Here is a 113604-nt window from a genome sequence, read left to right as displayed (position 1 = left end):
GACCTGAGCTACTTCAACCAGGCCACCAACGAGCGCTACACCCCGTACGTCATCGAGCCCGCCGCCGGCCTGACCCGGTCCTTTATGGCGTTCCTGGTGGATGCCTACACCGAGGACGAGGCCCCCAACGCCAAGGGCGGCGTGGACGTCCGCACCGTGCTGAAGCTGGATCCGCGCCTGGCCCCGGTCAAGGCCGCCGTGCTCCCGCTGAGCCGCAACGAGGACCTGTCGCCGAAGGCCAAGGACCTGGGAGCGCAGCTGCGGAAGAACTGGAACATCGACTTCGACGACGCCGGCGCCATCGGCCGCCGCTACCGCCGGCAGGACGAAATCGGCACCCCGTTCTGCATCACCGTGGACTTCGATACCCTCGAGGACCAGGCCGTGACCATCCGCGAGCGGGACACCATGAGCCAGGAACGCGTCTCCCTGGACAAGGTGGAAGGCTACCTGGCCGCACGCCTGATCGGCGCCTGAGCATGGCCATCGAATACCGCGAATGGCGCGAGGGGGACGACCTCTCCCTCCTGGAGATCTGGGGCGGTCCGGAGACCCATCAGGCAGGTCAGTTCCGCGGCGCCCTGACCATATCCTCCGACGGGTCCGGCATGCCGTGGCGGCGCTGCATCGTGGCTGAGGACGTCATCGACGGCGTGGGCATTCCCGTCGCAGCAGGCGTGGTCTATGAGGCGTCGCTGCACCCCGAGCGGCTCTGGACCTACATCGAAGTGGCGCGGGACCACCGCCGCAGCGGCATCGGTGCCACGCTCCTGACCATGCTGCGCCGTGAAGCCGAACAGTCGCCGTCGGGCGTTTCGAAGCTCCGCGCCAAGGTGGAGCCGGGCACCCCAGGTGCCGCCTTCGCCGAACACTTCGGCCTGACTCCGATCCAGCGTTCGCGGCTGGTGGTGGTGGAACCGGGCGCCCTGCGGCTTCCGGTGTTCCCGGCCAAGGACGACGGCGGACCGGCCAACGACGAAAACGCCGGTTCTGACGTGGTGATGGACCTGGCCACCGGCTCTGTGGAATTGACGGACGTTGTGGGCCGGTACTACACAGCCATCCACGACTGGGATTCCCCGGGAGTGCTGTCCGTGGGCCAGGTGCAGAAACTGTTCCTGGACGACCTCACGGGAGCCCACGGCGCCATCGTGCTGCGCGCACAGCCGGAATCTGCCTTCGGTGCCGGGGTTGCGCCCAGTAAGAAGGGCCGGATCCGGGCCTTTGCCGTGAGCTACGCCGCGCCGTCCGATCCGGACGCCGCACCAGGTGCGGAGAGCGCCGGGCAGGGATCGCCCACGGACGTGTTCGTTGGCCATGAGCCGGCGCTTGCCCGGGAAGATGCCGCCGAGGCTGTCCGCGACATGCTGTCCCTGATCGCGTACCAGCACCCGGTGATGCTGGAACTGGACGACTCCATGACGGCCTTGCGTGCCGCCGTCGAGCCCCTGCTGGAAAGCGGCAAGGCCCGCCTCGCCGGCCCGGAGACCTGGGTGGTCTCGGACTAAGCCGCCCTGCCCACCCAACTGAGTAGCGCCAAGTGTCGTTTTGATCCCTCAAAACGACACTTGGCGCTACCTACTTGGGCTACTTTCTGCGGGAAGTACGACGGCGGCGCGTCAGCACGTCTTCGGCGTCGAGCAGCTGCCGCTCGGCTTCGGTCGGGGCGCCGCCGCCCAGGTCGGCAGGCGTCCACCATGCGCCCGGCGGGACGGGCAGGGGAAAGTCCGCGATGCACATATCGATCCGCGCCTGCAGCCGGGCGCGCAGTTCAGCCGTTGCCGTTTCGGCGTCAACGTCCGGACCCACCTCCAGCGGTGCACCCACATGGACCCGGACCGGTGCATGCCAGGCTGAGTGCAGTGACAACCCATGACCCCTCGTCAGCAGGCGGTGGGCGCCCCACACGGAGACCGGAATAACAGGGACGCCAGCCTCCGCGGCCATCCTGACAGCGCCGGTTTTGCACTCCCGGACTTTGAAGCTCCGGCTCACGCCGGCCTCCGGGAACACGGCCAGGTATTCGCCGCTCCGCAGCTTGGCGACCGCCTCGTCAAGGGCGCCGCCGCGTTCCGTGTACCCCACCACCACGCTGCTGGTGGCACTGATGGCCGGGCCGGCGAGCCAGTGGTCGGCCGCGCCCTGATGGATCATAAACCGCAGCCGGGCACGCGCATGCTTCCACAGGATGAGTTCCACCGGGGCGAAGTCCAGGTAGCCGAAGTGGGTGATGGCAAAGACCGCACCGCTGCCGGGCGTCAGGGCCCGGGCGGTTCCCTGGCGCGGCCCGGGTGCCGGAAGATGCTCCCTGCCCGTGGCAATGATCCTGATCCGGAAAGCCCACCGCAGGAACAGGCCAAGGCAGATCAGCAACCGGTAGAAACGGTCACTCGGCCGGGGGCGCCAGGGCATGGAGTTCCTTTCGTTCGTGACGCCGGTGCAGGCAGGGCGGACAGGGTGCTTACAGGGTCACCTGCACGGACGATTCCGGCAGCAGCTGGTTGAATCCGCGCGGCAGGGCCACATCCGTCCCCGCCGCTTCGTTGAAGGCCTTCAGCACAAACCCGGTGGAGAGCGTGTGCCACAGCCTGATCTTGCGGAGCATAAAGTGCCCGGCACCCTTCAGTGCCACGTACTGCATCGAGGCGGCACCGGCCGCCGCGCGCCGTGCAAAAGCGAGCGACGCCGACGGGCTGGTCCAACGGTCGAAGGTCCCATGGACGATCAGCACCTTCTTGGCCGCCACCCCGGAGACCGGCGTACCGGGGCTGAGCCACGGGGCCAGGGCCACCACGGCTGCAACCTGCGGGTGGTCCGCGGCGCAGACGGCCGTCAGCCCGCCCATCGAATGGCCCACCAGGAACACGGGGACGTCCGGGTGCTCGCTGCTGATCTGCTTGAGGGCCCAGCGGGCGTCCTGCAGGGGAGTCATATCCTCCCCGTTCCAGCCCCGCACACTGTTTCGAAGGGACCACACCGCAAGCCCGTGCTGTCGGCCCGCGCGGTGGAGATGCCGGGCGAAAGGCACCATCCGCGCGGGACTCAGGTGCCGGGCCTCCACCGGCTCGCGGCTGTGGGACTTTCCGCCGTGCAGCACCAGGGCAATGCCCAGGGTGGGACCCGACGACGGAAGCACGCTGAGCACGGGCTGGTGCAGCATTCCCGCGGCTGCTCCAGCCGGGTTCAGGCCGTCATTTTCCTCAGTCCTGCGGTTGGCCATGCCCGGTACCTCCCAGTTCTGCCGATCCATTTATCAACCCTACGGTGCCGGACGTAGAGTTCAACGTATGAGGTTCTACTGCTGATGGGGTCCGGACACTCCCACGCTTCTACAGACCATTCGGAGCCGACACCAGAGGCGATTGCCGCCAGGCGGCGGGCAAACCGGATCCTGGCCGCAGTGTTGATCCCACTGACCCTGCTGACGCTTGCCGGGATGGCGATGCTGTGGCCCTCGGGAAGCAAGGAAGGCGTTTCCCTGGCTAATCCTTATTCGGCGGCCCCGGGCGTCACCTTCGACACGGGAACCATCCAGAGCGTGGCGGTCGAGAACTGCATGCAGGGCGTCAGCCAGCAGAACCAGGCCCAAAGCCAGCAGGGACAGGCCCAGCAAGGACAGGGGTCCGACTGCACGTTTGCCTTCACCGAACCGGACAAGGGCGGCAGCCCGGTGAAGGTGGTCATCAACCCGGACGTAGCCAAGTCCCACGGCGTCAAGCCCGGAGACCAGATCCGCTACCTGAACCTGTCCAGCGCACAAGGTGCCTCCGCCTCACAGGGTTCGCCCGCCTATATCTTCGTGGACTTCGTCCGGACCCTCCCGATCGTCCTGCTCGCGCTGCTGTACGCGGCGGTGGTGATTGCCGTCGCGCGCTGGCGCGGCCTGCGTGCCCTGATCGGACTGGTCGGCGCCTACTTCGTGCTGGCCAGCTTTATGCTGCCGGGACTGGTGGAAGGTAAGCCGCCGCTGCTGCTGGCACTGGTGGGATCCACCGTGATTATGATCGGGGTCCTGTACTTCGCCCACGGATTCTCCGCTCGCACCTCCACTGCACTCCTGGGCACCATCTTCGGCCTGGCCATCACAGCTCTGCTGGCCGCGTGGGCCACGGGTGCTGCCAACCTCGCGGGCGTTGGCAACCATGACGCCACCACCCTGATGAACACCTCGGCCAATATCTCCATCTCGGGCGTGATCCTGTGTGGACTCATCATCTCCGGCCTGGGTGTCCTCAACGACGTGACCATCACACAGTCCTCGGCCGTCTGGGAACTCTACGAACTTGCGCCGCAGAGCAGCGCCCGGAAACTGTTCACCTCGGCCATGAGGATCGGCCGCGACCACATCGCTTCCACCGTGTACACCATCGCGTTCGCCTACGCCGGCGCCGCCCTGCCGATCCTCATCATCGTGATGCTCTACGACCGCCCGCTCGCGGACACGCTCACCAGCGCCGAACTCTCCGAAGAGGTCATCCGCACCCTGGTGGGTTCCATCGGCCTGGTCCTGGCCATCCCGGTCACCACGTTGATTGCGGTGCTGGTGGTGAAGGCTACAGGTTCACAGGCCGTGGAGCTGCAGGTGTCCGGCACACATACAGCAGACGACGGCGGACGGGCGCCGGCCGGGGAACGGGCAGCCACGCATGCGATGACCCCGCCCGCCGTCAACCCTGACGACCTCCCCGATACCGGTACGCTCGCAGCCGCAGCTTTCCAGACCCGCCGGGGCCGCAGGGCCGCCGAGCGGGACTGACAGAGGGCCCGAAGTACCACCGACAATCCACGATTTGCCCGGCTTTGCAACAATGGACAGGTGACTGTTGCAGCAACTCCTCCCGCCCCCAAGCTGGAACTCCCGCCCCTGAAGCTGGGCCCCATCACCGTGGACACCCCGGTGATCCTGGCGCCGATGGCCGGCATCACCAACTCGGCGTTCCGCCGTTTGTGCCGCGAGTACGGCGGCGGTATGTACGTAGCGGAGATGGTTACGTCCCGTGCCCTCGTGGAGCGGACCCCCGAATCCCTGCGCATCATCTCCCATGACGACGACGAAAAGGTCCGCTCCGTCCAGCTCTACGGTGTGGACCCCGGCACTGTCGGCGCCGCCGTACGAATGCTCGTTGAGGAGAACCGCGCGGACCACATCGACCTGAACTTCGGCTGCCCCGTCCCCAAGGTGACCCGGCGCGGCGGCGGCTCCGCCCTGCCCTGGAAGATCGACCTGTTCACCTCCATCGTGCAGACTGCCGTCAAGGAAGCGTCCAAGGGCAACGTCCCGCTGACCATCAAGATGCGCAAGGGCATCGACGACGACCACCTCACGTACCTCGACGCCGGCCGCATCGCCCGCGATTCAGGTGTGGCCGCCGTCGCCCTTCACGGCCGGACCGCCGCCCAGTTCTACTCGGGACAGGCCGACTGGTCGGCCATCGCCCGCCTGCGCGAGGCCCTGCCCGACATTCCGGTGCTGGGCAACGGCGACATCTGGTCCGCCGAGGACGCGGTCCGCATGGTCCGCGAAACGGGAGTTGACGGCGTGGTGGTGGGCCGCGGCTGCCAGGGCCGGCCCTGGTTGTTCGGCGACCTCCAGGCCGCCTTCGAAGGCAGCGACACCCGCTTCCGGCCCAACCTGCGCCAGGTGGCCGAGGGCGTCTACCGGCACGCGGAACTGATGGTGGAGACCTTCGGTGACGAGGGCAAGGCGCTGCGCGAGATCCGCAAGCACATCGCCTGGTACTTCAAGGGCTACGTGGTGGGCGGTGAACTGCGTACCCGCCTGGCGCTGGTGACCAGCCTCCAGGTCCTGCGCGACACCCTGGCCGAACTGGACCTCGAGTCGCCGTATCCCGGCGTTGACGCCGAGGGTCCGCGCGGCCGTGCAGGGTCCCCCAAGAGGCCGGCCCTGCCCAAGGACTGGCTGGAGTCCCGTGCACTGAACGCGGCGCAGTCCGCCGATATCTCCGCAGCGGAACTGGACGTTTCCGGTGGCTGAGACGCGCACCGCCGCACCCGTGCTGCCGGGCTATGACAGCAACGATTCCGCCCGCTGGGTGGAGGAGCCCACCAAGAACGTCTACCGTTCCGACTTCGAGCGGGACCGCGCCCGGGTGCTGCATTCCTCCGCGCTGCGCAGGCTCGGCGCCAAGACCCAGGTGGTAGCCCCGGACACTGACGACTTTGTCCGGACCCGGCTCACACACAGCCTCGAGGTGGCCCAGGTGGGCCGCGAGCTGGGCCGGGCCCTGGGCTGCGACCCGGATGTTGTGGACACCGCCTGCCTCAGCCACGACCTCGGCCATCCGCCGTTCGGGCACAACGGGGAATCGGCGCTGAACGAGGTGGCGCACGCCATCGGTGGTTTCGAGGGCAATGCCCAGACCCTGCGCCTCCTGACCCGGCTCGAGCCCAAGGTCCTCGCCCCCGACGGCCAGCCCGCCGGACTCAACCTGACGAGGGCAAGCCTGGACGCGGCGTCGAAGTACCCGTGGTCGGCGCTGGAAGCGCCCGTGATCCATGGCCAGCGGACCAGCAAGTTCGGCGCCTATGAGGACGACCTGCCCATCTTCAACTGGATCCGGGAGGGCGCCCCCGAGCGCCGGTCCTGCCTGGAAGCCCAGGTGATGGACCTGGCCGATGACATCTCCTATTCCGTGCACGACGTTGAGGACGCCATCGTGGCCGGCCACTTCCAGCTGCGCTGGATGGACAACCCGGACCACCGCGCCCGGGTGGTGGGCTACGCCAAGCAGTGGTACCTGCCGCACAACGATCCCGCCGCGATCGACGCCGCCCTGGCCCGGCTGGAGGCCACGGACGTGTGGGTGCGGGAAGCGGACGGCAGCCGCAAGTCCATGGCCGCCCTGAAAAACATGACCAGCCAGCTGATCGGCCGGTTCTGCCAGAGCGCCTTGGAAACCACCCGAGCGGTATACGGTCCGGAGAACCTGACCCGATACAACGCCCAGCTCATGGTTCCGGACGAGACGGTGATGGAGATCGCCGTGATGAAGGGCCTGGCCACCACCTTCGTGATGACCACCGAGCACCGCCAGCCCATCTACGAGCGCCAGCGCGAGGTGCTCCACGCCCTGGTGACGGCCCTGAGCGCCACCGGGGACCGGCATCTCGAGCCGATGTTCGCCGCTGACTGGCGGGACGCGCCCGACGACGGAGCTCGCCTTCGCGTGGTCATCGACCAGGTGGCGTCACTCACCGACGGCTCGGCACTGGCCATGTACGAACGCCTGGTGGGGAGCCTGCCGTCGCTGTGGTGAGGGTCGCCACAGGGTTCCGGCCGCCGTCGTACCCCGGGGCTAGGATTGCTCTGTGGCTGGGCTGATCAAACGTGAAGATATCGACGAAGTACGCCAGCGCACGGACATCAAGGAAGTGGTTGACGGCTACGTCACGCTCAAGGGCGCCGGGCTGGGAACCTTCAAGGGGCTGTGCCCCTTCCATGACGAGCGCTCGCCGTCCTTCACCGTCCGCCCGCAGGTAGGCCGCTACCACTGCTTCGGCTGTGGCGAGGATGGCGACGTCATCGCCTTTGTGCAGAAGCAGGACCACAGCTCCTTCCAGGAAGCAGTGGAGAAGCTCGCTGCCAGGATCGGCTACGAGCTGCGCTATGAGGACGGCGGCACCGGCCCCAACCGCGAGGAAGTGGGGCGCCGGCAGCGGCTGCTGGACGCCCACAAGATCGCGGACGAATTCTTCCGGGCGCAGCTGCTTACCCCTGGCGCCGCAGAGGCCCGCACCTTCCTGCACGGGCGCGGGTTCGATCGTGCCGCCGCCGAGCAGTTCGGCGTGGGCTACGCTCCACAGGGCTGGGATGCGCTGCTCAAGCACCTCCGCGGCCGCGGTTTCACGGACGCCGAGCTGAAGCTCACCGGGATGTTTTCCGAAGGAAACCGGGGTATTTACGACCGTTTCCGCGGACGCCTGATCTGGCCCATCCGGGATATCGCGGGGGACACCATCGGCTTCGGCGCCCGCAAGCTCTACGAGGACGACCAGGGCCCTAAGTACCTCAACACCCCCGAGACCACCCTGTACAAAAAATCGCAGGTGCTCTACGGGATCGATCTCGCCAAACGGAACATCGCCAAGGACCGGCAGCTGGTGGTGGTAGAGGGCTACACCGACGTCATGGCGTGCCACCTGGCGGGAATTACGACGGCGGTGGCAACCTGCGGCACGGCGTTCGGCACCGAGCACATCAAGATCGCCCGCCGGCTGCTTTCGGACGACGGCACCGGGGGAGAGGTCATCTTCACCTTCGACGGCGACGCCGCCGGCCAGAAGGCGGCCCTGCGCGCCTTCGAGGAGGACCAGCGGTTCACCGCCCAGACGTACGTGGCCGTGGAGCCCACAGGGGCGGATCCCTGCGACCTGCGCCAAAGCAAAGGTGACGAGGCAGTCCATGCCCTGGTGCAGTCCCGCCGGCCGCTGTTTGAGTTCGCCATCCGCACCACGCTCAAGCAGTTCAACCTGGACACCGTGGAAGGCCGTGTGCAGGGCTTGAAAGCCTCCGTGCCCGTGGTTGCGGCCATCCGCGACGCGTCCACCCGTACCGGCTATTGCCAGGCCCTGACCGGGTGGCTGGGCATGCCGGACCCCAACGAGGTGCTTCGCCTGGTTACTGCCGCGGTGAAGCGGGGCGACCAGGGCGGCCCTGCCGCTTCCGGCCCCGGGGCTGCCTCCCGCCCCGCCCAACCGGGCGGACCCGGCGTAGCTGCAGGGCCGCCGTCGGGCGCTGTGCCCTCCTTCCACCGGCCGGACCCGCGGGACCCCGTGGCCTCCATGGAGCGCCAGGCGCTGGAAGTGGCCCTCCAGGAACCCGCCCTGCTGGCCGGCGGAGTGTGGGAGCGCTTCGCCGCCGCCCGTTTCGCCACCCCTGCCTTCCAGGCCGTCCACGATGCCATGCGTGCCACCGGTCCGGGCCTCACCGTTGATCCGGTGCGCTGGGTGGAGCACGTGATGGAGGAAGTTCCGGAACCGCTGCGGCCCCTGGTCTCCGAGCTGGCGGTGGTGCCGCTGCCGGCAAATACTGAGGAGGCGGTGCAGAAGTACTGCCGGGACATCCTGTCACGGCTGTTCGAGCTGCAGATCACCAGGGTCAAGGCGGACAAGATGGGGCAGCTGCAGCGGCTGGACCCGGCGGCCGACCCTGAAACCTACCAGCGGCTCAACCGGGAGCTGATGATGCTCGAAATGGAACGCCGTGCGCTGCGCGCTGACGCGTAGGAAGGCTCCCATACCCGTAGGGGCCTGCCTCGATTTCGTTTCCACGGCGGGTGTTTGCTAGGCTAATACCCGCTTCATTCCTCCTTAGCTCAATTGGCAGAGCATTCGACTGTTAATCGAAGGGTTGCTGGTTCAAGTCCAGCAGGAGGAGCGCGCAATCCCCGCTCCGGGCTTCCCGGAGCGGGGATTTTTTATGCCCGCATGCGGCTGGTGGGCCCGCAAAACCGTCGATTTCACATTGGTGCCGATCCTTTGCTAATGTCATACCTGCTTCATTCCTCCTTAGCTCAATTGGCAGAGCATTCGACTGTTAATCGAAGGGTTGCTGGTTCAAGTCCAGCAGGAGGAGCAACCCAAAAAATCCCCGTTCCTTCCCTTGGAAGGAGCGGGGGTTTTTCTTTCAGACAAAGTCCATCTCCACCTGCAGGAAGCGCTCTGCCTCCGCGATCGCGGCCAGGAACGCCTCCTTTTCGGTGGGGGACTTGCGCGGCTGGCGCGGGTTCCATTCGTGGGGTGCGGAATGGACACGCACGAATCCTGTTTCCGGCGGCGCATAGAAGATGCCGAACCTCTGAACGGGCCATTCCGGAGAGGTTTCGGGGGCCACCAGGAGCGCTGCATTGAAAGCCGGGTTGTACCACTGGGCGATCGGCCGACGGCGGTCTTCGGTGAACAGTCCCGCCGCATAGAGGGCGGCCGACTGCTCGCCGCTCTGGGCACACAACCGCTCCCACCACAGTGGCAGTATCCCGGTATCGCACCGTTGCCACGTGGCCGGGAGCTGCGGTTGATCCTGCCAGCTTGGCACAAACAACATTTTATCGCGGGAGGGGCGTTCAGCGGCAGACGGCGCGGTACCGGCACGCAGACGCGAAAGAAGGCCTAGGGGCGGTTCCAGGGGCCCGGATTGACCCGGTACAGCAACGCGGAGCCAACCAGCATGCCCAGCACAATGCCCATGGCGGGATTGCCCAGGGCGCGCCCCGCGAAATAGCCCACGACGGCGCCCAGCACCGCCCCGAGGAAGAGTCCCCGGCGGTTCCGGTGCGGCTTGCGCCTGGCAGGTTTCTTTGGCATCAGGAGGGCATCGGCAGTCAGTGGATGGATGGGACGGTCCGCGGCCGGACCACGAGCCACAAAGCCGCGATGGCCAGCAGGATGCAGGCGGCCTGGACGGCGCCCATCGGGGTGGCGCTGGTGATGCCCAGCCAGCCGACCACCGGCGAGATGAGGCCGGCGGTCAGGAAGGTCGCGGCACCCAGCAGCGAGGCGGCAGTGCCGGCCTGGCCCGCATGGCCGGCCAGGGCGAGGACCTGGACGCAGGGGAACATAAAGCCGGTGCCCATGATGTAGAACCACAGGGGGACCATAACGCCCCACAGTCCCAGCCCAAGCTGGTCGAACACCACGATCAGCAGTGCCATGAGGAAGGTCCAGGCGGTGGCTCCGGCAAGGATCCACTGCGGCGGCACCCGCCGGATGAGGCGGGAGCTGGTCTGGATGCCGGCCACGATGCCCAGTGAATTGATGCCGAAAAGCAGGCCGTACTCCTGTGCTGAGAAGCCAAACACGTCCTGGAACAGGAAGGGGGAAGCCGAGAGGTAAGTGAACAGCCCGCCGAAGTTCAGGCCGGCCACCATCAGCAGGCCAACAAAGATCCTGTCACTGAACAGGATGCCGTAGCGCTGGCGCATTGTCATGCCGCTCTGCCGGCGCTTTTCCGGGGGCAGCGTCTCGCGGACCAGGAACAGGGCGGCGACAATGACCAGGGTGCCGTATGAGGCAAGGAACACAAAGATCCCCGGCCAGGCCATCACCAGGAGCAGCTGTGAACCGATCACGGGAGCCAGGATCGGTGCCAGCCCATTGACCAGGGACATACGCGAAAACATCTTGACCATGGCGTAACCGGAGAAGAGGTCCCGCACCATCGCCATGGCCACCACGCCTCCGCCGGCTGCCCCCACACCCATCAAGACGCGGAAGATACCCAGGGTAGTGATGTCGGTGGACAGCGCGGCGCCAAGCGACGCCGCAATATGCAGTGCCGTCGCCAGGATCAGCGGCATCCGCCGGCCCACCTTGTCGCTGAATGGCCCCACCACGAGCTGGCCGAAGGCAAAACCCACCGTGGTCCCGGCCAGTGTCAGCTGGACCTGGGCTTCGGTGACGCCCAGGCTCGCCTCGAGGGCGGGAAAGGCTGGAAGATAAAGGTCGATCGTGAACGGACCCAGGGCAGTCAGGGCGCCGAGCAGGAGGATATACAGGAGTTTGCGGCGGCGGCTCAACAGATCGCCCGGATTGCTGGGAATGGTCACGATGATCAATCCTAGGCCCGGGATAACAGATTTTTGCAGCGTTGTAGGCCGCGCCGTCCGGCAAGCCCCGGAGTCCGCCATTGAACTGAATGATACTTTTGGGGGCGGGGACGGTGCAGCTGCACTCTCCCGCAGCACATGGAAGCCGAATCCACCATGAAACAGTAAGGCGGGACCGATGAGCGGACGTCACAGCGGGCGGACCAGCCAGGGAGTGCGCATCGCCGCGCTGCCCGGGACGCTTAAACTCCTTTTCCGGTTGGCGCCCCGCCAGCTCAACGACGAGATCGCCTTCGCAAAGATTGAGCTGAAGCGTAAAGGTGTCCAGGTTGGAGTTGCTTCCGCTTTCCTCGCTGTTGCCCTGGTCTTTGTCCTCTTCCTCGTGGTGGCACTGATCGTTGCCGCCATCATGGGACTGGCCACCATCATGCCCGCCTGGCTGGCTGCACTGCTGGTTTCCGCGGCGTTCCTGCTGATTGCACTCATCGGCGGACTGATCGGCGTCAGCAGGTTCAAGAAGGCCATGCCGCTGCTGCCGGAGGAGACCATCCGCGGCATCAAGCACGATATTGGCGTTGCCAGGGAGGGATCTGCCTTCAACCCTGCGGTCCTGGACCCCCAGAGTCCCGAGGCAAAAGCTGCCAAGGCAGCCAAGGCGGAAGCCGCTGCGAAGGCCAAGGCTGAAAAGGAAGCCAAGGCCGCAGAGCATAACAAGGAATTCCCGCAGGCCTCCGAGCCGGAAATCGCCCGCCGCCTGGGCCAGCGCCGCCACCACCTCGCCGAAGTCCGCGACGAACTCGGCGATGAACTCGATGTCAAAACCCAGGCCCGGTTCCTTTTGGCTGCTGCGCAGGTCAAGATGCGTGAGGGCCAGGTTCTGGCCGTCCGGGGCAAAGACCTCGCCGCGAGCCGGCTGGCCGGTCTCTCGGAATCCACAGGAGGCCTGGGCGCGCGGTGGAAACCTCTGGCTGCCCTTGCGGCCGCCGGGACCGTGTTGGTTGTGCTGGTCCGCAAGCTCCTCCGGACGTACTAGCCCCGGCCACACTGAGGCTGCTCCGGCAGCCCGGCAAGACAAAGTCAGCGGCAGTGAACAGGGACACGAATCGTTAGTACGCGCCGCGGGCAGCAGGAAGGAAAGGGGACGGGATGAAGTTCATCGGTGCCGGCTCCCGTCCCGGCCGCCCCCAGGTCGACCACGACCGCGTCTTCACCATCCCCAACCTGCTCACCGTTGTGCGGTTTATGGGCGTGCCGCTGTTCATTTGGCTGGTCTTGGCACAAAAGCAATACGCCGCAGGCGTGGTGGTTTTGGCGGTTATGGCCGGAACGGACTGGATCGACGGGTACGTTGCCCGCCGCTTCGACCAGGCCTCGAAGCTCGGACGGGTCCTGGATCCCATCGCCGACCGCCTGGCTCTGATCGCCGTCGCCGTCACGCTGGTGATTGCCGGCGTCGTCCACTGGCTCTACCTTGCCGCGCTGGTGGTCCCGGACGCCATCCTGCTGGCCCTGACGCTGTCCTTCTTCCGCGGCCACCCGGATCTTCCGGTCAGCATTGTGGGAAAGGTCCGCACCGGCCTGCTGCTTCTGGGCACTCCGCTGCTGGTCCTCTCCCGACTGGATACGAAATTCTCTGATGAGCTGTTCGTGGCAGCGTGGATTGTGCTGGGCCTGGGCCTGATCGGCCACTGGATAGCCGCCTACAACTATTTCTGGGCCATCCTGCGCAAGGGCAGAAGGCTGCATCACGACGGCGGGACCGCCTGATGGTCTGGCTCGCCGTGGTACTCGCGGTGCTGGGTGCGTTCTGCCTGGCTTTGGGTGCGCAGCGCCAGGGCAGTGCGGTCAAGGCCGACACCGGGGGATTGGCCCTGAGCTCGAACGGGTTCCTCCGCCTGTTGAGGAATCCGCGCTGGGTGTTCGGCCTCCTCCTGCTGGGCGCCGGAATGGCGATGAACGCTGTTGCCCTTGTCTCCGCCCCGCTGACCGTCGTCCAGCCCATCGGGGCCATCGCGCTCGTCATCACCACCATCATCAATGCCAAAGACCAGGACCTGACGATCAACCGGGCAACGGTGGTTGCCATCTCAGCCTGTGTGACAGGCTCGGCACTCTTTGTCATCCTCGCGGTCAACGTCACCCAGGAAAACCACCACGTAAGCTTCGCCGACGAACTGACGATCGTCCTGCTGCTGGCCCTCGCCGTCGGACTCTTCGGCACTTTGGCAGTCATGTTCAAGCACCGGATCAACGCCTTCGTCTACATCCTGGGGGCCGGGGTGCTCTTTGGATTCGTAGCCGTACTCACCCGGATCATCGGCAAGCACCTGCTCGATCCCAACGGGCTCTTCCTGCTGAACGTGCAGTGGTACTCAGTGGTGGCCCTCATCGCCGCAGGTGGACTGGGGTCATGGTTTGTCCAAAACGCCTACTCCTCAGGGCCGCCGGACCTGGTCATCGCAGGACTCACCGTGATTGATCCCTTAGTGGGAATCGCCATCGGGATTGTCATCCTCGGCGAACTCCGTCCGGATGTGCACGCCGTAATGGCCATTGCCATGGGAACTGCCGCATCCCTTGCTATCGTGGGGGTAATCGCCCTTTCCAGGCACCACCCCGAGGTCACCAAGCGCAAGAAGGACGCGCCGCGGGCCGCGGGCAAGCCAACCCTGTAGTCCTGTCCGCCCTTCCTGTCCATCCAGTCCCTTCCAGCCAGCAAATACACGAGGCCCCGGCGCCAGCCGCGGCCGGCCGTGCTGTCAGTACACGCTGTCCGCACCGTGACCATCAGGAGCCCTCCACGTGACCACGCCCGCAGACCAGCGACCCCTGACCATCCTGATAGCTGCCGACACCTACCCGCCGCACATCAACGGCGCAGCCCAGTTCGGCTACCGCCTGGCGAAGGGAATGTCCGGCCGCGGCCACAACGTGCACGTGCTGGCCTGCCGTGCGGACAACGGCAAGAGCTTCACCGAGTTCCGCTTGGAGGCAACCGTCCACCGGCTCCGCTCGCACGGGGTCCCCACGCACGAGTACTTCCGGATCTGCTTCCCCTGGGAAATCAAGAAGGAAATCAGCCTCCTCTTCGACCGCGTCCAGCCCGATGTGGTGCACATCCAGAGCCACTACATGATCGGCGAGCACGTCCTCTATGAAGCTGTCCGGCGCGGCATCCGCGTCGTTGCCACCAACCACTTCATGCCGGAAAACCTCAACCCGTTCCTTCCCTTTCCCCAGTGGTTCAAGAACATTATCGGGCGCATCTCCTGGAAGGACATGGGCAAGGTCATGGGCCAGGCCGATGTGGTGACCACCCCCACCCCGCTGGCGGCCAAAGCCATGCACCAGCATGCCTTCCTGCGCAAAGTCCTTCCGCTGTCCAACGGCATCGACTCCGCCGCCTACGAACTGCAGCCCGGCGAACAGATCGAACCGCACGCCCACCCCACCGTGTTGTTCGTGGGCCGCCTGGCGGAGGAAAAGCATGTGGATGTGCTGATCGAGGCCATCGGCAAGACGCCCGCAGAGCTGAAGGTTCACTTGGAGATCGTGGGCGGCGGCGAAGTGAGGTCCAACCTCGAAAACCTCGTCCAGCGGCTCGGGCTGGGGGACCGGGTAAAGTTCCTGGGCCTGGCCAGCGACGAGGAGCTGCGGAAGGCTTACATCCGGGCTGACCTGTTCTGCATGCCCGGCACCGCGGAGCTTCAGTCGCTGGTCACCCTGGAGGCGATGTCGGCGTCCACCCCGGTGGTATTGGCCAACGCCATGGCCCTGCCGCACCTGGTCCGCGATGGCGAAAACGGATACCTGTTCGCTCCCGGTGACAGCGATGACCTGGCCAAAAAGATCACCCTGATCCTGGAACTTCCCGCGGACCAGCGCGCAGCCATGGGCCAGGTCAGCCGGCAGATGGTGGAACCGCACAGCATGCAGGGAACCCTGCAGACCTTCGAGGACCTCTACCGGGGCGCCGGATTCGAAGACAAGGTGGTCTAAACGCCTTCCGGGGTTTGCTAGAGTGTTTTTGCCCTGCTGCCGACCACTGTTGGTGGAAGGTTCGGGGCATCAAGGGGCTATAGCTCAGCTGGTTAGAGCGCGGGACTCATAATCCTAAGGTCCTCGGTTCAAGTCCGAGTAGCCCTACTTTCAACACCCCGGAAACCGCGGCCGGTGCACATCGCCGGCCGCGGTTTTTCTTTCTTGCGGCCAAAACAGGGACGCCCCATCACGTCCCGCAACATTCCGGCGAACGCCCCATCACCTCCCGCACTGTTCCTGGCAACGCCCCATCACCCCCCGCAACATTCCGGCCAACGCCCCATCACCCCCCGCAACATTCCGGCCAACGCCCCATCAGTGTTTGGAGCTTCCCTCGGTGGGGCCGAACGCGTGCCTGGCGAGGCCGCCGTCGAGCCCATCCTCCAAGTGATAGAGCCATGCTCCAAAACCTGCAGGAGGTGATGGGGCGTTGGGGTGGATGCTGCAGGAGGTGATGGGGCGTTTGGGGGAGGAGGCATGTCCTTATACCGGCCTTTCATAAGAGCCCCAGATGCGGTATGTTACTGACCAGTAACATACCGTGCTCATTCCGCGAGCCCCGGTCACCGCTGATCACTTGCGAGGTAACCATGTCCACGTCCGATTCCAACCTCAGCCTGCCCTACGCCGACGGCGACTTCTATGCCTTCGAACAGATGCTGAGCGCAAAAGAGCAGGACCGGCTGGCGGAGGTCAGGGACTTCCTGGCCCGCGAGGTCAAGCCCATCGCCGTGGACTGCTGGAACCGTGGCGAATTCCCCATGGAGCTGATTCCGAAGCTCGCCGACATCGACCTGGTCAGCCCGGTCCGGCGGCAAGGCCACTCCAACCTCTTCGCCGGCCTGATGCACGCCGAGGTGACCCGTGCCGACGCTTCCATCTCCACCTTTATGGGTGTGCACGACGGACTCTTTACCGGTTCCATCGAAGCCCTGGCCTCCCAGGAGCAAAAGGACGCCTGGCTTCCCGACATCTATTCACTTCGGAAAATCGGGGCTTTCGGCCTGACCGAACCGCTGGGGGGATCGGATGTGGCCGGCGGGACCCGCACCACTGCCAAGCGCGAGGGGGACTCCTGGATCCTCAACGGCGCCAAGCGCTGGATTGGTAACGCCACCTTCTCCGACTGGGTGGTCATTTATGCACGCGACTTGGACGACAACCAGGTTAAAGGGTTCCTGGTGGACACCACGCTGGAGGGCTTCAGCGCGGCGAAGATCGAGAACAAGATCGCCCTCCGGACGGTTCAGAACGCCGACATCACCCTGGAAAACGTGGTGGTCCCGGACTTTTACAAGCTGGCGCACGCCAACAGCTTCCGTGACGTCAACAAAGTCCTCAAGGTCACCCGCCTTGGGGTCGCCTGGCAGGCCGTGGGCCAGCAGCTGGCAGCCTTCGACGTGGCGCGCCGGTACGCGGTGGAGCGCCACCAGTTCGGCCGGCCCCTTGCATCTTTCCAGCTGGTCCAGAGCCAGCTCGTGCAGATCCTGGGCAATGCCGTCAGCTCCATGGGCATGATGGTCCGGCTCTCCCAGCTTGAGGATGCCGGCGAGGCGAAGGACGAGCAGTCCGCCTTGGCGAAGGCCTTCACCACGGCCAGGATGCGTGAAAGCGTGGCCATCGGCAGGAACATCCTGGGCGGCAACGGGATCGTGACTGACTTTGAGATGGCAAAGATCTTCGCGGACGCCGAAGCCATCTACTCGTACGAGGGAACCCACGAGATCAACACCCTGGTGACAGGCCGGGCGATCACGGGAATTTCCGCCATCGTCTGATCAGGCGTGTGGCCCGGCTTCTGGCCTCCGGCTGGTGTTTGCTTGCTGCCTGCTAGCCCAGCGGCAGCAGGATGGACGGCCGCAGGTCCATCACGAACTGCAGAGGATTGACGTAGTCGTCGCCGCGCCGGACGCCCCAGTGCACACAGAACGCGGCGGCGCAGTGGCCTGGCACAAGCGTCCCGAGCACCTGCCCGGCGGCTACCACGCTGCCGGCGGTCAAGGTACTCTCCACGGGTTCGAAGCTGCTGCGTAATCCGTTGCCGTGGTCTACGGTGATCACCGGCCGGTCCACCACCACGCCCACGAAGCTGACGGTGCCCGCCGCCGGCGAGGTGACCTCTACGCCGTCGGACACTGCCCCCAGGTCTACACCGCGGTGACCGCTGAGCCAGGGCTTGGGCGGCGGATCAAAATCCCGCAGCACGTTGGGGCGCGGGGCGAGCGGCCACCTCCAGGAAGGCGCTGCGACAGGGGCGGAAACTTCCGTCTGTGGCGCTGCAGTGGAGGGTGCCGGGTCGAACGCCAGTACCTCCCCGGCCGGGGCCAAGGAGGCGGGCAGCAGGAGCAGGGCCGCAAGCAGTGCCGATGGTTTCATGAATCCAGCGTGCGCGGGTTGAAAAGCTGCCGGCAGGGCCAGGTTCCCGTATGTGGAAAAAGCACGTCGACGCCGTCGTCCGAACCTTTCTGCATGTCCTCCGCGTGCGGGGGCCTGTAGTACACTTGATGGAGCAGTTTGCTGCGCCCTCAACGCTTTCCGTCCAGCGTCTATCCCAAAGGTTCTTCCTACGGTATATGCCCCTGTCCGGCCTGCGTCGGCACATCTCATTCAGGAGTGTGGGGGAGCGGCGGCTGACTACGCGCGTCCAGCCCTCTTTGGAGGATCGGACTTCCTGCGGTCAGGACCACGGTCCTGATGGGAAGCACGATGGACGCCAGGAGCACGGCCCGCCCGGGCCACGCTAATCAACCGTCAACTATGGCAGGGTAAGAAGCCCCAGGGGTTTCTCATGAATGACCTGCCGGAAGGAGCGTCGGCATGCCCGTCGTAACTATGCGCCAGCTGCTTGACAGCGGCGTCCACTTTGGACACCAGACCCGCCGTTGGAACCCGAAGATGAAGCGCTTCATCTTCACCGAGCGCAACGGCATCTACATCATTGACCTGCAGCAGTCGCTGTCCTACATCGACCGCGCCTACGAGTTCGTGAAGGCCACCGTTGCACACGGCGGCACCGTGCTCTTCGTCGGTACCAAGAAGCAGGCCCAGGAAGCAATTGCCGAGCAGGCAACCCGCGTGGGCCAGCCGTACGTGAACCAGCGTTGGCTCGGCGGTATGCTGACCAACTTCCAGACCGTCGCCAAGCGCATCCAGCGCATGAAGGAACTCGAAGAGATCGACTTCGACGACGTCGCCGGCTCCGCTTACACCAAGAAGGAGCTCCTGCTCCTCAAGCGTGAACTCACCAAGCTCGAGTCCAACCTCGGCGGTATCCGCAACCTGACCAAGGCACCCTCCGTGCTCTGGATCGTGGACACCAAGAAGGAACACCTCGCCGTTGATGAGGCCAAGAAGCTGAACATCCCGGTTGTGGCCATCCTGGACACCAACTGCGATCCGGACGAGGTCGACTTCCCGATCCCGGGCAACGACGACGCCATCCGCTCCGTGAACCTCCTGACCCGCGTTGTTGCCGACGCCGTTGCCGAAGGCCTCATCGCCCGCAACAACCGCGGCACCGGCGCCACGGAAGCTCCGGAAGAGCCCCTGGCCGAGTGGGAGCGCGAACTCCTCGAGGGCAGCAAGGCTGAAGAGGCCGCCGCTCCCGCTGCCGAGGAAGCCCCGGCTGCTGCCGAGGCTCCCGCCGCAGAAGCAGCTCCGGTTGCCGAAGCTCCGGCTGAAGACGCCAAGTAACACAAGTACATCCGGATTTCCCGGTGCCGCGTGCGGCGCCGGAGCAGCTGACAGGATGGCGGCCCATTTTCGTGGGCTGCCGTCCTGTCGGTCCGTACACCACAACACATTTCTAGACAGAGGGGTTCACATGGCGAACTACACTGCCGCGGACATCAAGGCCCTGCGCGAGCGCACCGGCGCCGGCATGATGGACGTCAAGAAGGCTCTTGACGAAGCCAACGGTGACGCCGAGAAGGCCATCGAAATCATCCGCATCAAGGGCCTCAAGGGCGCTACCAAGCGCGAAGGCCGCTCCACTGCTGAAGGCCTGGTGGCCGCAAAGGTCAGCAACGGCGTCGGCGTGATGATCGAAGTCAACTGCGAGACCGACTTCGTGGCCAAGGCCGACAAGTTCATCCAGCTGGCCGACAAGGTCCTGGCCGTTGCCGTCGAGTCCGGCGCAGCCGATCTCGAGACCCTGCTGGCCACCGAAGTTGACGGCAAGCCGCTCTCCGAGGTCGTCGTCGAAGAAGGCGCCGTCCTGGGCGAAAAGGTTGTTGTCCGCCGCATCTCCCGCGTTGAGGGTGCAACGGTTGACGCCTACCTGCACAAGACCTCCAAGGACCTCCCGGCCCAGGTTGGCGTGCTGTTCGCCGTCGACGGTGAAGGCGAAGCTGCTGCCACCGCCGCCCACGACGTTGCAGTCCACATCGCTGCCATGGCCCCGAACTACCTGACCCGCGAGGACGTTCCGTCCGACCTGGTTGAGTCCGAGCGCCGCATCGCCGAAGAGACCGCAAAGGCCGAGGGCAAGCCCGAAGCCGCACTCACCAAGATTGTGGAAGGCCGCGTGACCGGCTTCTACAAGGGTGAGGTGCTGGTTGACCAGGCATTCGCCAAGGACGCCAAGAAGTCCGTGGCACAGGTCCTCGAAGAGGCCGGTGTCAAGGGAACTGCGTTCACGCGTTTCCGCGTCGGCTCCTAGCCGGTACTGCAAGGGGGTGGCCACTTCGGTGGCCGCCCCTTTTGCATGCAACGGGCCAGTTCCGAGCATCGGCCCAAGCAGGATAATCTTTTTTCAGACCCCCAACCGGAAGGCATCATGGAAGCCGTCAACACTGTATTGCAGCCAGAGAAAAGTCGACGCCGGGTCCTCCTGAAGCTCTCCGGCGAGGTTTTCGGCGGCGGGAAGCTGGGCGTTGACCCGGAGACCGTCCGCGACGTCGCCAAGCAGATCGCCGCCGCAGTTCCCGAGGTGGAAGTGGCCATCGTGGTGGGCGGCGGCAACTTCTTCCGCGGCGCCGAGCTGTCCCAAAGCGGCATGGACCGTTCCCGGGCCGACTACATGGGCATGCTCGGAACCGTGATGAACTGCCTGGCACTGCAGGACTTCCTGGAGCAGGCCGGCGTCGAAACCCGGGTCCAGAGCGCCATCACCATGGGCCAGGTGGCTGAAGCGTACATTCCCCGCCGCGCCATCCGGCACATGGAAAAAGGCCGTGTGGTCATCTTCGGTGCAGGCGCCGGGCTCCCGTACTTCTCCACCGATACTGTTGCCGCCCAGCGCGCCCTCGAAGTCCATGCCGACGTCGTCCTGATGGCCAAGAGCGGCGTGGACGCCGTGTACACGGCCGATCCCAAGAAGGACCCCTCAGCAGAGCGGCTCGAAACGCTCAGCTACGACGACGCCCTGCGCCGCGACATCCGTGTGATGGACCAGACCGCCATGACCATGTGCAAGGACAACAACCTCTCCATGGTGGTCTTTGGCATGGAGGGTGAGGGCAATGTCACCCGCGCCATCCTGGGTGAAAAGCTCGGCACGCTGGTCACCGCCTAGCTACGGCTAGGATGTTTTCAGGACAGTTCCGCCCCCGTCTTACGGGACCGGGGGCGGAAAACAGCAACCGAGAACCACGTGCACGGAGCAGGCGCCCCGGACTGCACCAGAACCGTCAGGAGAGACCGTGATAGAAGAAACCTTGCTCGAAGCCGAAGACAAGATGGACAAGGCCGTTGAGGTAGCCAAGGAAGACTTCGCTTCCATCCGCACCGGCCGGGCCAACCCGGGGCTCTACAACAAGGTCCTGGTGGACTACTACGGTTCCCCCACACCGCTGCAGCAGCTCGCATCCTTTGCTATCCCGGATGCACGCACCATCCTCATCACCCCGTTCGATAAGACGGCACTGCGCGACATCGAACGCGCGCTGAGCGACTCCGAGGTGGGCGCCAACCCGTCCAACGACGGCAACGTCATCCGGATCACCATTCCGGAACTGACCAAGGAACGCCGCAAGGAATACGTCAAGATCGTCAAGACCAAGGGCGAGGACGCCAAGATCTCCATCCGCAACATCCGCCGCAAGGCGAAAGAAACCCTGGACCGCCTGGTCAAGGACGGGGAAGCCGGCGAGGACGAGGGCACCCGCGCCGAAAAGGAACTGGACGGCATCACCAAGGCCCACGTGGACGGCATCGACGAGCTGCTCAAGCGCAAGGAAGCAGAGCTGCTCGAAGTCTGATGGGCCAGGCAGAACAGGCCCCGGCACAACGGGCGCGCACACGGGGGAAGCAGCCCAGGAGCAATCCAACACCAAAGGCCGGGCGTAACCTGCCGGCCGCGGTGGTGGTGGGCCTGGCCATGCTGTTCGCGGTGCTGGGCGGCCTGCTTTTCCTTCCGCTTGGGTTTGTGGCGGTGACCACCACGTTTGCCGTCTTCGGTGTCTGGGAAATCTACCGGGCATTGGAATCGAACGGCACCCGGATGCCGATCGTTCCAGTGATGACGGGCACAGTGGCCATGCCGTTCTGCGCCTACCTCGGCGGCATTGAGAGCCTGCTCTTCGCCATGCTGCTCAGCTCGGTGGCCGTCCTGCTGTGGCGGTCGGTGGAAAGCGCTGCGGGCTCCGCCAACAGCATCTTCGCCGGTGTGTTCACCCTGGGCTGGGTGCCGTTTTTTATCAGTTTCGCCGCCCTTCCGCTGCATGCCGCAGGAGGCGCCACCCCGCTGGGTCTCTGGCCGGGCGGGACCATTCCCGACGGCGCGTGGCAGGTGGCGGTGATGCTGCTGCTGGTGGTATCCAACGACACCTTCGGCTACCTGGTGGGAGCCTCCCTGGGAAAGCATCCCATGGCCCCGAAGATCAGCCCGAAGAAGTCCTGGGAAGGATTCGCCGGTTCCATCGCCGGTGCCATGCTGATCGGCGTCCTCGCCTGCCTCTTCGTGCTGGATAAACCCTGGTGGGTGGGCATCATCCTGGCGGTAGGAACTGTGGCGGCTTCCACCGCCGGCGACCTCGCCGAATCCATGGTCAAGCGCGAACTCGGCGTCAAGGACATGAGCAGCATCCTGCCCGGACACGGCGGCGTGATGGACCGGCTCGACTCCATCGTCTTCGCCTCCCCGGTGGTGTTTATCCTGTACGGGCTCGTCGCCGGAGCCTGACGCGGACTTAGCCTGACACAAACCCTTGCCGGATCCGGCCGCCCCTAGACTGGGCGGAAGCGATACGGCGGAAGAGCATTGAAGGAATCACAGTGGCATTGGACATTCATCGGCAGATCCCTGCGTCCTTTGAGCGCGTGCAGCGCAGCGAATATGGCTACAACGCCAAGCAGGTGGACCAGTTCCTGCAGCGGGCGCGGGTTTCCCTCGAAACCCCGGAGGCCGCGGCGCACCCCGTCAACAGCTCGGATGTCCGGGCGGTCTCCTTTGATCCGGTGAAGGGCGGTTATTCCGCTGCGGTTGTGGACGCGGCCCTGGACCGCCTCGAGGACGCCTTTGCCCGCCGCGAACGCGACGAGCTGATTGCGGCGCAGGGCGAGGAGGCGTGGCTGCGCGAAATCGGAAACCTGTCCGGCATCCTTCGCGGCCGCCTGCACCGCCCTGACGGTGAGCGGTTCCGCCGGCCCGCCAAGAAGAAGGCCCGCAGCTACAACACCACCGACGTGGACAGGCTGTGCCATGAGCTCATCGCGTACCTTGAACAGGACAAGCCGCTGAGCGTGGACAACGTCCGCCGGGCAGTTTTCCGTCCCGCGTCAGGCAAGGACGGCTACGAGGAAACCCAGGTGGACGCCTTCCTGGACCGGGTGGTTGAACTGATGGCAGCCATCGACTGAGGCGTTCAGCCCTTATCCGGGGGCGTGGGGGAGAGCGGCGTGAAGCGGCGCCATAGACTGCGGTAGCGTCGGCCCCCGCGCAGGACGGACACGGCGAGGAAACCCGCTCCGCACACGGCGCCTGTCACCGTGGCCACTGCCGTACCGGCGCCTGCCAGCGTCACCAGCAGTCCCGCCAGGATGGCAATCAAGGTAGCGTTCGCCGTCGTCATGAAGATCATGCTGCTGCCAGCCACTTGGCTGAAGCTTCCCCTGGCGCCGAAGAAGTAGTAGGTCTGCCTGGAACCGGCCTCGTCGTCGTGGTGCGCCGCCATGAGGTACGGTGCCACCCCGGGATCCAGGTCCACGTAGGCCGCGCGCAGCCTGTTCATGGCGGTGACGTACATCAGGTCCTCGTAGGCGACGTTCATTACCCGGAGCTGGGTCAGGAGCCCAATCGCCGAGTCGATGAACAGGACAACCACGGCCAGCAGGACAAAGGCATCGGAAAAACCCGTGGCCTGCCCTACCAGCGCAACACTCACCACACTCGCCGACGTAAAGGTGAGGAACATGCTGATCCGGGTCAGCACCTCGCTCTGGGTGGTGCTGCGGGAGGCAAGCAGGCCCCAATGCTCAGTGGCCAGCAGCTGCGCCCGCACGGACGGGGGGACTTCGGCCGGTGCGCCGGACGGGCTTTCGCCCTCGATGGACATGGCGCAATTCTCTCCCATCACTGGCATCAGCGCGAGGAAAAAGGAGCCTTGGGAATTGTAAGGGCGGCCGACGGCGGAATCAGCGTTCCGTGGCCAGCGGCCTTTCCGGGGTGTGCAGCCGCGTCATGACCCGGGCCATTGTTGCAGGGATTCTGTGCGCAGTGGCCCGCGAGACGACCACCATCACGGCGAAGGCCGTGGGCACGGTCCACGCCGCCGGCTGCGCCAGCCAGGGCGCGAGGTTCGCAGCTCCCGCCAGGGCACCGGCAATCATCGCCCCGCCGCACAGAAGCCCGCCCGTCACCATCCCGGCGATCGCGCCGGCGTCGGTAAGCCCCCGCCACCAGATCCCCAGCAGGAGCACCGGGCACACCGTGGAGGCGGTGAACGCAAAAACCAGGCCCACGCTGCCGGCCAGGGCCATCGAATCGGTCATAAAGGCGAAGCCCAGCGGCACGACGGCGGAGACTACCGCCGCGAGCCGGAAGCCGCCCACTTCGCCGCCCAGGACGTCCTGGCTGATGACGCCGGCCAGCGAGACCACCAGGCCGGAGGTAGTGGACAGGAAGGCGGCAAAAGCGCCGGCCACCACCAGGGCCGAGAGCAGGTCTCCGGCGGTGCCGCCCACCAGTTCGCCTGGCAGGAGCAGGACCAGGGCGTCCGCCTGGTTGGTGCGGGCCAGGCCGGGGGCAAACATCCGGGCCACCAGCCCGTACGCGGTGGGAAACAGGTAGAACACGGACAACAGGCCAAGGACGATCACCGTGGTGCGCCGGGCCGACTGCCCGTCCGGGTTCGTGTAGAAGCGGACCAGGACGTGCGGCAAACCCAGGGTGCCGAAGAGCAGGGCCACCAGCAGCGACACGTTCTGGTACGCCCCCGAAGAGGCCAGCCCGGTGGGGTTCACGGCAGGAGCGGACAGTGCCGGTGTTCCCGTACCGGCCAGCACAAAAATAATGAACAGGATAGGGACGGCCAGGGCCGTGAGCTTGAGCCAGTACTGGAAAGCCTGCACGAAGGTGATGGAACGCATGCCGCCTGCCACGACCGTCAGGCAGACCACAATCACCACCGCCACCGATCCCACCCAGGAGGGCAGGCCGGTGGTGATGCGGATGGTCAGGGCGGCGCCGTGGAGCTGCGGCACAATGTAGAGCCAGCCCACGACGACCACCACGAGGCTGGTGACCTTCCGGACAACCCGTGAGTCCAGCCTGGCTTCGGTGAAGTCCGGAATGGTGTACGCCCCCGACCGGCGCAGCGGGGCAGCAACAAACAGCAGCAGCATCAGGTATCCGGCGGTGTAGCCCACGGGAAACCACAATGCGTCCGTGCCGGAGAGCAGGATGAGCCCGGCAACTCCCAGGAAGCTTGCGGCGGAGAGGTATTCGCCGCCGATCGCCGAGGCATTCCACCAGGGCCGGACGGTCCGGGAAGCGACGTAGAAATCACCTGTGGTGCGGGAGATCCGCAGCCCGTAGAAGCCGATCACCGCCGTGGCCACGGAGACCACTGCGAGCGCGGCGATGGCGACGCCTGGATTCATGCTGCCGTCACTGGTCCCGGCTCGATGGTGCCCTGCCCGGGTTCACTGCGGATTGCCGGGTTCCCCGTTCACTGGTCACCGGCCAGGTCCCGGTAGCGTGCTTCGTTGCGGGCTGCGGTCCGGACGTAGAACCAGGCACTCAGCCCGATCAGCGGATAGATGCCCGCCCCGAGGAGAAGCCAATTAAAGGGGATCCCCACGATGCGGGTCTCCGACAAGCCCGGTACGACGGCGAGCAGCAGCGGGAAGGCGGCGAGGATCAGCAGGAACCCGCCGGCCACCACCAGGGCAAGCCGCAGCTGGGAGCGGATCAGGGACCTGACGAACACCTGCCCCACCTCGGAGGCCTGAGCCGCTTCCCGGCTTTCCACCGCAGGGAGTGCCGCTGAGCGCGGAGCTGTCACACGAACCCTGGTCATGCGTGCGGCCTGATCCGGGTGGCGCCCAGCTTCTCCCGGACGGTTGGCAGGTGGCGGCGGCTGATGGGCAGTCCGGCCCCGGCGACGGTGACGCTGGGCCCGTCCGCTGCCAGCTTCATGGAGGTGACATGCTTCAGGGCGACGAGATAGGAGCGGTGGGTCCGGATGAACCCGGCGTCCGCCCACTGCTGTTCAAGATCGGCCAGCGGAACCCTGATCAGGTAGCTCGCGTCAGCGGTGTGAAGCCGCGCATAATCACCCTGCGCCTGGACGTACGTGACATCATCACGGCGGATCATCCGGGTGGTCCCGCCCTGGTCCACCGTGATCATCTCCGGTGCGCTACCGCCGTCGCGCAGTTCACTGATGCGGCCCACTGACCGTGCCAGCCGTTCGGCACGGACCGGCTTGAGGAGGTAGTCCACGGCGGCGAGTTCGAAGGCCTTCAGCGCGTGGTCCTCGTCCGCGGTGACAAACACCACCGCCGGGGGATTCCTGCTTCCGCTGATGGCGCGGGCAATATCCAGGCCGGACACGGCCGGCATGTGGATGTCCAGGAAAACAGCGTCAATCTGGCCCGTGGCCAGCGCCCGGAGGGCCTCGCTGCCGGAGGTGGCCCGCTGGACGGTGCCGATACGGTCGTCACGGCCCAGCAGGAACGCCAGTTCCTCGACGGCGGGCAGCTCATCATCGACGACGAGGACGTTAATCATCTTCCTAGATTAGCTTTCCGCGGCCCCACCGGTTGATTCAGGCATCGTGGCCGGGCTGGGACTTGGGCACGCGCATGGTGATCATCGTTCCCTCCCCGGGCGCCGTCTCGATGACCAGCCCGTGGTCGTTGCCGTAGACCTGGCGGAGGCGGGCATCCACGTTCCGCAGCCCCACATGGACACCATCGGTATGGCCGGCCAGGGTGGACTGCAGCTGGGCAGGATCCATGCCCACGCCGTCGTCCTCGATGGTCACTTCGGCGTACGCTCCGGCGTCGTTGGCGGTGATGCTGATATGCCCCGGACCCTCTTTGGCCTCCAGCCCGTGCCGCACCGCGTTCTCCACGAGCGGCTGCAGGCTGAGGAAGGGGATGACCGTGCTCAGGACTTCGGGCGCCACCCGCAGGCTGACCTGCACACGCTCGCCGAACCGGGCACGCTCCAGGAGCAGGTACCGGTCAATGCAGCGGAGTTCCTCAGCGAGGGTGGTGAAGTCGCCGTGGCGCCGGAAGGAGTAGCGGGTGAAATCGGCGAACTCCACCACCAGTTCCCGGGCGCGGGCGGGGTCGGTGTTGATGAAGGATGCGATGGCGTTCAATGAGTTGTAGATGAAGTGGGGACTGATCTGCGCACGCAGGGCCCGGACCTCGGCCTCCATGAGCAGGGTGCGGGATGCGTCCAGCTCGGCCAGCTCCACCTGGACGGCCACCCAGTCCGCCACCTCGCTGGTGGCCCGGACCAGTCCAGCACCCGCCGACGGCGCAAAAGCCGCCACCGCCCCCACCACGCCAGTTCCCGCACGCACCGGCGCAATCACCGCAGCAAGTGGCCCACCCGTCCCCTCAGTCGGTGCGCCGTCCGCCGACGTCGGGCTCCCGGCGGGCAACACCACTGTCCGGCCGCCGGCAAGCACCCCTTCCGCGAGGCGCATCACGTGCGGCTTCAGTTCCTCCGCTGCGCCGTCCCATGCCAGGACCCCGGTGGTGTCAGTGATGGCCAGGGCCTCGCAGCCCAGCAGCGTCCGCAGGTGCCGGCTGGCTTTGGCCGCGCCGGCCGGGTTCAGGCCGCGGCGCAGGTGCTGCCCCGCCTGGGAGGCCGCATGCAGGGTGTGGTAGGTGGCGCGCTCCGCGTCGGTGCCCAGGTCCCGGAAGGAGCGGAGCACCTTGAGCCCCACGCCGACGACGACGGCCACGGCCATGGCGATGACCGCCACCGCGGCGGCGGTCAGGAGGGGGGAGTCCAGCATGGTGCCCAGCGTAGCGGCGGGTGCCGTTTGGCGCAGCATCCCGACCGTTGAGCGACGCCGGCGGGCCCAGGTATGGAATCTGGGGCATCCCGGAAAGCAAAGTGATTGCAGTCACACTTGTGGTTTCCCTGTCCGGGATGGGGTGTGTCAAGGCAAGTCTCAATGAGGAGGAACGATGGGTAACGAGGCCCACACTCCGGACGCAGCGGCGTCCGTGGACTTTGAACAGGTCCAGTCGACCGGGCAGTTCCAGGAACTGCGCAAGCGTCACCGCAGCTTTGTCTTCCCCATGGCAGTGGCATTCCTGCTGTGGTACTTCGCCTACGTCCTGCTGGCGGACTACGCCGTGGGCTTTATGTCCACCAAGGTCTGGGGCAACATCAACATCGGCCTGATCCTCGGCCTACTCCAGTTCGTCTCCACGTTTGCCATCACCGGCTGGTATGTCCACTACTCCAACAAGCGGCTAGACCCCATCGCCAAGGAGATCCGGGACGAGATCGAGGGCCACGAATTTGATAAGCACGGCAAGCGAGTGGGCGGAGCCAACAAATGATCAACGTACTTGCAGCGGTTGATGTCGCCGCACTGAAGGACACCACCCTGCTGAACATGGGCATTTTCGGCCTGTTCGTCGCCGTGACCATGGTGATTGTGTTCCGCGCGAGCCGCAACAACAAGACGGCCGCCGACTACTACGCGGCCGGCCGCTCCTTCACCGGCTCCCAGAACGGAACCGCCATCGCGGGCGACTACCTCTCGGCCGCCTCGTTCCTGGGCATCACCGGCGCCATCGCCATCAACGGCTACGACGGTTTTATGTACTCCATCGGCTTCCTGGTGGCCTGGCTGGTGGCGCTGCTGCTGGTTGCCGAACTCCTGCGAAACACGGGCAAGTTCACTATGGCGGACGTCCTGTCCTTCCGGCTCAGGCAGCGGCCGGTCCGCATCGCCGCCGCCATCTCCACCCTCGCCGTCTGCTTCTTCTACCTGCTGGCCCAGATGGCCGGCGCCGGAAGCCTGATCTCCCTGCTCCTGGGTATCAGCGACTGGGGCGGACAGGCATTGGTGATCATCGTCGTCGGCGCCCTGATGATTATGTACGTGCTCATCGGCGGCATGAAGGGCACCACGTGGGTGCAGATCATCAAAGCCATCCTGCTGATCGCGGGGGCCGCGGTGATGACCTTCTGGGTCCTGGCCATCTATGGCTTCAACCTCTCCGCCCTGCTGGGTGGTGCGGTGGAGACGGCCAACAACCCGGCCGTCCTGAATCCCGGGCTGCAGTACGGCAAGACCGAGACGTCCAAGCTGGACTTTATGTCCCTGGGCCTGGCGCTGGTCCTGGGCACTGCTGCCCTGCCGCACGTGCTGATGCGCTTCTACACGGTCCCCACCGCCAAGGAAGCCCGCAAGTCCGTCGTGTGGTCCATCTGGCTGATCGGGCTCTTCTACCTCTTCACCCTGGTGCTCGGTTACGGTGCGGCCGCGCTGGTGGGTGCGGACACCATCAAGACCGCGCCGGGCGGCGTGAACGCTGCGGCACCCCTGCTGGCCTTCCACCTGGGCGGCCCGTTGCTGCTGGGCTTCATTTCGGCGGTGGCCTTCGCCACCATCCTCGCCGTTGTGGCCGGCCTGACCATCACCGCCGCGGCGTCCTTCGCGCATGACATCTACGCCAACGTCATCGCCAAGGGCAAGGCCGACGCCGACACTGAAGTCCGGGTGGCCCGGCGCACCGTGGTGGTCATCGGCATCCTTGCTATCCTGGGCGGCATCCTCGCCAACGGGCAGAATGTGGCGTTCCTGGTGGCCCTGGCGTTCGCCGTTGCTGCCTCGGCCAACCTGCCCACCATCATCTACTCACTGTTCTGGCGGAGGTTCACCACCCAGGGTGCGGTGTGGAGCATGTATGGCGGGCTGGGTGCGGCGATTGTGCTGATCATCTTCTCGCCGGTGGTTTCCGGCGGGGCGACGTCCATGATCAAGGACGCCCACTTCGCGCTGTTCCCGCTGAGCAACCCGGGCATTGTGTCCATCCCGCTGGCATTCCTGCTCGGCTGGCTCGGAACCGTCCTGGACAAGAAGCGCGAAGACACTGCCAAGCAGGCCGAGATGGAGGTCCGGTCACTCACCGGTGTGGGTGCCGAGAAGGCGGTCAACCACTGATCCCGCGACGCTCCGGTCTCCGGACCTGACCCCTCCTCACGGGCAGCAAAAGAGCCTCCGCGCCATGGTGAACTGCTCCCCAGAAGTTGGACTGAGAAATTCAGTTACAACTTGTGGGGAGCAGTTTTGCGTGCAAATAGTTCGTTAACCGAGGATCAACGCCTGGCCGCTGTAGCGTGGTTTGAGAAAGGCCTTGCGGATGCGGCGACAGCCAATTTGCTGGGTGTGTCCCGCTGGCCTGTCAAGAGGCTTCATCGGCGGTGGAAGATCCATGGTGAAGGAGCGCTGGTGACCAGACCGACGAAACGGTCGTATTCGTTCGACTTCAAGCTCGCGTTGGTGGAACGGTTCATCGCGGGTGGGAGCGCCACGGATCTGGCAGTGGAGGTTGGTTTGTCCTCGCCGGTGCTCCTGAGGACGTGGGCGCAGGCTTATCGTCGTGAAGGCGCGGAAGCCTTGCGCCCGAAGCCTAAAGGTAGACCTCGGAAACCTGACGCCCCACCTCCGGCGGAGATATCCGAGCTGGAGCGCTTGCGGCGGGAGAACGAGCGGTTGCGGGCGGAAGTGGCGTATTTGGGAAAATTGCGGGCCTTGAGGGCTCAAAAACAACTGTGAGTCTTGCAGTGGTTGGTCTGGGACTAGCTGGCAGTGTTGATGCCGGTCGTTCTGCCTGGTACGTGACTCGAAAAACAACTTGCCCTTGAGGGTGCGTTTCCCCCGACTTGTCCGCACTGGGTGGAGCGGCCGGCGTTGGCCTGTCCCACGTCGGTGGCTTGATTAGAAGCTTGCCCGGCCTTTGCAGGTTGTGGCTCATCACAGCTTTGCCTCGAAGTGACTCTTCCCAGGTTCAATACCGGCCGTCCTGCGGCCGTTCTTGCCCGTTCGAAAGGAAGGAGGGGCGAGCAATTCCCGACCACCCCGGCAGGGATTCCCGCCCACTTGCCTGGGTGGGCCGAAGGACAGACGGCGATCTGGCCTGTCTATGGGCAATTGAGGGTGTCGGCTCTTATGGGGCACGTCTGGCCAGGGCAGTAACGGGCGCTGGCTACGATGTGGCCGAAGCTCCACGGATGAACGCCCGGGGTCGCCGGGGGATCGGCAAATCCGACCCGCTGGACGCCGCGGCCATTGGAACCGCTGTTTTGGGCCTGGAGGAGTCCCGGCTCTCGAGCTCCGCGCCGGGATGAAGGAACCCGTGCCGGACTCAGGATCCTGAGCGCAGCACGGGATCAACTGGCCCGGGACCGAACATTGAATGCGAATGCACTCCTTGCCTTGCTCCGGGCACATGATCTTGGGATCGACGCTCGTAAACCGCCGGTTCCCGCCCAGATTGCCACGATCAGCAGATGGCGGGAACGACAGGAACCGATCGAACTATCGATCGCCCGGGAGGAGGCAGTCCGATTGGCGCGCCGCGTTCTCGAACTGACCACTCAGCTGGCCGCGACCTGAAGCGCATGACAGCGCTGATCCAGCAAAGCCCAGCTGCGCCACTGTTGGAGATGGTGGGCGCCGGAGCTGTCACCGTCGCTACTGTCCTAACAGCTTGGGCGCATCCCGGCAGGGTTCGCAGCGAAGCTGCCTTCGCCTCACTGGCAGGGGTCAATCCCTTGCCTGCCTCAAGCGGCAACACTGTCCGGCACAGGCTAAACCGGGGCGGTGATAGACGCCTAAACCGGGCCCTGCACACCATCACCATGACCCGGATGGTCCAGGACCCCGGAAAGCGGGACTACGTCGCCAAACGAACCCAAGAAGGCTAGGTACCGGGAAATCCGCAGATCCCTCAAGCGCTACATCGCCCGAACCCTCTACCGCCAACTCAACTCCCTTTACGCCGTCGCGGAACCGGCCCCACTCACCTTGCCGGGGCAGAGCCTGGCCGGGAATAGGAGCGTACGAAGGTGCAGTTGAGCAGCCGGGCTTCGGTTGAGTCCCCGCTGCGGAATTCCTGTCCGTACCAGGGGCCCCGCTTCATGCGCGAAGCCCGACACCTGGACTGCAAATGATCGGCGTCGGCAAGCCGTTGGGTTTGTTGCGGCTTATCGCGACGCACGGTAGCAGTCAGAGCTGAATCAGGCCTGTCGAAAACCCTGCCGGCAGTACACGCCATGTAGCCCAGTCGGCGATGTGGGTTGTGGGGCGGCCGGGGAGGTAGCCTTGTCCGGCATTGAAGCCGAGGCTTCGGTTTCTATTCCTTCGGCCACAATCGTGGCGCTTATTTCCGGGGCGAATTTGACCATCGCGGCGCCGAGTGCGCGCTGTCCTGGGTTGGCGTGGATGCCGGTGATAACGGAGCGGTCAAGTTTGATGATGTCGGGGCGGAGTTCGAGGATGTGGCGCATGGAGGAGAAGCCTGAGCCCGCGTCATCGACCGCTACCCGCAGTCCAAGTTCCCTTAGGGGCATCAGGGCGCTGACGAGGGAGTCGTAGTCGTTCACGCGCTGCCGTTCGGTTAGTTCGAGGACGATTCGATCAGGAGCCACGCAGGCCTCTTCCACGAGGCCGGGCAGGCGCGGGTCGAGGCAGGTTGCCGGGGCTACCGATGTGGGGGGGCCTGCAACGGGCTCCTTCCCCGGGTCTGGTGCAGGAGTCTGGGCGAGCACTCTTACTGGCCGTCGACACTGCGTGCTCTCCCTGGAGCTCGCGGACGGCTGCGTCCGTGGGCATGCCGGACGTCGCACCGAGGGACTGAGTGGAGAGCGACGCCACGCAGACGGCCCAGCTTGCTGCTTCGATGAGGTGCATTCACCACATCCGGTTCGTAGCGTCGGACAGCGAATTCGCGGAGCCGGGTGCAGCGGGGAAAGTGCACGATACGCATCGTGCGGATTGGCGTTGGAACAATCGGTGCGTCCTTCGGTTTCGTCGACTCTGACGGGGATACTTTTTCAACATGATGATCCGCCCCTAGACGATAGCTTGCGTTAAACATCGGATCAACCATAAAGTTGGTTGATCCGGCATGGACGACGATCTGACCGACTCCGTGCGCAAAGAGCCATGTGCCACACGATTGCAGGAGAGCAAAAATTGAGTGATGAGATGATGTGGGACCGGACCGCACTGCCGATTGTCCCGGGCGAGCAGGAGCCGGGTCGGGCGATCGATATTCGTGACCAGGACCCGCCTTTCGAGTACCAGCCCTCCGTGGGAGCACCGGAAGGCGCGCCGAACGTCCTCATCATCCTGTTAGACGATATGGGCTTCGCTGCGTCCTCCGCCTTCGGCGGTCCGTGCGAGATGCCGAATGCTGACCGGCTAGCGGCTGGTGGCTTGCGTTACAACCGATTCCATACAACAGCCGTGTGCTCGGCGACACGTGCATCGCTCCTGACTGGTCGCAACCACCATGCAGTCAACGTAGGGACCATCGTCGACCACAAGACGCCGGTGCCAGGCTACCTAGGAAGAATCCCGAGAAGCGCCGCGACCGTTGCTCGCGTGCTCAAGGAAAACGGGTACGCAACGGGGTATTTCGGAAAAGCGCATGAGACACCCAAGGAAGACATCACGCCGGTTGGCCCGTTCGATCTCTGGCCCACGGGAATGGGGTTCGAAAAGTTCTATGGGTTTCTCGAGGGAGAGATCAATCAGTTTCGTCCGACCCTGTGGGACGGGACGACGGCTATCGATCCTCCGGCAACGCCAGAAGAGGGCTACCATGTCTCGGAAGATCTCGTGGACCAGGCGATTTCGTGGATCCGGGACACACGCTCGGTGGGCCGCGGAAAGCCATTCCTGACCTACCTGTCGTTCGGGGCGACGCACTCACCGCTCCAGGTCCCTCCGGGCTGGGCCGACCGTTACCGCGGTAGGTTCGAAGAGGGCTGGGACAAGTTTCGTGAGCAGATTCTCGAACGACAGAAAGCTCTCGGAGTCGTTCCGTCGGACGCTTCTCTGGCGCCGTGGCCGCACACTGTGCCGCACTGGGACGAGCTTGACGACGATGAGCGCAAGGCAGCGTGCATGCTCATGGAACTGTATGCCGGATTTGCCGAGCACACCGATGCGCAGGTCGGTCGGCTTCTGGATGCCCTTGATGAAATGGGGGCATTGGAAGACACTCTGGTGTTCTATATTCTCGGCGACAACGGCGCTTCTGCGGAGGGAGGGACGCTCGGAACTCCCAGCGAGTTCCTGCACAGATCAGGTCTCCCCGTGAGCGCGCAGGACACGCTAGCGCAGGCGGACAAGCTGGGTGGGCCGGATACCTGGCCGCACTATCCAGCTGGATGGGCGCAAGCCTTGAATACTCCGTATCCCTGGATGAAGCAGATTTCATCCCATTTCGGCGGCACTCGCAACGGCATGATCGTTCACTGGCCGCGCGGCATCGCTGAGGGCAACGGCGTGAGGAATCAGTTCCACCACGTCAACGACATCATGCCCACCATCCTCGAAGCGGCAGGGGTGCCGGCTCCGCGCGTGGTCGACGGCGTCCCTCAGCAACGGATCGATGGTGTATCGATGACGTACAGCTTCGATGATGCCGCCGCAGCGGATCGACACACCACGCAGTATTTCGAGATGTTCGCGTCTCAGGGCATCTACCACGAGGGTTGGTTGGCCGGGACGCATCACGGAAATACCACACCTTGGGACTCCCAGAAGAGGGAATCGGCCGAGTTCAACCAAGATGAATGGGAATTGTATGACCTCCGTTCGGACTGGAGCCAAGCGGTAAACATCGCGTCGGAGCACCCCGAGCGATTGCGGAAACTCAGAGAGTTGTTCTTGATGGAGGCGGCCAGGAACAACGTGTTGCCTCTTGATGCTCGACCTCGGTCAGAGAAAATCATGACCGCGCGGCGTGCGTTCCCTGCCACAACCTTCCATGCGAAGTCGCGCCGTATCGGGCAGAACGCAATGCCGAACCTCATAGGCGGATCGCACACGATAGACGTGCGTCTCTCGGTGCCCGATGGCGGCGGCGAGGGCGTCCTCTGCTCCCAAGGCGGCAAGTTCAGCGGTTGGTCCCTCTATCTCAAAGACGGCCGACTCACCTATTGCTATAATCTCGCTGGAGTCGACGTCCACCACATTCGGGCGGATGACGCTCTGTCAGCCGGAGACCATAAGGTGCAGCTCAATTTTGACTACGACGGCGGAGGGTTCGGTAAGGGTGCAAAGGTCACCCTTACCGTCGACGGAGCTACCGTTGCCAAAGATCGCCTCGAGCGGACAGTCAAATACATGTGGACCACAGGTGAGTACTTCAACGTCGGGCTCGACCCGCTCACGCAGGTGAGCCCTGAATACAAGGATGACAATCCCTTCAACGGGTCGATCGACTCCGTCCGGGTAGAGCGCCTTGACTAGTCATCTCACGCAGCCACCTTGCTCATGCGACGTGGGCGAAGGGAACTGACCGCCATCGGGCATTGAAGAAGCTGCGGAGCCCGCCGGCGTCGCTGGACAGAACGGGTTGAGCGAGATGCTTGCCGATATAGCCGGAATGGCGACGGTGCGGCTCGTGTTCAGACTCGTCGCCGGCGCGACTCCGCAGAACTCTCACCGATCCTCGCGTGCGTATTGCTGCGCCCCGTATCGCGTTCGATAAAATGACACAAGCGGCAAACACTGACGGACTCAACGAACGCGATTTTGTCTCGGTTGTTGCATTGTGCCCTACTGATTGGAGGCTTAGGCTATGGCCGAGCTCGTGCATATCCAGGGTGGAACGTTCCGTATGGGATCGAATGATTTCTACCCAGACGAACGTCCGGAGCACGAACGCAGCGTGGAGTCCTTCTTCCTGGAACAAGCCCCGGTGACTAACGCTGAGTTTGCGGACTTCGTGGGTGATACGGGTTACGTCACGGTTGCGGAGCGCTCGCTCGACCTCGCGGAATTCCCCGGCGCGGACCCCGCCGATCTCGTACCAGGCGCAATGGTGTTCACCCCACCCTCGAGGCCAGTAGACCTAGGGGACTGGCGCAACTGGTGGCGCTGGCAGCCGGGAGCGATGTGGCGACATCCGTCCGGTCCCGACTCGACCATCGACGACAGGCTTGATCATCCGGTCGTGCACGTAGCGTTCGAGGATGCGTGCGCCTACGCCAACTGGCTTGGCCTTCGGCTGCCCACCGAGGCGGAGTTCGAGTTTGCGGCGCGCGGTGGCCTCGATGGTGCGCCATACGCATGGGGCGACGAGCCCTACCCGGACGGAAAGGTGCTCGCCAACGTCTGGATCGGCAGCTTTCCCCACGAAAACCGTGGCTGGGGTGGCACCTCGCCCATCGGGGCATACCCGCCGAACCCTTACGACTTGGTCGATCTCATCGGCAACGTCTGGGAGTGGACGAGCGATTACTACATTCCGCGCCATATCCAGGTATCAGACAAACCGGCCGACCGGGGTGAGCGACAAAACCTGCTCGCCGCAGCAAGCGCAGAACCCATACAGCCGCGGATGCCGCGGCGCGTTCTGAAAGGCGGATCCCAACTGTGCTCTCCCGACTACTGCTTGCGATTCCGCCCGGCTGCCCGCTCGCCTCAGGCGGAGGACACCGCCATGTCGCACGTCGGGTTCCGCTGTGCGAGGGACGCGTGAGCGCCGCCGGAAGCACCCCGGGATAGACTTCGATGGTGATGACCTCAGAAACGCGCCCGGATCGAGAGACAAAGCTTAGTGCAACGCCTTCGCGCATTCTCGATTCGGCTAGCTTGGAGTTCGCGGATTATGGGCTCGCTGGCGCTCGTATAGCTCGGATCGCCGCGTCGGCCGGATGCAACAAGCAGATGATCTATCACTACTTCGGAGACAAGGACGGCCTGTACGACGCCGTGCAACGGCGCATGGCCAGCCGTGCAAGGGCGAGCATCGAGCAGGAGCGCGCCAAAGGCCTCCCCTTCTTGGATTCTAACCTGTTCGAGGGGCCAGAGTTCGGCACTCGCAGCGAGTGGATGCAACTTCAGCTATGGGATGGCCTGACCGGCATCGAGGGCCACGCTCATCTGAATTCGATACGCTCAGAAAACTTCGAGCTATTGCGCGACTGGATTCGGGCAGATCAGGACGCCGGGTTGATCACCTCCGAGTTGGCTGTCGACCAGGTGCTGGCGCTTGTCTTCTTGGCGCGCCTGGTTCCCATCGCAATGCCCACCATGTTCCGTAACATGATTGGTCGAGAGGGAACCCTCGAGGGCCGGGAGTCGTTGCGCGTGTTGGTGCGAAAGATCGTGGAATCTGCGCCTGCTGTCAGCAACTGATTTTTTCATCTCTGCTCTTGCGTGACCATCTGAGCGCTTCGGGAAAGCATCCTCGGAGGATCGCGCCGCGAGGAACGAAGCGGGCATGACGAGTCCGACTAGGACTGGTCGATCTTTCCGCACGCCTGCGCGAGCGTCGTCAAGTTCCCATCTGGGGGAGGGAGTGCGCCTGCCCTGAGGCTCCTCAGCGGGCTGATCCGGTCAGCCGGTCGAAACTTCGCCCGTCGCGTTGTTGAGGGGGCGACAGGCTTGCAACACGCTAAAAGGAATGCGATGATCGGCGTCAACCATAAAGTTGGTTGATCATGGGCATAAGGCAGCCCGATTTCCGCGTCTAGGCATTCGGGGTGTGTTCGAATCCAGCGAGTAAAGGAAAATCTGTGAGAAAACCAAGGAGCGCAATGATGCGTGGATCCTTAGTTGTGGCATGTGCGTTGCTTGCGTTGACGGGTTGCGCGTCCGGTGGAGCCGGTTCAGCTACTGGCGGCTCAGATGCGAACCCAAGCGCCGCGGCGAACAAGGTTATGGATGAGGCCGAGTGGTCGAAGATCGTGGACGCCGCGAACAAGGAAGGCGAGGTGACCATTTACGGAGCTTGGAACACGACGGTCGTCGATGTGCTGCCGTCCGCGTTCCAAAAGGATTATCCGAACATCAAACTGACGTATGCGCGTCTGAGCCCCGCGGATATCGGAGCCCGACTAAATGCGGAGATCGCATCCGGCAATGCTGGTGCTGATGTCGTGGGCAATCTGGATATTCCGACGTTTGACGCCTATGCGAGCAAGGGTGCTTTGATGCCGCTGACTTTCCCGGCGCTGAGCGATCCCGCATTCGACCGGGCCAAGTATCAGCGCACACCGTATGTGGAGACCTTCGGAAACCAACCGTATGTGTGGGCCTGGAACACCAAGCTGCTGCCTAAGGGCATAAGCAACTGGCAGGACTTCTTGAACATGGACCCGTCCATGGTGGGAGTAACGGACCCCTCAATTGGCCCGATCGTTGCTTCGCTATACCAAGAGATCGAAAAGCCCGATGTGGCGGGCTCCGGATTCCTCGAGAAGCTGACCGCCAAGGGCAAGCCAGGAATCTATGCTGGCTCGAACCCGCAGATTACGGCGTTGTCCGCAGGGGAAGTGGCTGCATCGATGCCCGTACCTGTTGCGGTGGCCGCGACCATCAAAGCGACCGGCGCGCCCATCGATTACCGGCTCCCCCCGACTGCCTCGAGTGTTTCCGGCGAGATTGCAGTCGTCAAGTCGGCCAAGCACCCGAACGCGGGTCAGGTCTTCGCGAACTGGTTGCTGGGCAAGTCGGGTCAGGCGCTGATGTCCAAAGGTGGATTCATTCCGGTGCTCAAGGGCACACCTTCGGACATCAAGGCCGACGGGTCCACCCTTGTCGAGATTCCGGCCATTACATCCGACCAGTTCAAGGCGTTCGTACAACGCTGGAACCAACTGCTGGCGAAGTAATTCATCGCTGACGCTCCGGAGCCAGCCCGCGTGCTGGCTCCGGAGCGTCAATGCTAACGCGACGTAGGTGAGAGGTCGGCAAACTGGTCGGACGGTAGAGTCATCTCGCCGGACCGGACGCGATGCGCTTCTCAGGCGCCCCCAGCGAGTGTGCCGACCTTCGCACTCGAGCCCGATTCGCACGTCGAGGAGCGGCCACCGCGCGTCGAACATCGCGGGCAGGGCGGTCTCCTCCGTCAGTGCACACCCTCCTCGCCGAGGCCCGGCAGAATATCGGCGACATCTGATCATCGTGGACGAAGTCGACTACATCCCGTTCGAGCAGGACGCCGCGAACCTGTTCTCCCAACTGGTCTCATCGCGCTACGAGCACGCCTCGCTGATCCTGACAGCGAACCTGCCCTTCGCCCCCTGCGGCGACGTCTTCGGCGATCAGGTCGTCGCATCGGCCATGATCGATCGCATCGTCCACCACGCCGAAGTCATCACCCTCAAAGGTTCCAGCTACCGCCTCAAACACCCAGGTCGACTCGCTGCCCTCGACAAGGCCGGAAAATACGGCAGAATAACCAGCGAAAAAGTGGCTCACTTTTCAGCCCGCGAAACGGCTCACTTTTCGACCATCGCTGACATTTGGGCCAAATACTTCGATTCGGCCATGGTGTCCAAAATTTCGCCGGAGAGTTGTTCCCTTCTGAATTGGGCGTTGAAGGATTCGATGAAGCCGTTCTGCCAGGGTGATCCGGGCCCCTTGGGTGCGATGCCGGCCTCCCCCGCGTGCGCACTGAGGAGAATGGGCAATGGCAGGGGAGCCGGTCTTGACCTACCCGCTGCGTGACGATTGATGTGAATGTTGTGTGATCTGTCTAGGAGGAGATTTGTCAGCCCGGCTCTCCAGCTACCCACTTTTGGCCCCGCACCAGCGCGTCGCAATTCGCAAGGGGCGCGGACTGGCCAAGATAAGACCGTGGCAGGGGAGGGGTTCCTGACTTGCCGGCTACGTGACGATTCGCAGCAACGCGCGGATGCTGTCTATGCGGAGATCTGTCGGCTCAACTTCCCTGCCACTCACCTAGGGCGACCGGGCGGGACGGAGTCGTGACTTGATAGGAACGTGCAGCTTAGCTTTTCAGTGCTTTGTCCGCCCGGCCCGGTCAATCGTGCTCGCCACTCTCAACCCCGACAGGAATGAGCAGGCATGACACTCACAACGACACACCCGATCAGGGCCGTAACTATCGGTGTGGACACTCACCAGCTGGTCCACCACGCGGCGCAGTGGACCAGGACGGGCGGATGCTCGGAGACCGAGAATTCCCCGCGGACCGGAACGGCTACCAAGAACTACTGGACTGGGCCGCAAGCTTCGGCATCATTAATGCCTTCGGCGTCGAATGCACCGGCTCCTACGGCGCCGGACTGACCAGGCACCTGATAGCCGCAGGAATAGATGTAGTCGAGGTCAACAAGGGCCACTCACAGGTCCGCCACCGCGGCGGAAAGAGTGACGCCGTGGATGCCGAGGCCGCTGCCCGTAAGGTTCTCACGAGCTCACGGCCGAAATCAATGAGGTAGACAAGCACCTGAACCAGCTGGTCTCCGCCGTGGCACCCAATACACTGGCGCTGCCCCAAGTCGGCCCTGTCAGCGTCGCGCAGCTACTCATCACTGCCGGCGAGAACTTTGAGCGCTTCCGCAATGAAGCTGCCTTCGCCCGGCTCTGCGGCGTCGCCCCGGTCCCCGTCTCCTCTGGTAAGTCTCACCGCATGCGCTTGCACCGTGGGGGCAACCGCCAAGCCAACCGTGTCATCTACCTCATCGCCATCTGCCGCCTGCGCTACGACCCAAGGTCACAGGCCTACCGAGACCGGAAACGGGCCCAGGGACACTCATCCGCCGATGCCATCTGCTGCCTCAAACGTTTCATTGCAAGAGAGATCTACTACAGCCTCAAGAGAGACCTTTGCGGAGCCTACGTAAAGAGGAGCCTAAGTAAAGATACGTAGGCCCTGTCCGCGACCGCCAATAGAGCAGACCGGCGATCCTCTAGAAGACGGTGAGTCCGCCTCCTGGTGACGAAACCACTAGCAAGCCCTTTGAACCAGCGGCTTCCCACGCTTCGTACTGTTCGGATATGGGCACGAGGAGAAGTTCGCCTGTGGAGAAGTTCAGTTCTAGGCGTCCATCCTCAAAAGCCGCCCCCTGAACAACAGTCGATCGTGTTAGCGCGAGTACAGGTGCCATCTTTTCGGGATCAGATCCAGGATCGAGAGCATGCTGTCCATCAGCGGTTATGAGGATGAAGCTGCCCCCAATCCTTATCAAGACCCCGTCTTCAAGGAGGATGGAAAATGCATAGTCGAACCGCAATTGCGTGACAAGCTGCCCGGCCACTGGAAGGTCCCACCGGTCGCCTACCTTAGTGATCTCCATATCCACCCCCTAAGGGAACCGGTCCCTTTCGCTTGCGAGGACGCCACCTCTCGGGGATCCAGGTGTGTGAGGCAAAGAAGGCAAAAGTGGACCAGCTGCTTGCAAGGAGGGACCAGTCAGGCACCCACACTGCATAGACCGAACCGTCGATCTCACCCGAATCATAGCTTCCGGCAAAATAGGAGACCGCGATAAGGCCCACGCCTAGGATGACCCCAACTGCACCGATTTCCGCATGGGCAATCCACCAACCTCTGAGCTTCGGAACAAGGCGGATGACGAGCCCGGGCAGAGCCACAGCCCCTAAAGTGAGGGCGGGGACCACTATAGCGATTACCACCGCTATCGGGGCTGCTATGAATGACGTGACACCGTCATAGTTCCCTGTGTTCTGGCTCTGCTGGATGAAGACCCCGATGACGAACAATGCAGCGTAGGCAGTCCACATTTGGATGACTGCGCTGCTCGGCGGAACGGGTTGCTTTCGGGGCGGCTCTGGTACCGCTTCGCCCCAAGAGGACCTTTGGCGGCTCCATTCCTTAGGCGTCGTGGGATGGCGCGGCGGTCCCGCATGCTCTCCGTCCACGTCCATCCCCCTTAGCCTGATTCTTCGGGAAGTCTAAGGCACCTACTGCCACCCTTCCGTCATAGTCAGCTCAACTTGGTGGTGTTTCCGCCGGCGGCTGTTAGCGGCCATCGTGCCATGGTCAAAAATCAGCAGGGGGGACTTGTCTATAGGAACATCACTGAGGCCGCCGATCACGCTGACGCGGGCGCAGCACCCCCAACAGAACCCACTGCCTGCCGCCGGGCTACAGTGAGAGTGGAACGACACCACTTCAAGCCAGGGGGCAGCACTTGAGTCACGACTTCATCCTCACGGACGACGACGCCGCACCCGCCGGCGCCACCCACGCCCAAGACGTGCTGGAACTGTCCATGCTGACCATCCAGCAGCAGGCCCCCTCCGCCGTGGACATCTCCTGGGAAAAATCCCCCCTGGACCACTAACTTCCGCAGCAATGACGCTGCACGACAGGTTTCCTAATTCTGAGGGAAAAACTGAGGCCGGCCCGAAGGGGCCGGCCTCACCTCGTTAAGCACCTGCCAAAGTGCCGGCCAAGGCCGGCCCTCGTCATGTCCGCTCAGTTTCAGAGCTTGTGCGCCACAACCAAACGGTCGCCAGGCTGTTGAGAAAGGCGATAAACAGATCGCCGGCAGCTGGCCGACCAACGATCAGGTCCACGGCCACCAGCACCACCGATCCAATTGCGGCAACAGTGAAGACCACAGCCAGGACCCGGCGGACCAGTGGTGACTGCCGCGCACTACCGTGCCGAGCCTCACTGCCGACCAGGGTGTGGAGCTGGATCACTCATGCCCCCACCCTACGCAAGGACAAGTGCATGCTCGCGGGCTCGCACTGGTTTTCGCTGGTGTCCGGGAGCGTCCGGAATATACGCAAGCATCTTGATCATGTTCCTTGTACAGTCGATGGATGACGCACGGATCAATGACGGACCAGCTGATGACGCGCTCCTTCTTCGACGCACTGCGCCCCCTGCTGCGCCGGCTTAATGCCGAACGGACGCTTTCCACGGGCAAATTGGGGGTGCTCAGCCACTTGGCCGAACAGGGGCGGGCTACGAGCTCGGAACTCGCTGCCGCCATGCATGTCAGTCCCCAGGCCATTTCGCTCTCCGCAGGTGAGCTGGAACGGTTGGGGTTCGTGTTGCGGGTGCCCGACGCCCGGGACCGGCGCCGGTGCTGGATCGAGCTCACCGATGCGGGACGGCAGAAGCTGGCCCAGGAGCTGGCGACCGGTCATGCCTGGGTGGACCGGGCAGTAGCCGAGCGGCTGATGCCGGAGGAGCGGAAGACACTCGAGGCGGTCATCCCCATCCTCCGGAAGCTCGGCTCGGAGGCCTCCGTTGACTGAGCCGGCGGCACGTTCAAGCCTGGTCCCGGCGCTGATCTACGCGGCACTGTCCACGGCGATCGTGAGCTCGCTGGGCATGTTGCTGGTGCCGACTATCTCCCGCGAGATGCACGTTTCGGTCGGTACGGCGCAGTGGATGCTCACCGTCAACCTCCTGGTCGGCGCGCTGGCGACTCCGGTGATGGGCCGGCTCAGCGACGGACCGCACAAGAAGCGTCTCCTGCTGTCGGCACTGTGGCTCATCCTGGCCGGGTCCGTCATCGCCGCGGCGGCACCAAACTTCACGGTGTTCCTTGCCGGACGGGCACTGCAGGGCCTGACCTACGGGATTGTTCCGGTGACGATCGCCCTCGCGCGCCGGTATGTCGCTGCCGGCAAGGTGCGGTTCTCTATCTCCAGCCTGTCGGTGACCGTGGCAACCGGAGTGGGCGTCGGTTACCCTCTGACCGGCATCATCGCGGGATTCTTCGACTTCCGGTTCGCGTTCTGGTTTGCCGCGTTGTTCGTGGTCACAGCCATCATTGTGGTCTTCCGCGTGGTGCCGGCAGGGCCTGATGAGCAGGCGCCACGGGTACCGTTCGACTACACCGGCGCGGGCCTGCTCGGCCTCGGCCTTGGCGCCCTGCTCCTGGGCGTCAGCGAGGGGCCGAACTGGGGGTGGAGCTCGCCCTGGACGATCGGCGCCTTCCTCGTCGCCGCAGCCGTCTTCACGGCCTGGGTCCGGGCTGAACTGCGGACGCGGTATCCGCTGGTCAACCTCCGGGTGCTCCGGAACGGGGATGTGCTGCTGGCCAACAGCACGGCCATCGGGCTGGGCGCCGCGATGTACATCTGCCTGTCGATTTCCAGCCTCGTTGCCCAGGCCCCGGCCGCCACCGGCTACGGCATCGCGCTGCCGGTGTTCTGGGCCGGTTTCGTGATGTTCCCGCTGTCGGTGGGAAGCTTCAGCGCGAACCGTCTCGTGCGCCGCCTGTCGCACCGGATCCCCCTGGCCACGCTGCTGCCGATCGGCGCCGGCATGATGGCGGCCGCCGGCATGCTGCTCTGGCTGGCCCACACCCAGCTCTGGGAGATCCTGACCGGGATGCTGGTGTTCGGCTTGGGCATGGGGGCCAGCTATGCGGCCATGCCGGCGCTGATCGCCCGCAGCGTGGCCGCCGAAGAGCTGGGCAGTTCGGTGAGCTTCAACCAGGTCCTGCGCACCGTGGGAAGCTCCTTCGGCACTGCGGTCGCCGGCGCGGTGCTCGCCGCGGACATGGCACCGGACCTGCACCCCACCGGTGCCGGAATCAGCACCACGCTCGCAATCGGAGCACTCCTCTGCGCGGCGGTGTTCATCGCCCTGCTCATCCACACCCTCACGGCACGTTCCCGCCGGACAACCGGCGGGCGACCTGGCGCTCTGGTGGGGTAAACGCGGCAGCTGGCCGCTGACGAGGAATGCTCCGGGCCACCGGGGCTGGCTTGGCAGACCCCTGCCTCGGGGCCGATATGGGCCTCGCTGCGCTCGGACAGCACAAGCCTGTTTCTTTCTTTTTGCTGCTGTCCGTTGGATCGTACGTGCCCGCTCCACCGGCTCAACCGTCCTGCGGACGGCCGCGCAGCGGATGCCTTGTGTCGGCGCTGCGCTTATCTCCTCCCACAACCCATCGGCTGCTTGCCCTTCGGGTTGCCCCGGCTCCGTCGGGCACAGCTACGCGCGGGGGTGTCAGCAGCCAAAAAGGGGGTGTCAGATTGTTTGTGTAGGAGGGATGTAGCCAGCGGGGTGATTGGAGAATCATTGTGGGTAGGACTGAGCGCCGTGAAGTGCTTCCGGATGAGTGGGCATTCAGAGCCGTGGCGACCGGAAGCATGGATGCGTTGAAGGCCTCCGGTGCAGGAATCCGTTGACAACATCATTGAGATTCCTTCGGATTGTACGTGTCCGCTCCCGCCGGTCTAGCCCCTCCTCCGTCGAGGCCTGCGTGACAGGAAATGGACCAGCGGCGCTCCTAATTCATCGCTGATTTCCTCTGGGAATTTCCCGGCCCTTGCCCAAGGGCAGACAGGCCTCCGTCGGCAACAGCTCCGCAAGCTTCGCCAGCAGCCAAAACAACGGAGGGGAGAGGGGAAGCTGGCGGGTCACCAAAGCCGCCCTCAGCAACAACTTGGTCCGCGCCCGCACCCGTTTCACCCGCTTGCCAGACATAGAAGCGTCGGTGAAGATTCAGGCTCTCATCGCCCTCAAGGCTGATTTCCCTCTTTCTGTTCCGCTTCAGGTGTCGGGTCTTGCCCGCTCCACGTTCTTCTATCACCAGGCCCGGCTTGAGGCCCCTGATCCGCAAGAAGAACTCAAGTCCTCCGTCCTGGATATCTTCAAGAAGAGTCATGGCCGGTACGGGCACCGCCGCGTGCACAGCGAACTGCTCAAGAAGGGGTGGAAGGTTGCTAAGAAAACCGTGCTGAAGCTGATGGGTGTCCTTGAGCTGTTCTGTAAGGCCAGGTCAGGCGGAAGAAGCGCTACAACTCCTACAAAGGAGACCAGGGCAGAATTGCCCCGAACGTGCTGGACCGTGAGTTCGCCGCCACCGCCCCAAACCGTAAGTCGATCACTGACGTGACGGAATTCAGCGTCGGTGAGCGAAAGCTCTACCTCTCACCGGTCATGGACCTCGTCGACCGGCAAATCATCGCCTACTCCGTCGGCATATCGCCAAACCTGGAACTGACCAACAGTTCGCTCCGTGCTGCGCTGGCATTGCTCGACGGCAGCCAAAAACCGCTCGTGCATTCAGACCAGGATTCCAGTATCAGCACGTCTCGTGGCGCAATCTCCTAAAGGATGCAGGCGCGGTCCAGTCGATGTCCCGCAAGGGCAACTGCTACGACAACGCCGTGATGGAGAACTTCTTCGGGCACCTCAAGGAAGAACTCTTCTACCGCGTCCGGTTCCTCAATGTTGAAGCACTGGAAGCGGCGCTGCACGAGTACATCCGCTGGTACAACTGCGAAAGGGTCTCAACAAAGCTTGAGGGCCTGAGCCCGGTGCAATACCGTGCCCAGGCCCTCGCGGCTTAGGATTTAGTTAGCCAGTCCAACTTCTGGGGACCAGTTCATGGGCGCGAAGGCTCTTTTGTGTTCCTGGTCCTGGCGGGGGCTAGGCCTTGGGCCGGAGTTTGATGTTGGTCATCTTCAGCTGGTCCGTGCCTTCGAACCGGTAGGCAAGATCCACTTCCTTGCCGTCGCAGGTGATGACGCCGGCCACGTCCGCGGCCTTGATACCGTTCTCGGTGCTGACCTTGAGGTCGTTGTAGGACGGCTTGCAGGAGCCGTCCATGTCCAGGCTTTCGACGCCGGTGATGAAGGCTTCCTTGGACAGCTGTTCCTGCAGGGCGGGGTCGAGGTAGTCGTCATAGGCTTTGGAGTTTTCGCCTTCGATGACGAGTTTGGTGAAACCGTCGGCCAGGCCCCGTGCGTGGTTGGTGGCGCTGCCCACCACATTCACCAGGATGACGATCCCAAGGATCACGAGCAGCAGGACGCCACCGATGCTGGCGAGGATGATCCAGAGCCTCCGCCTGCCCTTGGCCGGAGGCAGCTGGCCCGGCAGGCCGAACGGAGTGGCTTCAGGGTATCCGGCGGCGGAATTGCGGTAAGCACCGGCGGGGGCCCCGTCAGCACTGGCGGGGGCCCCGTAGGCCTGTCCGCTGCGCACCGGCGACTGCTGTGCGGGTACAGGCTGCTGCTGCGGCGCGAACCCGGGTTCTCCCGGCTGGTACGGTTCCTGAGGATTGCCCAAGATAAGGCCTTTCCGGCGGGGTGCAAAACATCGCCTGGTCGCGGGGCCACTTAACGGCACCCGTGGATAACTCGCAACAGCCTATAGCGGGCGGGCGTGGCGTCGTACTTTATGGCGGGGCATCCCTAGCCGACGTGAGTGCGTGCCGGACGCCCGTCCCTGCCCATCCCTGGCGGCAGGAGCCTGCTTCGGCAACAGCGGGTGGGCTGCTAAGCGCCCTGCGAACCCCGCTCGAGCAGGGGCTGGACCCGGAACGGGATGAGTTCCCCCATGGCCAGGGCCGTGTCCGTGCGGTCCACGCCGTCGCAGGCGAGGATCTTTCCGTTAATCCTGAAAAGGTCCTCCGCGTCCAGGGCCACCACACGAAGCAGCAGGTCGGCGGAGCCTGTGAGTCCGTAGCCTTCCAGGATTTCCGGCACGTCGGCCAGGTCCTTCGCCAGCTGCGCCAGCTTTTGCTGCTGGACGTGGACGGAAATGAACGCCATCAGCGGGTAGCCCAGGGACGCGGGGTTGATACGGCGTTCGAAGGAGAGGAACACGTGCTTTTTCTCCAGCTGGGCCATCCGGGCCTGCACCGTGTTCCTGGACAGTCCCAGTTTTTGGGCAAGGGCCACAACCGTCCGTCGCGGGTCCTGGGCCAGGGCCGAGAGCAGGCGGGTATCAGTGCCATCCAAAGCTTGCATAATGCGCAACGTTAGCACCGTCCCTAGCGTCCAGACAGAGCATTCTGCTCAGCGACGCCCGCGGTGGTTGTACCCAATGAGCATTGTGAGTAGGGTCACAGTTATCCGGGGCAACGGCGCCCGGAAGGCCGGCGGCGGCGGGACCACAAGTCCATCGAATCCGCAGGTCAACGACGTGAGAGGTTGCGGCTATCGTGTCTACAGACGGAATGGGCCAACGCAGCGCAAGTGCCCCCATCGCTGCTGATTTCACCGGCGCGGGCGGTCCCGCTGAAGCCTCCGGGCGGGCAGGCGGACTCGTCCAGCTGATCACCCCTTCCGGGGAACGGGTCAGCCACCCGGAATTCGATCCCTGGTTGCAGGACATCACCGACGACCACTTGTGCTCGCTATTCGAGGACATGAGCGTCATCCGTCGCATCGACGTCGAAGCCACAGCCCTGCAGCGGCAGGGTGAGCTTGCCTTGTGGCCCCCGCTGCTGGGCCAGGAAGCCGCTCAGATCGGCTCCGGACGGGCCCTTCGTGAGGACGATTTTGTGTTCTCCAGCTACCGTGAAAACGGCGTTGCCTACTGCCGTGGCGTAGACCTCACTGACATCGTGAGGGTGTGGCGCGGAAACGCCTCCTCCGGCTGGGATCCGTACTCCATCAACATGGCCACGCCGCAGATCATCATCGGTGCCCAGACCCTCCACGCCACCGGCTATGCCATGGGAATCCAGAACGATGGCGCGGATTCAGCCGCCGTCACCTACTTCGGCGACGGTGCCACCAGTGAAGGCGACGTCAACGAGGCGATGGTTTTTGCCGCGAGCTTCCAGGTGCCGGTGGTGTTTTTCTGCACGAACAATCACTGGGCCATTTCCGAACCGGTCCGGCTACAGTCGCACATCCAGCTGGCGGACAGGGCCGCAGGCTTCGGCATCCCCAGCCTCCGGGTGGACGGCAACGACGTCCTGGCCGTGATGGCCGCTACCAGGGTTGCGCTGGACCGCGCCCGGCGCGGCGGCGGTCCCACCTTCATCGAGGCAGTCAGCTACCGGATGGGTCCGCACACCACAGCGGACGACCCCACCCGCTACCGCGATGCGAACGAACTGGAGGATTGGGCGGCAAAGGATCCGATCAGCCGGGTTGCGGCGCTCCTGGACCGCAAAGGCCTGCTCACGGCAGAACTGCAGCAGCAGGTCCGGGACAAGGCCGACGCCGTGGCCCGGGAAATGCGCACGGGCTGCACCACCATGCCGGACCCGCAGCCGCTGGACGTTTTCAAGCACGTGTACAGCACGCCCAACTCCTGGCTGGACCGGCAGCAGGACCATTACGCCCGTTACCTGGCTTCTTTCGGTGATCCCGCTGAAGCCGTGTCAGAAGAAGGTGCACGCTGATGACCCAGATGACCTTTGCCCGCGCCATTAACGCCGGCCTGCGCAAGTCTTTGGAAAACGATCCCAAAGTGGTCCTCCTCGGCGAGGACATCGGCGCACTGGGCGGTGTGTTCAGGGTCACCGACGGGCTGCAGAAGGATTTCGGCACGCACCGTGTTGTGGACACCCCCCTGGCTGAATCGGCCATTGTGGGGACGGCCGTGGGGCTGGCCTACCGCGGCTACCGTCCCGTAGTGGAGATCCAGTTCGATGGCTTTATCTACCCTGCGTTTGACCAGATCGTCAGCCAGGTGGCCAAGCTGCACTACCGCACCCGGGGCGCCGTCAAGATGCCCATCACCATCAGGGTTCCGTTCGGCGGCGGCATCGGCTCCCCGGAGCACCACTCCGAGTCGCCGGAAGCGTACTTCACCCACACGTCCGGGCTGCGAGTGGTGACCGTGTCCAACCCGCAGGACGCCCACACAGTGATCCAGCAGGCCATCTCCTGCGACGACCCCGTGCTGTACTTCGAGCCCAAGCGCCGCTACCACGATAAGGGTGAGGTGGACGAGGCCCTTGATCCGCGGGCAGCCGTGCCGATGGACCAGGCCCGGGTTGTCACCGACGGCACCGACGTTACCTTGGTGGCCTACGGCCCGCTGGTCAAGACCGCCCGTGACGCCGCTGTGGCCGCTGCCGATGAAGGGATTTCCATCGAGGTCATCGACCTGCGCTCGCTGGCCCCGGTGGACTACGGCACCGTTGTTGCCTCGGTCCGCAAGACCGGCCGCCTGGTGGTGACGCATGAAGCCGGCCAGTCGGGCGGCCTCGGTGCGGAGGTGGCAGCCAGCATCACCGAACGCTGCTTCTACTACCTGGAAGCGGCGCCGGTGCGGGTCACCGGCTTCGACATCCCGTACCCGTACTCCAAGCTGGAAATGCACCACCTGCCGGGCCTGGACCGGATCCTCGATGGGGTGGACCGTGCCCTGGGCCGGCCGAATTCCCTCAGCGGGCTGGAAGGATGAGCGGCATCATGATCAAGGAATTCCGGCTCCCGGACCTGGGCGAGGGACTTACCGAATCGGAAATCCTCAGCTGGAAAGTCGGCGTGGGGGATACCGTGAGCCTGAATCAGGTCATCGCCGAGGTGGAAACTGCCAAGGCCGTGGTGGAGCTTCCGTCCCCTTTTGCCGGCGTCATCAAGGAACTGCACGAGCAGCCCGGCACCATCGTGGAGGTGGGCAAGCCCATCGTGTCGTTTGAAGTGGCGGACGACGCCGGGACCTCCTCCTCAGCGCCCGTCACCCCCGCATCGTCCCCCGCGTTGTCCCCTGCAGGGCAGAAGCCGGATCCGGAGCAGGAGCCGGCAACGGCCAAAAGGGAACCGAACCTGGTGGGGTACGGGGCCGTCGTCGAAAGCTCCGGCCGGCCGGTACGTCGGCCGCGCAACCTGGCCCAGGTAGTCGAGCCTGCAGGAACCAAGTCTCCGGTTGTTGAGCCTGTCAAAACTGGGCTTGCAAAAACCGAGTCTTCGGTGGCTGAGCCTGCTGAAAGCAAGTCTTCGATGGTTGAGCCTGTCGAAACCGGGCCTATCGAAACCGGGCATGCCGATACCCGGCCGCGTTCCACACCGCCGGTGCGGAAGTTGGCCCGCGACCTTGGTGTGGACCTGCAAGTTGTTCCCGGAACGGGACCACAGGGGCTCATCACCCGCGAGGACGTGCAGCATTTTACGGAGGAGCAATCGGCAAACGCCGGCTCCCGCGAACCGGTGCGGGCTGCCCCGGAAGCCGCCGTGTCCCACGGGGAGCGGGAAACGCGGACACCCATTAAGGGGGTACGGAAGTTCACGGCAGCCGCTATGGTGCAGAGCGCTTTCACGGCGCCGCATGTCACGGAGTTCCTGACCGTGGACGTCACTCCCGCCATGGAGTTGCTGGCCAGGCTCAAGGGCAGCCGCGAGTTCACCGGCCACAAACTGACGCCGCTCACCCTCGCAGCGAAGGCCGTTCTCATAGCCCTGCGGCGAAACCCGGCGCTCAATGCGCGGTGGGACGAGGCGAACCAGGAGATCGTGACCTTCAACTACGTGAACCTCGGCATCGCAGCCGCCACGCCGCGGGGACTGACCGTTCCCAACATCAAGGACGCGCATTCGCTGTCACTCCTTCAGTTGGCGGACGCGCTCAACGAACTGACGGAAACCGCGCGGGCCGGTAAAACCACACCGGCGGACCTGTCCGGCGGAACCATCTCCATCACCAACATCGGCGTTTTCGGGATCGACGCCGGCACACCCATCCTGAACCCGGGGGAGGCAGCCATCCTCGCCCTCGGAGCCGTGCGGAACACGCCATGGGAGTACCAGGGGCAAGTGGCCCTGCGCCAGGTCCTCACGCTGAGCCTGTCCTTCGACCACCGCCTGGTGGACGGGGAGCAGGGCTCGCGCTTCCTGGCCGATGTCGGTGCCATCCTGGCCGACCCGGGAATGGTCCTCACCCTGGTGTAGGGGGCTTACAGACGGAATCGCGGCCCTGGGCCGCATAAGCGTTGCCGGCCAGCAACGTTTGAGCGGTCCAGGGCCGTCCCCGTGTAAAGGTGAATGCGATTCCCCAACGGGTCAATCCCACGCGCGGGTGTCCTAGTCCTGCGGGGCGTCCACCAGCAGCGCGGCCAGCGCCATGCTTTCCAGCAGGGGCCGGGCGGAACGGGCGGCCATTTTGCGGCCGTGGCTGCGCACTGAGTGTGGCGTGGAGTTGATCAGTCCAAACGTGGCATGCGCCCGCATCCGGAGTTCGGCGATATCCGTGTCCGGGTGCAGCTTGGCGAGGACGTCCACCCAGACCTCGACATAACTCAGTTGGAGCGCCCGCACTGCCGCCTGGTCCTGTTCGGATAGGTTGCTGAAATCCCTGTCCTGGACACGGATGACGTCCGGCTTGCCCAGGGCGAAGTCCACCTGGAATTCCACCAGGCAGCGCAGGGCGGAGGCAGGGTCCGCGTTGCGGGCCACGACCTGGCGGCCGCCGTCCAGCAGTTCCTGGCTGACGGTGACCAGAAGGTCCGCGAGGACCGCCTGTTTGCCGGGGAAATGCCGGTACACGGCAGGCCCGCTGACCCCGGCGGCCGCCCCCAGGTCCTCCAGGGAAACGCGGTTGAACCCGTTCACCGCAAACAGTGACGCCGCAGCCGAGAGCAGCGCCTGCCTGCGGCTCTCCTTCGCCTGCCCGCGCTGTGTTGATCGGGCCGGTGTTGATGGGGCGGGTGTTGGCGGGCCCTGTGCTGATGAACCCTGTATAGATGAACCCTGCAGTGACGGGCGGGTCCGGGCAGCGCCGGTCTGCGTGGCGTCGGTACTGCGCACATTTCCTCCTCGGATCCCGCAGATTCTAGCAAGAGCGGCTGTGTGGTGGACTTCACAGTTAATCCAGACTAACCTGAATTTCAGTTATTGAGCACTAACCGAGTTGCCCAAGCAGTACTCGGATCGGAACAGGAACGGACCGTCAATGGAGACCCTTGCCACCCGGCTCGATGAGGCTGCAGAGGCGTTTGCGGCCAACCGTGCCGCCCAGCGTGAGCTTGCCGAAGAGTTGCGGAAGAAACTCGCCGACGCCGCCCTGGGCGGACCGGAGAAATCCCGGCAGCGCCATGTGGCCCGGGGGAAGCTGTTGCCGCGTGAGCGCATCGACCAGCTGCTGGATGACGGCAGCCCGTTCCTCGAAATTGCCCCGCTCGCAGCCAACGGGATGTACAACAACGAGGCTCCCGGCGCAGGAGTGATCGCCGGGATAGGACTGGTCCACGGCCGCCATGTGCTGGTCATCTCCAACGACGCCACGGTCAAGGGCGGAACCTACTACCCGATGACCGTCAAGAAGCACCTCCGGGCCCAGGAGATCGCGCTGGAAAACCGGTTGCCGTGCATCTACCTGGTGGACTCCGGCGGCGCCTTCCTGCCCAAACAGGATGAGGTTTTCCCGGACCGGGACCACTTCGGCCGGATCTTCTACAACCAGGCCCGGCTCTCGGCGGCCAAGATTCCGCAGATCGCCTCTGTGATGGGCTCGTGCACGGCCGGCGGCGCCTACGTTCCCGCGATGAGCGATGAAACCGTGATCGTCCGTAACCAGGGCACCATCTTCCTGGGCGGACCGCCGCTGGTGAAGGCGGCGATCGGTGAAATCGTCAGCCCCGAGGAGCTCGGTGGCGGGGACGTCCACTCCAGGATCTCCGGCGTGACGGACCATCTTGCAGAGAACGATGAACACGCCCTGCAGATCATCCGCGACATCGTTGCCACCCTGCCTCCTATCGCACCGCCGGCGTGGGACGTGAGTGCCGCCGTCGAACCCGTCACAGAACCTGAAGGGCTTTATGGTGCCGTGCCCACGGACGTCAACGCCGCCTACGACGTCCATGAGGTCATTGCCCGGCTGGTGGACGGCAGCAGGTTCCACGAATTCAAAAAGGAGTACGGCACCACCCTGGTGACGGGTTTCGCCCGCCTGCACGGGCATCCGGTGGGCATCGTGGCCAACAACGGTGTGCTGTTCAGCGAGTCCTCGCTCAAGGGCGCGCACTTCATCGAACTGTGCGACCAGCGCGGGATCCCGCTGCTGTTCCTGCAGAATATCTCCGGTTTTATGGTGGGCAGGGACGCCGAGCAAGGCGGCATCGCCAAAAACGGCGCCAAGATGGTGACGGCCGTCGCCACCGCCCGGGTGCCTAAGCTGACAGTGGTCATCGGCGGCTCGTTCGGCGCAGGAAACTACTCCATGTGCGGCCGCGCGTACTCGCCGCGGTTCCTCTGGATGTGGCCCGCGGCGCGCATTTCCGTGATGGGCGGCAACCAGGCGTCCAGCGTCCTGGCCACCGTCAAGCGTGAGCAGTACGAGGCAGCCGGCCAGGAGTGGTCCGCCGAGGACGAGGAAGCCTTCAAGGCGCCCATCCGCCGGCAATACGAGGACCAGGGCAGCCCGTACTACTCCACCGCCCGGTTATGGGATGACGGCGTGATTGATCCCGCCGACACCCGCATGGTCCTGGGCCTGGCGCTCGACGTGGTGTCCCGAACCCCGCTGCCGGAAACCTCCTTCGGCCTCTTCAGGATGTGAACCCCATGACCACGCCTTCCCTTGCCACCACGCCCATAGCCCGGAAACCTCTCTTCGGCACAGTCCTGGTGGCCAACCGCGGCGAGATCGCCTGCCGGGTCATCCGTACCCTGCGCGCCCTCGGCATCCGTTCGGTCGCCGTATACAGCGATGCCGACGCCGGCGCCCGGCACGTCCGCGAAGCTGACACCGCCGTTCGGATCGGCCCCGCCGCGGCAGCAGAGAGCTACCTGAACATCGACGCCATCCTTGAAGCCTGTCGTAAGACCGGGGCCGAAGCGGTGCACCCGGGCTACGGCTTCCTGAGCGAAAACGCCGACTTTGCCCGCGCCTTGGACCAGGCCGGCATCACGTTCATCGGCCCCGGCATCGGGGCGCTGAACATGATGGGGGACAAGATCCGCTCCAAAAACCACGTTGCCGGCTACGGTGTCCCCGTGGTTCCGGGGATAGCGAAGCCCGGCATGGCCGATGAGCAGTTGATCCAGGCCGCCGGCGCTGTCGGGTTTCCGCTCCTGATTAAGCCCTCCGCGGGCGGAGGCGGCAAGGGCATGCACGTGGTGGAACGCCCCGAGGACCTCCCGGCCACCCTGGCCACCGCCCGGCGCGTGGCAGCCAGCGCTTTCGGCGATGACACCCTTTTCCTCGAGCGCCTGGTATCCACGCCGCGGCACATCGAAGTGCAGGTGCTCGCTGACAACCATGGCAACGTCATCCAGCTGGGCGAGCGTGAATGCTCCCTGCAGCGGCGGCACCAAAAAGTCATCGAGGAGGCCCCTTCGCCGTTGCTGGAAGCCCTGCCCGACGGCGGCGCCATCCGCGCCCGCATTGGCGAGGCCGCCTGCAACGCTGCGCGCAGCGTCAATTACAGTGGCGCCGGAACCGTCGAGTTCCTGGTCTCGGACGAGGCGCCGGATGAGTTCTACTTCATGGAGATGAACACCCGCCTGCAGGTGGAGCACCCGGTTACCGAGATGGTCACCGGCGTGGACCTGGTGGAGTGGCAGGTGCGGATCGCCGCCGGCGAGGAACTCACCGTCCGGCAGGCCGACGTCGAACTCAATGGACATGCGGTGGAAGCGCGCGTTTACGCCGAAGTCCCCGAGAAGAACTTCCTGCCGTGCACCGGGACGGTTCTCCTGCTGGACGAACTGCCCACTCCCGGACAGCGGCATGGAAGCACCCCCGGCGTGGAGGCGGCTGCCGGGAAGGGCCGGATCAGGGTGGACTCCTCCCTGGTGGAGGGGCTGAAGCTGTCCTCCAGCTACGACCCCATGATGTCCAAGGTCATCGCCTGGGGCGAAGACCGCACCACAGCCCTGGAAACGCTGGACACTGCGCTCGCCGGCTACACGGCCCTGGGCCTGGACACCAACGTCGAATACCTGCGGCTGCTGATCAACGATCCCGACGTCCGCGCCGGCCGACTGGACACCGGCCTGATCGAGCGCAAACTGCCGGATCTGGCCTTCCGCCGCGTGGGTGACGCGGAACTGGTGGCCGCGGCGCTCTTCGCAATTGCGGCGGAGGAAACAGAGGGCGGGGAGTTACCGGCCGGCCCGTGGCACGCCCGCAACGGCTGGCGGCTCGGAGCGGCGGCACCCCGCCGGATCAGCCTGGGAACGCCCGACGGCGGTGTCGCAACAGTGCAGGTGCTTGAATCCCCACGGCAGGGGACTGCCACCGTTGGCGTGGATGGTGGCGCCGGGCGTGAAGCCACACTGAGTTTCCCCGGTGCCGGCCACGCTGAAATCACCCTTGACGGTGAGTCCGCAACGTACTCGCTGGCCAGGGTGCAGCCCGGACCGCATCCACCCGGCTTTGACAACCTTCTGCCTGCGGAAATTTTCCTCGGCAACGGGGGCTGGTCCTGCCGGCTGGAAGTCCTGACCCGGGAGTCGCGGCTTGAACGGGTGCTTGCGGCCATCCAGCGGGAGGAGGGCGCCGCCGATCCGGGCGTGCGTTCGCCCATGCCGGGAACGGTGGTGTCCGTTCCGGTCAGTGACGGTGACGCCGTCACCAATGGGCAGGTACTCGTTTCGGTGGAGGCCATGAAGATGGAGCACCAGCTGCTGGCTCCGCTGGACGGAACAGTGCACCTCACCACCCGTCCCGGCGACCTCGTGAAGGCGGACCAGGTGCTGGCCACCATTCATCCGCACCCCGCTGCTGAGAGCACCAACCCCACAGACACAACAGCAAACAGAGATGCAGCCCCAGACATAGACGCAACAGGCAAAGGAGCCTAGCCATGGCAGGTTTTGAACTCAGCGAGGAATACCAGGACCTCAGCAACACCGTCCGCGAATTCGCCGACGAAGTAGTGGCCCCGGTATCGGCCAAGCACGACGAGGAGCACAGCTTCCCGTACGAGGTGGTCAAGCAGATGGCGGAGATGGGCCTGTTCGGGCTGCCCTTCCCGGAGGAATTCGGCGGAATGGGCGGGGACTATTTCGCCCTGGCCCTCGCGCTGGAGCAGCTGGGCCGGGTGGACCAGTCTGTGGCAATCACGCTCGAAGCCGGGGTGTCCCTGGGAGCCATGCCCGTCTATCGTTTCGGCACCGAGGAGCAGAAGCAGGAGTGGCTGCCCATGCTCGCGTCCGGCCAGGCGCTCGCCGGCTTTGGCCTGACCGAGCCGGAAGCAGGATCGGATGCCGGCGGCACCAAGACCCACGCCCGGCGGGAGGGCGGCGAGTGGGTGATCAACGGCAACAAGGAGTTCATCACCAACTCCGGCACGGACATCACCCGCCTGGTCACCGTCACCGCGGTCACCGGGCAGAAGGAACGCGCGGACGGCTCGATCCAGAAGGAAATCTCCACCATCCTGGTTCCCACTGACACGCCCGGCTTCAAAGCCGAGAAGCCCTACAACAAGGTGGGCTGGAACGCCTCGGACACCCACCCGCTGACCCTGAAGGACGTCCGCGTTCCGGAAGAAAACCTGCTGGGTGAGGAAGGCCGCGGATACGCCAACTTCTTGTCCATCCTGGACGAGGGCCGCATCGCCATTGCAGCCCTGGCCACGGGTGCGGCCCAGGGCTGCGTGGACCTCTCGGTTAAGTACGCCAAGGAACGCAGCGCCTTTGGACACCAGATCGGCAAGTACCAGGCCATCTCGTTCAAGATCGCACGCATGGAGGCAAGGGCCCACACCGCCCGCCTGGCCTACTACGATGCGGCCTCCCGCATGCTTGCCGGGAAGCCGTTCAAGACCCAGGCGGCCATCGCTAAGATGGTCGCAGGCGAGGCGGCCATGGACAATGCGCGGGATGCCACCCAGGTGTTCGGCGGCTATGGCTTCATCAACGAGTTCACCGTGGCGCGCCACTACCGCGACTCCAAGATCCTTGAGGTGGGGGAGGGCACCACGGAGGTCCAGCTGATGCTGATCGCCCGCGAACTTGGTTTCTAGCCACCGGGTTTGTATGGACAGGGACTGTAGCCGGCCTGAAAGGATCACCGATGATTAACAAGGTTGTTGCCTCCGCTGAGGAAGCCGTGGCGGACATCCCGGACGGCGCTTCCCTGGCCGTGGGCGGTTTCGGTTTGTGCGGAATCCCGGTCACCCTCATTGACGCGCTGCACAAGGCCGGAACCTCGGAACTGGAAACGGTGAGCAACAACTGCGGCGTGGACGACTGGGGCCTGGGCATCCTGCTGCGCGACGGCCGGATCCGCCGCACCATCAGCTCCTATGTGGGCGAGAACAAGGAGTTCGCCCGGCAATACCTCGCCGGCGAACTCGAAGTGGTTCTGACGCCGCAGGGAACGCTGGCCGAAAAACTCCGCGCCGGCGGCGCCGGCATCCCGGCTTTCTACACCAAAGCCGGGGTGGGCACCCAGGTGTCCGAGGGCGGCCTGCCGCAAAAGTACGACGCCGAAGGCCGGGTAGCGATCGCATCCGCACCAAAGGAGGTGCGCTCCTTCGCCGGGGTGGACTACGTGCTGGAAGAGGCGCTGGCGCCGGACTTCGGGCTGGTCCATGCATGGAAGGGCGACCGGCACGGAAACCTGGTGTTCCATGCCACGGCCATGAACTTCAACCCGCTCTGTGCGATGGCCGGCCGCATCACCATTGCCGAGGTGGAGGAACTCGTGGAGCCGGGCGAGCTGGATCCCGAACACATCCACACCCCCGGAATCTTCGTCCAGCGGGTAGTCCTGGCCGCGAACGCCGAGAAGCGCATCGAGAAACGGACAGTTGCCCTGGCTCCGGCGGCCGGGAACGGCAGCCACGCCCACGCGTCCAACCAAAACAGCAGCAACCCGCAGGCAGGAGCGTAGCCATGGACCCGAACAGCCCCTATGCACCGCGGCCGGAAGGCGTCCGCCCCGAGTACCGCCGGGCCGCCCAGCAGCATGAGATGGCAGCAGACGGGAGCGGCGCCAATGGCTGGACCAGGAATGAACTGGCCGCCCGGGTGGCCCGCGAACTGAGCAACGGCCAGTACGTCAATCTGGGCATTGGCATGCCCACGCTGATCCCCAACTACATCCCTGACGGCGTTGAAGTGGTGCTGCACTCCGAAAACGGAATCCTCGGCGTCGGCCCCTATCCCGCGGAGGATGCTGTTGACCCGGACCTGATCAACGCGGGCAAGGAAACTGTCACGGTCAACAAGGGGGCCGCGTTCTTCGATTCCGCCACATCCTTTGGCATGATCCGCGGCGGCCACGTGGATGTGGCCGTCCTGGGCGCCATGGAAGTGGCCCAGAACGGCGACCTCGCCAACTGGATGATTCCGGGAAAGATGGTCAAGGGAATGGGTGGGGCCATGGACCTGGTGTTCGGCGCCAAGAAGGTCATTGTGATGATGGAACACGTTGACCGGAACGGGAACCCCAAAATCGTCAAGCAGTGCTCGCTGCCCGTGACCGGCAAGGGCTGTGTGGACCGGATCATCACAGACCTGGCAGTCATCGATGTTGTAGCGGATGATTCAGGCTCGCGGCTGGTGCTGAGGGAACTGGCGCCCAACGTTTCGGTGGAGGAAGTGGCCGCAGCCACCGGCGCGGAGCTTTTCGAAGAGGACCGGGAACTGACCGTATGACGGATGCGAAAGAGCCAGCGGGCTCCGGTTCCAGCGCGGGGGAGCAGCGCGTCATCGAGCAGCGCGGCCTGTACTTTGAGGAGCTGGAAGAAGGGGTGCTGTACGCCCACCGGCCCGGCCGGACCGTTACCGAAGCGGACAACGTCCTGTTCACCACCCTAACCATGAACACCCAGGCCCTGCACTTGGACGCGGCCTGGAGCGCCGGGCAGCCGTTCGGCCAACGGTTGGTCAACTCCATGTTCACGCTGGCCACGGTGGTGGGCCAGTCCGTGTCGCAGCTGACCCAGGGGACCATCATCGCCCAGCTTGGCCTTGCCGACGTCTCCTTCCCGCATCCGCTGTACCACGGCGACACCCTCTATACCGAGACAGTCATCAGCGGAAAGCGGCTCTCCGCATCGCGGCCGGGCCAGGGCATCGTCACCATGGAACACACCGGCCGCAACCAGGACGGCACCGTGGTGGCCCTGGCCACGCGCAGCTGCCTGATGTGGACCCGGGACGCGCACCGGCAGCAGCTTGGCGGCGAAGGGGGCACAATACCGGTATGACCTTTGTGATGGGCCCCGCCCTGCTTTTTTGCCCCGCTGACCGGCCCGAGCGCTACCAGAAAGCCGCCACCCGCGCGGACGCTGTGATCCTCGACCTCGAGGATGCCGTGGCTCCGGCGGACAAGCAACGTGCACGTGGTGCCATCCTGGCCCAGCTCGGAGCCGCCGGTGACGCGCCCGAGCTGGATCCCAGCCGGACCATTATCCGGGTCAACCCTGCAGGCACCGAGGAGTTCGAGAAGGACCTGCACTGCCTGGCCCACACGCCGTACCGCACAGTGATGCTCGCCAAGGCTGAGAGCGCCGTGCAGCTGGAAGCCCTGGCCGGGTACCAGGTCATCGCCCTGTGCGAAACGGCGGCCGGCGTCCTGAACGCTCTCGCCATCGCAGCCGCCCCGAACGTGGTGGCACTGATGTGGGGCGCCGAGGACCTGCTGGCGTCTTTGGGCGGGACCTCCAGCAGGACGGACGACGGCGGCTACCGGGCTGTTGCGCTGCACGCCCGTTCCACAGTCCTCATCGCCGCCAGGGCGTTTGGCAAGGAGGCAGTGGACGCCGTCTACACCAACATTCCGGACCTTGCCGGACTGGCTGCTGAAGCCGCCGACGCCGTCGCCTCCGGATTCAGCTCCAAGGCCTGCATCCACCCCAGCCAGGCCGCCGGGGTCCGGGAAGCGTACGCACCATCCGAAGCCGAAGTCTCCGCTGCAACAGAATTGCTGCAGGCCGCGGAAGCTGCGGGACAAGGCGTCTTCCAATACAAGGGCCAGATGGTCGACGGGCCTATCCTCAAGCACGCCGAATCCATCCTTCGGCGTAAAGGCGAGCGCGTCTAGCGCCTCCGCCCGCTGGACCCCCGCAGCGATACGGGCGGGATCGGTTCGTGGACCAGCGTCCGGACCCAACGGTTCCCCGTTTCGCGGAACTCCTTCCGGGTGGAGAACCGGTAGTGGTAGCTGCGCACGCGCACCAGGTGCGGGGCCTCGCCGTCGAACGGGTCGTCCCGGAGCAGCCGCAGCGTCTGCCGGTCCGCCTCCAGCAGCTTGCCCAGGAAGGCGTAAAACCACTCCTCGTGGACTGTCCGCAACGGAAGGAACCACATTAGCCAGTCCAGCCGCAGGTGGTAGGGCGCCCACTGCCGGGGCACCCGCCTAAGGTCCCCGGGTTTGCCCTTGAAGCCGTACTCGCGCCAGTCCGAGGAGTCGTCCGGAGCGTTGTCCAGCGTGCCCTCCACCACGATCTCGATGCGCTGCTTCGTCACTGATCCGAACGCACCGTAGGTGTTGACCAGCTGCCACCGGTTGAAACTGGCGTTCATCAACTGGCGCTTCGAGAACAGGTTGCGCAGCGGCCAGTAGCTGAGGACCAGCAGCAGCAAGGTGGCGGCCAGCGTGATGACCAGCCACCACAGCGGGGTCTCCCGGTCCGCGGCACCGTGCCAGTCGAGCGGGATCACCGGGAACACTGCGTGGGCCACGGGATCGCTCACCGCGGCGAAGGCCAGCACAATGGCAATCCAGTTCAGCCACGCGAAATTCCCGGTAGCCACCAGCCACAGCTGGGTGAGGATGACGACCGCTGCTGCCACGCCGGCTACGGGCTGGGGCGCGAACAGGAAGAAGGGCACCATCAGCTGGGCGAAATGGTTGCCCAGGACTTCCACCTTGTGGAGGGGCTTGGGCAGCAGGTGCGCCTGCCGGCTCAGGGGGCCGGGCATGGGTTGTGTCTCGTGGTGGTAGTAGAGCGCGGTAAGGTCCCGCCATTCCCTGCCGCCGCGGATCTTGATCATGCCCGCGCCAAATTCGAGCCGGAACACGAGCCACACGATCAGGATCAGGATGGTGCGCGGCGGGTCGGTCTGGTCCGAACCCAGGAACGCCACCGTGAATCCCGCCTCCAGCAGGAGCATCTCCCAGCCGAAGCCGTAGAACGTCTGGCCCACATTCACGATGGACATGTAGAGCAGCCACAGCGCCAGGAAAGCAATCAACGGGACCCACGGCGGCCCCACCTGCGGGATGCCGGCCACCAGCAGGGCCGATATTGCAAGACCTGCCGCGCATACCCAGCGCAGCAGCCGGTCCGAGTAACGCCAGCGGAAAAGGGTGGGCCGGCGCAGGCGGCTGAAACCTGCCAGGTACTCCGGTACCGGCAGAAGCCCCCGCTCACCCAGCAAGGCCGGGAACTGGTTCAGGGAGGACAGGAACGCAACAAAATACAGTGCTGCCACCCCGCGCTGCAGCACTTGCCGGGCGAACTCGTATTCCGGGGCGTCAAACCAGGAGAGCCAGTCCACGCAATCCACGTTACGCCGGGCCCTCCTGTGGTCAAGGAGCATTGGGCCACGGAGCGCGGGGTCAACGAGCATGGGGTAAGGGGCGGCGGGCCAGGTTCGGTGCGCGATACTTAACGGATGCAGCCACGCAAGATCGCCCTCCTCGGATCCACCGGCTCCATCGGCACCCAGGCGATTGACGTCGTCGACGGCGCCCCGCACCTTTTCGAGGTGGTGGCGCTCAGCGCCGGGGGAGGCAACCTCGAGCTCCTGGCCCGCCAGGCTGTGCATACCGGTGCTGCGGCTGTTGGGATTGCGTCCGGTGATCCCCGCCGGTTGGCTGCCTTGATCGATGATGCGGCCGCCGCAGCGGGGAAGCATGGCTACCGGCCGGAGATCATTGCCGGGCCGGACGCGTCCACCAGGATCGCGGAGATGGAAGCCGACGTTGTGCTCAACGGCATCACGGGATCAATCGGACTCGCGCCCACGCTCGCGGCGCTGAAATCCGGCGCCACACTCGCCCTGGCCAACAAGGAATCCCTGATCGTCGGCGGGGAACTGGTCAAGGCAGCGGCCCGCGAAGGCCAGATCGTCCCGGTGGACTCCGAGCATTCGGCCATAGCCCAATGCCTGCGTTCCGGCTCGGCAGCTGAGGTGGACAAACTGATCCTGACAGCGTCCGGCGGCCCGTTCCGCGGCCGGAACCGGGACGAACTCCACGACGTCACCCCGCAGGAGGCGCTGGCCCACCCCACGTGGGACATGGGCGTCATGGTCACCACCAACTCCGCCACCCTCGTCAACAAAGGGCTGGAAGTCATCGAGGCCCACCTGCTGTTCGACGTTCCGCTGGACCGCATCGACGTGGTGGTCCATCCCCAGTCCGTGGTGCATTCCATGGTGCAGTTCGTCGATGGATCCATCATTGCCCAGGCCTCGCCGCCGGACATGCGCCTTCCCATAGCCCTGGGCCTGGGCTGGCCGGACAGGGTTCCCAAAGCGGCCGCCGCCTGCGACTGGACCCAGGCAGCCACCTGGACCTTCGAGCCGCTGGATGTTGCGGCCTTCCCTGCGGTGGACCTTGCCAAGGACGCCGCGAAACAGGGCAGCACGTTCCCGGCGGTCTTCAACGCCGCCAACGAGGAAGCCGTCACGGCGTTCCACGCCGGCCGCATCCGGTTCACGGACATCGTGGACACCATCGCAACCGTTCTCAGCGAACACCCAGGATCCTCCGGGCTGACAGTGGAATCCGTACTGGATGCTGAGAGCTGGGCACGTGCGCGCGCCAATGAACGTTTAGCAGTCAGCAGTCTCTAGGAAGCAGTAAGCACCTCCATGACCCCCGTTCTCCTCTTTGTCCTCGGTGTCGGTTTTGTAGCCATCGGCATCGCGGCCTCCATCGCGCTCCACGAAGTGGGCCACCTCCTGCCCGCCAAGTTGTTCAAAGTCCGGGTCACCAAGTACATGATCGGCTTTGGCCCCACCCTTTGGTCACGGCGGAAAGGGGAAACCGAGTACGGCTGGAAGGCCATCCCGCTGGGCGGCTACGTGTCCATGATCGGCATGTACCCGCCCAACAAAGAGGACGGGACGGTCCGTCCTTCCAGCACCGGAATGTTCCAGACCCTGGCCACGGAAGCCCGCTCCATGGCGCACGAGGAAGTTGGCCCGGGCGACGGGAACCGGGTTTTCTACCGGCTCCCGGTGTGGAAAAAGATCATCGTGATGCTGGGCGGTCCCGCCATGAACATCGTCCTCGGCGTCATCCTGACAGCCGTACTGCTGATGGGATTCGGCTTCGCCACGGCCACCACCACCATCTCCGATGTCTCCAAGTGCCAGGTGGCAGCCGGTGAAACAGTGGACCCGGATTCGGCCGACTGCCAGCTCACCCCGGCCGCCGCTGCCGGCCTGAAACCGAACGATGCCGTCACCTCCTTCGACGGCAAGACCGTCACCAGTTGGGACCAGTTGACCGAATGGATTCGTGCCTCGGCAGGCCGCGAAGTGGCCATCACCGTCGAACGGGACGGCTCGCCGGTGTCCACCACCGTGACCCCCGTGCTGTCCGCCCGACCCATCATCGGAGTGGACGGCCGGCAGGCAACGGACGACGCCGGCAACCTCCTGTACCAGGACGTCGGCTTCCTGGGCATTGGCGCGCAGACCGAACTGGTGCCCCAGCCGGCGTCGTCCGTGCTGCCCATGGCGGGGGAGAACATCAAGCAGGTGGCAGGCGTGATCTTCAACCTCCCCGCGCGGGTGGTGGGCGTCGCGAAGGCTGCGTTCAGCGAGGAACCGCGGGACCCCAACGGCCCCATCAGCGTGGTGGGCGTCGGCAGGGTGGCGGGTGAAGTGGCCGCCATGGAGGAGGTCCCCGTCCAGTCGCGCGTGGCCACGCTGATCGGACTGCTGGCCGGGCTCAACTTTGCGCTGGCGGTCTTCAACCTGGTTCCGCTGTTGCCTCTCGACGGCGGCCATGTGGCCGGGGCGCTGTACGAAGGTGCCCGGCGCCGGGTGGCCAAACTGTTCGGCAAGCCTGACCCCGGAGCCTTTGATATCGCCAAGCTCCTTCCGGTGACTTATGTGGTGGCAGCGCTGCTGATGGGCATGAGCGCACTCCTCATCTATGCGGACATCGTGAAGCCGGTAAACCTCTTCGGCTGATTTTCGTGGCAACGAGAGGTAAACGCCGCACGACTGACTTCTGCATATCAGCCAATATTGGCTGATATCAAATAATCAGCTATTTATGATTGATTATTGCGGATCAGCTGCATACGGTTAGGACATGTACGTCCTGACCATTGACCAGCGGGGGAGCACTTCGGACGTCGATCGCGTACCGGAGCTGATAGCCGAGCTGCGGGAGCTCACCTACGCACGGTTTGAGCGTTCCGTAGGCGACGAACTCCAAGGCGTGGTGGACCGGCCCGATGAGGTGGTGGATGTGGCCCTGCATGCCCTCCGGACCGGGTACTGGTACGTGGGGATTGGCATCGGTACGGTGCAGGTGGCTCCGGGAGGCAGTCCCCGCGAAGGGTCCGGAAGCGGATTTGTGGCCGCACGAAAAGCCGTGGAACTGGCGAAGACAGCTGCAGGCCAGGTGCCGCTGTCAGTGGTGGCAGGGATGATGGGCCGTGGCAAGGAAATCCCGGACCACACCAAGGAAGGTGCCATGGCAGGTGCCAACGCCCAGGCAGTACTCCGGTTGATCGGACGCCTCGTGCAGGAACGTACGGGGGCCCAGTGGCGCGTCGTGGACCGCCTCCGCGCCGTGCAGGCCGGCGATGGCAAGCACGGCAGTCAGAAACAGGTGGCCAAGGAGCTGGGAATAACGGAGCAATCGGTGAGCCGTGCCGTCCTCCGCTCCGGCTGGCAGGAAGAATGGGCAGCCAGGCCGGCAGCAGCCATGCTCCTGGAGTACGCGCGGAGCCGGATTGCCGATGCCACGGCTGCGCCGCCTGAAACTGCACTGCCTGAAACAACCCCGCCTGAAACAGCTCGGCCCGAAACTGCATTGCCTGAAACTGCATCGCCTTAAACAACCCCGCCTGAAACAACCCCGTCCCGGAACGAAGGAGACACGTGACCCCCGTCTGGATAACCGCTGCGCTGCTGGTGGCAGGCTTCGCCGGCTGGCCTGTGACGGCCCTGGTGTTCAGGCTCGCCCGGACGATTGATGACAAGGCGGATGCCGCCAAAGCGGCAGAGGAAGCCCGGAGGGCAGCGGAGGATCCTGCTGCAGACGTCACTGTTGATCCCGGCCACGCCGAAAACCAAAGTGTGGACGGTGAGCTGACGGCGCCACCGGACGTCCCGCCGTCGGCCGGCACTGTTTCCGGGCCGCAGGTGCCAACCCAGCGCATCCTGCGCGGCGGCGCGATCATCGGAATCCTGGAAAGGCTTGGGGTTTGCCTGGCAATCCTGACCGGGCAGCCGGTGGCCATCGCCTACATTGTGGCCATCAAGGGCCTGGGCAGGTTTGCGGAGCTCAAGGAAACGCCGGTTGCGGCAGAGCGCTTCATCATCGGGACACTGGCCTCCATGCTCTGGGCAGCGGGAACGGCAGCTGCCGTCAAAGTCCTGTTCCTGTCCTAGGATCTCGGCGCCCGGGACACGTGTCCTGGGCAGACATCTCCTGGGGACACTTGTCTTGTTGATCCAGGCTGGTGCGGATGTGGGACGGCAACCATCCGGCTGTCCGGATACGTGCAACGGCAGGCAGGGCGATAGGGTAGCCGTATGACAGTTTTTGCCGTTGAGTACGTTTACGCCGCCGATTCCACCGAAGCCCGCAGTGAAGCCCGTCCGGCGCACCGCGAATGGACCGCCGGCCTGGCGCAGGACGGTGCCATCCTGGCAAGCGGGCCTTACGGTGACGGGGCGGGAGCGCTGTTGATCTTCAAGGCCGCCGACGAGGCCGCCCTGAACTCGATCCTCAAGCAGGACCCCTTTGCGGCCGCCGGAGTTATCGCCGGAACGCGCATTACCGAGTGGTCTCCCATCACCGGCATGCTGGCCGGCCTCACCGCCTAGCCGCCCACTCTTCAAACTTTTAGGAGTCCACGTGACCTCGGTCAGCCTGGGAATGCCTGCGGCACCGCCGCCCGTCCTTGCCCCCCGCCGGAAGACCCGCCAGATCAAGGTCGGTTCTGTGGGGGTGGGTTCTGATTTCCCCATCAGCGTGCAGTCCATGACCACCACGCCCACCACCGACATCAACGCCACCCTGCAGCAGATCGCGGAACTCACCGCCTCCGGTTGCGACATCGTGCGCGTCGCCTGCCCCTCAGCCGATGACGCCGAAGCGCTGCCCATCATCGCCAAGAAGTCCCAGATCCCGGTGATCGCGGACATCCACTTCCAGCCGAAATACGTCTTCGCTGCCATTGAAGCGGGCTGCGCCGCGGTACGTGTGAACCCCGGAAACATCCGTAAGTTTGATGACCAGGTCAAGGAGATCGCGGCGGCCGCCCGCGATCACGGCACCTCCATCCGTATCGGGGTGAACGCAGGCTCGCTGGAGCCCGGCATCCTCAAGAAATACGGCAAGGCCACCCCTGAAGCGCTCGTGGAGTCCGCCGTGTGGGAAGCATCGCTGTTCGAAGAGCACGGCTTCCATGACTTCAAGATCTCCGTCAAGCACAACGACCCCGTGATCATGGTGGCCGCCTACGAGATGCTGGCGGAGAAGGGCGACTGGCCGCTTCACCTCGGCGTGACCGAGGCGGGGCCCGCGTTCCAGGGAACCATCAAGTCGGCCACGGCCTTCGGGGCACTCCTGTCCCGCGGCATCGGCGACACCATCCGGGTTTCGCTCTCCGCCCCGCCAGTGGAGGAAATCAAGGTGGGGAACCAGATTCTCCAGTCCCTCAACCTGCGCCCCCGGAAACTGGAGATTGTCTCCTGTCCGTCCTGCGGCCGCGCGCAGGTGGACGTGTACACGCTTGCAGAGCAGGTGACTGCTGGCCTGGAAGGCATGGAAATCCCGCTGCGCGTGGCCGTGATGGGCTGCGTGGTAAACGGTCCCGGTGAAGCCCGCGAGGCAGATCTTGGCGTTGCTTCCGGCAACGGCAAGGGCCAGATCTTTGTGAAGGGTGAAGTCATCAAGACTGTGCCCGAGAGTCAAATTGTTGAGACACTGATCGAAGAGGCCATGCGTATCGCGGAAGAGATGGGGGAGGCCGATGGCGAAGATGCTGTCAAGGGTAGCCCCGTGGTTAGCGTCTCGTAAGGACGTCCCCGACCCCCCGGGACTTTCCGTCCGCACCTTGGACGGCACGGATACTGCTGCGCTTCGGATGCTGGCGCAGCAGGATCCGGTCACTAACGTCTTTATCCTCGCGCATTTGCGTGCCGCCGGTACTGCCGCACCCACCAGCGGCGGCGCGGGCGTGATCGGTGTTTTCGACGACGGCATCCTCGTGGGTGCGTGCTGGGCAGGGGCAAACCTTGTTCCGGTCCAGCTGGACCCCGAGTTGGCAGGGGTGGTCGCGGAAGTGGCCAACACATCCGGCCGCCGCTATGCCTCGGCCTTTGGCCCGGCCGAGGCGGTCCTGGCGCTGCACTCGGAACTCCTGGCACGCGGCCACCGGGCCCACGAAGTCCGCGCGGAACAGCCCCTCATGACCATCGAGGGCCCGCCGGCGATCAAGCCAAACCTCGGCCTTGAACCGGGAAACCTTGCGGACTTTGACCGCATCCTGCCTGCCTGCGCCGCAATGTTCGAGGAAGAAGTGGGATATTCGCCCTTCCTGGGCGGCCGGGAGTTCTATAGCCGGCGGGTGGAAGGGCTCATCCGCCAAGGGCATTCCCTGGTCCACCTGAACCACGCCCGCGAGGTGGTGTTCAAGGCCGAACTGGGGGCCGTCACGGCCGAGGTCACCCAGATCCAAGGTGTCTGGATGAACCCGCTGTACCGCGGCCAGGGCTTGAGCGCCGGGTACATGGCCGCCGTCGTGGAGCACGCCCGGAGAGTCGCGCCCATTACCAGCCTCTACGTCAATGGCTTCAACCTGCGGGCACGAGCCACCTACGAGCGGGTCGGCTTCCGCCAGGTGGGCACTTTCGCTACTGTTCTTTTCTAGCGGGCGGTTGCTTGCAGATAAGTCATTGGGGGAACACATGAAGACATCCGTGCTGCGCGCGCTTGGGGCTGCCATCATTCTCGGCACGGCAATGTCAGCCTGCGCCAGCCCTGCCGAACCCCAAGCCAGCACACCGCCGTCCAGTGCACCGCCCGCATCGGAAAGCCTGAAAACCGGCAGCACACCACCTGCCACGACGCCTGCACCCACGCCTACTCCCGAAGCCAAGGCCTACACGTCCACGGAGCTCGCCGGAATCCTCCAGCAGCTCGAGGACTCCGAAGGCCGGAAACTTTCAGTCCTGGCGGGCAACGACCTTACCGACATCCTGGACCAGACCAGGGCTTTGATCGCCGCCATCGAGGTTTCCCCGGCCGAATGCAAGGAGTTGGCCCTTTCCAGCACTGTGCCCCCGGTGGGAAATCCCGCGATGGCGCTGGGTCAAAGCACGGATCCGGCCACCGGCGCGGCTACGGCGGTGTCTCTTGCCTCAGGCCTGGACGAGGCCGCACTGGCAGGGGTAGCCAATCAACCGCTTCAGCTGGGACAGTGCGCCAACATGACCATGAAGTCGTCAGGGGTGGACGTCGCGGTTTCCATCACGCCCTTGGATGGGGTGGGAGGAATGTCTAACACCGTCGCCTACAGAACGGATACCCAGCTTCCCGATGGCCGCGTGCAGTCCGTGATCACCGCCCAGGCTGTTGAGCGCGGAGTACTGCTTAGCGCCGTCGCGTCAGGCGGTGAAAGCGAGGCCGATGCTGCGTGGCGTGCGGGCGCTCTGCTTGATACCGCTGCCGCACTTGTCAAATAGGCCTGCCAAAGTAAGTTGGCCCCTTAACTGAGTTCGCCCGTCAGGTACCGCTGCACGTTGGGGGCGACGAGCCTGACAAGGTCCTCCGGTGCGGCCGATGCGAGGGGTTCCAGCCGCACCACGTAGCGCACCATCATGAGTCCCACCATCTGTGTGGCCACCAGATCTCCGCGCAAGGCAACTTCCTGGGGCGGTCCCGGCACACCCGCTATGATCCGGCCAAGGACAGTCCGCGTCACCAGCTCCCGGAGGAGCGCCGTCCGGGCTTTCGAGCCGATTGTGCCACGTACGAAGGCCACAAGGCTCGGCTGCGCCGGACTTTCCCAGAGGCGAAGGACGGCGCGGACGATCATCTCGGCCCGCTGCTCCGGACGGGCGGACGAAACTCCGGCCAGTACCTCTTCCGGATCGGCCGGGAGTTCCACACTCAGGGCGAACAGCTCATCCTTGCCGGTGAAGAAATGGTGCACCATGGCAGGGTCCACACCCGCCGCGCGGGCCACCTGCCGCAGGCTGGTGCCTTCGAAACCGTGTTCTGCGAACAGCCGACGGGCGCTGTCCAGGATCCGTTCCCTGGACGCCGTTGATCCGCCGCGCCGCCCCCGCCTTGCCGGCGGGCGATCACCGGGAGTGCCTTGCCGCACGGAATGACCGTCCGGCCGGGCGTTCCCCCCGGACAAGGCGTTCCCCTCAGCTTGGGCGTTCCCCTCGGGCAGGGTCATGCAGTCCGCCTCCGCAGCGTCAGGGAGGCCAGCACCAGCACTCCCAGCACGATGGCTCCCATGATGGCTGCGTCCCGCCACATCTGTTCGGTGGCCTCGGCATTGGCAGCAATCTCCTGCAGGGCGTCCACGGAGAACGTGAGGGGAAGAACATTCGAGATCGACTCGAGGGCATCATTCATGCGGTCCCGCGCCACGAACAGTCCGCACAGGAGGATTTGCGGTACCACCACCACCGGCATGAACTGGACGGCCTGGAACTCGGTCCGGGCAAACGCCGAACACAGCAGGCCAAGGGCCACGCCCAGGACAGCGTTGATCACGGCGATCAGGACCACGAAGCCGGGCGGGCCCTCGATATCGAGATCGAATACCCAGTACGCCACCGCAGTAGCCACCAATGACTGCAGGGCGGCCATGATGGAAAACGCCAGGCCGTAGCCAAAGAGCAGGTCCGCCTTATGGACAGGAGTGGTGAGCAGCCGCTCCAGCGTTCCCGAGGTCCGCTCACGCAGCATGGTGATGGAGGTGACCAGGAACATCACCACAAACGGGAAAATGGCGAGCATCATCAGCCCCACGCGGTCGAACGTGCGCGGCGCCCCGGACGGCAGGGCCTCATTCTCGAAGAGGAAGTAAACGGCCGTGAGCAGCAATGCCGGGACCACCAGGATCAGGGCGATGCTGCGGCGGTCATGCCGCAGCTGCTCCAGCACCCGGCGGGTAGTTGCGAGCATCATCAGGATGTCCATTACCGTACGCTCCCGTCCTGGGCTGCCCGGTCCTCGGCAGCGGGACCGCGTTCTTCGCCTGCTTCCTGGATGATGTGCAGGAACGCCTTTTCAAGGTCAGCGCTGTGTCCGCGCCGGCTCAGTTCCGCCGGCGTCAGCTGGGCAAGGAGCCGGCCTTCCCGGAGGAGGAGCAGGGACTCGCAGTGGCTGGCTTCCTCCATGACATGGCTTGATACAAGCAAGGTGGTCCCTTGGGCGGCCATGGCGCGGAACCGGCCCCAGAGGTCCGCGCGGAGCACTGGGTCCAGTCCAACGGTCGGCTCGTCCAGCACCAGAAGGCGCGGACGGGCCACCAGTGCGCAGGCGAGGGATACCCGGCTGAGCTGGCCGCCGGACAGGTCCGCGGTTTTCTGCCGCGCCTGGGGTTCAAGTCCGACGGCGGCAATCGCCTCCGCTGCCTCGGCCGCCCCTTGGCGGTGCATGGCGCCGAAGTAGCGTACGTTGCCTTCCACGGTGAGGTCAGGGTAGACGCTGGGGGACTGGGTCACGTATCCCACCTGGTGCCGCAGGGCACTGCTGCCGGCCGGCAGCCCCAGGACCCGCACCGAGCCGGAGGTGACGCGCTGCACCCCGACGATGGCGCGCATCAGCGTGGTTTTTCCGCTTCCCGAGGGACCCAGCAGGCCGGTGATTTGTCCGGCCGGAATGGCGAAGTCCAGTTCGCGAAGGACGGGAACCCTTCGCCGCACAACCGTCAGTCCGCGGGCCGCCACCGCCCCGCCGTCGTGCGTTCTTCCTGTAATTTCCGCTGCCGAACGTGACATGTCCGCCTCCGCTGAAGGGCAGTTGCCGGGCCGGAAGGCCAATAATTCATCACCTGATGAATTAAAACTAGGCCCGGTTCTGCAAGTAATCAACAGCTTTGAATGGAAAAGCACTTGATAAATGTGGGCAGCATCACTTAGGTTCGAACTAGCTGCGCTGGAGTGGCGTGGGCGGTCTCACCAGTCCTCACCAGTACTTAGGCGATAACGGCGTTGAGCCACGCCCGGATACGATGACCAGCCTCGAGGGGGGCCAGGGGCTTTGTATTTCCGGGCGTGGCTCTACTGTCTCCGCCGTGGCCGGGTCTTCGGCCAGGGCCCAGGATCTGCCGGGGGGAGTCGGGGCCAGGTGTCCGGTGCCGGTAGATTAGTACCCAGACGAATTTGCCCCGCCCTGCTGATCCAGCACTTCCCCAGAAACGGATATCCACCCGTGGTTACAAGACTGTCCCAGCTTTTCCTGCGCACGCTGCGTGAAGATCCCGTCGATGCCGAGGTGGCCAGCCACCGGCTCCTGGTCCGTGCGGGCTACATCCGCCGTGCCGCTCCCGGGATCTACACCTGGCTCCCGCTTGGGCTCAGCGTCCTGCGCAAAGTCGAGGCCATCATCCGGGAGGAAATGGCGAACATCGGCGCCCAGGAAGTCCACTTCCCTGCGCTCCTGCCGCGTGAACCCTATGAAGCCACCAACCGCTGGACCGAGTACGGTGAAGGACTGTTCCGCCTGCAGGACCGCAAGGGCGCGGACTACCTGCTGGCCCCCACGCACGAGGAAATGTTCACGCTGCTGGTCAAGGACCTCTACTCCTCGTACAAGGACCTCCCGCTGAGCCTGTACCAGATCCAGAACAAGTACCGCGATGAGGCGCGTCCCCGGGCAGGCCTGTTGCGCGGCCGCGAATTCATCATGAAGGACTCCTACTCCTTCGATGTGGACGACGCCGGCCTGGACGCCAGCTACGCCGCCCACCGCGGCGCCTACCTGCGGATCTTCGAGCGCCTCGGCCTGGAAGTCATCCCGGTCACGGCCACTGCCGGTGCCATGGGGGGGTCCAAGAGCGAAGAGTTCCTGCACCCCACGGATATCGGCGAGGACACCTTCGTCCGGTCCGCCGGCGGCTACGCTGCCAACGTTGAGGCAGTGACCACCGTGGTCCCGGCGGACATCGACTACACCGGCGCCCCCGCTGCCGAGGTGCTGGACACCCCTGACACTCCCACCATCGAAACCTTGGTAGCCGCCGCCAACCAGATAGCCCCCCGATCGGAGGCAGACGGCGGCGCCTGGACCGGTGCGGACACGCTCAAGAATGTTGTCCTCGCCGTGACCCTGCCCACCGGGGAACGCCAGCTTGTGGTGATCGGCCTGCCCGGCGACCGCGGGGTGGACCTGAAGCGCGTCGAAGCGAACATCGGATCCTTCCTGCCCATCGCCGGCGAGATCGGACTGGAGGCCGCGAACGACGATGACCTCAAGAAGCAGCCGCTGATCGTCAAGGGCTACCTTGGGCCCGGGCTGACGCTGGACGAACCGCTGCTGGGCACCGAAAGCGCCACGAAGCTGCTCTACCTGGTGGATCCCCGCGTCGTCAGCGGCACCGCCTGGATTACCGGCGCCAATGAAGCCGGCAAACACGTGTTCGGGCTCGTTGCCGGCCGGGACTTCGCCTGGGACGGCGTCATCGAATGCACCGACGTCCGTGAAGGCGATCCCGCCCCGGACGGTTCCGGGCCGCTGGAAACGGCCCGCGGCATCGAAATGGGCCATATCTTCCAGCTGGGCCGGAAGTACGCCGAAGCCCTGGAACTGAAGGTCCTGGACCAGAACGGCAAGCAGGTCACCGTGACCATGGGTTCCTACGGTGTGGGCGTCACCCGCGCCGTGGCGGCTTTGGCCGAATCCAACCATGACGCCAAAGGCCTGGTCTGGCCACGGGCCGTGGCACCCGCTGACGTCCACGTGGTGGCCGTGGGCAAGGGCGAGGACATCTTCGCCACCGCAGAGCAGCTGGCAGCGGACCTGGAAGCCGCAGGCCTCGATGTCCTGTTCGATGACCGGCCCAAGGTCTCGCCGGGCGTCAAGTTCGGCGACGCCGAACTTGTGGGCGTCCCCACCATCCTCGCCGTCGGCCGGGGCCTGGTGGACGGCGTGGTGGAGATCAAGGACCGCCGCAGCGGCGAAGCCGAGAACATAGCCGTGGACAAGGCCGTTGACTACGTGGTCAACGCCGTCCGCGCCTCCTGATCCCCGGGCGTGCTCCCCGGGATTGAATCCATCGAGCTGACAACGCTGGTCCTGATCGTGGTGGCCGGTTTCGCTGCCGGCTGGGTGGATGCCGTGGTGGGCGGGGGCGGGCTGATCCAGCTCCCAGCCCTGCTGCTGGTGCCGGGCATTACGCCCGTCCAGGCGCTGGCAACAAACAAGATGGGGTCCATCTTTGGTACTGCCACCAGCGCCGTTACGTACTATCGGCGGGTGGGGCCAGACCTCCGGACAGCCTTGCCGATGGCCGTTATTGCCCTGGCGGGAAGCTTCGGCGGCGCAGTGCTGGCCGCCAACCTGCCGTCCAGCGTGTTCAAACCCATCATCGTTGCCGCGCTCGTGGCGGTGGCACTCTTCACGGCGTTGAAACCGGATGCAGGCCACATCACGGCGCTGCGGCACGACGGCCACAAACACTATGTGGTGGCCTGCCTGATCGGTGCCGTGATCGGCTTCTACGACGGCCTGATTGGTCCGGGTACCGGATCCTTCCTGGTTATTGCCCTGGTGTCCGCGATGGGGTACGCGTTCCTGGAAGCCAGCGCCAAGGCCAAGATCGTGAACATGGCAACCAACGCGGGGGCGCTGCTGTTCTTCCTGCCGCACGGCTCCATCCTGTGGGCCCTGGGCCTGCTCCTGGGTGCTGCCAATATGGCCGGCGGATATCTCGGTGCACGGACGGCGGTGGCGCAGGGCAGCAAATTTGTCCGCGTGGTCTTCCTGGTGGTGGTGGCTGCGCTGATCGTTAAGCTCGGCTACGACGTCTGGCAGGAAAACTTCGCCGGACAAGGGTAGGACAAGGCTCTCGTGGGTATCGGGAGCCGGGCGTAGCATGCAGATATGCCCCGTGGTGACGATGAGTACTCCAGTGCTTTATCCGCAGCGGCGGGCCATGCCGCGGCATGGCTTCGAAGCCTTCCAGACCGTCACGTCGGCCCCCTCCTACCGGCCCACGACCTCACCGGGGCGTTCGGCGGACCGTTGCCAGCCTCGGGCATGCCCGCAGCGGACGTCGTGGACCTCCTTGCGCGGACAGCCGAACCCGGGCTCATGGCCATGCCCTCAGGCCGCTTCTTCGGCTGGGTCATCGGCGGAACCCTGCCCTCTGCGCTTGCTGCAGACTGGCTGGTCAGCGCCTGGGACCAGAATGCCGGCCTCCGTTACGCCACCCCCGCGATGGCAGCCATTGAGGAAAGTGCCGGCGCCTGGCTGCTGGAGCTGCTGGGGCTTCCGGCAGGGTCCGACGTCGGATTTGTCACCGGTGCGACGATGGCCAACTTCACCGGGATGGCAGCGGGGCGGTGGCGGCTCCTCGCTGATGCCGGCTGGGACCTGGACCGTGACGGGCTCAGCGGTGCACCCCGGATCCGGTGTTTCGTTGGCAGGGAGCGGCACGACACCGTGGACCTCGGCCTCCGGTACCTGGGGCTCGGCAGGCCGGTGGTGGTGGACGCAGACTCCCAGGGACGATTGATCCCAGCAGCACTGGAAGCTGCGCTGTCTGAAGGGACCGGGCCGGCTCTCGTGTGCCTGCAGGCAGGGAACCTCCATTCCGGCGCTTTTGACCCCTTCCCCGAAGCCATCCGCATTGCCAGGCAGCACGGGGCCTGGGTCCACGTCGACGGCGCTTTCGGTCTCTGGGCGGCGGCAGCGCCGGAGCTTCGCCATCTGACCCGCGGGTACGAGGACGCCGATTCGTGGGGGACTGATGCGCACAAGACCCTCAACGTGCCGTACGACTGCGGCATTGCCGTCGTCCGGGACGCGTCAGCCCTCCGGTCCGCGATGGGCCTGCACACGAGCTACCTGATCCATGACGCTGAAGGGCCCGGAGACCCGTTCGAGAAAGTCCCGGAGTTGTCCCGCCGCGCCCGCGGCGTGCCTGTGTGGGCGGCACTGAAGAGCCTGGGCCGCGACGGCGTGGCAGCCCAGGTGCAGGGGCTGGCGGCTGCGGCGTCGGAGATCGCGGCGGGGCTGGGAGCCCTGGACGGCGTGGAGGTGCTGAACGACGTCGAATACACCCAGGTGAGCGTGGCGTTCGGCGATGATGCCACCACCCGGGCGGTGACGGCGCGCATTATCGAGGACGGAAAGGTGTGGATGTCCGGCTCCCGCTGGCGGGACAGGGACATCCTGCGTGTTTCCGTGAGCAACTGGCAGACGGCGGAAGAAGAGGTGGCCACTGCCGTTGCTGCCGTGGGCTCGGCCCTTGAAGCAGTCCGCGGGGGCTGATCAACGGCACGCTTGCACACGGTACTTCTCTAGGGCGCGCCCGCCGCTTCTTTACCGGGTGCCTACCGCTTCCCCGGGCTCGGGCAGACGGTGGGCTGCCGGCAGCCCGTCCAGGGTCCTGCCGGCAAGCGTGCTCGCGACCCAAAGGGAACGTGCCAGGTCGCCGCGATGGTCCGGTTTGCTGGCATACCCCAGGGCGTTGGCCACCTCCCGGGCGATTCCCCACAGCCGGGCCACCTCGGGATCCAGGCCGGCCGCGGAGCTGAAGTCGGCGCAGCGCCGTCGCAGTCCATCTGCAGGGTTGTCCAACGGCAAATCGGACAGCCGGTTCCACAACAGCGGCGCCACGGCGAACTCCGGTTCCCCGATCAGTGGCTGGGGATCGATGGCGGCGTAACCGGCCGCCGTCGGAAGCCCATGCCCGGCAGGATCAGCCGTGCGCGCCAGGACGTTGAGGTAATGCAGGTCCGTATGGACCAGGGCATCACGGGAAGAACGCCGTCCCACCGCTCCGCGGGTCTGGCATACCTCCAGGGCGGACTCGAGGAGCCACCGGGGGAAGGGCCGGCCCAGCTGTTCCCAGTCCGCGGGCAAGTCATCGCTCCATTGCTCCGCCCGGGCGGCAATGTGCTCGAACTCGAACCACTCCGGCCGGTCGTCGGGAGCGACGCTCAGCTGCCGGATCAGGCCCGCCCAGACCATCACGGCGTCTTCCATGGGCACAGTCATGAGCGAGCGTTCGCCGTCGAGCCGTTCCAGGAGCATGGCGCAGGTGCCCGCGTGGGAGGCAAGCAGCGTTACCGCGCCGTGGCCCTGCCAGAGGGCCAGGGCGTGCCGCTCAACCCGTGCTTCGTCATGCGGAAAGGCGATTTTGAGGGCGGCCGGGGTGCCGTCCTGCTGCCGCACCGGGATCACGATGCCGCCGTGGCCGTTCCAGGGCAGGGCGCCGGGCAGCAGGTCCGGTGTCAGCTGCCAGTTTTGCAGGCGGCCCTGGATGAGGTCCGGCAGGGAAGCGAGCCAGGCGCGTCCGGCACTGCTGCCGGTGTAGCGGGCAGTGAGGTCCGGAGGGATGGGAATTACCGCGGGCTGGCTCATCAGTTCCAGCCTAAGTCCACTGGTGCGGCACGTACCGCAGATACCCTTCAGACCACGCCGGTGGCCCCCAGCAGGTTCCCGATGGTGAAGGTGGCGGCGAGGGCGAGTGCGCCCCCGGCCACTACCCGCACTGCGGCGCGGAACCTGGAGCCGCCGCCGATCCAAGCCCCGAGTGCGCCCGTCAGTGCCAATGCCAGGAGCACGGCAAGGAACGTGACCGGAACCCGGACGTCCTGGGGCGGAAGCAGGATCGCCAGCATGGGCAGGGCCGCCCCGATCACGAAGGACACCGCCGAGGCAAAAGCGGCATGCCAGGGGCTGACAATGTCGTCCTCGTCAATGTTGAGCTCCGCGGACAGGTGCGCGGCGAGGGCATCGTGCGCTGTCAATTCCGCCGCCACCCGTCCTGCCGTCTCCTCGCTCAGGCCCTTGGCCTGGTAGATCGCCGTGAGTTCTGCGAGCTCCACTTCCGGTTCATCGGCCAGCTCGCGGCGTTCCTTCTCGATCAGGGCCTTTTGGCTGTCGCTTTGGCTGCTCACGGAGACGTATTCTCCCAGCGCCATGGATACGGCGCCGCCCACCAGGCCGGCTGCGCCTGCGGCAAGAATCGGGCCGGAGGCAGCGGTTGCTCCGGCGACTCCCACCACGATCGCTGCCACGGAGACAATCCCGTCATTGGCGCCCAGGACGCCGGCGCGCAGCCAGTTCAGGCGCTGGGCCAGGTCGTTGCTGTGCGGTTCATTGTCATGGAAGGAGTATGCGTCCGCTGTGTCCATCCCTACAGCAAACCATCCGGCGCCCCGGCCTGCCAGCACGGCAGCAGAAAGCGTCTTGATCACTCGGGCAGCGGCGGAAGCTGCCCTTCATCCAGCACCAGGCCCGGCAAAGGGCTTGTGTCCGCACCCCAGTGCTGCGCCCTCCGCGCGGCAGCCTGCAGGGCTGCCAGTGCCCAGGCGCGTGTTGCGCCGTCGGCCAGCGCCACGACGTCGCCATACATCGGCAGGGTGTCCGCTTCCAAGCCGGCCAGTCCGGCCGCCGGAGCGTCAAGGAACCCTTGGTCCAGGACATATCCCGGCGGCTGCGGGGGCAGTGTCGCGCAAAGCGTTTGCCCGTATTCCTGGGCATGGACGGCAAGGTCCTGGTGCTGCGCCAGGACCTTCGACGCCGGGCGGACGGCTTCAGGGGGAAGGCGCGTGAGGGCTGCCTGATAGCCGTACGCCGTCTCCAGTTCGGCGGCGGCGGCCGCGACGAGGGCGGTTGCCAGGCTGGCTCCGGTGGGAGGGGAGGTGGAGGCGGAGCCAGCGGCGGAGGGCGTGGCAGGGCAGGCAGGGGCCGGCACCGTGGCGTCGTGAGGTTCGGTCCCTTGCGTTTCTGCCTCGAGGGAGCCTGCCGCGCCGAGCCGTTCGGCGGCGAGGAGTTGCGCTGTGCCGGCGCCGGCGAGCAAACGTGCCATGCCGCCGTCGGCCGTTTCGGCATCCTTGAGACGTTGCCGGCCACTGGCGGCGAGGCGGGCTGCAAACTCCGCAACGGTCACCACTGGAGGACTGGAGGGTGGGGGAGCGGCGGTTGGCGGGACCCCTGCCGCTGACGCAGAGGTTGGCCCGGGTGCCTCCGCGGAAGCTTGGCTTCCAGGCAGCAGCAGTGCCCGGGCCTGGATGGTCAGCAACGTCACAACCTGGGTCATCGGCTCCTCCGCCGGAGCGCCGGCATTGCTGCCGGCGTCTGCAGCGCCCAGCTCCAACGCTGCGGACCGCAGCTCGAGCGCCTCGTCCATGGCGGCTTCGCGGGCCTGCTCCGAGAAAGGCGGTTCCGCAGGAGCGGGCGGTTCAGCGGGGGAAAAAGCGAAGCCCAGGCTGACCACCAGAAGGGCTGCGAGGGAAAAAACGGCGTACCGGAAATAGCGCATCCGCGGGCGGTTTTCCTGGTTGTCGTCTTTCACAACAGACCATGGTGCCACGTCGAGGGGGAATCCCCGTGCTCCAATGAACCGGTAAAATAGCTACGCTAGTACACACAACATCATCTATAGGGAGGCGGCCGGCATCGTGAGCAATGCAGAAGCCACAGCTTCATCAGACCATACCGGAACGGGTAAGGCTGAGGCCGCGCACAATCCGGAAGCTGCACGGCTCAGGGCGCTCCTTGAACCCTCCGTCCAGGCCAACCGCCTGTACTTGGAGGACGTGGCTATCATCCCCGGATCCCACCGCGTGGTCCACGTAGTGGTGGATCTGCCGCAGGAGGAGACCGGCGGAGTCAGCCTTGATGTCATCGCCGACATTTCCAAGGTGCTCTCCGATGTTTTGGACAACGATCCCGCAGATGACGGCCGCCCCTACGACCTCGAAGTCTCCTCGCCCGGCGTCGGGCGCCCCCTGACGGAGCCGCGCCACTGGCACCGCGCCAAGGGTCGCATGGCGAAAGTCAACGTCCTCCAGGGCGACAACGTCACGGGCCGCATCCAGGCGGTGGACGCGTCAGGCGTGACCATCGTCCCCGAGATCGCGGTCAAAAAGGGAATGAAGCCCAGGCAGGGCGATCCCATCAAGCTTCCTTTCGACAGGATCCGCAACGGAAAAGTCGAGATCGAATTCAGCCACCTCCACGAGGACGGTCTGGAACCTGAACACAATGGACCTTCTGAGGAGGCCTGATGGATATTGACATGAGCGCACTGAGACTTCTGGAGCGTGAGCGTGAAATCCCGCTGGACCTCCTGATCCCCACCATCGAGCAGGCGCTCCTGGTGGCCTACCACAAGTCGCCCGGCGCCTTCGAGAAGGCCCGCGCGGAGCTTGACCGCAAGAGCGGCCACGTGACCATCTGGGCCGTGGAGATTGACGACGACGGCGCCCCTATCGGCGAGTTCGAGCACACCCCGGAGGGCTTCGGCCGTATCGCCGCCAGCACCGCCCGCCAGATTATCCTGCAGCGTCTGCGCGACGTTGAGGACGACAACGTCCTGGGTGAGTTCAAGGGCCGTGAGGGCGAACTTGTGGCCGGCACTATCCAGCAGGGCCACAACCCGCACATGGTCCAGGTCAACCTGGGCACGGTGGAAGCGCTCCTGCCGCCGCCCGAGCAGGTGCCGGGGGAGAAGTACCTCCACGGGAACAGGCTGCGTGCCCTGGTGATCGATGTGCACCGCGGCTCCAAGGGCCCGTCCGTCACGCTGTCCCGGTCCCACCCCGGCCTCGTCCGGAAGCTCTTCGAACTGGAAGTTCCCGAGATCGCCGACCGCTCCGTGGAGATCGTTGCGCTGGCCAGGGAAGCCGGCCACCGCACCAAGATCGCGGTTAAGGCCAACACCCTCGGCATCAACGCCAAGGGTGCCTGCATCGGTGAAATGGGCTCCCGCGTGCGGGCTGTGATGACGGAACTGAACGACGAGAAGATCGACATCGTTGACTTCAGCGAGAACCCGGCCACCTTCATTGCCAGCGCATTGTCGCCGTCGCGGGTGAATTCGGTCACCATCACCGACGAGGCTACGCGTTCCGCCCGCGTGGTGGTTCCCGATTACCAGCTTTCCCTGGCCATCGGCAAGGAGGGCCAGAACGCCCGCCTGGCGGCCAAGCTGACCGGCTGGCGCATCGATATCGTGTCCGACGCAGCGGCTCCGCGCGAAAACTGAACCAACCCTCTCCGGGGTGGCCACGCCGGGACTGCTCTGCGGTTTCGGGCAGAACGGCCCGGAGGGGCTAGAATAGAAAAGGCCGCGCCCAACGGCCGGCAGCCGTGTGCCTCGAGCATGCCCCTTCCGCTGACTCAGCGGAAGGCCAGGCATTCCCGGGGCCAGCAGATATACATGTCAGGAAGATGACCGTGGCAGAGCTTTCCACCGGGAATCAACCCGAACGTACCTGCATCGGATGCCGGAAGAAGGGCCTGCGGTCTGAATTGCTCCGGCTCGTCGCCGAAGGCAACGGCTCTGCCGCTGTCCTGGTGGATGAACGACGCCGGCTGGCTGGCCGGGGTGCTTGGCTGCACCCCAGCGAATCGTGCCTGGCTCTGGCGATCAAACGGCGGGCTTTCGGACGTGCCCTTGCGGGCGCAACGGAAACTGCCGCCGTCGAACACTGGATCAAGCCGGAAACGAACGTTGCAGGCACCACGGCAACTGCAACACCAACCGTCCAACCTGAAAGCGGGTCAGAAATCTGATGGAAACCCGATGAGTTCCCAGCGATGAGTGCGTAACGATGACAACAACTTTGTTGCGCTCTGCAATGGGCCCTTCCGTAGTAATCGCGGCTGGGGTCCGCAGTAAGAAGTAGACGGTTCGTGCCTGGCTCGGTGCGGACCGAGACAGGAGAAATGTGGCCAAGGTCCGCGTACATGAGCTCGCCAAAGAGCTCGGTATTACTTCCAAAGATGCAGTGACAAAACTGCAGGAACTGGGCGAATTTGTTCGCTCCGCCTCTTCCACCATTGAGGCCCCCGTTGTGCGTAAACTGCGCAACGCCTTCCCCGACGCTGCGGCCAAGGCCTCAGCACCGGCGGCCGCGCCCAAGGCGGCCGCCCCGGCGGCAGAAGCACGTCCTTCAACTCCGGCTCCCGGCCCGGCAGCTCCCAAGGCTCCGGCTCCCGCGGCGCAGGCACCTGCCCCCGCCGCTCCGGCAGCACCGGCCCAGCCTGCTGCTTCGGCTCCGGCGGCACCTGCTGCCAGCCGGCCTGCAGCTCCGGCGGCCCCCGCCGCCCCCACCAGCACTGCTCCGTCCACCGGCGCAAAGCCCGGTGCGCGTCCGGCCCCCAAGGCCGAAACTCCCGCTGCCCCCACCCGCTCCGGCGGACAGGGCGGTTCGGCAGGCAGCTCTGCTCCCCGTCCCGGCGGTCCCCGCCCGGGCAACAACCCGTTCGCTACCTCGCAGGGCATGCCCCGTGGCCGTGGCGGCGACGGAGAGCGTGCTCCCCGTCCGGGCAACAACCCGTTCGCTACCTCGCAGGGCATGCCCCGCCCGGGTGGAGGCCGTACCGACGGCGACCGTCCCGGCGGGCCTCGTCCCGCAGCAGGTGCCGGTGGCCCCCGTCCCGGTGGTCCCCGTCCCGCGGCCGGCGCTGGCGGGCCTCGTCCCGCAGCAGGTGCCGGCGGCCCCCGCCCCGGTGCACCGCGCCCCGGTGGTGCCGGTGGAAACCGTCCCACCCCGGGCATGATGCCCAACCGCACTGAACGCCCGGCTCCGGCCGGTGCAGGACGTCCCGGTGCCGGCGGCCGTGGTCCCGGACGCCCGGGCGGCGCTCCCGGAACCGGTGGTCCCGGTGGCGGCGGCGGAGCTCCCGCCGGTGGCGGCTTTGGCAAGGGCGGCCGCGGACGCGGCGGCACCCAGGGTGCCTTCGGCAAGGGCGGCGCCGGACGTGGCAAGCAGCGCAAGTCGAAGCGTGCAAAGCGCCAGGAACTTGAGCAGATGAGCGCACCGTCGCTGGGTGGCGTGAGCGTACCCCGCGGCGACGGCAACACCGTCATCCGCTTGCGCCGCGGCTCGTCCATCACGGACTTCGCGGACAAGATCGAGGCGAACCCCGCCGCACTGGTGACCGTGCTGTTCCACCTCGGTGAAATGGCAACGGCCACGCAGTCACTGGACGAGGAAACCTTCGCGCTGTTGGGTGAAGAGCTCGGCTACAAGCTCCAGGTTGTGTCACCGGAAGACGAGGAGCGCGAGCTGCTCTCCGGCTTCGACATCGACTTCGAAGCCGAACTCGAAGCCGAAGGCGATGAAGACCTCGAGGCACGTCCTCCGGTAGTCACCGTTATGGGCCACGTGGACCACGGTAAGACCCGCCTGCTCGATGCCATCCGCAAGTCCGACGTTATGGCGGGCGAGCACGGCGGCATCACGCAGCACATCGGTGCCTACCAGGTCACGCACACCCACGAAGGCGACGACCGGAAGATCACCTTCATCGATACCCCGGGCCACGAGGCGTTCACCGCCATGCGTGCCCGTGGTGCGAAGGTCACCGACATCGCCATCCTCGTGGTCGCAGCGGACGACGGCGTAATGCCCCAGACCGTTGAGGCCCTCAACCACGCCCAGGCAGCCAACGTGCCCATCGTGGTGGCCGTGAACAAGATCGACAAGGAAGGCGCCAACCCGGACAAGGTCCGCGGCCAGCTGACCGAGTACGGCCTGGTTCCCGAAGAATACGGTGGCGACACCATGTTCGTGGAGGTCTCTGCCCGGCAGAACCTCAACATCGACGAGCTGCTCGAGGCAGTCCTGCTCACCGCGGACGCTGCCCTGGACATGCGCGCCAACCCGAACAAGGACGCCCGCGGTATCGCCATCGAAGCGAACCTGGACAAGGGCCGCGGTTCCGTGGCCACCGTCCTGGTGCAGTCCGGCACCCTGCGCGTCGGCGACACCATCGTGGCAGGCACGGCCCACGGCCGCGTCCGTGCGATGTTCGACGACGACGGCAGCGCCCTGACCGAGGCCGGCCCGTCCCGCCCCGTCCAGGTGCTGGGTCTGTCCAACGTCCCGCGTGCAGGTGACACCTTCTTCGTGACCGCTGACGAGCGCACCGCCCGCCAGATCGCCGAGAAGCGTGAAGCTGCCGACCGCAACGCTGCACTGGCCAAGCGCCGCAAGCGCATCAGCCTCGAAGACTTCGACCAGGCCGTGGCCGAAGGCAAGATCGACACCCTCAACCTCATCCTCAAGGGTGACGTGTCCGGTGCCGTGGAAGCCCTCGAAGACGCCCTGCTCAAGATCGACGTTGGCGAAGGCGTGCAGCTGCGCGTCATCCACCGCGGTGTTGGTGCCATCACGCAGAACGACGTCAACCTGGCAACAGTGGACAGCGCCGTCATCATCGGCTTCAACGTCAAGCCCGCCGAGCGGGTTGCCGAACTGGCAGACCGCGAAGGCGTGGACATGCGCTTCTACTCCGTCATCTACTCCGCAATCGATGACATCGAGATGGCGCTCAAGGGCATGCTCAAGCCGGAATACGAAGAATTCCAGCTGGGCACCGCCGAGGTCCGCGAAGTCTTCCGCTCCTCCAAGTTCGGAAACATCGCCGGCTCGATCGTCCGCTCGGGCATCATCCGCCGCAACACCAAGGCGCGCATCAGCCGCGACGGCAAGATCATCGGTGACAACCTCACCGTTGAGACGCTCAAGCGCTTCAAGGACGACGCCACCGAGGTCCGCACGGACTTCGAGTGTGGTATCGGTCTTGGGTCTTACAACGACATCACCGAAGGTGACATCATCGAGACCTTCGAGATGCGTGAGAAGCCGCGCGTCTAAGGCTGACTTTGGCGGGGCTGCCTCCGAGTTTTGGGGGCGCCCCGCCCCTACGCTGGGCGGCAAAGGATCTTGCGATCCTCTGCCGCCCAGCTCCGGTAGGCCCGATGCCACTCCCGGGCGCCCCCAAAACTCTCCGGCATCGTCGTTGGCCCGCCTTTAGTGCGTGGCACATAACTGAAACGTCCGACGCAGCTCTTGTGCCGCCGTCGTATGTCCCCAATTTTTTCTTCTTATAGGAGTTGTTCATGGCTGATCCGGCACGTGCTGCCAAGTTGGCGCAGCGGATTAAGGTTGTTGTTGCTGAGGCCTTGGGCCGGAAGGTTAAGGATCCCCGGCTGGAGGGCATTACTGTTACTGATGCCCGGGTGACCAATGATTTGCAGCACGCCACTGTGTACTACACCGTTCTGGGTGACCAGGCTGTCCAGGTTGACGCTGCAAAGGGCCTGGAGAAGGCCAAGGGTGTGCTGCGCCAGGAGGTGGGGCGCAACCTCAGCATCCGGCTGACTCCCACCCTTGAGTTCATCTCGGACGAGATTCCCGTTATCGCTTCGAACCTCGAGGAGCTGCTCCGGGAGGCCAAGAAGCGCGACGCCGAAGTGGCCGCCCTCGCGGCGCAGGCCAGGCATGCCGGTGACCCTGATCCCTACAAGACCGACGCGTCCGGCGATGTGGACATCGACGAAGACGACTTCGACGAAGAGGACCTCGACCTCACCGATGCCGAGGAACTCGACGAAGACGGCCACAAGTAAGTTGGACGTCCCGCAGGCATGAATCAGGACCCGGATTGCGCATCCGGGTCCTGATTCATTTAACGCAGCTAATGATCAGCTAATCGACTTCGATGAGCCTGCCAGCAGGCTCGGCCGGGGGAGCGTCCGGTACTGACGGGTCTGGCAGCCCCATCAGTGCGTCCACCGTGGCGAAGACGTCACCGTCCCGATACTCAACGTCGGCGGGCTGGTTCACCTTCAGGAACTGGGACCGCTCTGCATCGGAGTTGAACTTCAGGATCTCACCGCCGAACAGGGACGCCGCATACACGTCGCCGTTGTCGGCCACAGCCAGGCCAGTCGGGCTCAGGATGTGGTCTGCCCAAACGCTGGTGTCACCGTTCCACGGGTTGATCTTGAAGATCGCGCCGCGTGCGCCGAGTTCGGGCCCCTCTGGACCGCCCGGGAGGGACGAGACGTACAGCCAGCCGTCAGGACCTATCTCCACGTCCGTAGGGACCGGTTCGAATGCGTATTGGAACCCTGCGCAGGCAGGCACATGCATAGACTCAGCAGCATCTTTGGAGATCTTTGCCGGGCGCGGTGGAAGGACCGTCAGGGTTGATACTTTGCCGGACTCCAGATCCACCTCGAGGATCGCGTTCATCCCGGCATCGGCGACATAGGCTGTATCTGCCCAGACCGCCAAGGCGTACGGATGGGAGTCCACTGTCCCGGTGTACTGCGCCGGAGGCGCATCCGGAAGTAAAGCGAACTCAGCAAGGCATTCCTCGCTGGTGCCCGGGGCGAAGCCGTAGTGCTGGTCCCCGTCGGGGTTGTGCTTCCGTTCGAAGTCGGCGAAGCTGGCGAGTTTGTGGACATCGTTCTCCGGATCCAGCAGTTTCAGGTAGCCCTCAAGTTCATCGGGCTTACCTTGGCCCGCACCAATACTTTCGAGGAAATAGGTGCCGGCGCTGCGGATTTCCACACCGGCCACTTCCCAGCCCGGTTTTGCGGTGTACACATCCTTCCTGGAACCATCGGACTCCACCCGGGTGAGTATGCCGGCGAAGTCCTGGCTGACCCGGACGGATTCGCCCCGGCCGACTGCCAGATGGAGGGGCGCGGCGAGACCCGTGGCCATGACTTCGATGTCGGGGTCCTGGCTGGACGCGTAGGCCGGAGCGGCTGGGAGCATCGCGGCTAAGCAGGCAATAAACGCGAGTTTTCGTTTCATCATTGGGTACTCCGTGATTTTTGGCCTTGGGAGCCGGGGAATGGAGTGGATGGGAGGACGGGCAGGGAGCTCCCGGCCTAAGACTAGGCCTGTACCCACGGGTAGTTGCCGGGGAGCTGCCCCCTAATCCGCCCCCTACTTCGTCCCCTAATACCAACCCCTTTGGCTAGGATCGAGCTATGAACAAAGCGGACCAGGGCGCTGCGAACCATTACCTCGAACGGGCCGTGGCACTTGCCACCCGAAACGTTGCCGACGGGGGCGGTCCCTTCGGGGCCCTGGTGGTAACCAAAGACGGTCAAGTACACGAGGGCGTCAACCGGGTCACCCGCGACAACGATCCCACCGCCCACGCCGAAGTGGTGGCCATCCGCACGGCAGCTGCCGCCATTCGGAACTTTGACCTGCGCGGGGCAGTCCTCTACACCAGCTGCGAGCCGTGCCCGCTGTGCCTGGCGTCGGCTCTCTGGGCACGGATCGACCGTGTCTACTTTGCGGCGGACCGCTACGGCGCCGCGTCCGCAGGCTTTGACGATGCCATCTTCTACGACTACTTCTCTGGCACCCGTCCCGAGCTGCTGCCGGTCAGCAGAGGCGATGTGCCGGCGTCGGACGCCCCGTTCCTTGCCTGGGGCGCGCATAAAAGCCGGAAGGACTACTAGGCATGGATGCTTCCCTCATCAGGTGTCCCCACTGCGGGAAAACCAACCGGGTCCCGGCCAATGCCGCCGGGCGGCCACGCTGCGGCAATTGCCACGGCGGGCTGCCCTGGATCGTGGACGCCGGCGACGCCGATTTCAGCATGGTGGCCGAGAAATCGCCCGTTCCCGTGCTGGTGGATTTCTGGGCTGCCTGGTGCGGGCCGTGCCGTATGGTGAGCCCGGTCCTGGACAAGCTGGCCCGCGAGCGCGAGGGGGCCGTCAAACTGGTCAAGGTTGACGTGGACAAGAATCCCGGCCTGTCCCGGCGGTTCGATGTGCAGGCCATCCCTACGCTGATGGTGATCGTTGACGGAAAGGTGACTGCCCGGCAGGCGGGAGCGGCACCGGCGGAAGTGCTCCGCACCTGGCTGGATGGTGCGCTGGCTTGAACGCCGCGCTAACGACGAAAGCCGCTCAGAGGCGCTGCATCCTTCGTCACACCCGTTCGGGAAGCCTGGACAGTCCCTCGAGCAGTTCCTCCCGCTTGCCGCATAGCGCAATCCGCACCCAGCCCTCGCCAATGGAACCAAACGCCGTCCCCGGTGCGAGGGCAACACCTGAGTCGGCGAGGAAGCGCCGGACCCAGGCCCGGACGTCGCCGCCGCTGACATGGGACACATCCGCCCAAAGGTAGAACGCGCCGTCGGCCTTCAAATACGGAATACCCTTTGAACCGAGCACCGCGGACGCCGCGTCCCGGTTGGCCCGGTAGTGTTCGTGCGCGTGCCGGACGTAATCCTGGGGTCCGGTAAGAGCTGCGATAGCGGCGTACTGTGACGGCGATGCCACGCACGAGACAATCGACTCCATCACATTGTTCATTTTCTGCTCCAGGCCTGGCGGGCACACCAAGGCGCCGATCCGGAGCCCCGTGAGGCCGTACGTCTTCGACAGTGTCAGGGAGGTGAAGACACGCGCCTCGCCCGGCAGTTCGCCGTCGAACCTCGCCGGACTCACGTGCGGCACATCGTAGGTGAACGCCTCGTAGCACTCGTCCGAGATCACCCACAGATCGTGGCGCCGTGCCAGCTCCACGAGTTCCCGCGTCAGCTCTTCCGCGAGGACCGCGCCCAGCGGATTGGACGGGGAATTCAGGACCAGCACCCGGGTCCGGTCCGTGATGAGCGCCTCGATATCTTCGGTCCTGGGCTGGAAACCGTGGTCCGGGTAGAGCGGGTAGCCCACCGGGACGGCGTTCAGGAGCCGGCTGGTCATGGCAAAAGTGGGGTAGCCCGGGTTGGGAATCAGGATCTCGTCGCCGGGGGAGAGCAGCAGGCTCATGGCAAGGTGCAGGCCCTGCTGCGCGCCGGCCACCACGTACACCCGTTCAGCACCAATTCTGTTGTTGTGGCCGACGCCTGCGCGTTCCCGGAAGCGCGCCGCGAACGCCTCGCGCAGCGCCGGGACGCCCGCATTGGGGGTGTAGTTGGTTTCGTCCCTGTCCAGGCAGGCGATGCCTGCGTCGAGGACGTGGCGCGGGAGCGGGAACCCGGGCTCGCCGATGCTGAGGACCAGCGCGCCGGGGGTGCGCCACGCGGCCTCGGTGATCTCACGGATCTGGTTGACGGGCACGTCGCGGACATGGGCGGCAAGCTCAGGCATGCCTGCCATCCTAACCGGCTCTTTGCTGCACAAGCCGCTGCAGGTGTCGGCCGCCAGCCGGGGCCGGAAGGGTGTGGGCCGGGGCCGGGACCAGCGCCGATATACTGGGAAGCGTGCTTTCTGGACTGGTGATAGTGGACAAACCGCAGGGATGGACCAGCCATGATGTGGTTGGCCGGATGCGGCGCATCGCCGGTACCCGGAAAGTGGGGCATGCCGGCACCCTCGATCCGATGGCCACGGGCGTCCTGGTGGTGGGCATCAACAAAGCAACCCGCCTGCTCACCTACATTGTTGGCACGTCCAAGACGTACACCGCCACCATCCGCCTTGGACAGTCCACCGTGACGGACGACGCCGAAGGTGAAGTGACTGCCACGGCTTCCACTGCGGAGGTGGCTGAGCAGGCAATTCACGACGGCGTCGCCGCCCTTACCGGTCAGATCCAGCAGGTGCCCAGCAGCGTCAGCGCCATCAAGGTCAACGGTGAACGTGCCTATGCCCGCGTCCGCTCGGGGGAAGAGGTCACGCTCGCGTCGCGCCCGGTCACCATCCACCGGTTCGAGGTGCACAGCATCAACAGGGACGCCGCGGCGGACGTGGTGGACCTGGACGTCACCGTGGAATGCTCGTCGGGGACCTATATCCGTGCGCTGGCCCGCGACCTCGGCCATGCGCTGGGAGTCGGGGGACACCTCACAGCCCTGCGGCGCACGCACGTTGGACCGTATTCGCTGGAGCAGGCGCGCACTCTTGAACAGCTTGCCGAAGAGCTCAACGTCCTCGACATGGCCGATGCCGCAAGGGCGCTGATGCCCAACCGCGAACTCAGCCCGGAGGAAACCACGGAGATCTCTTTCGGCCGGCGGATCGCTGCCGGCGCCGCCCCCGGAAGTTCCGCCGCAGCCACTGCCGAGCATCCTGCCGCTGCCTTCGCCCCGGACGGAAGCCTGGTGGCACTGCTGGCCGACGCCGGCAGCTTCGCCAAACCCGTGCTGGTGTTCGCACCCGGGACCGGCGGACCCTCAAAGGTGCCGGGCAGCACCGACGGGCCTGGCAACTCCGACGGGCCGGGCACCACCGACAGGCCGGGCACCGGCACTTCCGGGGCGGCCTGAGCGTGGACGCGTATTTCTACATCATCCTGGTGGTTGGTCTGATCTCCACCGGGACCTGCCTGCTGGCGGGCATCCTCAAGAAAGCCCCGAACGACGTCACCATCCTCTCGGTGGCGGCCGTCGAGGTGGCACTGCTGGTGTACCTGGTGGGATCCATCGTGCGGGTCATCGCCGGCGAACCCATCGCCGGGGAGGCCTGGGAGTTCTGGGGTTACCTCGCCACCGCCATGCTCCTGCCGCCGGCCGCCGTCTACTGGTCCATCCTGGAACGGACCCGGTGGAGCAACTTTGTCCTTGCCGCTGTTGGCGTCACCGCACTGGTGATGGCCGCCCGAATGAACCAGATCTGGTACTGAAGTGGAAGAAGAAGCACCAAACGTGAAAAACCAGAACTCCGAAGCCCCGGCCAAGGGCGCAGCCGCCAGCGCTACCGGTGCCAAGAACACCCGCAACACCGGGCCGGGGCGACTGCTGATCGCGGTCTACGCGGTCTTCGCCATTTCAGCCACTGCCCGCGCCGGGTACCAGATCCTCACCAAGTTTTCCGAGGCGCCGCTGGCCTACCTGCTGTCCGCCTTCGCCGCGCTGGTGTACGTGGTGGCCACAGTGTCCCTGGCCAAGCCCGGCAGCACATGGTTCAAGGTCTCTGTCGCCGCGGTCCTGGTGGAACTGGTGGGCGTGCTGGTGGTGGGCGCCCTGAGCGTGTTTGACTCCGTCCAGTTCCCGCACGAGACCGTCTGGTCGCTGTTTGGCCGTGGCTACGGATTCATCCCGTTGCTGCTGCCCATCCTGGGCCTGGTGTGGCTGTACCGCCGCCGGCCCTCATTGAAGGCATGACTGCCAAGGGGCCGGGTTCCCGCAGCCGGCCCTTGGCAAAGCCGCACCTCTGAGTGCGGGTAATCTTTAGAGAGTTCCGTGGCCGGTACGGTCCTGAACGTTGATACTTGCACGCAGTTAAAGGCGAGGGTGATGGTCTACATCTGGAACGATCCGTCCGAAGTCCCGGCGGACTTCGGCCCATCTGTTGTCACCTTCGGCAACTTCGACGGCGTCCACCGCGGCCACCAGCAGGTGCTGTCCGAGCTGATCCGCACCGCCCGGCTCACCAGGTCCAGGTCCGTGGCAGTCACCTTTGATCCCCACCCGGCCCTGATCCACCGCCCTGAGTCGGCACCTGAACTGATCATGGGGCTTGAGGACAAGCTTGAGGCGCTGGGCGAACTGGGTTTGGACGCCATCCTGGTGATGAAGTACTCCCTGGACCTCGCCAGCCTCACCGCGGAAGAGTTCGTGGAGCAGTTCGTGGTGGACTGCTTGCACGCGAGCCACGTGGTGATCGGCCACGACGCCCGCTTCGGCCGCGGCAATTCCGGCGACCTGGACACCATGAAGGCCCTGGGCGGGAAGTTCGGCTTCGACGTCCAGGTGATCAGCGAGTTCGGCTCGGAGGGCTACCCCCTGCATAGCGACGACGGCACGGACCGCCGCTGCTCCTCCACCTGGGTCCGCGAAGCCCTCCAGGAAGGGGACGTGGCCACCGCGGCCGCAGTGCTGGGCCGTTCCCACCGGATCCGCGGCGAAGTGGTCCACGGCGCTGCCCGCGGCCGCGCCCTCGGATTCCCCACCGCCAATCTCTCCTCCAACGCCAGCGGACTCATCCCCGCCGACGGCATCTACGCCGGCTGGCTCGTGGACCAGGCTGGGACACGGTGGCCCGCGGCCATCTCAGTGGGATCCAATCCCACGTTCGACGGCGTGAGCCGGCAGGTGGAAGCGCACGTGATCGACCGCCCGCAAGAAGCGGTGGAAGACTTCGATCTGTACGGCCAGACAGTAGTTGTTGAATTTGTGGCCCGGCTCCGGGGCATGGTGGCCTATCGTGGGCCTGAGGCGCTGGTGGACCAGATGCGCCTGGACGTGGTCCAGGCCCACAACCTCCTGGCCAGGCGCTGACGGTCCGAACGTCGGCGCCACAGGCAGGAAGCGCAGGCAGGAATTCCAGCCAAGCCGCAGGCGACAAGCGCAGGAGCGAAAGGCAGTACCGTGTCCGTTGAGAAGAACACCAGGAAACTGGACGAAGGTATTGTCCGCGATTTCAGCTCGAGGATGAGCTACGCCTCCTACCTGCAACTGCCAACCCTGCTCAGCGCGCAACACCCCGTCAGCCGGCCGGAACACCATGACGAGATGCTGTTCATCATCCAGCACCAGACCACCGAGCTGTGGCTGAAGCTGGTACTGCATGAGCTGCGCAGCACCGCGGCGTGGCTGCGGGACGACGACCTTGGTTCGGCGCTCAAGGGCATCGCCCGGGTCAAGCACATCCAGAAAACCCTCACCGAACAGTGGTCCGTGCTGGCCACACTGACGCCAACCGAGTACTCGCAGTTCCGCGGGTTCCTGGGCCATGCCTCGGGATTCCAGTCCAGCCAGTACCGCGCCGTGGAGTTCATCCTCGGCAACAAAAACGGCAAGATGCTCTCGGTCTTCGAGTCCGATCCCGAAGCCCACGCCATGCTGGAGCAATTGCTCAACGCGCCCAGCATCTACGACGAATTCCTGGCCTACCTGGCGCGGCAGGGCTTTGAGGTTCCAGAGTCCGTGCTCAAGCGGGACGTTGCCCTGGCCCATGAATTCAGTCCGGAACTCGTTCCGCTGTTCAAGCACATCTACGAAAATGCTGCCGACAACTGGGCCGCCTACGAGGCCTGCGAGGAACTGGTGGACCTGGAGGACAACTTCCAGCTGTGGCGGTTCCGGCACCTGCGCACTGTGCAGCGGACCATCGGCATGAAGTCGGGGACCGGCGGGTCCAGCGGTGCCGCATTCCTGCAGAAGGCACTGGAACTGACGTTTTTCCCGGAACTATTCGCCGTCAGGACGGAGATCGGCCAATGAGCATCCAGCAGCAGCCCGTGGCAGGAAACGCGGCGGCAGGAAACGCAGAAAGCGCGGAAGCATCCCTGAAGCAGCGCGCTGCCGTGCTGGACCGGCAGGACCCGCTGGCGCACTACAGGAACCTCTTCATCGGCACTGACAAGCCGCTGTCCTACCTGGACGGCAACTCGCTGGGCCGGCCGCTGAAGCGGACCGTGGAGGACACCGGCGCTTTTATCCGGGACGGCTGGGGCGGCCGCCTAATCCGCGGCTGGGACGAGGAATGGCTCGAGCTGCCCCAGGCCATCGGCGACCAGCTGGGACGGGCCGTGCTCGGCGCGGCTCCGGGGCAGACCATCATCGCCGATTCCACCACGGTGGTCCTGTACAAACTTATCCGCGCAGCCCTCGCGGCCGTTTCCGACCCGGACCGGAACGAGCTGGTACTGGACACCGAAAACTTCCCCACGGACCGCTACCTTGTCGAGGGCATCGCCCTCGAGGAAGGCCTGACCCTCCGCTGGATCGAAACAGATCCCGCGGCCGGGGTGACCGTTGACCAGGTCCGCCAGGTGACAGGGCCGCGCACCGCCGTCGTACTTTTGAGCCACATCGCCTACCGTTCCGGCCATTTGGCTGACCTGCCGGCCATCACCCAAGCGGTGCACGACGCCGGTGCGCTGGTGGTGTGGGATCTTTGCCATTCCGCGGGGTCTGTGGAGCTGGACCTGGACGGTGCGGGCGTGGACTTTGCTGCCGGCTGCACGTACAAGTACCTCAACGGGGGGCCGGGGTCGCCCGCGTTCGCGTACGTCAACCACCGGCACGTCGGCACACTCAACCAGCCCATTTGGGGGTGGATGGGACGCAAGGATGCGTTCGAAATGGCGGCCGGGTATGAGCCTGCTCCCGGCATCCGCGGATTCCTCAGCGGGACGCCGGCAATTTTTGGGATGCTCGCCATGCGCGGCACGCTGGACCTCATCGAAGAGGCAAGCATGGCTGCCATCCGGGAGAAGTCAGTGCAGCTGACCACCTTCGCCATCGAGGTCTTCGATGCCTTGCTGGCCCCGTTGGGCGTGGAGCTTGCCACGCCGCGGGGACCGGGGGAGCGGGGCAGCCACATCACCCTGGACCATCCCGCCTTCAGCAAGGAGACGGTGGCGGCGCTGTGGGATGACGACGTGATCCCCGACTTCCGCGCCCCGCACGGCATCCGCGTAGGGCTGTCGCCGCTGAGCACCAGCTTCGAGGAAGTCCTGCACGGGATGTCGGCGATCCGGGACCGGCTGCTGCGCTAGCTGGGTGCCTGCCTCGACTGATTGCCTCCTTGGCGGGCCCTGTTTCGACAAGATTGGGACGGGGCCGGTAAACTGGACGATGGATCCGGCTGCAGTCCGTGGCGGCTGGTTCCTGCCGCGCGCGGCGCTGGCCAGGATGTCCTGGTCCGGCTGCAAGCGGCAGACCCGGCAGTGAGTTTCTGACCTGGGCCCTCACGGCACATCCCTAGGAGTTATTGTGGCACTTGACGCCGCTGTAAAGCAGTCCATCATCAAGGAATACGCAACCGGAGAAGGCGACACCGGTTCACCGGAGGTCCAGGTTGCGGTCCTGACCCAGCGGATCAAGGATCTGACTGAGCACATGAAGGAGCACAAGCACGATTACCACACCCAGCGCGGTCTGCTGGCCATGGTTGGTCGTCGCAAGCGCATGCTGAGCTACCTCAAGAAGACCGACATCGCCCGCTACCGTTCGCTCATCGAGCGCCTCGGCCTGCGCCGCTAGTCGGACTTAGGGGCGGCCCTTTCCATCGCGGAACGGGCCGCCTTCTTCAAATGAAAATTTAAACAGGAGGATCAACCGCATCACGCATTCGCGGTCCTCGGTAGTGATCCCCGGGAACGGCTTCGTTGATTGAAGCCGGCGGCCCGTGGGTCTCGATCGATGACCGGGTGCAGGGCCAGTAGACAGATGCTGGCCGGGTTGATGCGGCTGGACTTCCGTCAAACAGAAACGGAGGTGACTCTCTTGGAGGGTCCCGAAATCCAGTTCTCGGAAGCAGTCATTGACAATGGCCGTTTTGGCAAGCGCGTAATCCGCTTCGAAACCGGCCGCCTTGCCAAGCAGGCAGCCGGCGCAGCCATGGTGTACATCGACGATGACACCGCACTGCTGTCCGCCACCACTGCCGGCAAGCACCCGCGTGAAGGCTTTGACTTCTTCCCGCTGACGGTCGACGTCGAAGAGCGCATGTACGCCGCCGGCCGCATCCCGGGCTCGTTCTTCCGCCGTGAAGGCCGCCCGTCCACCGAAGCCATCCTGGCCTGCCGCCTGATGGACCGCCCGCTGCGCCCCGCCTTCATCAAGGGCCTGCGCAACGAGGTCCAGATCGTCGTGACCGTCCTGGCGATCAACCCTGACGAGCTCTACGACGTGGTGGCCATCAACGCCTCCTCCATGTCCACGCAGCTTTCCGGCCTGCCGTTCTCCGGCCCCATCGGCGGCGTCCGCGTTGCCCTGGTCGCCGACGAAAACGGATCACAGTGGGTTGCTTTCCCCAAGCACTCCCAGCTGGAAAACTCCGTCTTCAACATGGTGGTTGCTGGCCGCGTTGCCGGTGACGACGTCGCCATCATGATGGTTGAAGCCGAAGCAACCGACAACTCCTGGAACCTCATCAAGGAACAGGGCGCCACCGCCCCCACCGAAGAGGTTGTCTCCGAGGGCCTCGAGGCTGCCAAGCCGTTCATCAAGGCACTCTGCGACGCCCAGGCGGACCTGGCTGCCCGCGCAGCCAAGCCCACCGTTGAATTCCCGGTCTTCCTGGACTACGAAGACGACGTTTACGCCGCTGTTGAAGCCGCTGCCGCCGAGAAGCTGGCTGCCGTCTTCCAGATCGCCGACAAGCAGGAGCGCGACAACGCTTCGGACGCCCTGAAGGACGAGGTCACCTCTTCCCTGGCTGGCCAGTTCGAAGGCCGCGAGAAGGAGCTGTCCGCAGCATTCCGCTCGGTCACCAAGCACGTGGTGCGCCAGCGCATCCTCAAGGACCAGATCCGCATCGACGGCCGCGGCCTGACGGACATCCGCCAGCTCACCGCCGAAGTTGAGGTCCTGCCGCGCGTTCACGGTTCGGCCATCTTCGAACGCGGCGAGACCCAGATCATGGGTGTCACCACGCTGAACATGCTGAAGATGGAACAGCAGATCGACTCGCTGTCGCCGGTGAAGACCAAGCGCTACATGCACAACTACAACTTCCCGCCGTACTCCACCGGTGAAACCGGCCGCGTGGGCTCGCCCAAGCGCCGCGAAATCGGCCACGGTGCCCTGGCCGAGCGCGCGCTCGTGCCGGTCCTGCCGTCCCGCGAAGAATTCCCCTACGCCATCCGTCAGGTATCCGAGGCCCTCGGATCCAACGGTTCGACGTCGATGGGTTCCGTCTGCGCCTCCACCCTGTCCATGCTGAACGCCGGTGTGCCCCTGAAGGCCGCCGTCGCCGGTATCGCCATGGGCCTGGTCTCCGACCAGGTGGACGGTCAGACCCGCTACGCGGCACTGACCGACATCCTCGGCGCTGAAGATGCCTTCGGCGACATGGACTTCAAGGTTGCCGGTACCTCCGAGTTCGTCACGGCCATCCAGCTGGACACCAAGCTCGACGGTATCCCCGCCTCAGTGCTGGCAGCAGCCCTGAAGCAGGCCCGCGAAGCACGCCTGCACATCCTCGAGGTCATCAACTCGGCCATCGACACCCCGGACGAGCTCTCCGAGTTCGCACCGCGCGTCATCGCCGTGAAGATCCCCGTGGACAAGATCGGCGAGGTCATCGGCCCCAAGGGCAAGATGATCAACCAGATCCAGGAAGACACCGGCGCCGACATCTCCATTGAGGACGACGGCACGGTCTACATTGGCGCCACCAACGGTCCGTCTGCAGAAGCAGCACGCTCCGCCATCAACGCCATTGCCAACCCGCAGGTCCCGGAAATCGGCGAGCGTTACCTGGGTACGGTCGTCAAGACCACCACCTTCGGTGCCTTCGTGTCGCTGACCCCGGGCAAGGACGGCCTCCTGCACATCTCCGAGCTGCGCAAGCTGGCCAACGGCAAGCGCGTGGACAACGTCGACGACGTTGTCTCGGTGGGCCAGAAGGTCCAGGTGGAGATCACCAAGATCGACGACCGCGGAAAGCTCTCGCTCGCCCCGGTGGTTGCCGAGGAAGAAGGCGCCGAGGTAGAGACCGAGCGCGCCCACACCACCGAACCTGCTGAAGGCGCTGACGTCTAACAGCTCCGGCTTGCGGGCCAAGCCCGCAGCACTTGTATGAATCGGCGGGGCCGGTGGATGATCCACCGGCCCCGCCGCTGTTACGATGGCAGCCAGATCCCGGCTGCCCCTTTTGAAAGGCCTCAATGACTGTTGTACCCCTGCCGCTTGAGCAGAACCACCGCGGCGACACCCTGGTCCACGGTTCCGACGGCGGCTCCGAGGTCCGGCGTTCCGTGCTGCCCGGGGGAGTGCGGGTGCTGACGGAGGCAATGCCGGGGCAGCGGTCTGCGACCATCGGTTTTTGGGTGGGAGTGGGTTCCCGGGACGAGGCTCCCGGACAGCACGGATCCACCCACTTCCTGGAGCATCTCCTGTTCAAGGGGACAAAGCGCCGAACCGCCCTTGAAATCGCTTCCGCCTTTGACGAGGTAGGCGGTGAGTCAAATGCAGCCACTGCGAAGGAAAGCACCTGCTACTTCGCCCGCGTCCTGGACTCGGACCTGCCCATGGCCATCGATGTCATTGCGGACATGATCACCGGAGCGGTGCTGGACCCGGCGGAGATGGAGCAGGAACGCGACGTCATCCTCGAGGAAATCGCGATGGACAGCGACGACCCCACCGACGTCGCACACGAACACTTTGTCTCCGCTGTACTCGGCAACCATCCCCTGGGCCGGCCCATCGGCGGCACGCCCGATGCCATTAAGGCCGTTGCCCGCGACTCCGTGTGGGAACACTATCAGCGGTATTACCGGCCCGATGAACTGGTGATCACCGCTGCCGGGGGCCTGGAGCACGACGTCGTTTGCAACCTTGTGGTGGACGCCCTCGAGTCTGCGGGCTGGTCGCTGAAGGCTGACGCCGCGCCCGTCGAGCGCCGTTCCACGGACCGGGCCCTGATCACCGGGACCGCAGGCCTGCACGTGGTCAAGCGGGCGGTGGAGCAGGCGAACATCATCATGGGCTGCCCCACCATCGTCGCCACCGACGAACGCCGCTATGTCATGAGCGTCCTGAACGCGGTTCTGGGCGGAGGCATGTCCTCGCGCCTGTTCCAGGAGATCCGTGAGAAGCGCGGCCTCGTTTACTCCACGTATTCCTTCGCGTCCTCCTACGCCGATGCCGGGTACTTCGGCATGTACGCCGGCTGCACCCCATCCAAGGTGCGCCAGGTCCTGGACCTGCTGTCCATTGAGTTGGAGAAGCTTGCCGAGCATGGAATTTCCGACGACGAGCTCCGCAAGGCCGTAGGCCAGCTCTGTGGCGGCATCGTGCTGGCCCTTGAGGACACGGGCTCGCGGATGTCCCGGCTGGGCCGGGCCGAACTCGTCTCCGGTGAGTACCAGGACATCGATGAAACCCTGCGGCTCATCAAGGCTGTGACGGCCGAGCAGGTCCAGGACCTTGCGGCGGAGCTGGCTGCGGCACCCAGGACCGTGACTGTTGTGGGACCCTTTGAGGAGACCGAGACTTTCGGGCTCTAACCGGGCAAACCGCGGACCTGGCCGGAACAGCTGGATTTGGCACGAACGGCTTGATTCAGCAGGAACGGCTTGATTCAACACGAACGGCTTGATTCAGCAGGAACGGCAGGACCTGGCCGGTGACCGGGCAAGGCTTCAGTTCTGGAGGTGAGGGATGTGGAACGGATCCCTCCCGGCCGCGCCCCGCGGGCCCTGGCAGGATTCCTGGGCCACTGGCGCGGGAGTACCCGGTTCGCTGCTGGTGCCTGGGGCCCCGAGCGAACTGTCGATGCCGAGGTGACGTACACCCCGGTAGCGGGCGGGTCCGCGGTGGTGCAGAGCTATAGTCACCGCGAACCGGACGGGACGCATTTCGAAGGCCATGGCATCTTCACGGTCGATCCGGATCATCAGGACGTTTTCTGGTACTACGTGGACAATGCAGGCCCGGCACCGGCGGCTGCGGTCCGGTGCACATGGCACAACGGAGCCCTGCGCGTGGAGCGCCGCGGCGGTGCCGGGTGGACCCGCCATACGCTGCGCGTGGATGGCGACGTGCTGACGCATGTGACGGAGCTTCGTACCCGTGGCGACAAGGCCACGGGGGACGGCGGGATGCATGAGGAAGCGGGAGTGGCCGACGGGACTGGCTCTGCCTACGTCCCGTTCATGAGCTCGTCGTTCCAGCGGAGCTGACGTTTTCAGAGCAGCTTCGGACTTCAAAACAGAATCGGACTTCAGGCGACTCCAGATTGCCGGCGGCTTCAGGAGTTAATCATGTCCCGCTCCCACTTCCGCTGCCACTCTTTGAGCGGGTCTTTGGGCAGTTTCGGCGGATGGGCGTAGAAGTCGTCCCAGATGGGATCGTCGCGCGAGAAGTCGTAGGGATCGTCAAGGTCGTCATCGACTGGCTCTGCAAAGGGCGGGTTGAAGCCCTGGAAGTCCATGGATCCACTTGATTCCGTTGCGGGTGGATCTTGAGCAGGCGTCAGGAATCCAGTCATGTCGATTGCACGGGTCAGAAGTCCTGTTGTGTCGATTGCACGGGTCAGGAATCCTGGTGGTTCCGTTCCCGGTGCATCCTTTGCACGTGTCAGGAGCCCGGTTGTATCCGTTGCACCCTTCAAGAGCCTGGGTGTTTCCGGCGCACGCGTCGGGAGCCGGGCTGTATCAGTTGCGCGGGTTAGGTGTCCGGGTGGCCATTGGGGTGGTTCGTGGTCGGGTTGTTCGGCTTTGTAGTGGCGGCCGGTGGGTGAGGTCCAGCCGGGTTGTTCGGTTCCAGTGGCTGGGGCGGGTTCCCAGCCACTGTTGTGTTTGAGGCGGTGGTGTTTTGGGCAGAGTTGGGCCAGGTTGCTGATCCCGGTATGTCCGCCGTGCTGCCAAGCGGTGAGGTGGTCTGCCTCGTTGTCGAGGGATGGGTTGTTGCAGCCGGGGAAGGTGCATTTGCCGTCCCGGAGCTGCAGTGCTTTTTTCATGGCTTTGGTGAGCCGGTAGCTGGTGCGGCCGATTTCCAGCGGTGCGCCGTCCCGTGGGTCGACGAGGACCCGGTAGAACGAGGTGGCACCGTTGGCGACGAGTTTTTTGGCCATCGATGCGGGGATGGGGCCGTAGCCGTCCAGGTTCGCCGGTTCGTCCGTGATGTCGAAGAGGGCGAGTACCGGGACGGTGACCAGGACGTCCGCCTTGGGGACCGGGACGTTGCCGAGGTCCGCGTACCCGTTGCCGCCGTTGTACTCGTCCTCTGCGGCGCCGGGGGACTCACGGTCGGCGGCGCTCTCGTACTCGGTGGTGCCGGTGGTGGTACCGGTGTCGGTGTCGTTGATGTCGGCCGGCGTAAGCGAGGCCAGCCCGATCGTGTCCTGGTCGCCGTCTCCGGTGGCTACCGGGTTGCCTTGTCCCTCGTTTCCTTCGCCTGTGGTGTTTTGTGCTGTGCTGGTTCCGTTGGTGTTGGGTGTGTTGGTGTGGGTGAGGGCGGGGCCGGCGCGGAGGAGGAGGTTGGCGGCGATGTCGGGGCGGAGTTGGGTGATGGTGCGGGGTTCGTTGGGGCCTTGGAGGCCGCGGGCGATGGCGGTGGTGCGGTTCCAGATGGCGGAGCCCTGATCCGCGGGGACGTAGAGGGAAACCCAGGCCATGCCGTCGCGGTCCGGGGTGTATTCCATCCTCCGGTCCGCGGCGCACTTGGTGTGGCGCTTCTCCAGGGATTCGGGGTGGTGGCGTTCGCGCCAGTTCCGGACCCTGGTGCGGAACCGCGACGGGACGAGTTCGCCCGCGGCGGCTCCTCGGGCCGGGTGAGGGTTCAAGACATGCTCGACGAGGGCGGCCGCGCCAGTGGGGTCGAGGCTGTTGGTTTCGTCGGCGATGATTTTGGCGTGCTGCCAGGAGATGGCCCCGGCGGTGAGGGCGTCCATGGCCGGCGGCAGGGCGGTCAGCTGCCGGGATTGGGTGATGAGTGCCCCGGCGGCGGGGGAGCTGATGGTCAGGACCCCGGCGATTTCCTCGACCGCGGACATCTCCGCGTAGGTCCGTTCGTGCACGGGCGCTTCCGGCGGGATCATCGCATGCTGGATCTCAATAGCTTCGGCGGCGTCCCGGGCCTTCACCGCGGCGATCTGGGCTTCGAGCTGCTTCGTCACCGCCATCCGCTCGAGCCGGATCTCATACCGGCGCTGCAGCACATCCAGAACAGCTCCGCCACCGGTAGCGGCCCCGGCACCGGCGCCGGCATCGGCATCGGCTTCCAGCCGCTGATCTTCGAGGAACAGGGCATCGAGCCTCGCGGTGGAGGCATGAATGCCTTCCATCGCTGCCGCCGTGCCCGCGCCGTTTCCCATACCAACATCATCTATCGAGGCACTGACATTCCGAGGGGCAACGGCTGACGGACAGACCGCTGGAGTCGGCGCGGCGGGAAGCGGCGCGCCGGCGTTGATCTCCGTGCGTCCGGTGCCGTTTTCCATACCAACATCATCCATCGAGGCACTGACATTCCGACGGGCATTGACGGACAGGCAGACCGCCACGTCAGGCGCAGGTGCTTGGGCAGGGAACAGCGTTGCCGCGCCGATTTCCTCGCCTCCTGCGCCTATGTTCATACCGACAGCATCCATCGAGGCACTGACATTCCCTGCCCGGGAGAAGCCTCCGCGGGGAAAGTACTCCTAGCCGCCGGCGAACGGAGGCAGCACGTCCACCACGTCGTCGGCCTTCAGCACAACAGCATGGTTCCGCACGGCCACTTCATTCAGCAGGAAGCTGCTCCGCGACAGGATGCGGGGCAGCGGCGGGGTTCCGGCAGGAGGCGCAGGCCGCTGGACGGAAAGCACAGCGTCCAGCAGGTCGGCAACAGTGGCGCCTGGCGCCAGCTCGAAGCGCTCTTCCTCCACGCCTGCCGCAGCGCGTGCGGCAGCGAAGTATCGTACGTTCAAATGTCTCAGCCCCCGATGGCGCTCATGCTGCGGTCCGGCTGGACGAAGTCCGGAGCGTCAAGTCCCACGTGGTCCATTCCGTGAGCTTTGGGCTTGAGCCACATGGCGTCCTGCCAGCGCTGGGCGAGCGCGTCGTCGCTTGCGCCCGAGCGCAGCAGGCCCAGCAGGTCGAATTCCTCACGCGAGAACAGGCAGCTCATGATCTTGCCTTCGGCCGTGATCCTCGTCCTCCGGCAGTCCGAACAGAACGGTTCAGTCACAGAGGCAATGATGCCAACGGTCCCCAGCAGCGGGCCGGAGTCAGACCCCGCCGCCCGCCGTCGTACTTCAAAGCGTTCCGCAGGGGCACCATCGCGGGCGCGGGGATCTGGGCTGAGGACAAAGTCGCCGGACAGCAGCGAGCGGATCTCCGCAGCAGTGATCATGTTCCGCCGCGTCCAGCCATGGTCAGCATCAAGCGGCATCTGCTCGATGAACCGCAGCTCGTAGCCGCGGTCCAGGGCCCATGCCAGCAGTGATGGCGCCTCGGCGTCGTTGATGCCGCGCATGAGGACTGCGTTGAGCTTGACCGGGCCCAGGCCTGCAGCCCAGGCCGCGTCCACGCCGGCCAGCACCTGGTCCAGGAACGGCCGCCGGGTCAGCTTGGTGAAAGTCTCCTCGTGCAGGGAGTCCAGGGACACATTGATCCGGGTCAGGCCGGCCGCCTTCAACGCGGCCGCCTTCTTTGCCAGGCCCACGCCGTTGGTGGTCATGGAGATAGGCAGCTCAGGATGATTGCTGCAGAGCGAGGCGATGATGTCCACGAGGTCGTGCCGCACCAGCGGTTCACCACCGGTCAGCCGCAGTTCACGCACGCCCAGCTGCTCAACGCCGATCCGCACAATCCGCACGATCTCCTCCGCCGACATCACTGCCTGCTTCGCGAGCCACTCAAGGCCCTCAGCGGGCATGCAGTAGGTGCAGCGAAGGTTGCATTTGTCCGTCAGGGAAATCCTCATGTCCGTGGCGCGGCGGCCGTAACGGTCGGCCAGCCCGGCCGGAGCATCGGCGGGGCGCGCACCGGGTACGGAGGGCAGCGCTGCCCCCGCATCTTCCCGTGGCTGGGGCATGCCTAGCTGGACACTCATGAATTCAGGCTACGCCACAATGGGCTCCGCATCACACCGTGACCGTACGGGCGGCGGCAGCAGAATCCGCGGCCCACGACCGGCGCCGCGGGCAGCCAGCGAACCTAAGCTGTAGGTGTGAACAGCTCCCAGCCACAGCATGCAGCGAACGACGGCGTGACACGGCTTCCGGAGCGCCCGGTGCCTTCGGTGCCCCCCGGGCCGGTCCCGCGGCACCGCGTGTGGCCCGCCGCCGCCGCCGCGGGCGCCGTTGCGGTGGGCAGCGCGGTGGTGCTTGGAGAAGTTCTGGCCGGTATTTTCAGCCCGGCGCTGTCACCCATGACAGCGGTTGGCGGCGCAGTCATCGATGCCGTTCCACCCGGTGTGAAGGACTGGGCGGTGGCGCTGTTCGGAACGGCCGACAAGCTGGCACTCCTGGCTGGCATGGCCCTGGTCATTGCCGCGCTGGCCGCGATGGCGGGAATAGTTGAAGACCGGCGCCGATTTGCCGGCATCGCCGTCGTTGGCCTCTTCGGGCTGGTGGGGCTGGCAGCCGTCCTCACCCGGGCCCAAGCCAGCTTCAATGCGATGGCCTTGCCGGTAGTCACTGCCGTCATTGCCGGTGCGCTGCTCAGGTTCCTGATTCGGCGGCTGCAGGAGTGGACGGGCAGTGAGCGTACCTCCGATACGGATGCCGCGCCTGCCCGCCGTCGTTTCCTCCAGGCCCTGGCAGGCGGGGCTGCCTTCACGGTGATCGGCGGGGCGCTGGCATCGCTCTGGCGCGGCGCCGCAGCGGCCGCCAGCGAAGCAAGGAGCCGCGTGGCGCTGCCGGCACCCGCCTCAGCAGCACCGCCCATCCCGTCCGGAGCCGAGACCGGCCTGGATGGAATGCAGCCCCTGGTCACGCCCAACCCTGACTTCTACCGCATCGACACCGCACTCACCGTTCCTGCCCTCGATCCGGATACCTGGGTCCTCAAAGTCACCGGAATGGTGGACAGGGAAGTTGAGCTGTCCTTCGCCGATCTCGTGGCGAAACCCCTGATCGAGCGCCACGTGACTATCGCGTGCGTGTCCAATGAAGTGGGCGGAGACCTGATCGGCAATGCGCGCTGGCTGGGCTGGCCCATCCGCGAACTGCTGGCACTCGCCGGGCCACAATCCGGCGCGGATATGGTGCTCTCAAGGAGCACGGACGGCTGGACCGCCGGCACCCCGCTCGAGGTCCTCACCGACAACCGGGATGCGCTGCTTGCCGTCGGTATGAACGGCGAGCCCTTGCCTCTGGAGCACGGATTTCCCGTCCGGCTGGTGGTGCCTGGTCTCTATGGCTACGTGTCCGCCACCAAATGGGTTACCGAGCTGAAGGTCACCAGGTTCGCGGACGACGCCGGTTACTGGACTCCCCGCGGCTGGTCTGAGCGCGGACCCATCAAAACGTCGTCCAGGATCGATGTCCCGCGCGATGGCCGTGGGGTGAAGGCCGGAATTGTGATGTTCGGTGGCGTCGCCTGGGCGCAGCACTCCGGCATTGGGAAGGTGGAGCTCCGCGTGAACCGGGGCGCGTGGCAGCAGGCGGAGCTGGGCGAAGGCATCTCGGTGGACACCTGGTACCAATGGAAGGTGGGCCTGGAGCTGGCAGCAGGCCAGTACGAAGTCCAGGTCCGCGCAACTGATCTCACGGGCCGGGCCCAGGACGAACAACGCAGGCCGCCAGCCCCGGACGGAGCCACCGGGTTCCACACCATTAGAGTGGACGTGCAACCCTGATGGCTACCGAAGGCGGAACCATGACCAGCCTGCAACCGCATGGAACGTCGCTGTCCGGGACGTCCCAACCCCCAACCTCCCACCCGGCGCGGCACCAGGAAAAGCACCACCGGCACCAGGCGCGATCCGTGGCTGAGCACGCGGCCGCCGTCGCCGAACTGCTGCAGCCGCTGCGGTCACCGGGCCGCACCGAAGTGCTTCCGCTGGGCGAGGCACTTGGCCGGGGCCTGGTCAAAGACGTCACCGCCCCCATCAGCCTGCCGCCCTTCGCCAATTCCCAGATGGACGGGTACGCCATCCGTTCCGCTGACCTGCCCGACGACGGCGGCGAGCTGCGCGTGATGCGTCCCGTTCCCGCCGGCGCCAGTCCGGACGCCCTCCAGCGCGGCACAGCCGCCCCGATCATGACCGGAGCCATGCTGCCTGAGGGGGCCGACGCCGTCGTCCCCATTGAGCGGGCCGTTCCGGACCGTTTCCTGCCGCCCACCAAACAGTCCACGGCGCAAGCAACGGTGAAGCTGCCTGCGGCAGCCCCCGGCACGTACGTGCGGGAAGCCGGCAGCGATGTGCAGGCCGGCCAGACCGCCCTGGGGGCGGGCACCTTCCTGGGCCCGGCCCAGCTGGGACTGCTGGCCGCGTTGGGCATCCCGGAAGTGACTGTCTACCGGGCCGTGACGGTCCTGCTGGTCACCACCGGTGATGAAGTGGTGGAACCGGGCCAGGACCTTCCCGCCGGCAAGATCTATGACTCCAATGGCACGCTCCTGGAAACTGCGATGCGGCAGGCGGGCCTCGAGGTCCGCCGGGCGGGCATTGTCACGGACAACCCGGGAAAGCTGCGCGAGCTGCTTCGCGCCGAGGGAGCGGCGGTGGACCTCATCGTCACCACCGGCGGGGTCAGCAAGGGTGCCTACGAGGTGGTCCGGCAGGCCATGGAAGACCAGCCGGTGGAGTTCCTGCACGTGGCCATGCAGCCGGGCGGCCCGCAGGGAATCGGCACCTTCGACGGGCAGCCGTTCCTGGGATTCCCCGGCAACCCGGTCAGCTGCCTCGTCTCCTTTGAAATGTTCCTGCGCCCTGTGCTGGGCCGCCTGCTCGGCGCTCCCGCACCGCGCCTGCCGATTCGCGCCCGCCTCGGACAGCCGCTCACGTCTCCCGAAAACAAGCACCAGGTCCGCCGAGGTACATTGCAGCCTGACGGCACGGTTGAGTTGCAGGGCGGGGAAAGTTCACATCTGATGCATGCGCTCGCCGGTTCGAACGTGCTGCTTCACGTTCCGCAGGGAGTGGCCGAACTCGGGGCAGGAGCGGAGGTGGAAGTATGGATGCTGTGAATGCAGAAAAATCGCCGGCCGCGCTGACGCACCTGCGCCAGGACGGCAGCGCCCAGATGGTGGACGTCTCCGCCAAAGCCGAAACCACCCGCGAGGCCACCGCCACCGCCACGGTTCGCACCACCGCAGAAGTCATGGGCCTGCTCGGTTCCGGTGGACTGCCCAAGGGCGATGCCCTCGCCGTGGCGCGGGTGGCCGGAATCATGGCCGCCAAAAAGACCCCCGAACTAATTCCGCTCTGCCATCCGCTTCCGCTGTCCAAAGTCACCGTGGACTTTGACCTTGCCGCGGAATCCGTGTCGATCCTCGCCACGGTCAAGACCAGGGGAGTCACAGGCGTGGAGATGGAGGCCCTCACCGCAGTGTCAGTCGCTGCGCTGAGCGTCTACGACATGATCAAGGCGGTGGACAAGCACGCCGTCCTGGACGACATCAAGGTCCTGGCCAAGAGTGGCGGCAAAAGCAGGGACTGGACACTGTGAGCACCTCGAGCACGCTTAACGCCCCCGAGCCGCACCGCCACGGCGACGTACTGGGCCGGAAGGCCGGCGTCGTGATCGCCTCCACGCGCGCCGCTGCCGGAATTTACGACGACGAAACCGGCCCCGTGATCAGCGATTGGCTGACCGAACACGGCTTCGACGTCTTCCCGGCCATGGTGGTGCCCGACGGCGAGCCCGTGGGCGCCGCGATCCGCGCACTCCTCACCCAGCGGCCCGCCGTCGTGATCACCAGCGGCGGAACTGGCCTCAACCCGGACGACCGTACGCCGGACGTCACCCTGCCGCTCCTGGACCGCGAGATTCCCGGCATCATGGAAGCGATCCGCCGGGCCGGGGCAGCCAAGACTCCACTGGCCGCGCTGAGCCGTGGCTACGCGGGCGCGGCGGGCCATACTTTCATCATCAACCTGCCCGGATCACCTAAGGGCGTCATGGACGGACTGACCGTCCTGGACCCGGTCATCGGGCACCTCTGCGACCAGTTGGAAGGCGGACATGGGCACTGAAACATCATTCGAGGTGGTCAACGCGGTCCTCAGCGCGGAGCCCATCTCCGTTGACCAGGCCATCGCGGCGGTTGAAAGCGACACCGCGGGCGCGGTGGTCAGCTTCAGCGGGGTGGTGCGCAACCACGACGGCGGCAAACCGGTTGAGCGCCTCAGCTACAGTGCGCACCCCACGGCACACCAGGTGATGGCCGACGTCGTTGCGCAGCTGGTCGCTGAACAATCGACAGCCGGCAGCTCCGGCGGGGAAAGCGGCGGGTCCGTGCAGTCCGTCCGGATCTGGGCGGCGCACCGGATCGGCATGCTTGAAATCGGCGACCCGGCGCTGGTGTGTGCCGTGTCCGCCGCCCACCGGGGGCAGGCATTTGCCGTCTGCTCCGAGCTGGTGGACCGGATCAAGGAGCAGGTTCCCATCTGGAAGGAACAGTTCTTTACCGACGGAACCGTCGAATGGGTCGGCGCAGGCAACTGACCCTGTTCCCTCCAGGTTCTGTCCAGTCCGCAACGGCTCATGCGAGGTAACGCACACTCCCCGGTTCCCGCGCGGCTGGAGCCCGCCGGTAGGCTTAACGGCATGACCGAACAACTCTCCGCGCCCTTGCCCGTTGCCGTGCTGGGTGCGAACGGGCGCATGGGCGCCGAAGCCGTAAAAGCCATCGAAGCCGCGCCGGATATGAAACTGGTCGCAGCCCTGGGCCGCGGAGATTCACTGGACCAGATCACGGCAGCAGGTGCCCGCTTTATGGTTGACCTGACGGTGCCGGAGAGCACCGAGGCCAACGTCCGCTTCGCCGTTGAACACGACATCCACGCTGTCGTGGGCACCACCGGCTGGGACGCTGCAAAGCTGTCAGCGCTTGAGGACCTGCTGGCCGGCCACCCGGAGACCGGCGTGCTGATCGCCGCCAACTTTGCCCTTGGCTCAGTCCTCGCCTCGGCTTTCGCTGCGAAGGCATCCAAGTACTTTGAGTCGGTGGAGATCATCGAACTACACCACCCGGACAAAGTGGATGCGCCCTCCGGTACCGCCGTCCGCACCGCGGAGCTCATCGCCGCAGAACGCGCCGCTGCCAACGTTGCGCCGAGCCCCGATGCCACCACCAGCGAACTCGCCGGTGCCCGCGGCTGCGAGGTGGACGGTGTCCGTGTCCACAGCGTGCGGCTCCGCGGCCTCGTGGCCCACCAGGAGGTCCTGCTCGGCAGCGCCGGCGAGCAACTGACCCTGCGTCACGATTCTTTTGACCGCGCTTCCTTTATGCCCGGCGTGCTCCTTGGCCTGCGTAAGGTGGCCTCGCACCCCGGACTTACGGTGGGCCTGGACGGCTACCTGGACCTGGGGCTGTAGCCGTGGCCGGGCTCATGGCTGGCTTCCGGAAGAGCCGCACCAAGATCTGGGTGGGTGCCGTCACGCTGCTCCTGGTCTTTTACCTGGTGGTGTCCTTCCAGCGTTCGGTCCTGCTGCTGACGGACAGCAATCCTGCAGCCGTAGCCATCGGCGCAGCCTACCTCGTGCTGCCCGTGATCGGCGCCTGGGCGCTGATCCGCGAGCTGATGTTCGGCGCCCGCACCGAACAGATGGCCAAAGTCCTCGAGGCTGAAGGCGGGCTTCCCGTGGACGAACTGCCCCGGACGCCTGCCGGCCGGATCGTCCGGTCCGCAGCCGACGCCGAATTCGAGAAATACCGGATCGAGGCCGAGGCGGCCCCCGAGGACTGGCGTTCCTGGTTCCGGCTGAGCTGCGCGTACGATGCCGCCGGTGACCGGAAGCGCGCCCGCGCTTCCATGCGGGATGCCGTAAAACTCTTCCGGGGCAACGTCCCGGCTTAGCGGACGGCTTTTACCCCGCCGCGGCCCAACTGGTTCGCCGCATGCCCCAGCCATTCCAGCGGCCCACGCCATTTGAGCAGCACAAACACCATGCCAATGATCACCGCCGAGGCGGCGTGGGCGAAATACATGGCGTCTTCGTTCCAGCCCTCCGGCATAGGCTTGAGATAGAACGCCGAAACCACCCACACGTGGACTGAATACAGGGTCAGGGTCATGGCGCCCGCGCCCCGGAGGGGCAGCAGCAGGTCCAGGGCAACCCAATCGGCCAGCCTGCCCAACAGCAGGAACGCCCCGATGACGGCTGTGGCCACCGCGGACGTGTGCAGCAGGTCCAGGCTGGTTGCCGAGTGGGGTGCCGCGGATGCCAGCCACCACCACGAACCCTCCTGCGGGATGCCGGTCAGGTTGACCTGCAGAACGCTGCCCAGCGGATAGCCGGGGGAATTCAATACCTTCTCCAGCGCCGCACGGCCGCCCCAGTCTTCCATCGCCGCAGTGCCTACTGATTTGGCCAGGACGGCAATGATGGTTCCGCCCACCAGCAGCACCCAGGGCACCAGCGCTTTATGCAGCATCAGGCGGCCGACGACGAGCCCCACCAGGAGGTAGGAGAGCCACTGGAAGACGGGGTAATAGCCTGTCAGGAAGACGTCTGCCAGAAGACTTCCCGGTGTAGAGAGGTCCTCCCAGGACGGGTTGTGGCCCAGCTTGAGCGGCGGGTTCGCGGCGAGCAGCCACGGACGCAGCAGGTACGCCAGCACGGGGGAGACCAGAATCCAGCCGGCCGCCCAGGCGCAAAGCGCCTTCAGCTGCAGGCCCAGGAACGGCAGTACGCACAGGAACAGGACTGCGTAATGGACCAGGATGATGGCCAGGTTTACTTCCAGGCCACCGAGGGAGAGTCCGACGGCGGCAATCACCAGGGCGCGCAGGGCCACGCCGCGCCGGGCGCCGGACAGCTCGGGACCCTGCAGCGGCTTGTGCTTTCCCGTGGATAAGGCAAGGCCCACTCCAGCCAGAACCGCGAACAGGGCGGCCGCCCGGCCCGAAAAGGTCAGGCCGATCCAGGTGGGCGTAAGGTTGGCGTTCGACTCGAAGGTGGGAAGCAGGTGGGTGGCCATCATTCCCAGCAGTGCAAGCCCGCGGGCGGCGTCTATGCCGTGCAGCCGTGCCGGGGCGGACCGCCCGGGAGACGTCCTGGTGGAAGCGGCGGCATTGCGGGAGGTCATGTCCAGATCGTCTCACATCCGCCTGTGGCGGGCCTGTCAAAGAGCTCTTGAATTCGAATATATGTTCGAATACTATGAATCGCATGCAAACGCCATCATCCGGAGCCCCGTCCTCCGGAGTCCCATTATTCGGTGCTCCAGCACCCGGAGCCCAGGCTTCAGGATCACGCCACGACGGGCCGCTGAAGGCCATGAGCCCCGGCGTGGTCGATTACCTCTTCCGCCAGATGGTGACCGGAAAGACGTCCGAGGATATCCAGTGGGAGCAGGAGGGCCTCAGCCTTTCCGCACAGCCGGAGGGCGCTGAACTGGCCCGCCGATTAGCCGAGACGGACATCGACGCCCTGACGCCCGTGGAACTGTTCCACTACGTACGCGCCGCCCAGCGCCTGGCCACATGGGCGGAAGGGCTCCGCCAGGCAGCCGTGGGCAAGTATTGCCACCCCGGGCCTGTGTAGTCCCGGCATGCCTAGGATGGAGGCGTGACTGACACCCTTCCTGTCTCCGTCATTCAGTACCGTCCGCTGGATGGAGGCATCCCGGCCAACGCTGAGGAGCACGTGCGCCTTATTGAGGACGCTGATGACCATGGCGCCCGGCTGGTGGTCTTCCCGGAGCTTTCCCTGACTGGCTATCGGCTGGATCTCCTCGGCCGCCCTGACTCGTGGGTAATGCCGGGTGACAACAGGCTCGCGGATGTCCGCGAGATCTGCCGCAGGACGGGGATTACCGCCATCATAGGGGCGGCCCTTCGGGAGGCCGATGGCACCCCGCGGCTGGCATCGCTTGCCGTCCACCCTGATGGGAGTACGGAGGCGGCCTTCAAGACCCACCTCCACGGGGATGAACTCGAACTCTTCACGCCCGGAGAGGGGGCCACGCATATAGAGGTGGACGGGTGGAAGACTGCGCTGGCGATCTGCCTGGATGCCTCCGTGCCATCGCATTCCGGTGATTCCGCGGCTGCCGGCGCCGACCTCTATTGTGTGTCCGCGCTCTACACCAAAAATGAGGAGCACCGCCTTGCCCTCCACCTTGGTGCCCGCGCCATGGACAACCGGATGTTCACGGCGCTTGCCAACCTTGGCGGCACCAGCCCGTTGGGCGAATCATGCGGCCTCAGCGGCTTTTGGGGACCGGACGGGCTTTCCCTGAAGCAGGCCTCGGGCACCGGTACCGAGATCGTTTCAACCGTCCTGCAGCGCAGCCGCCTCAAAAAGTTCCGGCAGTGAACGCCAGAGCACGGATCCCGGGCATCCCGGTAACCCCTATTTGACGTGCATCACGCCCGCCCTATTGTCCTAACCAGCGGTGGACAGGGTAACGTTTTTTCCATGGCTGACACTTCCGCGCACATCCCTGCCCTCGGTACCCTCCTGACCGCAATGGTTACGCCGTTCGCCAAGGACGGTTCAGTTGATTACCAGCAGGCAGCGGAACTGGCCACCAAGCTCGTGGACGACGGCTGCGACGGCCTTGTGGTCACCGGAACCACGGGTGAAACCTCCACCCTCACCGACGAAGAGAACCTGGGCATGTTCCGCGCCGTCAAGGAGGCCGTGGGCGGCCGTGCCGCGATCATCGCAGGTACCGGCACCAACGACACCGCGCACTCGGTGCACCTTTCCCAGCAGGCCGCGGCGCTCGGCGTCGACGGCATCCTGCTGGTGACCCCTTACTACAACAAGCCCAGCCAGTCGGGCCTCCGCGCGCACTTCGAGACCATCGCCTCGGCCGCCGACGTGCCCGTGATGCTCTATGACATTCCCGGCCGGTCCTCCATCGCCATCGAACCCGACACCATGATCCGGCTGGCGCAGCACCCCAACATCGTCGCGGTGAAGGACGCCAAGGCGGACTTCGTGGCCGCCACCCGCGTCATGAGCGAGACGGACCTGGTCTTCTACTCCGGTGATGACGGACTGACGCTGCCCTGGATGGCGCTGGGCGCCGTCGGCCTGGTGGGCGTGACCACCCACGTGGCCACCCGCCGCTTCCGCGAACTCATTGACGCTGTGAATGCGAACGACCTCGGCACCGCCCGGAAGATCAATTTCGAACTCCAGCCGGTAGTGCGCGCAACCATGACCCGTGTCCAGGGTGCCGTGGCGGCCAAACAGATTCTTAAATGGCAGGGAGTCCTGCCCAACTCGATTGTCCGTTTGCCCCTCGTGGAGCCGGACGAAGCCGAGATCGAAACCATCCGCGGGGATTTGGCGGAAGCGGGGCTGGTCTTTTCCTGAAAGCTAAGACCGGCACGCCCTTCCGCCTGGAAAGTAGTGCAATATGACCCAAATCGCCCTGACCGGCCTTGTCACCCCGCCCCGCCTGCCCAACGGCACGTTGCGGATCGTCCCGCTCGGCGGGCTGGGGGAGATCGGCCGGAACATGGCCGTGTTCGAAATCGACGGCAAACTGCTGATCGTTGACTGCGGCGTCCTCTTCCCGGAGGAAACCCAGCCCGGCGTCGATCTGATCCTCCCGGACTTCTCCTACATCGAGAACCGGCTGGATGACATCGTCGCCGTCGTCCTGACCCACGGCCACGAGGACCACATCGGCGCTGTCCCGTACCTGCTGCGGCTCCGCAACGACATCCCGCTGGTGGGCTCGCAGCTGACCCTTGCCCTGATCGAGGCGAAGCTGCAGGAACACCGCATCCGGCCCTACACACTCACCGTGGAAGAGGGCCAGGTGGAGAAGTTCGGCCCCTTCGAGTGCGAGTTCGTAGCCGTTAACCACTCCATCCCTGACGCTCTGGCCGTCTTCATCCGCACCGCAGGCGGTACCGTGCTGCACACGGGCGACTTCAAGATGGACCAGCTTCCGCTCGATGGCCGCATCACCGACCTCCGGCACTTCGCCAAGCTCGGCGAAGAGGGCGTTGACCTCTTTATGTCGGACTCCACCAACGCGGACGTCCCGGGTTTCACCACCGCGGAAAAGGAAATCGGCCCCACCCTGGAGCGGCTCTTCGGCCAGGCCACCAAGCGCATCATCGTGGCCTCCTTCTCCTCGCACGTCCACCGGGTCCAGCAGGTCCTGGACGCGGCCGGGAAGCACAACCGCAAGGTGGCGTTTGTTGGCCGCTCCATGGTCCGGAACATGGCGATCGCCGAGAAGCTCGGATACCTGGATGTTCCGCCGGGCCTGATCGTGGACATCAAGAACATCGACAACCTGCCGGATAACCGCGTGGTGCTCATGTCCACCGGCTCCCAGGGTGAACCGATGGCTGCGCTGTCCAGGATGGCCAACGGCGACCACCGTGTGGTGGTGGG

Annotated in this window: 111 protein-coding genes, 3 tRNA genes and 3 pseudogenes (2 of these 117 cut by a window edge); 85 read left to right on the top strand and 32 right to left on the bottom strand. The window is 65.2% G+C overall.

Annotated elements, in window-relative coordinates:
- Positions 1 to 477, top strand: partial view of a glycine--tRNA ligase gene (locus BMX78_RS07410; protein WP_091418254.1) — the end only. 909 nt of this gene lie to the left of the window's left edge; 477 of the gene's 1386 nt are visible here — the last part of the coding sequence; the start codon falls outside the window, past its left edge; its stop codon occupies positions 475 to 477.
- Positions 478 to 479: 2 nt separating this feature from the next.
- On the top strand, positions 480 to 1508 hold the full coding sequence (locus BMX78_RS07405) for a GNAT family N-acetyltransferase (RefSeq protein ID WP_091418252.1): 1029 nt from the start codon (positions 480 to 482) through the stop codon (positions 1506 to 1508).
- A gap of 79 nt (positions 1509 to 1587) precedes the next feature.
- Here the strand turns inward: BMX78_RS07405 and BMX78_RS07400 are convergent, their stop codons facing one another.
- Positions 1588 to 2412 (bottom strand): lysophospholipid acyltransferase family protein, encoded by an 825-nt coding sequence (locus BMX78_RS07400; RefSeq protein WP_091418250.1) that lies wholly within the window; start codon positions 2410 to 2412, stop codon positions 1588 to 1590.
- A 49-nt stretch (positions 2413 to 2461) separates the two neighbouring features.
- A complete protein-coding gene (locus BMX78_RS07395; protein ID WP_091418248.1) occupies positions 2462 to 3220 on the bottom strand; it encodes an alpha/beta hydrolase in 759 nt (252 codons plus the stop codon).
- 84 nt (positions 3221 to 3304) lie between these two features.
- Between BMX78_RS07395 and BMX78_RS07390 the strand changes: the two genes are divergently transcribed.
- The 6 genes from BMX78_RS07390 to BMX78_RS07365 all read left to right on the top strand — a co-directional run bounded on the left by BMX78_RS07390 (position 3305) and on the right by BMX78_RS07365 (position 9595).
- Complete coding sequence (locus tag BMX78_RS07390) at positions 3305 to 4756, top strand: YibE/F family protein (protein WP_091418247.1); 1452 nt, start codon at positions 3305 to 3307, stop codon at positions 4754 to 4756.
- 60 nt (positions 4757 to 4816) lie between these two features.
- Positions 4817 to 5995, top strand: coding sequence for a tRNA dihydrouridine synthase DusB (gene dusB / locus BMX78_RS07385; protein WP_091418245.1), 1179 nt, complete (start codon positions 4817 to 4819; stop codon positions 5993 to 5995).
- Positions 5988 to 7277, top strand: coding sequence for a deoxyguanosinetriphosphate triphosphohydrolase (locus BMX78_RS07380; RefSeq protein WP_091418243.1), 1290 nt, complete (start codon positions 5988 to 5990; stop codon positions 7275 to 7277). The genes dusB and BMX78_RS07380 overlap by 8 nt, the downstream gene beginning before the upstream one ends.
- A 52-nt stretch (positions 7278 to 7329) precedes the next feature.
- Complete coding sequence (gene dnaG, locus BMX78_RS07375) at positions 7330 to 9246, top strand: DNA primase (protein ID WP_091418242.1); 1917 nt, start codon at positions 7330 to 7332, stop codon at positions 9244 to 9246.
- Between the two features lie 78 nt (positions 9247 to 9324).
- Positions 9325 to 9397, top strand: a tRNA-Asn gene (locus tag BMX78_RS07370).
- A 125-nt stretch (positions 9398 to 9522) separates the two neighbouring features.
- Positions 9523 to 9595, top strand: a tRNA-Asn gene (locus BMX78_RS07365).
- Positions 9596 to 9646: 51 nt separating this feature from the next.
- Here the strand turns inward: BMX78_RS07365 and BMX78_RS07360 are convergent.
- The 3 genes from BMX78_RS07360 to BMX78_RS07350 form a co-directional block, all read right to left on the bottom strand.
- Complete coding sequence (locus BMX78_RS07360; protein ID WP_091418517.1) at positions 9647 to 10054, bottom strand: hypothetical protein; 408 nt, start codon at positions 10052 to 10054, stop codon at positions 9647 to 9649.
- 74 nt (positions 10055 to 10128) lie between these two features.
- Positions 10129 to 10323 (bottom strand): hypothetical protein, encoded by a 195-nt coding sequence (locus tag BMX78_RS07355; protein WP_091418240.1) that lies wholly within the window; start codon positions 10321 to 10323, stop codon positions 10129 to 10131.
- A gap of 17 nt (positions 10324 to 10340) precedes the next feature.
- On the bottom strand, positions 10341 to 11570 hold the full coding sequence (locus BMX78_RS07350) for a multidrug effflux MFS transporter (RefSeq protein ID WP_091418515.1): 1230 nt from the start codon (positions 11568 to 11570) through the stop codon (positions 10341 to 10343).
- A gap of 172 nt (positions 11571 to 11742) precedes the next feature.
- On the opposite strand from BMX78_RS07350, the gene BMX78_RS07345 reads away from it, so the two are divergent.
- The 6 genes from BMX78_RS07345 (at position 11743) to BMX78_RS07320 (ending at position 17383) form a co-directional block, all read left to right on the top strand.
- Positions 11743 to 12597 carry a phage holin family protein gene (locus BMX78_RS07345; protein WP_091418238.1) on the top strand — a complete coding sequence of 285 codons (855 nt, stop codon included), beginning with the start codon at positions 11743 to 11745 and terminating at the stop codon, positions 12595 to 12597.
- 113 nt (positions 12598 to 12710) lie between these two features.
- The gene (locus BMX78_RS07340) at positions 12711 to 13331 is read left to right on the top strand and encodes a CDP-alcohol phosphatidyltransferase family protein (RefSeq protein ID WP_091418237.1); all 621 of its coding nucleotides are present in this window, start codon (positions 12711 to 12713) and stop codon (positions 13329 to 13331) included.
- On the top strand, positions 13331 to 14239 hold the full coding sequence (locus BMX78_RS07335) for a DMT family transporter (RefSeq protein ID WP_091418235.1): 909 nt from the start codon (positions 13331 to 13333) through the stop codon (positions 14237 to 14239). The genes BMX78_RS07340 and BMX78_RS07335 overlap by 1 nt, the downstream gene beginning before the upstream one ends.
- Positions 14240 to 14366: 127 nt before the next feature.
- The gene (locus BMX78_RS07330) at positions 14367 to 15563 is read left to right on the top strand and encodes a glycosyltransferase (protein ID WP_091418234.1); all 1197 of its coding nucleotides are present in this window, start codon (positions 14367 to 14369) and stop codon (positions 15561 to 15563) included.
- A gap of 73 nt (positions 15564 to 15636) precedes the next feature.
- Positions 15637 to 15710, top strand: a tRNA-Ile gene (locus BMX78_RS07325).
- A 485-nt stretch (positions 15711 to 16195) separates the two neighbouring features.
- The gene (locus BMX78_RS07320) at positions 16196 to 17383 is read left to right on the top strand and encodes an acyl-CoA dehydrogenase family protein (protein ID WP_091418232.1); all 1188 of its coding nucleotides are present in this window, start codon (positions 16196 to 16198) and stop codon (positions 17381 to 17383) included.
- 52 nt (positions 17384 to 17435) lie between these two features.
- Here the strand turns inward: BMX78_RS07320 and BMX78_RS07315 are convergent, their stop codons facing one another.
- Positions 17436 to 17981: a M23 family metallopeptidase gene (locus BMX78_RS07315; RefSeq protein WP_091418230.1), complete on the bottom strand. Its 546-nt coding sequence runs from the start codon at positions 17979 to 17981 to the stop codon at positions 17436 to 17438.
- A gap of 441 nt (positions 17982 to 18422) precedes the next feature.
- On the opposite strand from BMX78_RS07315, the gene rpsB reads away from it, so the two are divergent.
- The 6 genes from rpsB to BMX78_RS07285 all read left to right on the top strand — a co-directional run bounded on the left by rpsB (position 18423) and on the right by BMX78_RS07285 (position 23405).
- Positions 18423 to 19298 (top strand): 30S ribosomal protein S2, encoded by an 876-nt coding sequence (gene rpsB, locus BMX78_RS07310; protein ID WP_091418229.1) that lies wholly within the window; start codon positions 18423 to 18425, stop codon positions 19296 to 19298.
- A gap of 130 nt (positions 19299 to 19428) precedes the next feature.
- Entirely contained in the window at positions 19429 to 20265 is an 837-nt protein-coding gene (tsf, locus tag BMX78_RS07305) for a translation elongation factor Ts (RefSeq protein WP_009357886.1), read from the top strand.
- 117 nt (positions 20266 to 20382) lie between these two features.
- A complete protein-coding gene (pyrH, locus tag BMX78_RS07300; protein WP_091418227.1) occupies positions 20383 to 21120 on the top strand; it encodes a UMP kinase in 738 nt (245 codons plus the stop codon).
- Positions 21121 to 21247: 127 nt separating this feature from the next.
- Positions 21248 to 21805, top strand: a complete 558-nt coding sequence (frr, locus tag BMX78_RS07295) for a ribosome recycling factor (protein ID WP_091418226.1) — start codon at positions 21248 to 21250, stop codon at positions 21803 to 21805.
- Entirely contained in the window at positions 21805 to 22728 is a 924-nt protein-coding gene (locus tag BMX78_RS07290; RefSeq protein WP_091418224.1) for a phosphatidate cytidylyltransferase, read from the top strand. The genes frr and BMX78_RS07290 overlap by 1 nt, the downstream gene beginning before the upstream one ends.
- Positions 22729 to 22820: 92 nt before the next feature.
- Positions 22821 to 23405, top strand: a complete 585-nt coding sequence (locus BMX78_RS07285; protein ID WP_091418223.1) for a DivIVA domain-containing protein — start codon at positions 22821 to 22823, stop codon at positions 23403 to 23405.
- 5 nt (positions 23406 to 23410) lie between these two features.
- Here BMX78_RS07285 and BMX78_RS07280 read toward each other — a convergent pair whose 3' ends face one another.
- The 5 genes from BMX78_RS07280 to BMX78_RS07260 form a co-directional block, all read right to left on the bottom strand.
- A complete protein-coding gene (locus tag BMX78_RS07280) occupies positions 23411 to 24100 on the bottom strand; it encodes a hypothetical protein (protein ID WP_091418221.1) in 690 nt (229 codons plus the stop codon).
- 79 nt (positions 24101 to 24179) lie between these two features.
- On the bottom strand, positions 24180 to 25646 hold the full coding sequence (locus BMX78_RS07275) for a sodium/solute symporter (protein WP_091418219.1): 1467 nt from the start codon (positions 25644 to 25646) through the stop codon (positions 24180 to 24182).
- Between the two features lie 68 nt (positions 25647 to 25714).
- Positions 25715 to 26065, bottom strand: a complete 351-nt coding sequence (locus BMX78_RS07270) for a DUF485 domain-containing protein (RefSeq protein ID WP_091418217.1) — start codon at positions 26063 to 26065, stop codon at positions 25715 to 25717.
- Positions 26062 to 26778, bottom strand: coding sequence for a LytR/AlgR family response regulator transcription factor (locus BMX78_RS07265; protein ID WP_091418215.1), 717 nt, complete (start codon positions 26776 to 26778; stop codon positions 26062 to 26064). Before BMX78_RS07265 ends, BMX78_RS07270 begins: the two co-directional genes overlap by 4 nt.
- Before the next feature lie 37 nt (positions 26779 to 26815).
- Positions 26816 to 28024 (bottom strand): sensor histidine kinase, encoded by a 1209-nt coding sequence (locus tag BMX78_RS07260; protein WP_091418513.1) that lies wholly within the window; start codon positions 28022 to 28024, stop codon positions 26816 to 26818.
- Positions 28025 to 28199: 175 nt separating this feature from the next.
- Here BMX78_RS07260 and BMX78_RS07255 point away from each other — a divergent pair, with 175 nt between their 5' ends.
- From BMX78_RS07255 to BMX78_RS07240, 4 genes are all read left to right on the top strand, one after another.
- Positions 28200 to 28580, top strand: a complete 381-nt coding sequence (locus BMX78_RS07255; protein ID WP_091418213.1) for a DUF485 domain-containing protein — start codon at positions 28200 to 28202, stop codon at positions 28578 to 28580.
- Positions 28577 to 30193, top strand: coding sequence for a monocarboxylic acid transporter (locus BMX78_RS07250; protein ID WP_091418212.1), 1617 nt, complete (start codon positions 28577 to 28579; stop codon positions 30191 to 30193). Before BMX78_RS07255 ends, BMX78_RS07250 begins: the two co-directional genes overlap by 4 nt.
- Positions 30194 to 30481: 288 nt before the next feature.
- Complete coding sequence (locus BMX78_RS23055) at positions 30482 to 30808, top strand: helix-turn-helix domain-containing protein (RefSeq protein ID WP_170850729.1); 327 nt, start codon at positions 30482 to 30484, stop codon at positions 30806 to 30808.
- An 845-nt stretch (positions 30809 to 31653) separates the two neighbouring features.
- Entirely contained in the window at positions 31654 to 31959 is a 306-nt protein-coding gene (locus BMX78_RS07240) for a transposase (protein WP_170850728.1), read from the top strand.
- A gap of 312 nt (positions 31960 to 32271) precedes the next feature.
- On the opposite strand, the gene BMX78_RS07235 is transcribed toward BMX78_RS07240, so the two are convergent.
- Positions 32272 to 32682, bottom strand: a complete 411-nt coding sequence (locus tag BMX78_RS07235) for an EAL domain-containing protein (RefSeq protein WP_502686277.1) — start codon at positions 32680 to 32682, stop codon at positions 32272 to 32274.
- Between the two features lie 547 nt (positions 32683 to 33229).
- Between BMX78_RS07235 and BMX78_RS07230 the strand changes: the two genes are divergently transcribed.
- The 5 genes and pseudogenes from BMX78_RS07230 to BMX78_RS07210 all read left to right on the top strand — a co-directional run.
- Positions 33230 to 35518, top strand: coding sequence for an arylsulfatase (locus BMX78_RS07230; RefSeq protein WP_170850726.1), 2289 nt, complete (start codon positions 33230 to 33232; stop codon positions 35516 to 35518).
- 331 nt (positions 35519 to 35849) lie between these two features.
- Entirely contained in the window at positions 35850 to 36752 is a 903-nt protein-coding gene (locus tag BMX78_RS07225) for a formylglycine-generating enzyme family protein (protein WP_091418204.1), read from the top strand.
- A 38-nt stretch (positions 36753 to 36790) separates the two neighbouring features.
- Positions 36791 to 37411: a TetR/AcrR family transcriptional regulator gene (locus tag BMX78_RS07220; protein ID WP_091418511.1), complete on the top strand. Its 621-nt coding sequence runs from the start codon at positions 36791 to 36793 to the stop codon at positions 37409 to 37411.
- A gap of 401 nt (positions 37412 to 37812) precedes the next feature.
- Positions 37813 to 38889 carry an ABC transporter substrate-binding protein gene (locus BMX78_RS07215; RefSeq protein WP_091418202.1) on the top strand — a complete coding sequence of 359 codons (1077 nt, stop codon included), beginning with the start codon at positions 37813 to 37815 and terminating at the stop codon, positions 38887 to 38889.
- 265 nt (positions 38890 to 39154) lie between these two features.
- Positions 39155 to 39458 (top strand): annotated as a pseudogene (locus BMX78_RS07210) (ATP-binding protein); the annotation flags it as partial.
- A gap of 67 nt (positions 39459 to 39525) precedes the next feature.
- Here BMX78_RS07210 and BMX78_RS07205 read toward each other — a convergent pair.
- Positions 39526 to 39636, bottom strand: a pseudogene (locus BMX78_RS07205) (integrase core domain-containing protein); the annotation flags it as partial.
- Between the two features lie 451 nt (positions 39637 to 40087).
- On the opposite strand from BMX78_RS07205, the pseudogene BMX78_RS07200 reads away from it, so the two are divergent.
- Positions 40088 to 40895, top strand: a pseudogene (locus BMX78_RS07200) (IS110 family transposase).
- Between the two features lie 40 nt (positions 40896 to 40935).
- On the opposite strand, the gene BMX78_RS07195 reads toward BMX78_RS07200, so the two are convergent.
- Positions 40936 to 41322, bottom strand: a complete 387-nt coding sequence (locus BMX78_RS07195; RefSeq protein ID WP_139204894.1) for a DUF6188 family protein — start codon at positions 41320 to 41322, stop codon at positions 40936 to 40938.
- A gap of 858 nt (positions 41323 to 42180) precedes the next feature.
- Here BMX78_RS07195 and BMX78_RS23050 point away from each other — a divergent pair.
- Positions 42181 to 42333: a hypothetical protein gene (locus tag BMX78_RS23050; RefSeq protein ID WP_170850725.1), complete on the top strand. Its 153-nt coding sequence runs from the start codon at positions 42181 to 42183 to the stop codon at positions 42331 to 42333.
- 124 nt (positions 42334 to 42457) lie between these two features.
- Here BMX78_RS23050 and BMX78_RS07185 read toward each other — a convergent pair whose 3' ends face one another.
- A complete protein-coding gene (locus BMX78_RS07185) occupies positions 42458 to 42697 on the bottom strand; it encodes a hypothetical protein (RefSeq protein WP_286138842.1) in 240 nt (79 codons plus the stop codon).
- Between the two features lie 123 nt (positions 42698 to 42820).
- Between BMX78_RS07185 and BMX78_RS07180 the strand changes: the two genes are divergently transcribed.
- Both BMX78_RS07180 and BMX78_RS07175 read left to right on the top strand, forming a co-directional pair.
- A complete protein-coding gene (locus BMX78_RS07180) occupies positions 42821 to 43261 on the top strand; it encodes a MarR family winged helix-turn-helix transcriptional regulator (RefSeq protein ID WP_211482556.1) in 441 nt (146 codons plus the stop codon).
- Positions 43254 to 44675: an MFS transporter gene (locus BMX78_RS07175; protein WP_286138841.1), complete on the top strand. Its 1422-nt coding sequence runs from the start codon at positions 43254 to 43256 to the stop codon at positions 44673 to 44675. The genes BMX78_RS07180 and BMX78_RS07175 overlap by 8 nt, the downstream gene beginning before the upstream one ends.
- Before the next feature lie 577 nt (positions 44676 to 45252).
- Here BMX78_RS07175 and BMX78_RS23375 read toward each other — a convergent pair.
- Positions 45253 to 45630, bottom strand: coding sequence for a hypothetical protein (locus BMX78_RS23375; RefSeq protein WP_286138859.1), 378 nt, complete (start codon positions 45628 to 45630; stop codon positions 45253 to 45255).
- Between BMX78_RS23375 and BMX78_RS23370 the strand changes: the two genes are divergently transcribed.
- Genes BMX78_RS23370 through BMX78_RS23040 form a run of 3 tightly spaced genes read left to right on the top strand, consistent with a single transcriptional unit; the run spans position 45520 to position 46318 of the window.
- Positions 45520 to 45861, top strand: a complete 342-nt coding sequence (locus BMX78_RS23370; protein WP_286138855.1) for an IS3 family transposase — start codon at positions 45520 to 45522, stop codon at positions 45859 to 45861. The two genes, BMX78_RS23375 and BMX78_RS23370, sit on opposite strands and share 111 nt — an antisense overlap.
- The gene (locus tag BMX78_RS23045) at positions 45804 to 46079 is read left to right on the top strand and encodes a DDE-type integrase/transposase/recombinase (protein WP_170850717.1); all 276 of its coding nucleotides are present in this window, start codon (positions 45804 to 45806) and stop codon (positions 46077 to 46079) included. Before BMX78_RS23370 ends, BMX78_RS23045 begins: the two co-directional genes overlap by 58 nt.
- A gap of 23 nt (positions 46080 to 46102) precedes the next feature.
- Positions 46103 to 46318 (top strand): IS3 family transposase, encoded by a 216-nt coding sequence (locus tag BMX78_RS23040; protein ID WP_170850723.1) that lies wholly within the window; start codon positions 46103 to 46105, stop codon positions 46316 to 46318.
- A gap of 79 nt (positions 46319 to 46397) precedes the next feature.
- Here the strand turns inward: BMX78_RS23040 and BMX78_RS07160 are convergent, their stop codons facing one another.
- Positions 46398 to 47039 (bottom strand): hypothetical protein, encoded by a 642-nt coding sequence (locus BMX78_RS07160; RefSeq protein WP_286138840.1) that lies wholly within the window; start codon positions 47037 to 47039, stop codon positions 46398 to 46400.
- A gap of 209 nt (positions 47040 to 47248) precedes the next feature.
- On the bottom strand, positions 47249 to 47722 hold the full coding sequence (locus BMX78_RS07155; RefSeq protein WP_091418192.1) for an Lrp/AsnC family transcriptional regulator: 474 nt from the start codon (positions 47720 to 47722) through the stop codon (positions 47249 to 47251).
- 209 nt (positions 47723 to 47931) lie between these two features.
- Here BMX78_RS07155 and pdhA point away from each other — a divergent pair, with 209 nt between their 5' ends.
- Genes pdhA through BMX78_RS07140 form a run of 3 tightly spaced genes read left to right on the top strand, consistent with a single transcriptional unit; the run spans position 47932 to position 51604 of the window.
- Positions 47932 to 49110 carry a pyruvate dehydrogenase (acetyl-transferring) E1 component subunit alpha gene (gene pdhA / locus BMX78_RS07150; protein ID WP_286138839.1) on the top strand — a complete coding sequence of 393 codons (1179 nt, stop codon included), beginning with the start codon at positions 47932 to 47934 and terminating at the stop codon, positions 49108 to 49110.
- Positions 49110 to 50120: an alpha-ketoacid dehydrogenase subunit beta gene (locus BMX78_RS07145; RefSeq protein ID WP_091418189.1), complete on the top strand. Its 1011-nt coding sequence runs from the start codon at positions 49110 to 49112 to the stop codon at positions 50118 to 50120. Before pdhA ends, BMX78_RS07145 begins: the two co-directional genes overlap by 1 nt.
- 8 nt (positions 50121 to 50128) lie before the next feature.
- Positions 50129 to 51604: a dihydrolipoamide acetyltransferase family protein gene (locus BMX78_RS07140; RefSeq protein ID WP_091418506.1), complete on the top strand. Its 1476-nt coding sequence runs from the start codon at positions 50129 to 50131 to the stop codon at positions 51602 to 51604.
- 132 nt (positions 51605 to 51736) lie between these two features.
- On the opposite strand, the gene BMX78_RS07135 is transcribed toward BMX78_RS07140, so the two are convergent.
- Positions 51737 to 52393 carry an SACE_7040 family transcriptional regulator gene (locus BMX78_RS07135; RefSeq protein WP_091418505.1) on the bottom strand — a complete coding sequence of 219 codons (657 nt, stop codon included), beginning with the start codon at positions 52391 to 52393 and terminating at the stop codon, positions 51737 to 51739.
- A 211-nt stretch (positions 52394 to 52604) separates the two neighbouring features.
- On the opposite strand from BMX78_RS07135, the gene BMX78_RS07130 reads away from it, so the two are divergent.
- The 7 genes from BMX78_RS07130 to BMX78_RS07100 are packed head-to-tail and all read left to right on the top strand — an operon-like array spanning position 52605 to position 60656.
- Positions 52605 to 54212, top strand: coding sequence for a carboxyl transferase domain-containing protein (locus BMX78_RS07130; RefSeq protein ID WP_091418187.1), 1608 nt, complete (start codon positions 52605 to 52607; stop codon positions 54210 to 54212).
- A gap of 5 nt (positions 54213 to 54217) precedes the next feature.
- Positions 54218 to 56461 (top strand): ATP-binding protein, encoded by a 2244-nt coding sequence (locus tag BMX78_RS07125; RefSeq protein ID WP_091418185.1) that lies wholly within the window; start codon positions 54218 to 54220, stop codon positions 56459 to 56461.
- A 2-nt stretch (positions 56462 to 56463) separates the two neighbouring features.
- Positions 56464 to 57627 carry an acyl-CoA dehydrogenase family protein gene (locus BMX78_RS07120; protein WP_091418184.1) on the top strand — a complete coding sequence of 388 codons (1164 nt, stop codon included), beginning with the start codon at positions 56464 to 56466 and terminating at the stop codon, positions 57625 to 57627.
- Between the two features lie 50 nt (positions 57628 to 57677).
- Entirely contained in the window at positions 57678 to 58499 is an 822-nt protein-coding gene (locus BMX78_RS07115) for a CoA transferase subunit A (protein ID WP_091418182.1), read from the top strand.
- 2 nt (positions 58500 to 58501) lie between these two features.
- Complete coding sequence (locus BMX78_RS07110) at positions 58502 to 59266, top strand: CoA transferase subunit B (RefSeq protein ID WP_091418181.1); 765 nt, start codon at positions 58502 to 58504, stop codon at positions 59264 to 59266.
- Entirely contained in the window at positions 59263 to 59820 is a 558-nt protein-coding gene (locus tag BMX78_RS07105) for a MaoC family dehydratase (RefSeq protein ID WP_091418179.1), read from the top strand. The genes BMX78_RS07110 and BMX78_RS07105 overlap by 4 nt, the downstream gene beginning before the upstream one ends.
- Positions 59817 to 60656: an HpcH/HpaI aldolase/citrate lyase family protein gene (locus tag BMX78_RS07100; protein ID WP_091418178.1), complete on the top strand. Its 840-nt coding sequence runs from the start codon at positions 59817 to 59819 to the stop codon at positions 60654 to 60656. Before BMX78_RS07105 ends, BMX78_RS07100 begins: the two co-directional genes overlap by 4 nt.
- Here BMX78_RS07100 and BMX78_RS07095 read toward each other — a convergent pair.
- The gene (locus tag BMX78_RS07095; RefSeq protein ID WP_091418176.1) at positions 60653 to 62116 is read right to left on the bottom strand and encodes a lipase maturation factor family protein; all 1464 of its coding nucleotides are present in this window, start codon (positions 62114 to 62116) and stop codon (positions 60653 to 60655) included. The genes BMX78_RS07100 and BMX78_RS07095 overlap by 4 nt on opposite strands.
- A gap of 117 nt (positions 62117 to 62233) precedes the next feature.
- On the opposite strand from BMX78_RS07095, the gene dxr reads away from it, so the two are divergent.
- The 8 genes from dxr to BMX78_RS07055 all read left to right on the top strand — a co-directional run bounded on the left by dxr (position 62234) and on the right by BMX78_RS07055 (position 69505).
- Positions 62234 to 63418, top strand: coding sequence for a 1-deoxy-D-xylulose-5-phosphate reductoisomerase (gene dxr, locus BMX78_RS07090; protein ID WP_091418174.1), 1185 nt, complete (start codon positions 62234 to 62236; stop codon positions 63416 to 63418).
- A gap of 18 nt (positions 63419 to 63436) precedes the next feature.
- Positions 63437 to 64768 (top strand): M50 family metallopeptidase, encoded by a 1332-nt coding sequence (locus BMX78_RS07085; protein WP_091418173.1) that lies wholly within the window; start codon positions 63437 to 63439, stop codon positions 64766 to 64768.
- 124 nt (positions 64769 to 64892) lie between these two features.
- Positions 64893 to 65645, top strand: a complete 753-nt coding sequence (locus BMX78_RS07080) for a MarR family transcriptional regulator (RefSeq protein WP_286138835.1) — start codon at positions 64893 to 64895, stop codon at positions 65643 to 65645.
- Positions 65646 to 65689: 44 nt separating this feature from the next.
- Positions 65690 to 66202 carry a hypothetical protein gene (locus tag BMX78_RS07075; protein WP_091418171.1) on the top strand — a complete coding sequence of 171 codons (513 nt, stop codon included), beginning with the start codon at positions 65690 to 65692 and terminating at the stop codon, positions 66200 to 66202.
- Between the two features lie 144 nt (positions 66203 to 66346).
- Entirely contained in the window at positions 66347 to 66640 is a 294-nt protein-coding gene (locus BMX78_RS07070; protein ID WP_091418170.1) for a YciI family protein, read from the top strand.
- 31 nt (positions 66641 to 66671) lie between these two features.
- On the top strand, positions 66672 to 67838 hold the full coding sequence (gene ispG / locus BMX78_RS07065) for a flavodoxin-dependent (E)-4-hydroxy-3-methylbut-2-enyl-diphosphate synthase (protein ID WP_091418168.1): 1167 nt from the start codon (positions 66672 to 66674) through the stop codon (positions 67836 to 67838).
- Entirely contained in the window at positions 67801 to 68691 is an 891-nt protein-coding gene (locus BMX78_RS07060; protein ID WP_091418167.1) for a GNAT family N-acetyltransferase, read from the top strand. The genes ispG and BMX78_RS07060 overlap by 38 nt, the downstream gene beginning before the upstream one ends.
- A gap of 37 nt (positions 68692 to 68728) precedes the next feature.
- Positions 68729 to 69505: a hypothetical protein gene (locus tag BMX78_RS07055; protein WP_091418165.1), complete on the top strand. Its 777-nt coding sequence runs from the start codon at positions 68729 to 68731 to the stop codon at positions 69503 to 69505.
- Positions 69506 to 69528: 23 nt separating this feature from the next.
- Here BMX78_RS07055 and BMX78_RS07050 read toward each other — a convergent pair whose 3' ends face one another.
- Genes BMX78_RS07050 through BMX78_RS07040 form a run of 3 tightly spaced genes read right to left on the bottom strand, consistent with a single transcriptional unit; the run spans position 69529 to position 71782 of the window.
- A complete protein-coding gene (locus BMX78_RS07050; RefSeq protein WP_091418163.1) occupies positions 69529 to 70227 on the bottom strand; it encodes a TetR/AcrR family transcriptional regulator in 699 nt (232 codons plus the stop codon).
- A complete protein-coding gene (locus BMX78_RS07045; protein WP_091418504.1) occupies positions 70224 to 70967 on the bottom strand; it encodes an ABC transporter permease in 744 nt (247 codons plus the stop codon). Before BMX78_RS07045 ends, BMX78_RS07050 begins: the two co-directional genes overlap by 4 nt.
- Positions 70968 to 70978: 11 nt before the next feature.
- Complete coding sequence (locus BMX78_RS07040; RefSeq protein ID WP_091418162.1) at positions 70979 to 71782, bottom strand: ABC transporter ATP-binding protein; 804 nt, start codon at positions 71780 to 71782, stop codon at positions 70979 to 70981.
- A gap of 433 nt (positions 71783 to 72215) precedes the next feature.
- Here BMX78_RS07040 and BMX78_RS07035 point away from each other — a divergent pair, with 433 nt between their 5' ends.
- The 3 genes from BMX78_RS07035 to BMX78_RS07025 are packed head-to-tail and all read left to right on the top strand — an operon-like array spanning position 72216 to position 76277.
- A complete protein-coding gene (locus tag BMX78_RS07035; protein WP_091418160.1) occupies positions 72216 to 74027 on the top strand; it encodes a proline--tRNA ligase in 1812 nt (603 codons plus the stop codon).
- Positions 74028 to 74036: 9 nt separating this feature from the next.
- Positions 74037 to 74840, top strand: a complete 804-nt coding sequence (locus BMX78_RS07030; protein WP_091418159.1) for a sulfite exporter TauE/SafE family protein — start codon at positions 74037 to 74039, stop codon at positions 74838 to 74840.
- Between the two features lie 45 nt (positions 74841 to 74885).
- On the top strand, positions 74886 to 76277 hold the full coding sequence (locus tag BMX78_RS07025; protein ID WP_091418157.1) for a pyridoxal phosphate-dependent decarboxylase family protein: 1392 nt from the start codon (positions 74886 to 74888) through the stop codon (positions 76275 to 76277).
- 51 nt (positions 76278 to 76328) lie between these two features.
- On the opposite strand, the gene BMX78_RS07020 is transcribed toward BMX78_RS07025, so the two are convergent.
- The 3 genes from BMX78_RS07020 to BMX78_RS07010 are packed head-to-tail and all read right to left on the bottom strand — an operon-like array spanning position 76329 to position 79311.
- Complete coding sequence (locus tag BMX78_RS07020; RefSeq protein WP_091418156.1) at positions 76329 to 77372, bottom strand: aminoglycoside phosphotransferase family protein; 1044 nt, start codon at positions 77370 to 77372, stop codon at positions 76329 to 76331.
- 47 nt (positions 77373 to 77419) lie between these two features.
- Positions 77420 to 78148: a VIT1/CCC1 transporter family protein gene (locus tag BMX78_RS07015; RefSeq protein WP_091418503.1), complete on the bottom strand. Its 729-nt coding sequence runs from the start codon at positions 78146 to 78148 to the stop codon at positions 77420 to 77422.
- Between the two features lie 59 nt (positions 78149 to 78207).
- Positions 78208 to 79311: a DUF4439 domain-containing protein gene (locus BMX78_RS07010; protein ID WP_286138833.1), complete on the bottom strand. Its 1104-nt coding sequence runs from the start codon at positions 79309 to 79311 to the stop codon at positions 78208 to 78210.
- A gap of 106 nt (positions 79312 to 79417) precedes the next feature.
- Between BMX78_RS07010 and rimP the strand changes: the two genes are divergently transcribed.
- The 5 genes from rimP to rbfA all read left to right on the top strand — a co-directional run bounded on the left by rimP (position 79418) and on the right by rbfA (position 85383).
- Complete coding sequence (gene rimP / locus BMX78_RS07005) at positions 79418 to 80026, top strand: ribosome maturation factor RimP (protein WP_091418153.1); 609 nt, start codon at positions 79418 to 79420, stop codon at positions 80024 to 80026.
- Positions 80026 to 81006: a transcription termination factor NusA gene (nusA, locus tag BMX78_RS07000; RefSeq protein WP_091418151.1), complete on the top strand. Its 981-nt coding sequence runs from the start codon at positions 80026 to 80028 to the stop codon at positions 81004 to 81006. The genes rimP and nusA overlap by 1 nt, the downstream gene beginning before the upstream one ends.
- 185 nt (positions 81007 to 81191) lie before the next feature.
- The gene (locus tag BMX78_RS06995; RefSeq protein WP_091418150.1) at positions 81192 to 81536 is read left to right on the top strand and encodes a YlxR family protein; all 345 of its coding nucleotides are present in this window, start codon (positions 81192 to 81194) and stop codon (positions 81534 to 81536) included.
- A gap of 155 nt (positions 81537 to 81691) precedes the next feature.
- Positions 81692 to 84628, top strand: coding sequence for a translation initiation factor IF-2 (gene infB / locus BMX78_RS06990; RefSeq protein ID WP_091418148.1), 2937 nt, complete (start codon positions 81692 to 81694; stop codon positions 84626 to 84628).
- Positions 84629 to 84873: 245 nt separating this feature from the next.
- Positions 84874 to 85383 carry a 30S ribosome-binding factor RbfA gene (gene rbfA / locus BMX78_RS06985; protein WP_091418146.1) on the top strand — a complete coding sequence of 170 codons (510 nt, stop codon included), beginning with the start codon at positions 84874 to 84876 and terminating at the stop codon, positions 85381 to 85383.
- A 79-nt stretch (positions 85384 to 85462) separates the two neighbouring features.
- Here rbfA and BMX78_RS06980 read toward each other — a convergent pair whose 3' ends face one another.
- A complete protein-coding gene (locus BMX78_RS06980) occupies positions 85463 to 86584 on the bottom strand; it encodes a ScyD/ScyE family protein (RefSeq protein ID WP_286138832.1) in 1122 nt (373 codons plus the stop codon).
- Between the two features lie 176 nt (positions 86585 to 86760).
- Here BMX78_RS06980 and BMX78_RS06975 point away from each other — a divergent pair, with 176 nt between their 5' ends.
- Both BMX78_RS06975 and trxA read left to right on the top strand, forming a co-directional pair.
- On the top strand, positions 86761 to 87243 hold the full coding sequence (locus BMX78_RS06975; RefSeq protein ID WP_091418145.1) for a nucleoside deaminase: 483 nt from the start codon (positions 86761 to 86763) through the stop codon (positions 87241 to 87243).
- Between the two features lie 2 nt (positions 87244 to 87245).
- On the top strand, positions 87246 to 87671 hold the full coding sequence (gene trxA / locus BMX78_RS06970) for a thioredoxin (protein ID WP_091418143.1): 426 nt from the start codon (positions 87246 to 87248) through the stop codon (positions 87669 to 87671).
- A 46-nt stretch (positions 87672 to 87717) separates the two neighbouring features.
- On the opposite strand, the gene BMX78_RS06965 is transcribed toward trxA, so the two are convergent.
- Entirely contained in the window at positions 87718 to 88884 is a 1167-nt protein-coding gene (locus tag BMX78_RS06965) for a pyridoxal phosphate-dependent aminotransferase (RefSeq protein ID WP_170850721.1), read from the bottom strand.
- Between the two features lie 113 nt (positions 88885 to 88997).
- Between BMX78_RS06965 and truB the strand changes: the two genes are divergently transcribed.
- The 10 genes from truB to BMX78_RS06915 all read left to right on the top strand — a co-directional run bounded on the left by truB (position 88998) and on the right by BMX78_RS06915 (position 99316).
- Entirely contained in the window at positions 88998 to 90002 is a 1005-nt protein-coding gene (gene truB / locus BMX78_RS06960) for a tRNA pseudouridine(55) synthase TruB (RefSeq protein WP_091418499.1), read from the top strand.
- Positions 90003 to 90004: 2 nt separating this feature from the next.
- On the top strand, positions 90005 to 90358 hold the full coding sequence (locus BMX78_RS06955) for a hypothetical protein (protein WP_091418140.1): 354 nt from the start codon (positions 90005 to 90007) through the stop codon (positions 90356 to 90358).
- A gap of 22 nt (positions 90359 to 90380) precedes the next feature.
- Positions 90381 to 90839 (top strand): hypothetical protein, encoded by a 459-nt coding sequence (locus tag BMX78_RS06950; RefSeq protein WP_091418497.1) that lies wholly within the window; start codon positions 90381 to 90383, stop codon positions 90837 to 90839.
- A gap of 132 nt (positions 90840 to 90971) precedes the next feature.
- Positions 90972 to 91955 (top strand): bifunctional riboflavin kinase/FAD synthetase, encoded by a 984-nt coding sequence (locus BMX78_RS06945; protein WP_091418137.1) that lies wholly within the window; start codon positions 90972 to 90974, stop codon positions 91953 to 91955.
- Between the two features lie 90 nt (positions 91956 to 92045).
- Entirely contained in the window at positions 92046 to 92900 is an 855-nt protein-coding gene (gene kynA, locus BMX78_RS06940; protein ID WP_091418136.1) for a tryptophan 2,3-dioxygenase, read from the top strand.
- Positions 92897 to 94180, top strand: coding sequence for a kynureninase (gene kynU / locus BMX78_RS06935; protein WP_091418133.1), 1284 nt, complete (start codon positions 92897 to 92899; stop codon positions 94178 to 94180). Before kynA ends, kynU begins: the two co-directional genes overlap by 4 nt.
- A gap of 217 nt (positions 94181 to 94397) precedes the next feature.
- A complete protein-coding gene (gene rpsO, locus BMX78_RS06930; protein WP_013600532.1) occupies positions 94398 to 94667 on the top strand; it encodes a 30S ribosomal protein S15 in 270 nt (89 codons plus the stop codon).
- A gap of 243 nt (positions 94668 to 94910) precedes the next feature.
- Complete coding sequence (locus tag BMX78_RS06925; RefSeq protein WP_091418495.1) at positions 94911 to 97172, top strand: polyribonucleotide nucleotidyltransferase; 2262 nt, start codon at positions 94911 to 94913, stop codon at positions 97170 to 97172.
- A gap of 125 nt (positions 97173 to 97297) precedes the next feature.
- Positions 97298 to 98641, top strand: a complete 1344-nt coding sequence (locus BMX78_RS06920) for a M16 family metallopeptidase (RefSeq protein ID WP_091418132.1) — start codon at positions 97298 to 97300, stop codon at positions 98639 to 98641.
- Between the two features lie 156 nt (positions 98642 to 98797).
- Positions 98798 to 99316 (top strand): DUF1579 family protein, encoded by a 519-nt coding sequence (locus tag BMX78_RS06915; RefSeq protein ID WP_091418130.1) that lies wholly within the window; start codon positions 98798 to 98800, stop codon positions 99314 to 99316.
- A gap of 68 nt (positions 99317 to 99384) precedes the next feature.
- On the opposite strand, the gene BMX78_RS06910 is transcribed toward BMX78_RS06915, so the two are convergent.
- The 3 genes from BMX78_RS06910 to moaA form a co-directional block, all read right to left on the bottom strand.
- Positions 99385 to 101451, bottom strand: a complete 2067-nt coding sequence (locus tag BMX78_RS06910) for an HNH endonuclease signature motif containing protein (RefSeq protein WP_502686279.1) — start codon at positions 101449 to 101451, stop codon at positions 99385 to 99387.
- A 327-nt stretch (positions 101452 to 101778) separates the two neighbouring features.
- Positions 101779 to 102045, bottom strand: coding sequence for a MoaD/ThiS family protein (locus BMX78_RS06905; RefSeq protein WP_091418129.1), 267 nt, complete (start codon positions 102043 to 102045; stop codon positions 101779 to 101781).
- Between the two features lie 5 nt (positions 102046 to 102050).
- On the bottom strand, positions 102051 to 103172 hold the full coding sequence (gene moaA / locus BMX78_RS06900; RefSeq protein ID WP_170850720.1) for a GTP 3',8-cyclase MoaA: 1122 nt from the start codon (positions 103170 to 103172) through the stop codon (positions 102051 to 102053).
- 318 nt (positions 103173 to 103490) lie between these two features.
- Between moaA and BMX78_RS06895 the strand changes: the two genes are divergently transcribed.
- The 7 genes from BMX78_RS06895 (at position 103491) to BMX78_RS06865 (ending at position 109091) form a co-directional block, all read left to right on the top strand.
- Entirely contained in the window at positions 103491 to 104921 is a 1431-nt protein-coding gene (locus BMX78_RS06895) for a molybdopterin-dependent oxidoreductase (protein WP_286138853.1), read from the top strand.
- Positions 104922 to 104941: 20 nt separating this feature from the next.
- A complete protein-coding gene (locus tag BMX78_RS06890) occupies positions 104942 to 106255 on the top strand; it encodes a molybdopterin molybdotransferase MoeA (protein WP_286138830.1) in 1314 nt (437 codons plus the stop codon).
- A complete protein-coding gene (gene moaC, locus BMX78_RS06885) occupies positions 106243 to 106737 on the top strand; it encodes a cyclic pyranopterin monophosphate synthase MoaC (protein ID WP_091418121.1) in 495 nt (164 codons plus the stop codon). Before BMX78_RS06890 ends, moaC begins: the two co-directional genes overlap by 13 nt.
- Positions 106734 to 107264: a MogA/MoaB family molybdenum cofactor biosynthesis protein gene (locus BMX78_RS06880; protein WP_091418119.1), complete on the top strand. Its 531-nt coding sequence runs from the start codon at positions 106734 to 106736 to the stop codon at positions 107262 to 107264. Before moaC ends, BMX78_RS06880 begins: the two co-directional genes overlap by 4 nt.
- Complete coding sequence (locus BMX78_RS06875; RefSeq protein WP_091418116.1) at positions 107254 to 107736, top strand: molybdenum cofactor biosynthesis protein MoaE; 483 nt, start codon at positions 107254 to 107256, stop codon at positions 107734 to 107736. Before BMX78_RS06880 ends, BMX78_RS06875 begins: the two co-directional genes overlap by 11 nt.
- 102 nt (positions 107737 to 107838) lie before the next feature.
- Complete coding sequence (dapB, locus tag BMX78_RS06870) at positions 107839 to 108609, top strand: 4-hydroxy-tetrahydrodipicolinate reductase (RefSeq protein WP_091418114.1); 771 nt, start codon at positions 107839 to 107841, stop codon at positions 108607 to 108609.
- A 14-nt stretch (positions 108610 to 108623) separates the two neighbouring features.
- Complete coding sequence (locus tag BMX78_RS06865) at positions 108624 to 109091, top strand: hypothetical protein (RefSeq protein WP_502686276.1); 468 nt, start codon at positions 108624 to 108626, stop codon at positions 109089 to 109091.
- Here BMX78_RS06865 and BMX78_RS06860 read toward each other — a convergent pair.
- On the bottom strand, positions 109088 to 110323 hold the full coding sequence (locus BMX78_RS06860) for a heparan-alpha-glucosaminide N-acetyltransferase domain-containing protein (RefSeq protein WP_091418110.1): 1236 nt from the start codon (positions 110321 to 110323) through the stop codon (positions 109088 to 109090). The two genes, BMX78_RS06865 and BMX78_RS06860, sit on opposite strands and share 4 nt — an antisense overlap.
- Positions 110324 to 110406: 83 nt before the next feature.
- Here BMX78_RS06860 and BMX78_RS06855 point away from each other — a divergent pair, with 83 nt between their 5' ends.
- The 4 genes from BMX78_RS06855 to BMX78_RS06840 form a co-directional block, all read left to right on the top strand.
- Complete coding sequence (locus BMX78_RS06855; protein ID WP_286138829.1) at positions 110407 to 110781, top strand: hypothetical protein; 375 nt, start codon at positions 110407 to 110409, stop codon at positions 110779 to 110781.
- A 24-nt stretch (positions 110782 to 110805) separates the two neighbouring features.
- Complete coding sequence (locus BMX78_RS06850) at positions 110806 to 111555, top strand: carbon-nitrogen hydrolase family protein (protein ID WP_091418106.1); 750 nt, start codon at positions 110806 to 110808, stop codon at positions 111553 to 111555.
- 102 nt (positions 111556 to 111657) lie between these two features.
- Positions 111658 to 112566: a 4-hydroxy-tetrahydrodipicolinate synthase gene (gene dapA / locus BMX78_RS06845; protein WP_091418104.1), complete on the top strand. Its 909-nt coding sequence runs from the start codon at positions 111658 to 111660 to the stop codon at positions 112564 to 112566.
- 43 nt (positions 112567 to 112609) lie between these two features.
- On the top strand, positions 112610 to 113604 hold the 5' portion of the coding sequence (locus BMX78_RS06840) for a ribonuclease J (protein ID WP_091418101.1). 697 nt of this gene lie beyond the right edge of the window; only the first 995 of its 1692 coding nucleotides appear in the window; it begins with the start codon at positions 112610 to 112612; its stop codon lies beyond the right edge, outside the window.

It is taken from the genome of Arthrobacter sp. OV608 (assembly GCA_900110595.1).
Lineage (GTDB): Bacteria > Actinomycetota > Actinomycetes > Actinomycetales > Micrococcaceae > Arthrobacter.
This window is presented reverse-complemented; position numbering and strand designations above follow the sequence as displayed.

Excerpts from the sequence above, each read along its gene's own strand:
- BMX78_RS07405 (WP_091418252.1), top strand. The coding sequence starts at position 480 with ATGGCCATCGAATACCGCGAATGGCGCGAGGGGGACGACCTCTCCCTC.
- BMX78_RS07400 (WP_091418250.1), bottom strand. The coding sequence starts at position 2,412 with ATGCCCTGGCGCCCCCGGCCGAGTGACCGTTTCTACCGGTTGCTGATC.
- BMX78_RS07395 (WP_091418248.1), bottom strand. The coding sequence starts at position 3,220 with ATGGCCAACCGCAGGACTGAGGAAAATGACGGCCTGAACCCGGCTGGA.
- BMX78_RS07390 (WP_091418247.1), top strand. The coding sequence starts at position 3,305 with ATGGGGTCCGGACACTCCCACGCTTCTACAGACCATTCGGAGCCGACA.
- BMX78_RS07355 (WP_091418240.1), bottom strand. The coding sequence starts at position 10,323 with ATGCCAAAGAAACCTGCCAGGCGCAAGCCGCACCGGAACCGCCGGGGA.
- BMX78_RS07345 (WP_091418238.1), top strand. The coding sequence starts at position 11,743 with ATGAGCGGACGTCACAGCGGGCGGACCAGCCAGGGAGTGCGCATCGCC.
- BMX78_RS07340 (WP_091418237.1), top strand. The coding sequence starts at position 12,711 with ATGAAGTTCATCGGTGCCGGCTCCCGTCCCGGCCGCCCCCAGGTCGAC.
- BMX78_RS07335 (WP_091418235.1), top strand. The coding sequence starts at position 13,331 with ATGGTCTGGCTCGCCGTGGTACTCGCGGTGCTGGGTGCGTTCTGCCTG.
- BMX78_RS07320 (WP_091418232.1), top strand. The coding sequence starts at position 16,196 with ATGTCCACGTCCGATTCCAACCTCAGCCTGCCCTACGCCGACGGCGAC.
- BMX78_RS07315 (WP_091418230.1), bottom strand. The coding sequence starts at position 17,981 with ATGAAACCATCGGCACTGCTTGCGGCCCTGCTCCTGCTGCCCGCCTCC.
- rpsB (WP_091418229.1), top strand. The coding sequence starts at position 18,423 with ATGCCCGTCGTAACTATGCGCCAGCTGCTTGACAGCGGCGTCCACTTT.
- tsf (WP_009357886.1), top strand. The coding sequence starts at position 19,429 with ATGGCGAACTACACTGCCGCGGACATCAAGGCCCTGCGCGAGCGCACC.
- pyrH (WP_091418227.1), top strand. The coding sequence starts at position 20,383 with ATGGAAGCCGTCAACACTGTATTGCAGCCAGAGAAAAGTCGACGCCGG.
- BMX78_RS07290 (WP_091418224.1), top strand. The coding sequence starts at position 21,805 with ATGGGCCAGGCAGAACAGGCCCCGGCACAACGGGCGCGCACACGGGGG.
- BMX78_RS07280 (WP_091418221.1), bottom strand. The coding sequence starts at position 24,100 with ATGTCCATCGAGGGCGAAAGCCCGTCCGGCGCACCGGCCGAAGTCCCC.
- BMX78_RS07275 (WP_091418219.1), bottom strand. The coding sequence starts at position 25,646 with ATGAATCCAGGCGTCGCCATCGCCGCGCTCGCAGTGGTCTCCGTGGCC.
- BMX78_RS07270 (WP_091418217.1), bottom strand. The coding sequence starts at position 26,065 with ATGACCAGGGTTCGTGTGACAGCTCCGCGCTCAGCGGCACTCCCTGCG.
- BMX78_RS07265 (WP_091418215.1), bottom strand. The coding sequence starts at position 26,778 with ATGATTAACGTCCTCGTCGTCGATGATGAGCTGCCCGCCGTCGAGGAA.
- BMX78_RS07260 (WP_091418513.1), bottom strand. The coding sequence starts at position 28,024 with ATGCTGGACTCCCCCCTCCTGACCGCCGCCGCGGTGGCGGTCATCGCC.
- BMX78_RS07255 (WP_091418213.1), top strand. The coding sequence starts at position 28,200 with ATGGGTAACGAGGCCCACACTCCGGACGCAGCGGCGTCCGTGGACTTT.
- BMX78_RS07250 (WP_091418212.1), top strand. The coding sequence starts at position 28,577 with ATGATCAACGTACTTGCAGCGGTTGATGTCGCCGCACTGAAGGACACC.
- BMX78_RS07240 (WP_170850728.1), top strand. The coding sequence starts at position 31,654 with ATGACAGCGCTGATCCAGCAAAGCCCAGCTGCGCCACTGTTGGAGATG.
- BMX78_RS07225 (WP_091418204.1), top strand. The coding sequence starts at position 35,850 with ATGGCCGAGCTCGTGCATATCCAGGGTGGAACGTTCCGTATGGGATCG.
- BMX78_RS07220 (WP_091418511.1), top strand. The coding sequence starts at position 36,791 with ATGACCTCAGAAACGCGCCCGGATCGAGAGACAAAGCTTAGTGCAACG.
- BMX78_RS07215 (WP_091418202.1), top strand. The coding sequence starts at position 37,813 with ATGATGCGTGGATCCTTAGTTGTGGCATGTGCGTTGCTTGCGTTGACG.
- BMX78_RS07195 (WP_139204894.1), bottom strand. The coding sequence starts at position 41,322 with ATGGAGATCACTAAGGTAGGCGACCGGTGGGACCTTCCAGTGGCCGGG.
- BMX78_RS07180 (WP_211482556.1), top strand. The coding sequence starts at position 42,821 with ATGACGCACGGATCAATGACGGACCAGCTGATGACGCGCTCCTTCTTC.
- BMX78_RS23375 (WP_286138859.1), bottom strand. The coding sequence starts at position 45,630 with ATGACTCTTCTTGAAGATATCCAGGACGGAGGACTTGAGTTCTTCTTG.
- BMX78_RS23040 (WP_170850723.1), top strand. The coding sequence starts at position 46,103 with ATGTCCCGCAAGGGCAACTGCTACGACAACGCCGTGATGGAGAACTTC.
- BMX78_RS07155 (WP_091418192.1), bottom strand. The coding sequence starts at position 47,722 with ATGCAAGCTTTGGATGGCACTGATACCCGCCTGCTCTCGGCCCTGGCC.
- pdhA (WP_286138839.1), top strand. The coding sequence starts at position 47,932 with ATGGGCCAACGCAGCGCAAGTGCCCCCATCGCTGCTGATTTCACCGGC.
- BMX78_RS07145 (WP_091418189.1), top strand. The coding sequence starts at position 49,110 with ATGACCCAGATGACCTTTGCCCGCGCCATTAACGCCGGCCTGCGCAAG.
- BMX78_RS07140 (WP_091418506.1), top strand. The coding sequence starts at position 50,129 with ATGATCAAGGAATTCCGGCTCCCGGACCTGGGCGAGGGACTTACCGAA.
- BMX78_RS07130 (WP_091418187.1), top strand. The coding sequence starts at position 52,605 with ATGGAGACCCTTGCCACCCGGCTCGATGAGGCTGCAGAGGCGTTTGCG.
- BMX78_RS07125 (WP_091418185.1), top strand. The coding sequence starts at position 54,218 with ATGACCACGCCTTCCCTTGCCACCACGCCCATAGCCCGGAAACCTCTC.
- BMX78_RS07120 (WP_091418184.1), top strand. The coding sequence starts at position 56,464 with ATGGCAGGTTTTGAACTCAGCGAGGAATACCAGGACCTCAGCAACACC.
- BMX78_RS07115 (WP_091418182.1), top strand. The coding sequence starts at position 57,678 with ATGATTAACAAGGTTGTTGCCTCCGCTGAGGAAGCCGTGGCGGACATC.
- BMX78_RS07110 (WP_091418181.1), top strand. The coding sequence starts at position 58,502 with ATGGACCCGAACAGCCCCTATGCACCGCGGCCGGAAGGCGTCCGCCCC.
- BMX78_RS07105 (WP_091418179.1), top strand. The coding sequence starts at position 59,263 with ATGACGGATGCGAAAGAGCCAGCGGGCTCCGGTTCCAGCGCGGGGGAG.
- BMX78_RS07100 (WP_091418178.1), top strand. The coding sequence starts at position 59,817 with ATGACCTTTGTGATGGGCCCCGCCCTGCTTTTTTGCCCCGCTGACCGG.
- dxr (WP_091418174.1), top strand. The coding sequence starts at position 62,234 with ATGCAGCCACGCAAGATCGCCCTCCTCGGATCCACCGGCTCCATCGGC.
- BMX78_RS07085 (WP_091418173.1), top strand. The coding sequence starts at position 63,437 with ATGACCCCCGTTCTCCTCTTTGTCCTCGGTGTCGGTTTTGTAGCCATC.
- BMX78_RS07080 (WP_286138835.1), top strand. The coding sequence starts at position 64,893 with ATGTACGTCCTGACCATTGACCAGCGGGGGAGCACTTCGGACGTCGAT.
- BMX78_RS07070 (WP_091418170.1), top strand. The coding sequence starts at position 66,347 with ATGACAGTTTTTGCCGTTGAGTACGTTTACGCCGCCGATTCCACCGAA.
- BMX78_RS07060 (WP_091418167.1), top strand. The coding sequence starts at position 67,801 with ATGCTGTCAAGGGTAGCCCCGTGGTTAGCGTCTCGTAAGGACGTCCCC.
- BMX78_RS07055 (WP_091418165.1), top strand. The coding sequence starts at position 68,729 with ATGAAGACATCCGTGCTGCGCGCGCTTGGGGCTGCCATCATTCTCGGC.
- BMX78_RS07050 (WP_091418163.1), bottom strand. The coding sequence starts at position 70,227 with ATGACCCTGCCCGAGGGGAACGCCCAAGCTGAGGGGAACGCCTTGTCC.
- BMX78_RS07045 (WP_091418504.1), bottom strand. The coding sequence starts at position 70,967 with ATGATGCTCGCAACTACCCGCCGGGTGCTGGAGCAGCTGCGGCATGAC.
- BMX78_RS07040 (WP_091418162.1), bottom strand. The coding sequence starts at position 71,782 with ATGTCACGTTCGGCAGCGGAAATTACAGGAAGAACGCACGACGGCGGG.
- BMX78_RS07025 (WP_091418157.1), top strand. The coding sequence starts at position 74,886 with ATGCCCCGTGGTGACGATGAGTACTCCAGTGCTTTATCCGCAGCGGCG.
- BMX78_RS07020 (WP_091418156.1), bottom strand. The coding sequence starts at position 77,372 with ATGAGCCAGCCCGCGGTAATTCCCATCCCTCCGGACCTCACTGCCCGC.
- BMX78_RS07015 (WP_091418503.1), bottom strand. The coding sequence starts at position 78,148 with ATGGACACAGCGGACGCATACTCCTTCCATGACAATGAACCGCACAGC.
- nusA (WP_091418151.1), top strand. The coding sequence starts at position 80,026 with ATGGATATTGACATGAGCGCACTGAGACTTCTGGAGCGTGAGCGTGAA.
- BMX78_RS06995 (WP_091418150.1), top strand. The coding sequence starts at position 81,192 with ATGACCGTGGCAGAGCTTTCCACCGGGAATCAACCCGAACGTACCTGC.
- rbfA (WP_091418146.1), top strand. The coding sequence starts at position 84,874 with ATGGCTGATCCGGCACGTGCTGCCAAGTTGGCGCAGCGGATTAAGGTT.
- BMX78_RS06980 (WP_286138832.1), bottom strand. The coding sequence starts at position 86,584 with ATGATGAAACGAAAACTCGCGTTTATTGCCTGCTTAGCCGCGATGCTC.
- BMX78_RS06975 (WP_091418145.1), top strand. The coding sequence starts at position 86,761 with ATGAACAAAGCGGACCAGGGCGCTGCGAACCATTACCTCGAACGGGCC.
- trxA (WP_091418143.1), top strand. The coding sequence starts at position 87,246 with ATGGATGCTTCCCTCATCAGGTGTCCCCACTGCGGGAAAACCAACCGG.
- BMX78_RS06965 (WP_170850721.1), bottom strand. The coding sequence starts at position 88,884 with ATGCCTGAGCTTGCCGCCCATGTCCGCGACGTGCCCGTCAACCAGATC.
- BMX78_RS06945 (WP_091418137.1), top strand. The coding sequence starts at position 90,972 with ATGGTCTACATCTGGAACGATCCGTCCGAAGTCCCGGCGGACTTCGGC.
- kynU (WP_091418133.1), top strand. The coding sequence starts at position 92,897 with ATGAGCATCCAGCAGCAGCCCGTGGCAGGAAACGCGGCGGCAGGAAAC.
- BMX78_RS06920 (WP_091418132.1), top strand. The coding sequence starts at position 97,298 with ATGACTGTTGTACCCCTGCCGCTTGAGCAGAACCACCGCGGCGACACC.
- BMX78_RS06910 (WP_502686279.1), bottom strand. The coding sequence starts at position 101,451 with ATGGGAAACGGCGCGGGCACGGCGGCAGCGATGGAAGGCATTCATGCC.
- moaA (WP_170850720.1), bottom strand. The coding sequence starts at position 103,172 with ATGAGTGTCCAGCTAGGCATGCCCCAGCCACGGGAAGATGCGGGGGCA.
- BMX78_RS06895 (WP_286138853.1), top strand. The coding sequence starts at position 103,491 with ATGACAGCGGTTGGCGGCGCAGTCATCGATGCCGTTCCACCCGGTGTG.
- BMX78_RS06890 (WP_286138830.1), top strand. The coding sequence starts at position 104,942 with ATGACCAGCCTGCAACCGCATGGAACGTCGCTGTCCGGGACGTCCCAA.
- moaC (WP_091418121.1), top strand. The coding sequence starts at position 106,243 with ATGGATGCTGTGAATGCAGAAAAATCGCCGGCCGCGCTGACGCACCTG.
- BMX78_RS06875 (WP_091418116.1), top strand. The coding sequence starts at position 107,254 with ATGGGCACTGAAACATCATTCGAGGTGGTCAACGCGGTCCTCAGCGCG.
- dapB (WP_091418114.1), top strand. The coding sequence starts at position 107,839 with ATGACCGAACAACTCTCCGCGCCCTTGCCCGTTGCCGTGCTGGGTGCG.
- BMX78_RS06865 (WP_502686276.1), top strand. The coding sequence starts at position 108,624 with ATGGCTGGCTTCCGGAAGAGCCGCACCAAGATCTGGGTGGGTGCCGTC.
- BMX78_RS06860 (WP_091418110.1), bottom strand. The coding sequence starts at position 110,323 with ATGACCTCCCGCAATGCCGCCGCTTCCACCAGGACGTCTCCCGGGCGG.
- BMX78_RS06855 (WP_286138829.1), top strand. The coding sequence starts at position 110,407 with ATGCAAACGCCATCATCCGGAGCCCCGTCCTCCGGAGTCCCATTATTC.
- dapA (WP_091418104.1), top strand. The coding sequence starts at position 111,658 with ATGGCTGACACTTCCGCGCACATCCCTGCCCTCGGTACCCTCCTGACC.